Source organism: Corynebacterium hylobatis, assembly GCF_003955685.1.
Classification (GTDB): Bacteria; Actinomycetota; Actinomycetes; order Mycobacteriales; family Mycobacteriaceae; genus Corynebacterium; species Corynebacterium hylobatis.
This window is the reverse complement of sequence record NZ_RXHJ01000001.1, coordinates 115,343-227,605: the sequence shown is the minus strand read 5'-3', so window position 1 is coordinate 227,605 and position 112,263 is coordinate 115,343. Positions and strand designations below refer to the sequence as shown.

Genomic DNA, 112,263 nt, shown 5'->3' with positions numbered 1-112,263 from the left:
ATGGACCGTTCCGAGCGCATCCGCACCTACAACTGGCCGGAGAACCGCATCAGCGACCACCGCATCGGTTTCAAGGCCAACAACCTCGACAATGTCCTCGACGGCAACCTCGACGATCTGTTCACCGCCCTACGGGCGGCCGAGCGCGCCGAGCGTCTCGAGGCCGACCAGGGATGAGTCCCCACCGTACGCTCCGCGACGCGCTTGCCGACGCCGCGGAGCGTTTCGCGTCCGCAGGCGTGCCCTCCCCGGCGGTCGACGCCCGCCTCATCGCCGCGCACCTGCTGCAGGTCGGCCCCATGGAGGTCGCCCTGCGCTCGCGTGACGGAGTGCCGGACGGTTTCGAGGGAATGGTCGCCCGCCGGGAGGCGCGTGAGCCGCTCCAGCACATCCTCGGCCTGGCCCCATTCGGGGCGCTGGACCTGCACGTCGGGCCCGGGGTGTTCATCCCGCGGCCCGAGACCGAGGTCCTGGCCGACTGGGGCGTGCGCCAGCTCGCCGGCAGCCTCTCACCCCGCGTGGTGGACCTGTGCACCGGCTCCGGTGCCCTGGCGCTCTACGTCGGACGTGAGGTGCCAGGGGTGGAGGTGGTGGGCGTCGAGAAGCACGAGGAGGCCCTGGCCTGGGCCCGCCGCAACGCGGAGGGCACCGGCGTGGAGATGATCCGGGGTGATGCCACGGACCTGCAGCTGCTCAGTCGCTGGCACGGGACGGTCGATCTCGTACTGACCAACCCGCCCTATGTCCCGCTGACACCTGACCTGGACGTGGAGGTGCACGCCGATCCGCCGCAGGCCGTCTTCGCCGGCGAATCCGGCATGGACGTCATTGAGGCGATGGCACCGACCATCCACGCGCTGCTGCGGCCCGGGGGAGTGGTGGGCATCGAACACGACGACACCACCTCACAGGAGGTGCAGGATGTTCTGGCAGCTCACGGCGGTTTCCGGGACATCGCGGTGCTGCACGACCTGACCGGTCGGGCCCGCTTCGTCACCGCGAGTAAGGTGTAGCCCCATGAGCCGCATCTACAACTGTGCCGACGAGACCGAACGCGCCGAAGGTATCCGCGCCGCCGTCGACGCCGCCCGCGGCGGCCGCCTGGTCGTCATGCCCACCGACACCCTCTACGGGCTGGGCTGCGACGCCTTCGACAACCAGGCGGTGGCAAATCTCCTGGCCACCAAACACCGCGGCCCTGACATGCCGGTGCCGGTGCTCGTCGGCTCCTGGGACACCATCCGCGGCCTTGTCCGCGAGTTCACCCCCCAGGCGCAGGCCCTCGTGGAGGCCTTCTGGCCGGGTGGGCTCTCGCTGGTCGTCCCCCAGGCACCCTCGCTGCCGTGGAACCTCGGCGACACCCGCGGCACCGTGATGCTGCGCATGCCGCTGCACCCGGTGGCCATCGAACTGCTCCGCGAGGTCGGCCCCATGGCCGTGTCCAGCGCGAACATCTCCGGCCAGGAGCCGCCCACCACCGCCATCGCCGCGAAACAGCAGCTGGGCACCGCCGTGACCGTCTACCTCGACGGTGGCGAAACCCCGGTGGGGCAGCCCTCCACCATCATCGACCTCTCCGGTCCCGCCCCGCGCATCCTGCGGGAGGGCGCGATCTCGGCGGAGAGGATCGGCGAGGTCATCGGCGTGGAGCCGGAACTGCTGCGGAGCAGGGCCTAGAAGGGGAGGGGTCCACCATGGGCGCTGGTGTCCCACTGCGTGAACTCGGTCTGGTGATTCTCGTGGCGGCCGCGGTCACCTACCTCGCCACGGGTGTCATCCGTTCCCTCATGGTGCGTTCGGGCCGGATCGCCGAGATCCGGCAACGCGATGTCCACACCCAGCCCACCCCGCGGCTGGGTGGGGTCGCGATGTGCTCCGGTTTCCTCGCCGCCGTATTCCTGGCCAACCAACTGCCCGCGTTGAACAGGGGATTCATGCCGATCACCCCGGAGATGAACGCCGTGGTGTGGGCGGCCTTCGCCATCGTGCTCGTCGGCGTGCTCGATGATCTCTTCGAGCTCGACGCCATCACCAAACTCATCGGCCAGGTGCTCTCCGCGGTCATCCTCAGCGTCCTCGGCCTGTCCTGGACACTGCTCTACCTGCCCTTCGGCGACGGCACAACCGTGGTGCTCGACCAGCTGCAGGCGACGATCGTCACCACCATCTTCACCGTCGCGCTGATCAACGCCATCAACTTCGTCGACGGCCTCGACGGGCTGGCCGCCGGCCTGGGCATGATCGCCGGCGCGGCGATCCTGATCTTCTCCCTGACGGTCCTCCACGACCAGGGTGGGGCGGTCTCCGCCTACCCGCCGGCCATCATCGCGGCCGGACTGGTGGGCATCTGCCTGGGCTTCCTGCCCCACAACTTCGAGCCCTCCCGCATCTTCATGGGGGACTCCGGTTCCATGCTCATCGGCCTGCTCCTGGCCGCCGCATCCACCTCGGCCTCCGGCAAGATCAACATGTCCCTCTACGGCACCGCGGACATGGTGGCGCTGATGAGTCCCATCATCGTGGTGGCCGCGGCGATCTTCGTTCCGGTACTGGACCTGGTTCTGGCGGTGGTGCGCCGACTGGCCAAGGGCACCTCGCCGTTCGCCGCCGACAAACTCCACCTGCACCACCGGTTGCTCTCCCTGGGGCACACCCACCGGCGTACCGTGCTCGTGCTCTACCTGTGGGTCAGCGTGGTGGCCTTCGGAGCGGTGAGCTTCTCCGTGGTGCCGGTGCGGGTGGCGGTCGCCCTGACGCTGATGGCGCTGGTCGTGGCGTTCCTGGTCACCCTCATCCCGCTGCGCGCCGGCAAACTGGGTCGGCGGACCCCGCCGACCCAGGTGGTCGTCCACACCGATCCCACAGGTTGAGGCCCGGGGCCGCCGGGTAGGATCCGGAGTCGTGACTACTCCTGATAATGCACCGGAGAGCGCCCCGCGCTCGGAATTCGACGACCCCCGCCGCCCGCTCCTGCGGGCGGTGCGCTTCGGCACCATCGCGCTCGTTGTCATCACGATCATCTCGCTGGCGATCTGGGGCGGCGTGCGCGAGCTCCCCGGCATCTGGGGTGTGCTGATCGGAGCGGCCATCGGCGGTGGTTTCGTCCTGCTGACCGCTGCGAGCGTCCTGTTCACCTCCTCGACCAACCCGGCCACCACCGGTGCGGTGGTCCTGGGCAGCTGGCTGCTCAAGGTTGTGGTGCTCCTCGTCGTCCTCTTCCTGATCCGTGACCTGACCTTCTACGACCGCACCGCGCTGCTGGTGACCACGGTCGTCGCGCTCATCATCGTCCTGGCCACCGAGGTGTGGGGCGTGATCACCGCGCGGGTCACCTACGTGAACTAGCTCCGGTTCACCTGCGGAAGGGCTGGCGAAGAGCTGCGACGGGGGCGTCGGTAAGCAGCGGGACTGCCGCATCGGGGGCGGAAAACGGGGGTGATCACCCCCGCGAGGCGGGAGGATCGCCCGCATGTGACGGACCTTACAGCCGCGCCCAAAGCTGCCGATACAGGCCATATTGGGGGCGTGGCGCGGGGTGTATCGCGCCACGTCAGCAAACATTTCTGAGTCCCGTGGGAGAATTCAGAACCACCCTGATAAGCTGTCCTGCGGGTTACCCCGGCATGTGGAAGCGGCACCTGTGGAAACACGGTGCCGCCGTACAGGGCTGCGGTACATCCCCAGTCACCGCCTTCGCTGATGTGCGACGGAGTCCGAGGTGGTGGCGGAAAGAGATTTTCAGACGTCCATCGCACCGTATGGGAAATGACACTCCACATACGGCCCGAACACGGGAGAGAACGCTGAGCGTTACAACACTGGCCATGAGGGGCGAGTTTCACGCACCCGAACTGGATCCTGAATTTTTCCCGGGGCAATACTACGGCCACATCCTGTTTGAGGATTTCGCAAACGGATGGTTCGCACTGGACCGACTGATGCTCGTCCGCATTCTGATGACGATCATTCTGGCGGTCCTTTTCCTTGTCGCCTTCCGGAACACCAAGCTGATTCCGTCAGGCCTGCAGAACTTCGCAGAACTCGCACTGGATTTCGTCCGGGTGCACATCGCCGAGGACATCCTGGGCAAGAAGGAGGGGCGTCGGTTCCTGCCGGTCATCGCCACCATCTTCTTCGCCGTCCTGGCGTTCAACCTCCCGACGATCATTCCGGGGCTGAACATCTCGCCCAACGCGCGTATCGGCATGCCGATCGCGCTGGCGATCCTGGGCTACATCACGATGATCTACGCCGGAGCCAAGCGTTACGGCTTCGGTAAGTTCATCAAGTCCTCGGTGGTCATCCCGAATCTTCCGCCGGCACTGCACATCCTTGTCGTGCCGATCGAGTTCTTCTCGACGTTCATCATGCGGCCGGTCACTCTCGCGCTTCGTCTCATGGCGAACTTCCTCGCGGGACACCTCATCCTGGTCCTCCTGTACTCCGCCACGAACTTCTTCTTCTGGCAGCTGAACGGTTGGACCGCACTGTCTGGTGTGACCATCATCGCCGCTATCGCGTTCACGCTCTACGAGGTCATCATCATCTTCCTGCAGGCGTACATCTTCGCCCTGCTGGTTGCTGTGTACATCGAGCTGTCGTTGCACGCGGACTCCCACTGACAAGTCGCGAACCTCGCGGCCAACTGAATAACCCCACTTCAATCACCACCTGAAGTCCCGGTCTAACCCCCTGACCGGGCACCAAGAAAGGGAACGACTTTCATGAACGAGATCATCCTGGCTCAGGCAACCGAGTCCACCGTGACCGGCCTCGGCACCATCGGCTACGGCCTCGCCACCATCGGCCCGGGCCTGGGCATCGGCATCCTCGTCGGCAAGGCACTCGAGGGCATGGCACGTCAGCCCGAGATGGCCGGCCAGCTCCGTACCACCATGTTCCTGGGTATCGCCTTCGTTGAGGCCCTCGCCCTCATCGGCCTGGTCGCCGGCTTCCTGTTCTAATTTCGAGCGGAAACACACCCCTTTAAGACTGGAGACTCATGACGAACGTCATTTACTACCTTGCACAGGAGGCTGAGACCCTTCCCCTCGAGGGCGGCAACTCGATCCTCCTGCCCAAGGCATACGACATCGTCTGGTCCATCATTCCGCTCGTCGTTATCCTGCTGATCTTCTGGAAGTTCGTTCTTCCGAAGTTCCAGGAGGTCCTGACTGAGCGTGAGGACCGGATCAAGGGTGGCATTCAGCGTGCCGAGGCCGCACAGGCCGAGGCAAAGGCCGCACTTGAGAAGTACAACGCGCAGCTCGCCGAGGCCCGTGCCGAAGCAGCCGAGATCCGTGAGCAGGCCCGCGAGAAGGGCAAGCTCATCGAGGCTGAGATGAAGGCACAGGCCGCCGAGGAGAGCAACCGCATCATCGCATCCGGTGAGAAGCAGCTGTCGGCCCAGCGTGAGCAGGTCGTCGCAGAGCTTCGCCAGGAGATGGGACAGAACTCGATCAACCTGGCCGAGCGTCTGCTCGGTGGCGAGCTTTCCGACGCCACCAAGCGTTCCGGCACGATTGACTCGTTCCTGTCCGAGCTCGACACCGTCGCACCGGCAGGAAAGTGAGCGCCATGCACGCAGCGAGCCGCGAAGCACTAGCAACGGTTGAGTCCCACCTGGACGGTCTCGTCCGGGGTTCGGGCAAGGCCGTCGCCGTCGCCGCCCAGACGGGCACCGAGCTTTTCGACGTCGTCGAGGTTCTCGACGGCGACCGCGCCCTGCGTGTCGCGGTCGCCGAGGCCTCCGCCACGCCGGAGCAGCGCACGGGCCTGATCCGGACCGTGTTCGGCGGCAAGGTCTCCGACAGCACCCTCTCGGTGCTCAACGAGGCCGCCGCCAACACCTGGTCCACCCCCCGCGAGTTCCGCGCAGGTCTGGTGGCCCTCGGCCGCCGCGCTTTCCTGCGTGGCGCCGAGGAGCAGGGTCAGCTGGGACAGGTCGAGGACGAGCTGTTCCGACTCTCCCGTGTCCTGGACCGTGAGGGTGAGCTGACCCAGCTCCTCTCCGACAAGACGACGGACCCGGCACGCAAGCGTGGCCTGCTGGCCAGCGTTCTCTACGGCAAGGTCAACATGTTCACCGAGGCGCTCGCGCTGCAGGTGATCGGCCGTCCGGAGAAGAACCCGATCGACGACATGACGAACCTGGTCGACGCAGCCGCACAGCTGCAGGGCCGGTCCGTCGCACACGTCGTCACTGCCGAGCAGTTGAACGCAGGCCAGCAGGCGGCGCTCGCCGACAAGCTGGGACGAATTTACGGTCGTGCGATGTCCATCCACTCTGAGGTTGACCCCAGCCTCCTCGGTGGCGTGACCATCCGCGTCAAGGACGAGATCATCGACGGCAGCCTGGCGGGCAAGCTCGCCAAGCTGCGGACGAACCTCGCCTGAGACACGACTACAGACGAACTATAAATATGCTGGAAGATACAACCGAGAGCAGGAAGAACATGGCGGAGCTGACGATCTCCTCCGATGAGATCCGTAGCGCGATAGCGAACTACACCTCGAGCTACTCCGCGGAGGCCTCCCGTGAGGAGGTCGGCGTGGTCATTTCGGCAGCTGACGGTATTGCCCAGGTTTCGGGCCTCCCGTCGGTCATGGCGAATGAGCTGCTTGAGTTCCCCGGCGGCGTCATCGGCGTCGCACAGAACCTTGACACCGACACCGTGGGTGTCGTCGTGCTGGGTAACTTCGAGTCCCTGGCGGAGGGCGACGAGGTCAAGCGGACCGGCGAGGTCCTCTCGATCCCGGTCGGCGAGAAGTTCCTCGGCCGAGTAATCAACCCCCTCGCAGAGCCGATTGACGGCCTGGGAGTCATCGAGTCCGACAAAACCCGCGTGCTGGAGCTGCAGGCTCCGGGCGTGCTGGACCGTCAGCCCGTCGAGGAGCCCCTGGCCACCGGCATCAAGGCCATCGACGCGATGACCCCGATCGGCCGCGGACAGCGACAGCTGATCATTGGTGACCGTAAGACCGGCAAGACCGCGGTCTGCATCGACACCATCCTCAACCAGAAGGCCAACTGGGACTCCGGCGACAAGACCAGGCAGGTCCGCTGTGTCTACGTCGCCATCGGTCAGAAGGGCTCCACCATCGCGGCGGTCCGCAAGACCCTGGAGGAGCACGGCGCCCTGGAGTACACCACCATCGTGGCTGCTCCGGCATCCGACTCCGCCGGCTTCAAGTGGCTCGCCCCGTTCACCGGTGCAGCTCTGGCCCAGCAGTGGATGTACGAGGGCAACCACGTCCTCGTCATCTACGACGACCTGACCAAGCAGGCCGAGGCCTACCGTGCGATCTCCCTGCTGCTGCGCCGCCCGCCGGGCCGTGAGGCCTACCCGGGTGACGTGTTCTACCTGCACTCCCGTCTGCTGGAGCGCGCCGCGAAGCTCAACGATGAGCTCGGTGCCGGTTCGATCACCGCACTGCCCATCATCGAGACCAAGGCGAACGACGTGTCGGCCTTCATTCCGACCAACGTCATCTCCATCACCGACGGCCAGGTCTTCCTTGAGTCCGACCTGTTCAACCAGGGTGTCCGCCCGGCCATCAACGTCGGTGTCTCCGTCTCCCGTGTCGGTGGCGCCGCCCAGACCAAGGGCATGAAGAAGGTCGCAGGTTCCCTGCGTCTGGACCTCGCCGCCTACCGTGACCTCGAGGCTTTCGCCACCTTCGCCTCTGACCTGGATGCCGCATCCAAGGCTCAGCTGGAGCGTGGCCAGCGCCTCGTCGAGCTGCTCAAGCAGGCCGAGAACTCCCCGCAGGCCGTTGAATACCAGATCATCTCGATCTGGCTCGCCGGTGAGGGCGCCTTCGATGTCGTTCCCGTCGAGGACGTCCGTCGCTACGAGTCCGAGCTGCACGAGTACCTCCGTGCCAACGTCGCGGACGCCTACGCTCAGATCGACGGCGGCAAGGCCCTGTCGGATGAGTCCCAGGCTGCCCTGCTGGCCGCCAACGACGAGTTCGCCAAGACCTTCCAGACCACTGACGGTCGCCCGGTCATCAACGAGCCCGAGGTTGATGCGCTGTCCAGCGACCAGCACAAGAAGACCCAGCTCACCGTCCCCCGCAAGACGGCCAAGAAGTAAGGGCCTCCATGCCCAACTTTGAATCCGTCAACAACAACGAAGGGAGGATTGTGAACCATGGCTAATCTTCGCGAATTGCGTGACCGTATCCGGTCTGTCAACTCGACCAAGAAGATCACCAAGGCTCAGGAGCTGATCGCCACCTCGCGCATCACCAAGGCCCAGGCCAAGGTCGAGGCTTCCCTGCCTTATGCACAGGAGCTGTCCAACGTGATGGAGCGCCTCTCTGAGGCGAGCTCCCTCGACCACCCGATGCTGCACGAGCGCGAGGACGGCAACGTTGCCGCCATCCTGATCGTGTCCTCGGACCGTGGTATGGCCGGTGGCTACAACCACAACGTCTTCAAGAAGGCTGCAGAGCTGGAGAAGATGCTGGAGGAGGCCGGCTACGAGGTCGTCCGTTACGTCACGGGCGGTAAGGCCGTCGGCTTCTACAAGTTCCGCGACGCAGAGATCGCCGGACAGTGGACCGGATTCTCCCAGGACCCGTCCTGGGAATCCACCCACCATGTCCGTCACCACCTCATCGATGGCTTCAACGCAAGCTCGAAGGGTGAGGCCAAGTACCGCGACGGCCTCAACTCCGAGGGCGCTGCGATCCGTGGTTTCGATCAGGTGCACGTCGTGTACACCGAGTTCGTCTCGATGCTGTCCCAGGTTCCGGTGGCACACCAGCTGCTGCCGATCGAGCCTGTCATCCGTGAGGATGAGCTGGACACCGGCGAGTCGATGCTGGAATCCGGCAACGAGCTCACCCCGGACGTCGATTTCGAGCCGGACGCGGACACCCTGATGGATGCGCTGCTCCCGAAGTACGTGTCCCGTCGCCTGTACGCGATGTTCCTCGAGGCGTCCGCCGCCGAGTCGGCATCCCGCCGTAACGCGATGAAGTCTGCGACTGACAACGCAACCGAGCTGGTCAAGGACCTCTCGCGCGTGGCCAACCAGGCCCGTCAGGCACAGATCACCCAGGAAATCACAGAGATCGTCGGTGGCGCGGGTGCGCTCGCCGATAGCGGAGAAAGTGACTAGAAAATGACTACAGCTCTCGCAGAGCAGAACGCACAGCAGGCGTCCAGCGCCGGCCGTGTCGTGCGTGTCATTGGTCCGGTCGTCGACGTGGAGTTCCCGCGCGGCGCGATGCCGGCCCTGTACAACGCACTGACTGTCGAGGTCACCCTCGAAGCAGTCGCCAAGACCATCACCCTCGAGGTTGCCCAGCACCTCGGTGACAACCTCGTCCGTGCAGTCTCCATGGCCCCGACTGACGGCCTCGTCCGCGGCGCCCAGGTCGTGGACTCGGGTAAGCCGATCTCCGTTCCGGTCGGTGACGTCGTCAAGGGCCACGTCTTCAACGCCCTCGGTGACTGCCTCGACGAGCCGGGCCTCGGCCGCGACGGTGAGCAGTGGGGCATCCACCGCGACCCGCCGCCCTTCTCCGAGCTCGAAGGTAAGACCGAGATCCTGGAGACCGGCATCAAGGTCATCGACCTGCTGACCCCGTACGTCAAGGGCGGTAAGATCGGTCTGTTCGGTGGTGCCGGTGTCGGCAAGACCGTTCTGATCCAGGAGATGATCACCCGTATTGCGCGTGAATTCTCCGGTACCTCCGTGTTCGCCGGTGTCGGCGAGCGCACCCGTGAGGGCACCGACCTCTTCCTCGAGATGGAGGAGATGGGTGTTCTCCAGGACACCGCCCTCGTGTTCGGCCAGATGGATGAGCCGCCGGGAGTCCGTATGCGTGTCGCACTGTCCGGCCTGACCATGGCCGAGTACTTCCGCGACGTGCAGAACCAGGACGTTCTGCTGTTCATCGACAACATCTTCCGTTTCACCCAGGCCGGCTCCGAGGTCTCGACCCTGCTGGGTCGTATGCCCTCCGCCGTGGGCTACCAGCCCACCCTGGCTGACGAGATGGGTGTCCTCCAGGAGCGAATCACCTCGACCAAGGGTAAGTCGATTACCTCTCTGCAGGCCGTCTACGTGCCCGCCGATGACTACACCGACCCCGCCCCGGCCACCGTGTTCGCCCACCTGGATGCCACCACCGAGCTTGACCGCTCGATCGCGTCCAAGGGTATCTACCCGGCCGTGAACCCGCTGTCCTCGACTTCTCGTATCCTCGAGCCGTCGATCGTCGGCGAGCGTCACTACGCCGTGGCACAGCGTGTCATCGGTATCCTGCAGAAGAACAAGGAACTGCAGGACATCATCGCCATCCTCGGCATGGACGAGCTCGGCGAAGAGGACAAGATCACCGTCCTGCGTGCACGTCGTCTCGAGCGCTTCCTGGGCCAGAACTTCTTCGTCGCTGAGAAGTTCACCGGTCTGCCGGGATCCTATGTCCCGCTGGAGCACACCATCGAGGCATTCGAGCGCATCTGCGACGGCGAGTTTGACCACTACCCGGAGCAGGCCTTCAACGGCCTCGGTGGCCTGGACGATGTCGAGGCCGCCTACAAGAAGCTCACCGGCAAGTAAGAGGAGACGCACATGGCTGACATCACCGTTGAACTGGTCTCCGTGGAGCGCATGCTCTGGTCGGGTTCGGCCAGCATCGTCACCGCGCAGACCACTGAGGGTGAGATCGGCGTGCTGTCCGGTCACGAGCCGATGCTCGGGCAGCTGCGCGAGAACGGCGTCGTGACCATCCGTCCGGTCGAGGGCGACAGGCTCGTTGCTGCCGTCCATGGTGGCTTCCTCTCCGTTACCCCGGAGAAGGTCACCATCCTCGCGGACTACGCGATCTGGGCCGATGAGGTCGACACCTCGCTGGCCGAGTCTCAGCTGCAGGATGCGGACGAGTTCACCCGTCTCCGCGCGGAGGCGGAACTGAGCGCCGTGCGCCGTAAGGCCGAGGCTTAACACACTGGAGGCACCGCCTCTTCCTCTCTCAGACTGACACCCGCTGCCCACCAGGGCAGCGGGTGTCAGTCGTTTGCGGGGCAGGGACAAACGGTTGCTCCTGCGGGCATGCGCTGTCGTTGGGCAATTGCAGGCGTGGGCTATAGAATGAGCCGACAACCGTCCGGAAGGGGAACGTGCCATGGAGATCGTGACCTGGGTACTGATCGTGTTTGCCGTGCTTGCGGTTCTGCTCGCCGTCTGGCGCTTCCTCACCCTGCGTTCGCGCGGCACGACGATCCTCCTGCGTCGCCTCCCGGCCTCCGGCGTCCACGGCTGGCGTCACGGTACGATCCGCTACAACGGCGACGACCTCGAGTACTTCAAGCTGCGGTCCATCTCGCCGATGGCGGACCAGGTGTTCAACCGGCAGCGCCTGGACTTCCACGAGCCCCGTCAGCTGACCCCGGGGGAGGCCACCTTCATGGCCGAGGGCCTGTCGGTGGCGACCCTGTGCGACGGCGGCACCCACTACGAGATGGCGCTTGACCCGCCCAGCCTCACGGCGCTGACCTCCTGGATCGAGTCCGCCCCGCACGAGCGGCAGGAACGCATCGACCATCACCGTCTGCGCAGCAGGATCACCCGGGGTCAGAACGGAAAGTGACCACGGGCTAGTCTGGAACGCATGCGTTTAGTCATCGCCCGTTGTTCCGTGGACTATGTCGGCCGCCTGGAGGCGCATCTGCCCATGGCCGACCGTCTGCTCATGATCAAGGCCGACGGTTCGGTGTCAGTGCACGCCGACGACCGTGCCTACAAACCCCTCAACTGGATGACCCCGCCGTGCTCGCTCACTGAGACAGCCATCACCGACATCGACGGTGAGGACACCGGCGAGCAGCTGTGGATCGTGGAGAACTCGAAGGGGGAGCAGCTCCGCATCACCATCGAGCAGGTCCACCACGAGACCACCCATGAGCTCGGTCAGGATCCCGGCCTGGTCAAGGACGGGGTGGAGGCCCACCTTCAGGAGTTGCTGGCGGAGCATATCGACACCCTCGGTGAGGGCTACAGCCTCGTACGCCGCGAGTACCCCACCGCCATCGGCCCGGTGGACCTCCTGGCCCGTGACGAGGACGGTGGGACCGTGGCCGTGGAGATCAAGCGTCGCGGCGGTATCGACGGCGTCGAGCAGCTGAGCCGTTACCTCGATCTGCTCAACCGCGATGAACTGCTGCGGCCGGTCCGTGGCGTCTTCGCCGCCCAGGAGATCAGGCCCCAGGCCCGCACCCTGGCCGAGGACCGCGGCATCCGCTGCCTGACCCTGGACTACCAGGAGCTGCGCGGCATCGAGACCGACGAACTGCGGTTGTTCTAGCAGTGCCACGCAGGAACAGACCGCAGCGCCCGCGCAGAGGCGGGCGTCGGGAAGCGGTGGTACCCAGGGAGCTGCCCCGCGACGGCACCGCCTTCTACGGCACCCAGACTGTCGAGGGGCCTTCGTGGACCCAGGGGGAGTTGTACCAGTTCCGGCACATGGGTTCGCATTCGGCGAAGAAATTCTACGTGTGCCCGGGCTGCAACCAGAACATCCCGCCGGGGGTCGCCCACATCGTCGCCTGGCCCCGCGACACCGGACGTGGCGCCGATGACCGGCGTCACTGGCACCGCCACTGCTGGGACCGCAGGTAACGTGGAGGCCATGATCATCGCCTTCTCCGTGGCACCGACCGTCACCGGTACCCCCGACGCCGAAATGTCCGCCGCCGTAGCCGAGGCCGTGAGGATCGTCCGCGATTCCGGCCTGCCGAATGAAACCAACGCCATGTTCACCCTCGTCGAGGGGGAATGGGATGAGGTCATGGACGTGGTCAGACGGGCCACCGAAGCGGTCTGTGCCGTCTCGCCGCGCGTGTCCCTGGTGCTCAAGGCTGATATCCGGCCCGGCTACCCGGACCAGCTGCACCAGAAGGTCGAATCCCTCGAGAAGCACTTCTAAGGAGAACACCACTTGAACACCCCACACCGCTACGTCTCCGGAGCCATCGACCTCGGCGAGGTGAAGGCCCGCGCGGAGGCCCGCGATCAGGCTGCCCAGCAGGCTGCCGCCGGCACCGGACCGGCCCCGTACCTGACCGTCACCCCGCAGAACTTCGAGAACGACGTCGTCCGCCGTTCCCTCGAGGTGCCGGTCGTGGTGCTCGTCGGCACCCCGCGCAGCCCCGAATCCGAGCAGCTGCGCGCTGATCTGCAGCAGTTGGCCGAGGGGGCCGGCCTGAGCTATATCGTCGGTTATGTCGACGCCGACGCCACCCCCGAGGTTGCGCAGGCCTTCGGCGTGCAGGTCCTGCCCACGGTCATCGCCCTCGGCGGCGGTCGCCCCGTCACCCAGTTCGAGGGCGGCCAGCCCGCCGACGCCCTGCGGACCTGGCTCGACGCCCTGGTCACCCAGGTCGGCCCGCAGCTCTCGGGCCTCCAGGCGGCCGCACCCGCAGCAGAGGAGACCCCGGAGGATCCGCGCCTGGGCCAGGCGCTGGCGGCCCTGAACACCGGTGATTTCGACGCCGCGATCGCCGTCTACGACGAGATCCTCGCCGAGGCCCCCGGTAACCAGGACATCGTCCAGGCCCGCGACACCGCGAAGCTGCTGCAGCGCCTCGATCCGGCCTCCCGGACCGAGGACCCGGTCGCCGCCGCGGACGCCGACCCGACGGATGTGGAGAAGCAGTTCACCGCGGCCGACGCGGAGGTGGTCGCCGGGGCACCCGAGCGTGCCTTCGACCGGCTGCTGGCACTCATGGCCGCCGTACCGGGGGAGAAGCTGCGCGTGCGTGACCGCCTGGTCGAGCTCTTCGCTCTCTTCGACGCCGCGGACCCCCGCGTCACCGCGGCCCGCACGAGGATGGCCTCCGCACTCTTCTAGCCGCACTGACCCTAAAACACCGACGGCGCCCGACCTCTGAGTTCAGGGGTCGGGCGCCGTCGGCGTCGAGAAGCAGGGTATCAGCCGCGGTGGCGGTACCACTGCACGGAGTTGGCCGGGATCTGCAGCTCCAGGGAGTTCTCCTGGCCGTCCCAGCCGGTGTCCGTGGTGCTCACGACCTCGGGGAGCTCGTTGCCGGCTCCCTGGTACTTCGCATCATCGGTGTTGAGCACCAGCTCCCAGTCACCGGCCCGGGGGATACCCAGCGGGTAGGTCTGCTGGGAGGTGCCGGAGAGGTTGACCACCGCGAGCAGCACAGAATCGTCGCTGCCCCAACGGAGGTAGGCGAGGATGTTGTTGGCGGCATCATCGCTCTTGAGCCACTGGAAGCCCCGGTAGTCGTGGTCCTGGGAGTACAGCGCGGGGGAGTCCCGGTAGATCCGGTGCATGTCACGCACCAGATCCTGGATGCCCCCGTGGTACTCGTGGCCCCAGCCCTCCAGGTTGGACCAGTCGACGGAGTGGGCCTCGTCCCATTCGCCGGTCTGGCCGAACTCCTGGCCCATGAACAGCAGCTTCTTGCCGGGGTGGGAGAACATGTAGCCGTAGAGGGCACGCAGGCCGGCAGCCTTGTTCCAGTCATCACCCGGCATGCGTCCCCACAGGGAACCCTTGCCGTGGACGACCTCGTCATGGGAGAAGGGCAGGACGTACTTCTCGGAGTAGGCGTAGATCATCGAGAAGGTGATCTCGTTGTGGTGGTACCCGCGGTGGACCGGGTCGAGCTTGAAGTACTCGAGGGTGTCGTTCATCCAGCCCATGTTCCACTTCAGGGAGAAGCCCAGCCCGCCCTGCTCAGTGGGGGCGGTGACCCCTGTCCAGGAGGTGGATTCCTCGGCGATGGTGAGCACACCCGGGTGCGTGCGGTGGACGGTGGCGTTCATCTCCTGGAGGAACTGCACCGCCTCGAGGTTCTCGCGGCCACCGAACTGGTTGGGCTCCCACTGACCTTCCTCGCGGGAGTAGTCGAGGTAGAGCATGGAGGCCACGGCGTCGACGCGCAGGCCGTCGATGTGGAACTCCTCGATCCAGTACAGGGCGTTGGCGACGAGGAAGTTGCGGACCTCGTTGCGGCCGAAGTCGAAGATGTAGGTGCCCCAGTCCATCTGCTCGCCGCGGCGCCAGTCGGCGTGCTCGTAGAGGGCGGGGCCGTCGAAACGCGCCAGCGCCCAGTCGTCCTTCGGGAAGTGGGCCGGGACCCAGTCCATGAGGACGCCGATGCCGCGGTTGTGGAAGGCCTCGATCAGGCCGCGCAGCTCATCCGGGCTGCCCCAGCGGGCGGTCGGGGCGTAGTAGCCGGAGACCTGGTAACCCCAGGAACCACCGAAGGGGTGCTCGGAGACGGGCATGAGCTCCACGTGGGTGAAACCCTGTTCGGCGACGTAGTCGACCAGCTCGGTGGTCAGCTCTTTATAACCCTTGCCGATCTTCCAGGAACCGAGGTGCACCTCGTAGATCGACATCGGCTGGTTGAGCAGGTCGGCGGAGGCGCGGTTACGCATCCACTCACCGTCGTTCCACTCGTAGCGGGAGTCCACGACGATGGAGGCGGTCTCCGGCGGACACTGGGCGGCCTTGGCCAGCGGATCGGCCTTGTCGCGGCGGTGGCCCTCCTTGGTCTGGATGGCGAATTTGTACACCTCACCCTCGCCGATGTCCGGGATGAACAGCTCCCACACGCCGCTGGAACCCAGCGAACGCATGGGGAAGTGGCCGGCGTTCCAACCGCAGAAGTCACCGACGACGGCCACGCCGATGGCGTTGGGTGCCCACACCGCGAAGGAGGTTCCCTTGACGGTGCCCAGGGCGGTTTCGTAGGAACGGACGTTGGCGCCGAGGACATCCCAGAGGCGCTCGTGGCGGCCCTCGGAGATCAGGTGGATGTCCAGGTTGCCCAGCGTGGGCAGGAAGGCGTATGGATCGGCGATGACGGCCTCGCCGGTGTCCGGCCAGGTGATGCGCAGGCGGTAGTCCGGGGTGTAGATGTCCGGCAGTCCCAGCACCCACACGTCGTTGCCGATGGGGGTGGCCTCACGCGACTCGTTGTGGATGAGGACATCGACGCGGAGGGCACCCGGCTGGCGGGTGCGGATGACGGAGCCGCCCTGCACGGCGTGCCAGCCGTAGAAGTCATGGGGTGCGTGATGGCTGCAGTTGTACAGCCGCTCCATGTCCGTGTCGGGGATGAGCAGGTTCTGGTCGATGCCGTCGTGGGCGTCGTGCATGGCTGGACCTCACAGGGGGAAGGTGAATGCGGTTGATGCGTTTTTGTCTGGGGGAGTTGCTCCGCCCGGTCACGTTCCTGACGCTACAGGAACGGGCCGGGCGTAGGCGGCCGGATCAGGCCCGGTAGTCGGTGACCCGGCGCCAGGAGAGCGGTTCACGCCGGTCGGCCGGGACGTTCGGCAGGATGAGCACGTGGGCGACGTCGAGCTCGGGCACCAGCTGCACGAAATTGCTCTGGTGCCAGGTCCAGGTGGCGCCGGTGACGGCGTCGTGGACGGGGAAGCTGGCACCCGGGTGCTGGCCGAGGGCCCTCAGATCCAGATGCACGGTGCCGGCCTGCGTGCTGTGCGGGTCGAGGTTGACCACCACGAGGACGATGTTGCCGGTGACCGGGTCGAGCTTGGAGTAGGCCAGGATCTGGTCGTTGTCCACCTCGTGGAAGTGCAGGTTGCGCAGCTGCTGGAGCGCCGGGTTCTCCCGGCGGATGTGGTTGAGCAGGGCGAGGTAGGGCTCGAGGGAGTCCCCGGCTGCGCGGGCCGCCTCGAAGTCGCGGGGCCGCAGCTCGTACTTCTCGGAGTCGAGGTACTCCTCAGAACCCTTCTTGACGGGGACGTGCTCGTAAAGCTCATAACCGGAGTAGACACCCCACAGCGGAGACATCGTCGCGGCGAGGGTGGCCCGGATGGCGAACACGGCGGGCCCACCGACCTGCAGGGACTCGTGGAGGATGTCGGGGGTGTTGACGAAGAGGTTCGGACGGGAGTAGTCCGCGGCGTCGCGGATCTCGGAGGCGAACTCGGTCAGCTCATGCTTGCTCGTCTTCCAGGTGAAGTAGGTGTAGGACTGCGAGAAGCCCAGCTTGGCGAGCCCGTAGAGACGCGGGGCGCGGGTGAAGGCCTCGGCGAGGAAGATGACGTCCGGGTCGGTCTCGTGGATCCGGGCGATGAGCCACTGCCAGAAGTTGGCGGGTTTGGTGTGCGGGTTGTCCACCCGGAAGGTGCGTACACCCAGATCGACCCAGTACTTGACCACGCGGTGGACCTCGTCGTAGACCGCGGTCGGGTTGTTGTCGAAGTTGACGGGGTAGATGTCCTGGTACTTCTTCGGCGGGTTCTCGGCGTAGGCGATGGTGCCGTCGGCGAGCTCGGTGAAGAAGTCACGGTGGTCGGTGGCCCAGGGGTGGTCCGGGGCGGCCTGCAGCGCCAGGTCGAGCGCGATCTCCAGGCCGAGTTCCTCCGCGCGGGTCAGCAGCGCCTGGAAATCCTCGACGGTGCCCAGCTCCGGGTGGACCGCGTCGTGGCCGCCGTCCTTCGAACCGATGGCCCAGGGGGAGCCGACATCCCCCGGCTCGGGGGTGAGGGTGTTGTTGCGGCCCTTGCGGTTGACCTCACCGATGGGGTGGATCGGGGGGAGGTAGACGGTGTCGAAACCCATGGCGGCAACCCGCTCGAGGGCCTTCGCGGTGGTGGCGAAGGTGCCGTGCACCGGGCGGCCCTCCTGGTCCCGTCCGCCGGTGGAACGCGGGAAGAGTTCGTACCAGGAGTTGAACAGGGCGTCGCGGCGCTCGACCTTGACCTCGCAGATCGGGCCGTGGGTGAGCAGGTCGCGCAGCGGGTGATCGTGCAGCACGGCGGTGACGACCTCGGACATCGCGATGCGGACGCGGTCGGTGACGTCGCCGTCGGTGCGGCGCAGGGCGGTCGCGGCGTCGACAAGCACCCCCGAGACGGAGTCCGGGGCCTGGGCCGCGGCGCGGTCGAAGAGCTCCGCGCCGTGGGCGAGATCATTGGCCAGCTCGGCGGCGGACTGCCCGGCATCCATCTTCTTGGTCACCGCGTTGCGCCAGGTGGCGAACGCATCCGACCAGGCGTCCACCCGGAAGGTCCACACGCCGGGAGTGTCCGGCACGAAGACACCGTGGACACGATCCTGGTTGTGCGGGTCCGTGGTCATGTGGAGGCCCACCGTCTCCCCACCGGGCGGGGTGACATTCAGGGTCGCGGCGATGGCGTCATGTCCTTCGCGCCAGGCCAGGGCGGTGACCGGCAGGACCTCGCCCACCACGGCCTTGGCGGGGAACAGTCGCCCGGAGATCTGCGGGCGGACGTCATCAATACCGAGTCGACCTGTCATGTGTTTCACCTTCGACATAGGGGTTGGAATTACCTTGACGAGCCTAGTGCAGCTGTGTCAGTTCCACAGGGGACACGGGTAATCGGCCACAATGGGGGATGTGACTGACTTCAATGACGAGACCAACGAGGACCTCCTGCTCGATTTCCGTGACGTGACCTTCCGGCGTGGGGGACGGGACCTCGTGGGCCCCGTCACCTGGCAGGTCGAACTCGATGAGCGGTGGGTGATCATCGGCCCCAACGGCGCCGGCAAGACCACCCTCATCCGCATGGCAGCCGCCGAGGAGTTCCCCAGCACCGGCCGGGCCTTCGTCATGGGGGAGCAGCTGGGACGCACCGACATGCGGGACCTGCGCTCCATGATCGGTGTCTCCTCTGCCGCGCTGGGCAACCGCATCCCCGACAACGAGACCGTGGGGGATCTCGTCGTCTCCGCCGGTTATGCCGTGCTCGGCCGCTGGCGCGAGGAGTACGAGGCGATCGACTTCGAGCAGGCCCACGAGATCCTCGACCTGGTCGGCGCGTACCACCTCATCGACCGCACCTGGGGCACCCTCTCCGAGGGTGAACGCAAGCGTGTCCTCGTCGCGCGTGCCCTGATGACCAACCCGGAGCTGCTCATCCTGGATGAGCCGGGTGCCGGCATGGACCTCGGAGGCCGGGAGGACCTCGTCGGTTACCTCGGGGATCTGGCCCTGGATCCGGATGCCCCCGCCATCGTCATGATCACCCACCACGTGGAGGAGATCCCCTTCGGCTTCACCCACGCCATGCTTCTCGACGAGGGCAAGGTGGTCGCCCAGGGACTCATCGACAACGTCCTGACCAGCGAGAACCTCTCCACAACCTTCCACCAGCCCATCGAGGTCTCCCGCATCGGCGAACGCTACTTCGCCCGCCGGACGCGCCGCCCCGGCACCCACCGCCGCTGAGTGGGGCCTAGACTATCGGTGTAAGAGGTCCGACCAGAGTGAACTGTGGAGGTGAATCGGCCGTGACCCAACGTCAGGCGCCCACCGGCTATGGTCAGGCCCGCCTGTCCACCACGGTCATCCTGGTCCGGGATTCCGGGGAGGGACTGCAGGTGTGGGCCCAGGAACGGGTCTCCACGATGCGCAACTATCCCGGCATGACCGTCTTCCCGGGTGGGGGAGTGGACCAGCGGGACCTGCCCGTCGGGGACACGTCCGCGCTGTGGACCGGCGAACCCGTCGAGGATTTCGCCGTCCGGCTGGGCCTGAGCCCCGAGCAGACCCACGCCGTCGTCTTCGCCGCAGTCCGCGAACTCTTCGAGGAGACCGGCACCCTGCTGGCCTACCACGCGGACGGTTCGACGATCGCCGATGTCACGCCCTACCACCGGGACCGCGTCGACCTCATCTCCCACCGCATCTCCCTGACGGAGATGCTCACCGGACGTGACCTGCGGGTCTGCACCCACGGTCTGCGTCCCTGGGCCCGCTGGGTGGGCGGGTGGAAGGACCTCCACTGGTTCGACACCATCTCCTTCGTCGCAGTCGCCCCGGAAGGGCAGTCACCAGACGGCGACACCTCCGAGGCCGACGACGCGGGCTGGTTCTCCCCGCAGCTGCTTCTCGACGGCTGGCGGCACGGCCTCGTCCGCCTCGCCATCCCCACCTGGGCCCAGTTGTCCTTCCTCGCCCAGTTCCCCACCACGGCGCAGGCCCTGGCCGCCGCCGACGCCGCGGACCTCAGCCCTGTCGTCGGCGACCCGGTCGATGACCCGCGCTACGCCGAATACTTCAACGCCGCCTGGGTCGACCGGATCCGTCCGACACGCTGATGGCCTACACACGCGACGAGGTCGCCTTCCTGGCGGCCCACACGCAGGAGATCGCAGAGGCCACCACAGACCTCGCACTCACCCGGAAGAGCCTGCTCGCCGACACCGCCGCCCTGCGCCAACGCTTCGGCGAACACGGCCGCGCCGTGACAGAACTCGCGCAGGCCCGCCGCTCGGCGGTGACGAACGGGAAATTCCCCGCCGACTGGCTCACCGACCTCGACGCCGCCCAGCAGGCCACCCCGCAGGTCGTGGCCGCGGAACGCGCCGCCCGCCTGCGCCGCACCCTCGGACCGGACACCCTGGTCCACGACGTGACCTGCTCCGTGGGCACGGAGGGGGCGTCAGTGGTCGCGGAAGGCCTGGGATACCTGGGCAGCGACCTCGACCACACCCGCCTGCTCATGGCGCGCCACAACCTCGGCCCCGCCGCCTGGCTGGTACGCGCCGACGCCACCGCCCCGGTGAGCAACGGGGCCGACGTCGTCGTCGCCGACCCCGCGCGCCGGGCCGGGGGACGGCGCATCACCCGGCCCGACCAGCTGCTGCCGCCGCTGCCGGACCTGCTGGCCGCCTGGCCGGGGAAGGAACTGGCGGTCAAATGCGCCCCGGGCCTGGATTTCTCGGACTGGGAGGGGCTGGTCAGCCTGGTCAGCGTCGACGGCGGTGTGAAGGAGGCCTGCCTCTACACCCCGGGACTGGCGGAGGGGGTCAGCCGGGAGGCGGTCGTCATCTCCGGCGGGAAGACCGATCGGATCACTGATTCTGAACCGGACGGTATCTATGCGGGCGAACCGGGCCGTTTCCTCATCGACCCGGACGGCGCGGTCGTGCGCGCCGGGCTGGTGCGCCACTACGCCCATCGGGAGGGACTGTGGATGCTCGATGAGCGCATCGCCTATCTGACCGGGGACGTGATCCCGGCGGGTCGCACCGGCTTCGAGATCCGCGAGATCGTGCCGCTGAAGAAGCTCAGGGCCGCCCTGAGCGGCCATGATGCCGGTTCCCTGGAGATCCTCGTGCGTGGGGTGGATGTTGATCCGGACGTCCTGCGCAGGAAGCTGAAGCTGAAGGGGAAGGCATCGATGGCGGTGGTGTGCACCCGGATCGGCACCCAGGGTGTGGCCCTGATCTGCGGTCCCCGGCAGGCCATGGAGCCCGGAGACTAAGTGTTGCCTGACCGGGCTGACAGCGCCTTAGAGTAGACTTTCTGCAGAATTCCCCCCAACCCCGTCGAAAGGTGACTGCCGATGCCCGCCATCGTGGTACTCGTCAAGCATGTTCCGGACACCTGGTCCCAGAAGGCCCTCGAGGCCGACAACACACTGGACCGGGTCAACGTCGATTCCGTCATCGACGAAATCAACGAGTTCGCCATGGAACAGGCACTCCAGCTGCGGGACGACAACCTGGACGCCGGTTACCGCGTCATCGCCCTGACCGTCGGCCCTGCTGGTGCCGACGAGACCCTGCGCAAGGCCCTGGCCATGGGCGCGGACGACGCCGTCCACATCCTCGACGACGCCATCGCCGGTTCCGACCTGCTGGGCACCACCTGGGTGCTCACCAACGCCATCAACACCATCGAGGACGTGGTGCTCATCGTCGCCGGCAACGCCTCCTCCGACGGTGCGATGGGTGCCCTGCCGGGCATCCTCGCCGAGTACCGCCAGGTCCCGGCCCTGACCAACGTGCGTTCCGTGGCGCTCGACGGCCAGACCATCTCTGCTGTCCGCGAGACCGCCGAGGGCCGTTTCGAGCTCTCCGCGCAGCTGCCGGCGATCGTCTCCGTCACCGACAAGGCACCGAAGCCGCGCTTCCCCAACTTCAAGGGGCTGATGGCCGCAAAGAAGCACGACGTGACCGTCCTGGACCTGGCCGCCATCGGTGTGGCCCCCGAACAGGTCGGCCTGGCACACGCCGCCACCGCCGTGACCGCAGCGAACACCCGCCCCGCCCGCGGGTCCGGCGACGTGATCAACGGCTCCGACGGGACCGCCGCCGCGGGCACCGTCGCGGAGTTCCTCGTCGCCGAGAAGTTCCTCTGATCCACTCGACCCCCTGTTAGGAAAGCACCACATGTCCACTGTCTATGTCCTGGTCGAGCACAACGGTTCCGAGCTCGCCGCCACCACCGCCGAACTGATCACCGCCGCCCGCCCGCTGGGCGAGGTCGCCGCCGTCGTCGTCGGCGCCCCGGGTGTCACCCAGGCGCTCGCGCCCGCCCTGGCGGAGCTCGGCGCCGCCACTGTCGTGGCCGCCGAGGCCGCCGACGCCGACCAGCGCCTCGTCCTGCCCAAGGTCGACGCCCTGGCCACGCTGGCCGCCACCAACCCGGGCCCCATCGTCATCTCCGCCGGGGTCTCCGGTAACGAGGTGGCCGGCCGGCTGGCCGCCCGCCTGGCCTCCGGCGTGCTCTGCGATGTGGTCGGCATCAACGCCGACCGCACTGCCGCCCAGTCCGTCTTCGGTGACCAGATCCAGGTTTCCGCGGCCGTCGGCGGTGCCAGCCCGATCTACACCCTGCGCCCCGGTGTCGTCGAGTCCGCCCCGGTGGCCGCCGCGGGCACAGTCACCTCCGTGGCCCTGCCGGCCGCCACCGTCAAGGACGTCACCGTCACCGGATTCACCCCGGCCCAGCGCGGTTCCCGCCCGGACCTGCCTGCGGCCAAGGTCATCGTGGCGGTCGGGCGCGGCATCGGTTCGGCCGAGGGGATGGCCCTGGCCGAGCAGCTCGCCGACGCCCTCGGCGGTGCGGTGGGTGTCACCCGCGACATCGTCGACCTGGGCTACTACGACGGGGCCTACCAGGTGGGGCAGACCGGTGTGACCGTCTCCCCGGACCTCTACATCGGCCTGGGTGTCTCAGGTGCCATCCAGCACACCTCCGGTATGCAGACCGCGAAGAAGATCGTCGTGGTCAACAACGACGAGGATGCCCCGATCTTCCAGATCGCCGATCTCGGTGTGGTCGGTGACCTCTTCGACGTCGTCCCGGCGCTCATCGACGAGATCAACCAGCGCAAGTAGATGCAGCACGCCCGCCGGTACCTTGACCATGCCGCGACCACCCCGATGCGTCAGGTCGCCATCGACGCCTGGGTCGAGCACGCCGGCGCGCTCAACCCCGGCGGGCAGTACCGCTCCGGCCGCACCGCCCGCCGGGTGCTTGATGACGCCCGCGAGCTCATCGCCCGCCTCCTCGGTGCCGACCCGGTGGAGGTCATCTTCACCGCCTCCGGGACCGAGGCCGACAACCTCGCGGTGACGGGTCTGTACCGGTCCTCCGAGCTGGAGCGCATCGTCTCCACCCCGATCGAACACCCGGCGGTACTCGAGGCGGTCAAGGCCCTGGAGGTAATCGCGGAGCTGCTGCCGGTGGGTCCGGACGGGCGCGTCTCGGATCTGTCCGCCCTGGACACCCCCGCCGCGGTGGCCTGCTGCATGTGGGCCAACAACGAGACCGGCGCGATCCAGCCTATCGAGGAGGTCATCGCCCGCGCCTCCGCCGCCGGCACGCCGGTGCATGTCGACGCCGTGCAGGTCGTCGGCCATCTGCCGGTGGATTTCCGTGCCCTCGGTGCCACCACCCTGGCGGCCAGCGCCCATAAATTCGGTGGCCCGCGCAGCTCCGGCCTGCTGCTGGCCCGGCGTTCCCCGGCGCCGGCCCCGGTACTGCACGGCGGGGGTCAGGAGCGGGGTATCCGCCCGGGCACCCTCGACGTCGCCACGGCCGCCGCCACCGCCGCCGCACTAGAGGAGGCGGTGGGGGAGGTCGCCGCGGAGACCGTCCGCCTGTCAGCCCTGCGTGACGCCCTGCGCGAGGGCATTCTCGCCCGCGTGGATGATGTGCTCGTCCATACGGCGGAACCTGCCTTGCCCGGGCACCTCCACCTGTCTTTCCCCGGTGCAGAAGGCGACAGCCTGATCATGCTTCTCGACGCCGCCGGCATCGAGGCATCCACCGGCTCCGCCTGCGCCAGCGGTGTCAACCGCGCCAGCCACGTGCTGCTGGCCCAGGGAGTCAGCGAGCGCGATACCCGGGGGGCGGTGCGGTTCACCCTCGGCCACACCAGTACGGGGGAGGACGTCGAAGCCGTCCTGGCGGTGATCGCCGAGGTCGTGGCGAGGGCACGCACCGCCGGCATGGTGTGACAGGAGTTTCTCACGTGAATCGTGAGACTTGTGTGACTGGATGGATTAGCGTTCTCAATCATGAAGGTTCTTCCCCGGCTGACTGCTGTCCTGACCTGTGCCACACTCGCACTCACTCTCTCCGCCGTCCCCGCCACCGCCTTCTCGCCGCTGGCACCCTCCGGCGTGGACGTCTCGGGCCACCAGCGCGGCAACGGCACCCCCATCCACTGGCGGGAGGTCGCCGCCGACGGACAGCGCTTCGCCTTCGTCAAGGCCACCGAGGGGGAGGGCTGGCTCAACCCGCACTACCTGGAGGATGTCCACGCCGCGCACCAGGCCGGACTGCTCGTTGGCACCTACCATTACGCCCGTCCCGCCAAGGACGCCCGTACCCAGGCCGCCCACTACGCCGCGGCGCTGGCCACCGCCCCGGCCACCTCCCTGCCCCCGGTGCTCGACATCGAGGTCGACGAGGGCCTGTCTCCGGCGCAGCTGCAGTCCTGGACCCGGGACTTCCTCACTGAGACCGAACGTCTCACCGGCCGGACCCCGATGGTCTACACCTACCGCTATTTCTGGCGTGAGCACATGGCCGACACCGATGCCTTCACCCGTTACCCGCTGTGGTTGGCGGCCTACCAGAACACCGTGCCCGAGAGCGTCGGCGGCTGGGACAACCTCACCTTCTGGCAGCGTTCCGATGCCGGCCGCGTCGCCGGCATCAACGGACCCGTCGACCTCAACCTCTTCAACGGCACCGATGCGCAGCTGGGTGATTTCGTCGCCGGCCGCCACGTCGACCTCGGCGGACTGCTCGACACCGTCCCCGGCCCCGATATCCTCGACGCCCTCGGCGGCGACAACGCCGCCCTGGCGGGCCTGATCCTCGCCGCGGAATCCGGCATCCTGCCCGAGGGCGCGCTGACAGGCGCCGCCGAGCGGGCCGGCATTGACCCGGCACTGGCCGGGGACATCGCCGAGCGTGTGGGCCAGCTCCTGGAATCCGGCATCCTGCCCGTCGATGACCTGCTGGTGATGGTGGAGAACCCCGACTACTCGATCGGTGACCTGCTCATCCTGCTCAACAACGCAGGCTGAGCCGCCTTACCCCCAGTGTCGGCGACGGTGGGCGAGTACCCGGCGCAGATCCCGCGCGCGGCGGGCATCGAATCCGGTGGCGGTGATGATCTCCTCGGCGGCATCACCGGTCAGGCGGAGGGCCTCGTCGGCCACCTGCTCCGCGGCTGCCCGGGGCAGGCCGGTGACATCGGTGAAGCTGAGGAAGCGGCGTCTGCTCAGCCCGCCGGTTGAGCCTCCCACTGCCAGGGCAAGCGTGGAGTCGCCGTAGGGGACCGTGCTGGGGATATCATAGACAGGACTAACTGAGAAGCCCCGGCCGTCGTGGAGCACGGAGATGTTTTTGGCGTGCAGGTCGCCGTTGCCGCTCAACCAGGCCATCGCCAGTTGGAAAGCCAGATTGCGCAGAGCCAGCACCGGTGAGGCGCAGACCGCGGTCACTGCTGCGGAGACCTCCTCCATCGTGACCGCATATTTCTGCGCGGGCCAGATGCCCAGCAGCTGGGCGGCGTCCTCCATTGCCAGCCGTCGGTCGTCCTGCCTGTCGAAGCGGCGCACCAGCAGACCCGTCCGGCCATGGATATCGGTGATCAGCTCCGTCCCGGCATAGGGGATGCGTAGGCGGTTACGCCTGCCGATCCCGAAGCAGGCTGACTCGTTCTCCACCAGGGCGGGGAACTCCGGCGGGGAGATCTTGAGGATGGCATCCGCCCCCTGCGAATGGACGGGAAGGGCGATCGTCCGGGCGGAGGCCTTGTCCTGCACCCCTGCGATTGCCACAGGGTCGGTCACCCCCGAGTCGGTGAGCACGTCCCCCAGGTCGAGCTGCTCTGTCGGGGACACCGTCACCCGAGCCTGGGGCCTGGATGGTCGCTGTCCTTCCGGGACTACGGACACCGCTCCTGCTGGATCAACTCCGACTGCAAGGAGGAGGGAGAACTCATCGTCTGCGGAGGTCTTCACCGCATTTTTGAGGGCGCTCAACCTGCGGCCCTCCGGCAGCAGTCCGGCGAAATAGGGCGGAACTGCCCCACCGGTGGTGCGCACCGGTTCATCGGACAATGGGAGAGTGGTGGCGACGGCGGAGCCTCCGCTGGACAGGTGGTCCTCGTCGTAACGGAACTCGATGGTGCTGCCCTCCCGTGTGAGGCGGGCGGCCAGTTTGCCGTCCATGAGGACATCTGCCCGGTGAACCTGGCGCGGATCAGTGGGGGATGTCATCTTCAGGCTCCGGGACGGAGGGCATCGAATTCGGTCAGTGCGATGCGGAAGCCGAGGACATCGAGAACCTGCAGCAGCGTGTCCAGCCGGAGACTGGGTTTCCCCTTTTCGATCTCCCGGATCAGACGTTCGGACACTCCTGCCAGGGCCGCCAGGTCCTGCTGGCGCAGGCCGAGTTCAATACGGCGGGCACGAGCCGCTTCGCCCAGTTCTGCCGGTGTCACCCTGCCTCCTTTAATCGGCACGATCGTGCCGTCTGGGGATAGTTTAACGCCGCACACTGGGTCCATGCGCATTTATCGGCACGATCGTGCCGATCGGGCCTATTCTGTCTCCGCCAGCAGCGAGATGGCACCCTCATCGGCATGATCGTGCCGGTCGTCCAGCCGCCGCGGTGCGGTGCCGGAGAAGAGGTCCCGGGTCCAGCGCTCGTCCTTGTAGTGGGCCGGCACGGCACCACCCAGCAGCACCCGGGCCAGCCCGGCAGCCGCCTGGGAGCCCTCCTCAGGCAGCTCATGGTCACTGCCGATGAGGATCATGTTCCCGGAACGCCGCCCCTTGAGCATCGGGGGATCAGCGATGACCGCGACATGGGCGAAGACCTCGGCCATGCCGGCCAGCTCCGTCTTCGTGGCGATCAGGCTGTGGAAGTCGCCGCAGTTGGACACATAGAGCCCGCCCGGGGCCAGGGCGTTTTGCACATCGCGGAAGAAATCGGGCGTCGTCAAGCTGAGGGGGACCCGGGCGCCGGCGAAGGCGTCGCGGATGATCACGTCGCGGCTGGCCGGATGGAAACCCGCGGTGACCTCACCGGCCTCGCCGACGCGGATCTTCACGGTGGGGGAGCGCGGGATGTCGAACCACTGGCGCACATACTGCGCCAGCTCACCGTCCAACTCCACCACGGTGTGCCGGGACTTCGGCCACAGGTCCGCGAAATAGCGCGCCATGGTGCAGGCCGCACCCCCAAGGTGGGTCACGCGCAGGGTCGCAGGATCATGGTGGGTGTCCACCTGCTGCTCCACGATCGCCGCAATCCAGCGCATGTACTCGAACTCGAGGACATCGGGGCGGCCGATCTGCACGTGGGAGGAAGGCACCCCGTTGATCATCAGCGTCCAGGCATCCGGCAGGAAGGTGTCGGGGACGAGTTCGGCGATGCCGGAGTCGATCTCATAGCTGCCGGCGACGGCGCCGGTGGTCGGGGTATCGGGGGAGGGTCGTTGACGACGGGACATGTTCTACCGGGTGTTTCTGGGGTCTCAAGAGGACGGGTGGACGGTGGCGGAGGCCTCCCTCACCATACGGTCATGATCGGAGGCAGAGGAATCCCGGAGCCGCACAGCTTAGATCCTTTAGAACTCGCTCGGCGGTTTCGGATCAGGGCCTTTCGGGATTACGCTGCAGGATTGATTGTTGAAAGATGAAGATGAGGGAAAGAGGGAGGAAGCACATGCGCGTACTAGCGGCGATGAGTGGCGGGGTCGACTCCGCCGTGGCGGCGGCGAGGATGGTAGAGGCCGGACACGAGGTCGTCGGCGTCCACCTGGCACTCTCGCGCGATCCGCAGGCCGTGCGCGAATCCTCCCGCGGCTGCTGCTCGCTGGAGGACTCCGCCGATGCGCGCCGGGTCTGCGACAAGCTGGGCATCCCCTTCTACGTGTGGGACTTCTCCGACCGCTTCCAGGCCGATGTCATCGATGATTTCGTCGACTCCTACGCCCGCGGCGAGACCCCCAACCCCTGCCTGCGCTGCAACGAGAAGATCAAGTTCGCCGCGCTCCTCGACCGCGCGGTGGCGCTCGGCTTCGATGCGGTGGCCACCGGCCACTACGCCCTGATCGACGCGGACGGCCACATGCGCCGTTCCACCGACCCGGACAAGGACCAGTCCTATGTCCTCGGCGTGCTCACCCGCGACGAGCTCGACCGCTGCCTCTTCCCCGTGGGTGACACCCCCAAGCCGCAGATCCGCGAGGAGGCCGCCCGCCACGGCTTCTCCGTGGCGTCCAAGCCGGACTCCTACGACATCTGCTTCATCCCCGACGGCAACACCCAGGCCTTCCTCGGCTCCCGCATCGGCCTGCGCCCCGGCATGGTCGTCGACCAGGACGGTGCGGAACTACGCGACCACGACGGCGCCTGGAACTTCACCATCGGCCAGCGCAAGGGGCTGGACCTGCGCAATCCCGCCGCTGACGGCCGCCCGCGCTACGTCACCGACATCGACGCCTCCACCGGCACCGTCACCGTCGGCCCGCGCTCCGCACTGTCGGTGACCACCATCCACGCCGACCGGCTTAAGGTGCTCCACCCGGCGATGACCGGTTCCTTCGACGCCCATGTCCAGGTCCGCGCCCACGGCGGCATCAGCTCCTGCCGTGCCGAGATCACCGGCGATGAGATGACGCTGCTTCTGCGCGAACCCCTCCAGGGCGTGGCCCGTGGCCAGGCCGCCGTGCTCTACCTGCCTGACCCCGACGGGGAGGGGGACGTGGTTCTGGGCTCCGGCACCATCTGCGGGACGGAGGCCGTGTGAGCGCCTACGGACTCGGCCCCCTGCCGGGCACCTCAGTCGCGGAGGCCGCCGATGTCATTCTCTCGGAGACCGGTGACCTGCCGCACCTGCCCGACCTGCGCGCCCGCGGTCTCGGCTCCGACCCCATCGGCCGCACTGCCTGCCTCCTGGAGGCCGTCACCGTCGACCGCGGACCCCGGTCCTGGATCATGACGGACCGCCCACAGCTGCTCACCCGCCGGACCTGGGACCGCCTCCACCGCGACCTCGACGAGCTCGAGGAGGCCTGGGGCACCACCGTCCCTGAGCTGAAGATCCAGGTCACCGGCCCCTGGACCCTGGCGGCCGGCATCGAACTGGGCAACGGTCACCGCGTGATCACCGACCGCGGTGCCCTGCGCGACCTCACCGACGCCCTCATCGAGGGCGTCAACCAGCACGTCCGCCACCTGGCCACTCGCTTCCGCTCGAAGATCACGGTGCAGCTCGACGAACCGGCCCTGCCTGAGATCACCCGTGGGCTGGCCGGGGCCACCGACTTCAACCCCGTCCGTCCCGTCAACCCGAAGGACCTGGCCGAGCGCCTGGCGCATGTGGTCGACGGTCTCGGGGCCGAGGACGTCCTGCTCAACCAGACGGGATACCCACCCCTGTGGGAGGTGGCGCGGGACTGTGGCGTCGGCACCGTGTTGGTCGGCCTCGACCAGGTGCAGGGCACGGAGCAGTACGACGGCCTCGGCCACACCGTCAGCGCCGGCACCCGCATCGGGCTGGGCGTCACCGGGCCGGGCGACACCGTCGACGCACTGCTGGAGCACCCCCGCGAGCGGGCCGTGGCCGTCGCCCGTTTCTGGGAGCGCCTCGGCCTGGATCCGCAGTGGCTGACCGAGCGCGTCGACGTCCACCCGCGCGCCGGCATCACCGAGGGCACCCTCGTGGAGGCCGCCGGGGCCTACCGGATGGCCGTGGCCGTGGAGCAGATGCTGCGCACCGACGCCGGAGACCTGTAGCCGCCGGATTCAGCGGGTCTGTCGCGGCATGGTCACCGCGGCCAGGGCCAGAAAGACCAGCGCGAAGGCCAGACATCGGATGGTGTCAGCGACAACCTCGCCGGTGACACCGGAGCGGGCCGCCACCGTGACGGCGTCGACGGCATGCGAGAGCGGCAGCACCGCAGAGAACCAGCGCAGCAGATCCGGCAGCTCCTCGCGGGGCACCAACAGCCCGCACAGCAGGATCTGCGGGATGATGAGCACCGGCATGAGCTGCACGGCCTGGAATTCGGAACGCGCGAAGGCGGAGCCGAGCAGACCGAGGGACAGGCCCGCCAGCCCCGTCACCCCGGCGATGAGCGCCAGTACCCACCAGCCGGCCTGCATTTCGACGTCCATGAACAGGTCCATCACCAGCGCCAGGATGAGCGACTGCGCGACGGCGAGAATCCCGAAGGCCAGGGCGTAGCCGCCGATGAGGTCCACCCGGTGCAGGCGCGTGGTCCACAGCCGCTCGAGGGTGCCGTTGGCCCGTTCGCGCTGCATGGTCACCGAGGAGACGATGAACATCAGCGACAATGGCAGGATGGCTGTCATCACCACGGCCACGAAGCTGAACAGCTCCGGCGAATCCCGGTAGATCCAGTAGAAGAGCGTGAGCAGCAGCGCCGGGACGATGAGCAGCAGCGCCATCGAGCGGGGGTCGGCGCGCAGCTGCCGCAGCACGCGGCCGGCGGTGGTGAGCAGCAGGGCGGGATTCACCGGTTTCCCCTCTCGATGGTGGCGAGGAAGGCGTCCTCGTAGCTGTCGGTCCCCGTGTCTGCCAGCAGCTCGGCCGGGGTGCCCTGCCAGATGAGCGCGCCCTCTCGCATGAGCAGCAGTCGGTCGCAGCGGCCGGCCTCCTCCATGACGTGGCTGGACACGAGCAGGGTGCGGCCCTCCTGCGCCAGTTCGCGGAAGCTGTCCCACAGCCGGGCCCGGATCACCGGATCCAGCCCCACGGTGGGTTCGTCCATGACCAGCAGCTCCGGTTCGCCGACCAGTGCCGCCCCCAGGGAGGCCCGGCCGCGCTGGCCACCCGAGAGCGCACTGACCCGCTGCCCCCGCACCTCCGTCAGACCGAGCTTCTCGACGACCCCCTCAATCTCTCCGCCCGCCAGCCGCGCGAAGTAGGCGAGGTTCTCGTCCACGCTCAGCTCCGGGTAGAGGCTGGCGGACTGGGTGACGTAGCCGATCCGTCCCCGTAGCGAGGCATGGCCCGCCGGGTGGCCCAGCACCTGCAGTCCGCCACGGTAGTGCTGCAGCCCGGTGATGGTACGCATCAGGGTGGTCTTGCCGCAGCCGGAGGGACCGAACAGGCCCGTGATGGAACCGGCCGGGATGCGGAAGTCGAGATCAACCAGGACCGGGGTGCGTCCGCGGCGTACATTCAAGCCTTCAGCCTGGACCGCAGGGGACATTGTCATGCCTCAAGCGTCCCCCACACCAGGCCGGCGGTCAATGCTTCACCTACCGTGGCTGCAAGTAAATACCCTCCGGATTAATTTGTCCGGGAATACAGCACCTAAAGTCGAGGACCATGGCCCGTTCCCCGCTTCCACCCCTCGGCCCCGCCTGGGCGGGCAGCGTCATGGGCACCTCACTGGCGGCCACCATGACCCACGTCCACGGGGCCACCCGACTCAGCCCGCTGCTCCTCGGCGCGGCCAGCCTCATCTTCCTGGCCATCAGCATCGGCTGGCTGCAGCACGCCAACCCGCATTTCACCCAGCCCTACATGGGGCCGTGGGGCATGTATGTCATGGGCGTACTGGCCCTGGGCGGGGCCTGGACCACCGTCACGGGCAGTTGGGGCTGGCAGACGGTCACCTGGCTGCTGGCCACCCCACTGGCGTGGATCATCAGTCTCTGGCAGCTGAAGAAATTCCACGGGGCCCCGACCTTCTTCTGGGGACTGTCACTGGTGCCTCCGATGGTCTCTGCGAACTCCGGTTCCCAGCTGGTGGCATCCGGCCAGCTCGACCCGGGCTGGGCCATGGTGGTGTGGCTGGTCTCCCTGGGGGGATTCCTGCTGAGCATGGCCACAGCGTTGCCGGTCTTCGCCCGCGTCTACCTCGATGTCATCCGCCGCCGGCTCTACCTGCCCCCGGGGATGACGGGTACGGCGTGGATCCCGCTGGGCATCGTGGGGCAGTCCACGGCGGTGGCCATCCTGCTGAGCAACTCACCGCCCGGGATCGGGGAGGCCGCCACCTGGCGGTTGATCGGCATCGTCATCGGCTATGTCATGTTCACCCTCGGCGTGCCCATGGCGCTGTATGCCGCATGGAAGTTCTGGCGGGACATCGTCACCTGGCCCGGCTACTACCCGGGCTGGTGGGGTTCGGTATTCCCGGCCGGGACCTGCACCCTCGGCAGCTACCAGCTGGCGGAGGTCACCGGCTCCGGCTGGTGGAACTGGGTGAGCCTGGTCTGGCTGACCGTCCTGCTCTTCCACGGAACGGTATGCGCCCTGCGGGCCCTGTTCCATGTGTACGAGGTCAACCGGAGCGCGGAGGGGACCGCGCCGGTGCTTGTGCCCGCCGCGGCGAGAAGGTAGTTTCTCAGGGAGAACCATCCCCCAGTCAAGGAAGTGCGACGTGAAGAACCTCCGCGTTCCCGCAGCAGCCAAGCAGCGCTGACCCGTGTAGAGGCCATCTCCTGGCCCCGGTGTCAGCGTTCCCCGCGAGACACCGGAGTCACCTTGACACACCTTCACGACCCTTCCGTCATCCTGTCCGACCTCAGTTTCACCTGGCCGGACGGCACGCCCGCTCTGCGCGGCATCACCGCCGCCTTCGGCTCCGGCCGCACAGGCCTGACCGGTGCGAACGGCACCGGAAAATCCACCCTCCTCAGGCTCATCGCCGGGCAGCTGCACCCCACCGCCGGGACCGTGTCGGTCACCGGGACGGTGGGATACCTGCCGCAGCGGCTGAACACCGCCCCCGACGCGCAGGTCGCCGATCTCCTGGGCATCCGCCGCCCACTTGACGCACTGCGGGCCATCGAGGCCGGCGACGCCGACCCCCGCCACTTCGAGGCGGTGGGTGCGGACTGGGACGTCGAGACGCGCGCCCGTGCCGCCCTCGACGCCCTCGGCCTGCCCGGCATCGGCCTCGACCGCCCGGCACGCGAGGTCTCCGGCGGCGAGGCCGTCCTCATCGCCCTGACCGGGCTCCGGCTGACCGGCGATGATGTCGTGCTTCTCGACGAACCCACCAACAACCTCGACCTACCCACCCGCCGGCGGCTCTACGACATGGTCCTGGACTGGCGGGGTGCGCTCATCGTGGTCAGCCACGACACCGCTCTGCTGGAGCTGATGGACGCCACCGCCGAGCTGCACCACAACAGCCTGCACATCTACGGCGGGCCCTACAGCCACTACCGGGAACAACTTGCGGTGCAGCAGGCCGCGGCCGAACAGGCCCTGCGCAGCGCCGAACAGAGCCTGAAACAGGAGAAGCGCCAGCGCGTCGAGGCGGAGACGAAACTGGCCCGGCGCGCCCGCTACGCCCGCACGGACTACGCCAACAAACGCAAACCCAAGATAGTCATGAACCAGCGGAAGACCGAGGCCCAGGTCTCGGCCGGCAAGCTGCGGGGTGACCTGGATTCCCGACTGGAGGACGCCCGGCAGACCGTGGCCGAGAAAGAGGGGCAGGTACGCCGCGACGGGCAGATCCGCATCGAGCTGCCGGACCCGGATGTGCCCGCCGGCCGGCGCATCGCCACGCTGGGGGAGTACACCGTCCAGGGCCCGGAGAAGCTCGCCCTGACCGGGCCCAACGGGGTGGGCAAGACCCGGCTGCTGGAGGACCTCATCCACGGGCGCGCCGGGGCGTTGTTCACCGACCGGGTGGGGTATCTGCCCCAGCGGCTGGACCATCTCGATGACGCCGCCACCGTCCTCGAGTCGGTGCCGGCTGCCTCAGCGCAGGCGGCGCGGGCCGGACTGGCCCGGTTCCTGTTCACGGGTGTGGCGGTGGACAGGACCGTCGGGGAGCTCTCCGGCGGGGAACGCTTCCGGGTGGCACTCGCCGCCCTGCTGCTCGCTGACCCGACAAATCAAGTTCTTGTCCTTGACGAACCGACCAATAATCTGGATCTGGACAGTGTGACCGAGCTGGTCAGCGCTCTGTCCTCCTATCGTGGGGCCCTCATCGTGGTCAGCCATGACCTTGATTTCCTGCAGCGCCTGGGGATCACCACCTGGCTGGAGCTCAGCCCTGCATCGGCCAGCTCGTGTTCACCGTCGATGCATCTTTGCCCCGGCCCGCCAGATAGCGGGCGAAATCACTCTGCCGGTCGTGGTAGCCCACGGCCTGGAACTCCATGAGCTCACCGACGTCCTTGCGGCTGAGCTCCGGCCACTGGCGCACCTGCTTCCAGGCGATGCGGGCCGCCGCCAGCGCATCGGCGGTGGCTTCGTGGGCGTTGCCCAGTTCCACCCCGTAATGCTCCGACATGGCCGTCAGGGTACGGCTGCCCTTGCGGTAGGGGTCCTGGATCTTGTCCACGGCGAAGGGGTCGAAGACGGGTCCGGTGACGGTGAAATCACCGGTGAGCTGGCGCAGCACCGTCAGGTCGTAGCTGGCGTTGAAGACGATGAGCGTCAGTCCGTCTGCCCAGGCCTGCTTGATCTGCGCCACGGTCTCGGCCAGCACCTCATCGTGGGGGCGCCCCTCCGTGCGGGCCTTCTCCGTGGTGATGCCGTGGATCTTCGTGGCCCCCTCCGGGATCTCGACCCCGGGGTCGGCGAGGTGCTCGACGGCGTCGACGGAGCGGCCGTCGATACGCACCAGCGCAGAAGTGACGATGCGGGCCTCCAGCGGGTTGGCGGAGGTTGTCTCGAGGTCGAAGGAGAGCATGCGGGTGGCGTCGAAGGTCATGGCCACAACCCTAGAGCAGGGCGCGGCTCAGGTCTCCGACGCGGGTGCCGGTGTCCCCGGCGGTGAATACCGCGCGCCCGGAAGCCGGGTCGAGCACCAGGATGCTGGAGAAGCCGTAGGTGCCGCCGGTGTGCTCGATCATCCCGTCCTCCTGCTCCATCCACGCGTGGCCGGGCAGGCCGTGGTCCAGCAGGTGGGTGGCGTAACGGGCCATGTCCGCGGCGGTGGACCGCAGGCCGCCGGCCGGGAGGTAACCCTCCATCTCCCAGGGCTCGGCCTCCTTCTCTCCGGAGTACAGTCCGCGCGGTGCATCCGCAGGCACGGAACCCGGGGTCATGAGGTAGGTCTCCGTCATGCCCAGTGGCTCCAGGATCTGCCCGCTGAGCAGCTGTTCGTAGGTGGTGCCGGCCTCGATGGCCAGCAGCTGCCCCAGCAGCGCCGGCCCGAGGTTGGAGTACTCCCATTCCCCGCGCCCGCTCAGCTCGGCGGCCAGGGCGGCGTCGATGACGTCCTGGCGGCTGATCCCGGCGTAGGGGTTCGCGCCCGTGAAACCGGAGAGCACGCCGCCGAGCCAGTTCGTCCCGCCGAGGCGGGGCAGGCCGGAGGTGTGATCGGCGAGTTCCGCCAGCGTGACGTCCCCGACGGGAGCGTCCCCGGCGTCGATGATCTCGCCCACGGTGGTCCCCGCGCTCACCCGGCCGGCCTCGATCTGGTTGGCCAGGATCTCCGCGGTGAAGGTCTTGGTCAGGGAACCGATCTCGACCTCCGAGTGCTCGTCCATGCCGAGCCCTGCGTAGGTGACCCGGCCATCCTCGATGAGGAAGGTGCTCAGCCGGTGATGGCCGGGTTCGGCGAGTTCGGTGAGGCGGGTGGCCAGTCCGGGGTCGCCGGTGCGTTCGGTGGCGACCGCCACCTGGCGCGGCCCGGCCACCAGCGCCAGGGCGGCGATGACGAGGGCGAGGACGGCGATGGCAGCGACCACGATGAGTACCTGGCGGCGGGGGAGTCGGCGGGGGCCGACTTCGGGCTGCATGGGCTGCATGGTGCTCCTAGTGTTCCTCGGTGGCGGCGATGATGCTGAGCAGCGGGATCACCCGGGCGGTGCGCAGGGAGTGCCTGCCCCCTGGTTCGCGGGTGATCCAGCCGCCGGAGTGCAGGGCGCCGAGGTGGTGGTAAGCGGCGCCGGTGGAGCCGACGATGTCCTCCTCGACGAGTTCGGCGGCGGTGGCGGGGGACTGGAACAGCCGCCGCAGGATGGCCCCGCGCAGGGGGTGGGCGAGGGCGGCGAGACGTTCGAGGTTCTCGTCCCAGGGCATACCGGTGAGGGCCCCGGCGGGGCGGTGCCAGTGGTACCGCGCGCGTCGGCCCCCGCCGTAGGTGACGTCGCCGACGAAGAGCACGGAGTCCTCGACGCCGGGTTCCGGGATGTGCGCGGCGGCGGGGGACTCGAGGTCGCTGAGACGCGCCTCGATGGAGCGGAGGCGGCGCTCGAGCGCTGTGGTCTGATCCATAATTCCAAAATTACGGAATAACAGAATCATCCGCAACGTCTAGAATCGACCCCGTGACTGAGCCTGTGACCGATATCGACCCTGATCTGCACCGACAGTGGAATGAGCTGGCCGAGGAGGTGCGTCGCCACCGGGACCTCTACTACAACGCGCGGCCCGAGATCCCCGACGCCGACTTCGATGAGCTCTTCCGTCGATTGCAGCAGCTGGAGGAGGAACACCCCGAACTCGCCGTCCCGGAGAGCCCGACGATGGAGGTCGGCGCCCCCGCGGCCGCCACCTCCACCTTCGACAACGTCGAGCACCTCGAGCGGATGATGAGTCTGGACAACGCCTTCGACGAGGATGAACTCCTCGACTGGCTCAACCGCACACCGAGCGGGAGCTACCTCACGGAGCTGAAGGTCGACGGCCTGTCCCTCGCCCTGGTCTATCGCGACGGCCGCCTGGAGCGCGCCGCCACGCGTGGCGACGGCCGCGTCGGCGAGGACGTCACCGCCAACGCGCGCGTCATCGACGACATCCCCCAAGAGCTCAGCGGCACCGGTGAATTCCCCGTGCCCGACCTGCTGGAGGTCCGCGGCGAGGTTTTCATCGCCCTGCAGGACTTCGACGAGGTCAACGAGCTCCGTCAGGCGGAGGGCGGCAAGCCCTTCGCCAACCCCCGCAACGCCGCCGCCGGTTCCCTGCGGCAGAAGAACCCCGAGGACGTGCGCAAGCGCCGCCTGCGGATGATCTCCCACGGCATCGGCGCCCGCGCGGGTTTCAGCCCGGACTCCCAGCACGAGGCCTACCGGGCCCTGGCCGCCTGGGGGCTGCCCGTCAGCCCCCACACTGAGCTGGTCCACTCAGCCGATGAGGTCATCGACCGGGTCCGCTACTGGGCGGAGCACCGCCACGACGCCGACCACGAGATGGACGGCGTGGTGGTCAAGGTCGACTCCTACGCCGAGCAGCGCGCCCTCGGAGCGACCTCACGCGCCCCGCGCTGGGCGGTGGCCTTCAAATACCCGCCGGAGGAGGTGACCACGAAGCTGATGGACATCCAGGTCGGCGTCGGCCGCACCGGCCGCGTCACCCCCTTCGCGGTGATGACGCCCGTCTTCGTCGCCGGCTCCACCGTCTCCCTGGCCACCCTGCACAACCAGACCGAGGTGACCCGTAAGGGCGTGCTCATCGGCGACACGGTGGTCATCCGCAAGGCCGGCGAGATCATCCCCGAGGTCCTCGGCCCCGTGGTGGAACGCCGCGACGGCACCGAACGCGAGTTCATCTTCCCCACGCTGTGCCCCTCCTGCGGCACCCGCCTGGCCCCGCAGAAGGAAGGCGACGTCGACTGGCGCTGCCCCAACACCCGCTCCTGCCCGGCGCAGCTGTCCTCGCGCCTGACCTATCTGGCCGGACGCGGCGGATTCGACATTGAGGCGCTGGGGGAGAAGGGCGCGAAGGACCTCATCCGCACCGGCATCCTCACCGACGAATCCGAGCTCTTCGACCTGACCGCCGAGAAGCTGCTCGCCTCGAAGGTCTACACCACCAAGACCGGCAAGGTGAACGCCTCCGGTGAGAAGCTGCTGGCCAACCTGGCGGAGGCGCGGAACACCGACCTGTGGCGGGTGATCGTCGCCCTGTCCATCCGCCACGTCGGCCCCACCGCCGCCCGCGCCCTGGCCACCCGCTACCGCTCCCTGCCCGCGCTCATCGAGGCGCCTGCCGAGGACATCGCCGAGACCGACGGCGTCGGCATGATCATCGCCGAGTCCTTCCGCGCCTGGTTCGAGGTGGACTGGCACCGCCAGCTCGTCGACCGCTGGGCCGCGGCCGGGGTGACCATGGAGGAGGCCGGTGGCGAGCTGGCCACCCAGACCCTGTCGGGGCTGACCATCGTGGTCACCGGCTCCCTGGAGGACTTCAGCCGCGACGGGGCCAAGGAGGCCATCCTCTCCCGCGGCGGCAAGGCCTCGGGTTCGGTGTCGAAGAAGACCGACTACGTCGTCGTCGGCGAGAATGCCGGATCCAAGGAGACGAAGGCCCGCGAACTGGGCCTGCCCATCCTCGACGAGGCCGGCTTCGTCAGGCTCCTGGAGACCGGTTCACCGGAGTAGTGCTGAGGAAGGCCGCCACAACGAAGACCACGGCCGAGGCGAGCGGCAGGTAGAGGGCGTAGAGGTGGACGACGGGGCCGTCGTCAAGCAGCTGGATGGCCAGCCAGCCACCCCAGCCGCTGAGCGCGATCAGCCCGGCCATGTTGGCCACGATCACCCGGGGGAGGTGGTCCTCCCGCAGGAGCAGGGTCAGGCCGACCGCGATGGTGACGATGATGCCGATGACCGCCGCCACCAGGTGGTTGATGGTCCAGGTGAAGGAGATGAACCCGAACCAGGTGGCGTGGAACAGTGCGGCCAGCAGAAGCAGGTTGCGCATGCCCCACCTCCTGTCAGCTGAGGATCGCACCGACGATGCGGCCGATGTGGCCGAGGTGTTCGACCTCGGTGGCCAGGAAATCGGGGCCGCCGGTGCGCCCGAGGACCAGCACCATGCCGGTCCGGCCCAGCGGGGTGGCGGCCAGGGAGGAGTCGAGCAGGCCCCAGGACTCGGGGATCCACTCCTCGGATTCGGGGTTGAGGATGCGGGCGGTCGCCACGTCGATGTCGACGGGGGAGGAGCCGTCGTCCTCGGGGGCGGCCTGGGAGGCAGCGACGCGGGTGATGAGGGATTCGGACTGTGTGTTGTCGAGGACGACGGCCCAGGACACGGTCATCGACTGGGGGATGACGGCGACGAGTTCGTCCATGGCGCGCGGGATGTTGCGGGCGTGGGCGGCGACCTCGGCGAGCATCTTGATCTGGCCGCGACGGTCGACCCGCCCGGAGAAGGGGCGGATGGAGTCGACCTCCACGCCCTCGACGGTGCCGGCTGCCGTGATCAGGGTGTCGGCCATGACACCCTTGGGCAGGGAGACGACGATGTCGTCGACGACGGTGCCGTCGGGGAAGACCTCGACGACGTCGACGGAATGGATGTTGCCGTCAACCAGCCCGATCGCCTCCGCAAGCTGTCCGAGGCTCCCGGGGATGTCGGCGAGCAGGACGCGGATGAGAAAAGACATGGTGACGGGGACTTCCTTCCGGAGGAAAATGAATCTGGGTCACTCCATCATAGATAAAGGTGCATGTTGGCTGTGCAGGGACCTCAGATAAGTTTCCCCCGGGGGACTGCAGTAGCATGGGGCAGGTTCATTTAACGATGCGTAGAAGGATGTAGTCCCCGTGTCCGAAATTTCGCGTGATGAGGTCGCCCACCTCGCCATGTTGTCCCGTCTCGCATTGAGCGAGGAGGAGCTCCAGCTCTTCGCGGAGCAGATCGACGATATCGTCGACGCTGTCTCCGCCGTGCAGAAGGTCGATACCGAGGGGGTTGAGCCGATGAGCCATCCGCACTCGATCTCGACCGCCATGCGTGACGACATCGTGGTGCCCACCCTGACCGCCGAGCAGGCCCTTGACCAGGCCCCGGCAGTGGAGGACGGCCGTTTCATGGTTCCGCAGATCCTGGGTGAGGAGTAGACACCGACATGACCACATACACCCTGCCCGATTCCGGGCTGACCTCTCTGACCGCTGCTGAGCTGGCGGAGAAGATCCACTCCCGTGAGGTCTCCTCGCGGGAGGTGACCCAGGCCCACCTCGACCGCATCACGGAGACCGACGGCGAGCTCAATGCCTTCCTGCACGTCGGCGCGGAGGCTGCGCTGGCGGCGGCGGAGGACGTCGATAAGCGTCTCGACGCCGGCGAGGCCCCCGCCTCCCCGCTGGCCGGCGTGCCGCTGGCACTCAAGGACGTCATCGTCACCACCGACGCCCCCACCACCGGCGCCTCGAAGATCCTCGAGGGCTGGATCAGTCCCTATGACGCGACCGTGACCCGCAAGATCCGTGAAGCCGGCATCCCGATCCTGGGCAAGACCAACCTCGATGAGCTGGCCATGGGTTCCTCCACGGAGAACTCCGCCTACGGCCCGACCCGCAACCCCTATGACCTGGAGCGCACCCCGGGTGGCTCCGGTGGCGGTTCCGCCGCGGCGATCGCCGCCGGTCAGGCCCCCCTGGCGATCGGCACGGACACCGGTGGTTCCATCCGCCAGCCGGCCGCGCTGACCAACACCGTCGGTGTGAAGCCGACCTACGGCACCGTCTCCCGCTACGGCTTCGTCGCCGCCGCCTCCTCCCTGGAGCAGGCCGGCCCCGGCGCACGCACGGTTCTCGACGCCGCGCTGCTCCACGAGGTCATCGCCGGCCACGACCCCTTCGACGCCACCACCGTCAACCGCCCGCTGGTCAGCGTCGTCGACGCCGCCCGCGAGGGTGCCTCCGGCGACCTCAAGGGGCTCAAGGTCGGTGTGGTCAAGCAGTTCAACCGCGAGGGCTTCCAGCCCGGCGTCCTCGAGTCCTACCGCGCCTCCCTGGATCAGCTCACCGCCCAGGGCGCGGAGATCATCGAGGTCGACTGCCCGCGTTTCGACGACGCGCTGGCCGCCTACTACCTGATCATGCCCTGCGAGGTCTCCTCCAACCTGGCGCGCCTCGACGGCATGCGCTACGGCATGCGCGTCGGTGACGACGGCACCCGCTCCGCGGACGAGGTCATGGCCCTGACCCGCGCCGCCGGCTTCGGCCCGGAGGTCAAGCGCCGCATCATCCTGGGCACCTACGCACTGTCCGTGGGCTACTTCGACGCCTACTACGTGCAGGCCCAGCGCGTGCGCACCCTCATCGCGCAGGACTTCGCCCGCGCCTTCGAGCAGGTCGACGTCCTGGTCACCCCGACGACGCCGACCACCGCCTTCAAGCTGGGCGAGAAGGTCGCCGACCCCGTTGAGATGTACAACTTCGACCTGTGCACCCTGCCGCTGAACCTGGCCGGCCTCTGCGGTATGTCCGTGCCCGCCGGTTTCGCCGCGGACACCGGTCTGCCGGTGGGTCTGCAGATCATGGCCCCCGCCTTCGCCGACGACCGTCTCTACCGCGTGGGCGCCGCCTACGAGGCAGGCCGGAAGTAGGGTAGAACCTGCGTTGATACAGTGTCAGGGATATGTACTTTCCTTTCCCTGATTTCTGTACCGGCGTGATGGACCGGTGATCCTCCATCAGCTGCGCCGGGCGTTGATCTTCACGCTCGGTCTCTTCCTCATGTCCCTGGGCGTGGCGGTGACGGTGCGGGCGGCACTCGGCACCGCACCGATCAGTTCCCTCCCGACGGTTCTCTCACTGGCCACCGGGCTCACTGTCGGCACCTGGGTGGTGCTGTTCTGCCTGGTGGTCCTTGCGATTGAGATCCTCCTCCTGCGCCGCCGTTTCCCGCCCGTCCAGCTGCTGCAGCTGCCGGTGACCTTCCTCTTCGGCTGGTTCGTCGACCTGAGCATGGCCGTCACCTGGTGGCTCGAGCCCGCCAACTACGCGATGCAGTGGGTGTGGACGGTGGTCGGTGCCGTCGTCGTCGCCCTCGGTGTCTACCTGGAGGTATGGCCCCGGCTGACCTACACCCCGCCGGAGGGGCTGGTCACGGCGATCACGATCATCACCCGGGCGCCCTTCAGCAAGGTGAAGATGATCTTCGACTGGAGCCTCGTCGCGATCTCCGCGCTGCTCTCCCTGGTGCTCATGGGAGGCCTCCACGGTGTGCGGGAGGGCACGGTCTTCGCCGCCTTCGCCGTCGGTCTAGTGATGACGGTGATCGGCAACCTGCATGAGCGCTGGCGGGTGCACCGCCGGAAGAACTGAAGGGCGGCGCGGTCTCTTTGCCGTAACCTTCCCGTCACGGCCCTAGCTTTCCCGCATGCTGGCGTCATACGATATGTGTACACCAGAAAATATGGCCTGATCAGGGAAAATATGGGACAGATCCTGGGTGGGCCGTCGCAGAGAGGGATCAGGACAATGAGCACCGACTTCACCCAGTACCACGAGCACACCGAACCGCACGACGGGATCGGCGCCGACGACACGGTCACCCACCTGCGGACCGGCGAGGCCATGGACACCTTCACGGTCCGGCTCCCGGTCAGCACACTGAACATCCTGCGCGGACTCGCCCGGGAGCGGAAGGAGACCACGGGTGCGGTGATCCGCCGGATCATCGGCAACGCCGTGGCTGACCATGTCAGCGATGACGCGACCGTCTCGGTCAGTGATCTGCGGGCACTGATCGCCCGGGCGGAGGAGCCGCATTCGCCCACCACCCCGGATGTGCGACGTGCCGGTTGAGGCAAATCCTGGTAGCTTAGGTAATCCTAAGTAGAAACAGGAGACCGCCCATGACAACCCCCACCCGCAAAAAGCGCGAGAAGCGGACCGCCACCGTCACCAATGTTCGACGACTCACCGACGAACTGGTCCGTATCAGCTTCGACTCCCCCGGACTGGTCGGTGTGGACCTTCCCCACACCGACCACTACATCAAGCTGATCTTCGGAGGTGAGGACGAGCCGCGGCCGGTCACCCGCACATACACCTTCCGCCGCATCAACACGGAGACGGGGCGTTTCGACGTCGACTTCGTCACCCACGGCTCCGAGGGACTGGCCGGCCCGTGGGCGCAGCGGGCCGAGGTGGGGGAAACTGTCGCCTTCCTGGGGCCGGGCGGTGCCTGGGGCCCGGGTGAGGGGTACGAGCACTTCCTCTTCGCCGGTGACGAGTCGGCGGCACCGGCGATTGCGGCGGGCGTCGAGAAGCTGCCTGCCGGTGCCACAGCGGAGGTCTACATCGAGATCGAGGACGCCGCCTCCACCTTTGAGATGCCGGAACCGGCAGGCGTCCGCCTGCACTGGGTGCCCCGCAACGGCGCGACCCACGGCACGAAACTGTCCGCCGCGGTGCGTTCCGCCGGGATCCCGGCGAAGCGCACCAGCTGGTTCGTCCACGGCGTGGCGGAGATGATCAAGGAACTGCGCCGCTTCCTCTTCGTCGATAACGGGGTGGCGCGCGAGGATGTCTCCATCTCCGGTTACTGGCGCATCGGAATGACCGAGGACCAGTGGCAGGCCTCGAAGCAGGAGTTCAACGCCGAACTCGAGGCCGCCGAGGCGCGTTAGCCTACTTCGCGTCAGACAGCGCGTAGGCCGCACCCGCGGTCACCGCGGTGACCACGGCGACGGCCGGCCAGGCGCCGATCTTCTTCGCCAGGGGGTGCGAGGCGCCGAAGCCACCGACATAGAGCCCGGTCAGGGCAGCCGTGGTCGCGGGGTTGGTCTTGGCCAGCCAGGAACGGGCAGCCCAGCCACCGGCCGCGGCCAGCACCACACCGCCGAGGGGGCGGGCACCGGTCTCGCGGGCGGAGAGCCACCCGCCGAGCAGACCGAGCGACACGACGGCCGCGGTGGAGACGTTTTCAGGGGACTTGATGTCGATCATTGCCATGCCGGACAGCCTACGTGAGACGGACAGATATGCTTTCCCCGTGAACCCGAATCCGGCAATGGTGTGGATCTACCTGGCATCGGCGGCGACGTCGATGCTGGGCAACGCGGTGGCCACCATCGTGTGGCCCTGGCTGGTGCTCGAACGCACCGGCGACCCGGCCGCGGCGGGCCTCGTCGCCGCCGCGATCGCCCTGCCCAGTCTGGCCTTCGCCTTCCTGGGCGGGCACCTCATCGACACACTGGGGCGCAAACCCATGTCGATCATCTCGGACATCATCTCCGGCCTCTCCATCGTGGGGGTGATCCTCGTCGACCAGCTGGTGGGACTGAACCTGGCGTGGTTCATTGCACTGGGCATCATCGGTGCGGTCGGCGACATTCCCGGCATGGCCGCCCGCTCCGCACTTGTCGGTGACGTGGCACGCACCTCCGGCCGCTCCCTCGACTTCATCGCCGGGATCAACCAGTCCATCGGCGGCACCGCCTGGTTGCTCGGCCCCGCCCTGGCTGGTTTCCTCATGTCGGCGCTGCCCATCGGGCACGTCCTGTGGATCACCGCCGGCTGTTCCCTGCTCGCCGCCGCGCTGACCACCCTCCTGCGCCTGATTCCGGCACCGCAGGAGGAGATCACCGTGGACACCCCGGACCTCGGCGCCCTGCGCTCCTGGGCGGAGGTGATCCGCCCTGCGCCCGTCCGCCTGCTCGCCGCGGTCACGCTCATCTCCGCGGCCCTGGTCAGCCCCTATCTGGCGGTGCTCATGCCCGCCCACTTCCAGTCCATCGACGCCCCGCTGATGCTGGGGCTGTCGATGTCCGCCTACGCCGTGGGCATGATGATCTCCGGGGCGCTGGTGGCCACGCTCGGCACCGGCCGGCGCCGCACCATCTGGGTGACGGCGATGCTGCTCTACGTGGTGGGCTTCGTGCTCATGGGCGCGCTGCAGTACTCCTGGCTGGTGCTGGCCGGCATGGCCGTCGCCGGTCTCGGCGGCGGGCTCATCGGCCCGCTGCAGATGGTGCTCATCACCGAGGAGACCCCGGAGCGTCTGCGCGGCCGGGCGTTCTCGGTGTTCATGGCCATCGGTCAGTTCTCCGCACCCATCGGACTGGTGGTGGCGGCCGGCCTGCTCACACGGGTGTCCATCTACACCACGGCGGCTGCCCTGGCGGGGACGTGGGTGCTCATCTCCGTGTGGGCGATCCTGCGTGGTCTGGTGGTTCTGCGCCCGGCCCGGATAGAGTCCTCGCCGTGAGCACCGTTCTACCCGCACCCCAGGCCTGGCGGGCCCTGGCCGCCCTGTGCCTGGGTTTCTTCATGATCCTGCTGGACCAGACCATCGTCGCCGTTGCCACCCCCGGCATCATGGCGGCCTTCGACGCCCGTCTCGACCAGGTCGTGTGGGTCACCTCGATCTACCTGCTCTGCCTGGTGGTGCCCCTGCTGTTCACCGGCCGGTTGGGTGACCGTTACGGCCAGCGCAACCTCTTCCGCATCGGCGTGGTCGTATTCACGCTCGCCGCCCTCGGCTCAATGCTCGCGCCCACCCTCGAACTGCTCATCCTGGCCCGGGCCGCCCAGGGCGTGGGGGCGGCGATCCTCACCCCGCAGACAATGAGCGTGATCAACCGGGTCTTTCCCCGGGAGAAACGCGGTTCGGCGCTCGGCGCCTGGGGTGCGGTCGGTTCGGTGGCCAGCCTCGTCGGCCCGGTGCTCGGCGGTTTCCTCGTCGGCGCGGTGGGCTGGCGGGGTGTCTTCCTCGTCCACCTGCCCGTCGGCATCCTCGCCTTCATCCTCGCGGGCCTGTGGGTGCCGCGGCTGCCCACCTATGCCCGGCGCATCGACCCGGTCTCTGTCATCGTTTCCCTGTTTGGCATGGTCGCCGTCGTGGTGGCGGTGCAGCAGGGGCCCGGCCTGGGTTGGCCGGCCTGGTCGATTGGTCTGCTGGTGGCCGGCGTCCTGCTGATGGTGCTGTTCGTCCGCCTGCAGGCCACGGCGACGGCGCGGGGGAGTGAACCGCTCGTGCCGTTGGAGATCTTCCGCAACCGCAACTACTCGATCGGGGCCTTCTCCATCGCGACGATGGGTTTCGCGGTCTCCTCGATCATGCTGCCGATCATGCTGTGGCTGCAGGACGGCCGGGAGCTCAGCTCCCAGCAGGCGGGTCTCATGATCATCCCCATGGCGGTGGTCGCGGGCGTGGCCTCACCGTTGATCGGTCCGGCGGCCGACCGCATCCACCCGCGCGTGCTGTCCGTGGGTGGTTTCGCCACCATGATCATCGCGCTGGTCTTCACCGCCTGGATCATGCTTACCGACGCCCCCGTCAACCTCTTCCTCTTCTCCGCCGTCCTGATGGGCATCGGCAACTCGCTGGTGTGGGCGCCGAACTCCGCCACCGCGATGCGTTCGGTGGAGATCGCCCACATGGGTGCGGCCTCCGGGGTGTACAACACCGCCCGGCAGACCGGCGCCGTGCTGGGTGCCGCGGGGGTGGGTGCCGCGATGCAGGTCGGCGCCGTGTCGTTGGGCTTCGTACCCGGCCTGGCGATCGCCCTGCTGCTGCCGGCGGCGGTGCTGGGACTGGGCCTGGTGGCGGTCGCGTTCTTCCGTGCCGATCACCCGGTGCCGGGCTAGAGTGGGGCGCATGCGACTTGCCACCCTCACCTCCGGCGGCGACTGCCCCGGCCTCAACGCCGTCATCCGCGGTATCGTCCGTACCGCCAGCGCCGAGTTCGGCTCCACCGTCGTGGGGTACGAGGACGGCTGGGTGGGCCTGCTCGAGGACCGCCGCGTCGACCTCTACGACGATGAGCACATTGACCGCATCCTCCTCCGGGGTGGCACGATCCTGGGCACCGGCCGGCTGCACCCGGACAAGTTCAAGGCGGGCATCGACCAGATCAAGGCGAACCTGGCGGATGCGCAGATCGACGCGCTGATCCCCATCGGCGGCGAGGGCACCCTCAAGGGCGCGAAATGGCTGGCCGACAACGGCATCCCGGTGGTGGGTGTGCCCAAGACCATCGACAACGACGTCAACGGCACCGACTACACCTTCGGCTTCGACACCGCCGTGGCCGTGGCCACCGACGCCGTCGACCGCCTGCACACCACCGCAGAATCCCACAACCGCATCCTCATCGTCGAGGTCATGGGTCGCCACGTCGGCTGGATCGCCCTGCATTCCGGCATGGCCGGCGGCGCGCACTACACCGTGATCCCGGAGGTGCCCTTCGACATCGCGGAGATCTGCAAGAAGATGGAGCGCCGCTTCCAGATGGGGGAGAAGTACGGCATCATCGTCGTCGCCGAGGGTGCCTCCCCGAAGGAGGGCACCATGGAGATGCGTTCCGGAGGGGTCGACCAGTTCGGCCACGAGACGTTCACCGGCATCGGCCAGCAGATCGCAGACGAGATCCACGAGCGTCTCGGCCATGACGTCCGCACCACCGTGCTGGGCCACATCCAGCGCGGCGGCACCCCGACCGCCTTCGACCGTGTCCTGGCCACCCGCTACGGTGTGCGCGCCACCCGCTCGGCCCACCGCGGCGAGTTCGGCACCACTGTGGCGCTGCAGGGGGACCGCATCGTCAACATCCCGCTCCAGGAGGCCGTGGGCGAACTCAAGACCGTACCGATGGACCGCTGGGTCACCGCCCAGGCGATGTTCGGCTAGGTGCACGACCGCAACCTCGCCGGCTGCCGGCTGCTCATCGTCGGCATCAACCCCGGGCTGCTCTCCGAGCAGGTCGACGCCCCCTTCGCCCGCCCCGGCAACCGTTTCTGGCCGGCGCTGCACGCCGCCGGCATCACCGAGTGGCTTGTCGACGCCCGCCACGGCCTCGCCACCGAGGACGAGGCCATGCTCAACCGCCGCGGCCTCGGCTTCACCAACATCGTCCCCCGCGCCACCGCCGGGGCCGCTGAGCTCAGCCGGGAGGAGTACCGGGCCGGGGGAGCAGAGCTGGCGGAGAAGGCCGCCCGCTTCCGCCCCGAGGTCATCATGATCGCCGGTATCGGCGCCTACCGCACCGCCTTCTCCCACCCGAAGGCGAAGGTCGGTCTGCAGGAGGAACCGATCGGCGGGGTGGAGACCTGGGTCGTGCCCAATCCCAGTGGCCTCAACGCCCACGAGACGGTCGATTCCCTGGCCCGGTCCTATGCCGAGGTCTGGGCGCGACTGGAGGAGAAACAGTGAAGAGTATCCACGTCAGCCGCATCATCCACGCCGATCCGGAGAACCTGCACCTGTAGGCCGCCGGCCTTGCGGAGGCGGAGAGAGGGGAGGTCCGGGTGCGGCTCACCGTGCGCCAGCTCGGGATGGACGATGAACAGTTCGCCGCCGATGCCGCCGCGGTGGGCCGGGACCTTGACGTACTGAAGCGGCTGCTCGAGCTCAGGGCAGATGGACCCGCCCCGTCATGATGACCCGGGCAGTGCGGGCGAGCGCCACCCACTCGAGCTGATCACCGTCCACCAGCGCGGAGACCGTCGCCGTACCCCTGGGGTGCTCCAGCACGACTTCCGGCTGTGCGGGCAGGTCGATGACCGTGCCACCCAGCGCGACCGCCGCACCCAGGGCCAGGATGCCGGTGGCCGGCAGCGCATGGTGGAACCTGCCCATCGAGGTCATCCGGACGCGTAACCGCCCGTCGGCAGGTTCCACCAGCGCGACCCGCGGGATGGCGGGGGAGGGGGCCAACCCCATGGCCTCCCCGGCGGCGACCCGGAGTCGTTCGAGCCGTTCCAGGGAAGGCTCTGTCACGTCCGCCGCCCGCACGATGACGACCGGGTTGGTCACGTCGATGAGCGTGGCCTCCAGCCCATCCACGTGACACACCCGGCCGCGGGGAAAGATCTCGCCGGTCTGTTCACCGCCGGGCCGGCGGAAGCGGACGTCGATACGCTCCCGGGGGTCGGTGCCGGAAAGCTCGAAGAGGGCGCCGGTGTTGAGGTTGCGGACCCGCACCGGCAGCCGCTCCACCAGGCCGGCTGAGAGGGCATAAGCCGCGATGCCGGCGGAGATGTTGCCGCAGTTGCCCGACCAGTCGATGACCGCCGTATCCGGGGACACCTGGGCGAAGAGGCTGTCCAGGTCCACCTCCGGGGAATCGGAGGGACCGACGAACATCACCTTGGAGTTGGAGGAGACGCCGCCGCCGAGGCCGTCAACAGCCACGGGGTCGGGGGAACCGATGAGCTGCAGGCACAGTTCATCCCGCCCGGTGTCCGGGAGATCGGACATGTTCACGAAGACCGCGCGGGAGGTGCCGCCGCGGACGATGCTTACGTCAAGACCCATGGGACGAGCCTAGACGCGGGTCGCGCTAGACTGTCTGCCATGACTGCCGCGATTCATGAGTTGATGGACTTTGACGAGGTCCTGGAGAAGTTCGACCCCGTCATGGGCCTTGAGGTCCACGTCGAACTGGCCACGGAGACCAAGATGTTCTCCACCAGCTCCGCCCACTTCGGTGCCGAGCCCAACTCCAACGTCGACCCCGTCTCCCTCGGCCTGCCCGGCGCCCTGCCGGTGGTCAACGCCAAGGGCGTCGAATGGGCCATCAAGATCGGCCTGGCGCTGAACTGCTCCATCGCCGAGTCCTCCCGCTTCGCCCGCAAGAACTACTTCTACCCGGACCAGCCCAAGGGCTACCAGATCTCCCAGTACGACGAGCCGATCGCCTACGACGGCTACCTCGACATCGTCCTTGACGACGGCACCCCGTGGCGCATCGACATCGAGCGCGCCCACATGGAGGAGGACACCGGCAAACTCACTCACGTCGGTGGCCAGTCCGGCCGCATCCACGGCGCCACCGCCTCCCTGGTGGACTGCAACCGCGCCGGTGTGCCGCTCATTGAGATTGTGACCAAGCCGATCATCGGGGCCGGTGAGCGCGCTCCCGAGATCGCCCGCGCGTATGTCACCGCGCTGCGTGAGCTCGTCGCCGCCCTCGGTGTCTCTGATGCCCGCATGGACCAGGGGTCCATGCGCGTGGACTCCAACCTCTCCCTCCGTCCGATCGGCCAGGAGGAGTTCGGTACCCGCACCGAGACCAAGAACATCAACTCCCTGAAATCGGTCGAGCAGGCCGTGCGCTACGAGATGATGCGCCAGGCTGCCGCCATCGTCAACGGCGAGGAGATCGTCCAGGAGACCCGCCACTACCAGGAGCTCGACGGCTCCACCCGCAAGGGACGCCCGAAGGAGTCCGCCGAGGACTACCGCTACTTCAACGACCCGGACCTGCCCCCGGTGCTCGCCCCGAAGGAGTGGGTCGAGGAAATCCGCGCCACCCTGCCGGAGCTGCCGTGGATCCGCCGCGCCCGCATCCAGGAGGAGTGGGGGATCGCCGACGCCGAGATGCGCGACCTGGTCAACGCCGGTGCGCTCGACCTGATCCTCGCCACCGTCGAGGAGGGCACCACCCCCGATGAGGCACGTGCCTGGTGGGTCAACTACCTCTCCGCGGCCGCCCGCGAGCAGGAAACCGAGCTGGCTGACCTGCCGATCACCCCGGCTCAGGTCGCCCGCGTCGTCGCCCTGGTCAAGGAGGGCAAGCTGACCACCAAGCTGGCCCGCCAGGCCGTCGACGGTGTCCTGGCCGGTGAGGGCGACGTCGACGCGGTTGTCGCGGCCCGTGGTCTGGAGGTCGTGCGCGATGACGGCGCCATCGAGGCCGCCGTCGACGAGGCCCTGGCCGCCAACCCGGACATCGTGGAGAAGTACCGTGCCGGAAACACCAAGGTCACCGGTGCCATCGTCGGTGCCGTGATGAAGGCGACCCGCGGCAAGGCCGACCCCGCCCAGGTGAACAAGCTCATCGCCGAGAAGCTGAAGTAGGTCTCCTGTTGACTGTCTATGTTCCCGCCCCCGACCGTTACACCACCATGCCCTACCGCCGGGTGGGCCGTTCCGGCCTGAAGCTGCCGGCCATCTCGCTGGGCCTGTGGCACAATTTCGGTGACGACAAGCCCCTGGAGACCCAGCGCGCCATCGTGCGCCGGGCCTTCGACCGCGGTGTCACCCACTTCGACCTGGCCAACAACTACGGCCCGCCCTACGGTTCCGCCGAGAGCAACTTCGGCCGTCTGCTGAAGCAGGATCTCGCCGCCCACCGCGATGAGCTGGTGATCTCCTCCAAGGCCGGCTGGGACATGTGGGAGGGCCCCTACGGTTTCGGTGGTTCCCGCAAATACCTCATGGCCTCCCTCGACCAGTCGCTGGAGCGCATGGGCCTGGACTACGTGGACATCTTCTACCACCACCGTCCGGATCCGGACACCCCGCTGGAGGAGACCCTCTACGCGCTGCGTGACATCGTCGCATCCGGAAAGGCCCTCTACGTGGGTGTCTCCTCCTACGGTCCCGAACTGACCAGTGAGGCCGCGGAGTTCATGGCGGAGGAGGGGTGCCCGCTGATCATCAACCAGCCGAGCTACTCCATCGTCAACCGCTGGGTGGAGGAGCCGGGCGAGGACGGCGATTCGCTGCTGGCCGCCGCCGCCGACGCTGGGGTGGGCACCATCGCTTTCTCCCCGCTGGCGCAGGGCCTGCTGACCAACCGCTACCTGGGTGGTGTGCCCGCCGATTCCCGGGCGGCGGCGGACAAGTCGCTGTCCGGTGACATGCTCAGTGCCGAGAACCTGGAGATGATCTCCCGGCTCAACGACATCGCCCAGGAGCGCGAGCAGACCCTGGCGCAGATGGCGATTGCGTGGGTGCTGCGTCAGCAGGGGGAGTTCGGGGAACAGACACTCACTTCCGCGATCATCGGCGCCTCGAGCGTCGCCCAGCTCGACGAGAACCTCGACGCCCTGGACAACCTGGAGTTCTCGGCAGCGGAGCTCAAGGCCATCGACGATGTCGCGCGCGACGCGGGCATCAACATCTGGGCCAACGCCACCGCTTCACGACGCCACGCCGACTAGAGGTTTTGATCGCGGCTCGGAGACAAGGTTATTTGTGATACTGTTCACATTGACGTCCAAGGGGGCAATCAATGTCGATACATGTGAATGCGGATAACTTTGTTCGGGCCGAAACCGATCGAATGATACACGACCTGAGTCGCGATGCCGGTGGAGTGAATCTTTTCCTGCACAACCGTGAACCTGCCGCGATCGATCGACAGACGGTGGTCCGGCTCAATCGCGACACCCTGTACAGTTTCGCGGTCGTGGACATCAGTGCCGGGGCCACGTTGACCCTTCCTGAGTCCGGCGAGCGTTATCTCTCCGCCATGGTGGTGAATCAGGACCATTTCATCAACGCCATATATCACGATGCCGGCGACTATGAGTTGACCACGGAGCTGTTCGACTCACCGTATGTCGTGATCGCCGTCCGCATCCTGGCTGATCCCGCCGATCCAACGGATATCGCGGAGGTCACCGCCCTCCAGGATCAGATCAGCCTGAACGCACGGTCGGCCACACCATTCACGTATCCGGATTACGACGCGAAGAGTTTCGACGCAACGCGCGATGCTCTGCTGGCCCTCGCTGCTGAGATGAGCGGTTTCGAGGGTATGTTCGGACGGAAGGACATGGTTGACCCGGTGCGTCACCTGATCGGTACTGCAGCCGGTTGGGGCGGACTTCCCAGTAACGAAGCTTCCTACGTGGGGGTGAATCCGGCCGTGGCGGGAGGCAGATACGAACTGACCTTCGTGGATGTGCCCGTCGACGGATTCTGGTCTGTTTCCGTATACAACCAGGCAGGCTATTTCGAACCGAACACTGCCGATTCCTACACCGTCAACAACATCACGGCCACCCCGAATGCTGACGGATCGGTCACGGTGCGCTTCGGCGACTTCCCCGAGGGCACACCCAATACAATTCTGACCCCTGAAGGGTGGAATTTCCTCATTCGTCTCTACCGGCCACGTCAGGAAATCCTTGACGGCGCCTGGAAGATACCCGTACTGACTCCGGCAGGTTAATTGCCGACTAACCCGTGGCCAGCCGCCAGGTCAGCCCGGCGAGCACCACGGCGATGATGATGTTGAGCACCCGCCAGACCCGCGGGCTGGACAGGGGGCCGGAGAGCAGTCCGGCCCCGTAGCCGATGAGCGGGAACCAGATGAGACTGGCCAGCAGCGCGCCGCCGGTGAACAGCCAGCGGCCGGTGTCGCCGTACTGGTTGGCCAGCCCGCCGATCATGACCAGCGAGTCGAGGTAGGCGGAGGGGTTCAGCCACGTGACGACGACCGCGGTCGCCACCGGGGCATGGGCGCGCACCCGCGTGGCCAGCGCGACACCGCCGCCGGTTGTCGGCGGCTCCTCCTCGACGATGACGGTGGGGCGTGGGGGACGGAGGGCGTCGATGAGCGCGACCAGCGCGAACCATGCGAGGTAGGCCACGCCGGCCCATTTGAGGGCGGTGAGCAGCAGGGGAGCGCGGTCGATGAGCACGCCCACGCCCAGGGTGCCCAGGCCGAAGAGCAGCACGTCGGAGAGCAGGCACACCGCGATGATGGCGGTGACGTGTTCGCGGCGTGCGCCCTGGCGGATGAGCAGCAGGTTCTGCGGCCCGATGGCCACGATGAGGGAGAATCCGAGCAGCAGCCCGGCGAGCACGATCGACATGTCTGACAGTTTCTCCCGGCGCAGTGATGAAGACCAGTTACATTTCCTCAGGTTGGTTTAGAATTGCTTCATGAACCCGGTGCACCTGGAGACCCTGCTCGCCATCGTCGATGAAGGCAGCTTCGAGATCGCCGCCGCCGTGCTCGGCGTCTCACCCTCCGCCGTCAGCCAGCGCATCAAGGCGCTGGAGAAGGAGACCGGGCGCGTGCTCGTGCGCCGCACCAGTCCGGCGAGCGCGACGGAGGCCGGCCAGGTCCTCGTGCAGGCCGCCCGCCGCATGGCGCTGCTCCAGGCGGAGACCCGGTCCCGGCTGCAGGGCCGCCTGGAGCGGGTACCGCTGTCCGTGGCGGTCAACGCCGATTCCCTGGCGACGTGGTTCCGCCCCGTGCTCGCCGACGTCGCCGGTTTCGAGGCCGCCACCCTGCGGCTGCACGTCGAGGATGAGGCCCACACCCTCTCCCTGCTGCGCCGCGGTGATGTGCTGGGTGCCATCACACGGGAGGCCACGCCGGTCTCCGGATGCGATTCCACGCCCCTGGGGATCATGCGCTACCGCGCGGTGGCCACCCCCGCCCTGCGCGACGCCCACACCCGCGGCGGCGTGCTGGACTGGGCGACCATGCCGGCGCTGCGTTTCGGCCCCAATGACGCGCTGCAGGACTCGGACCTGGAGGGCCGGCTCGACGATTCCGTGCGCCGCCACCGGGCGGTGTCCCAGATCCCCTCCTCGGAGGGTTTCCTCGAGGCCACGCGCGTGGGGCTGGGCTGGTCGCTGATCCCGGAGCTGCAGGCCGGGCCGCTCCTGGAATCCGGTGAACTCGCGCTTCTCGACGCCACCGTCCTCCAGGTCCCCCTTCACTGGCAACGCTGGCGCCTGGAATCCGAGCTGCTGGAACGCCTCACCGCCAGTGTCGCGGCTGCGGCGTCCCGGCTGGGTTAGGCCTGGAAGGGCTCCGGGTTCTTCAGTTCTTCACCGGCCGGCATGGCGCCGGGCAGGGTCGTGCCCTCGGCGAAGGGCTGCCCGCCGAGCGCCTCGCGGCCGTGCGGGGTGGCGAAGCCGGACAGGTCCGGGCCCTTCGGCACAATCCGGGTGGGGTTGATCTCGGTGTGGACGATGTAATAGTGCTGCTTGATCTCGGTGAAGTCGGTGGTGTCGCCGAATCCGGGCAGCTGGAAGAGTTCGCGCAGGTAGCCCCACAGGTTGGGCATCTCGGTGATCTTGTTGCGCGCGGTCTTGAAGTGGCCGTGGTAAACGGGGTCGTGGCGCACCAGGGTGGTGAACAGGCGGATGTCCGTCTCCGTGATGTGGTCGCCGACGAGGTAGCGGCGGGTGGACAGGCGCTCCTCGAGCTTGTCGAGTGCCGCCCACAACCGGTCATAGGCCGCGTCGTAGGCATCCTGGGAGCCGGCGAAGCCGCAGCGGTAGACACCGTTGTTGACCTCGGTGAACAGCCATTCGTTGAGTTCCTCCATCTCCTCGACGTGCTCGGCCGGCCACAGGTCGGGGGCGCCCGCGCGGTGGTGCTCACGCCACTGGGTGATCATGTCGCGCACGAGGGAGGGGTAGTCGTTGGTGACGACCTTCCGCGAGGACTCCTCGACGATCGCCGGCACCGTGATGCCGCGCGGATAGTCGGGGAAGCGGTTGAGGTAGGCCCCCTGCAGTCGGGGGATCTCCAGGACCGGGTCAACCTCACCCGGGTCGAGATCGAAGGTCCAGGAGCGGTTGTCGTGGGTGGGGCCGGTCAGGCCCAGGGAGATGACGTCCTCGAGACCCATGAGGCGGCGAACGATGACGGCGCGGTGTGCCCAGGGGCAGGCGCGGGCGGCGACGAGACGGTAGCGGCCGGCCTCGACCGGCCAGTGGAAGGTGCCGTCGGGCTGCTCGGTCGGCTCCCCGGCAGGGGCCTCGGCGGTGATGCGGTCGTTGATGTAGTTGGTGTCGCGCACGAACTCCCCGTCGGGGGAGGCGTTCTGTGCGTCGCCGGCCCAGTCGTCCTTGATGTCATTCCCTGTTGTCATGTCAACAACCTTAGCGGGGGGAATGCTCTACGTCAACGCCGGGGTTGCTAGAGTGACGCCGTCATGAAAAAGGTTTTCAGTGTGCTCGGCACGCTCCTCCTGGGCATCCTCACCCTGGTCCTCATCGACCTCGAGCTTATCGACACCCCCTCCACCCCCGCCAGCGAACAGCTCGCCACCCTGGAGGTCAAGGGCCGTGCACCCATGACCGGTTACGACCGCGACCTCTTCGGTTCCGCCTGGACCGACAACGTGCGCGTTGCCGGCGGCAACAACGGCTGCGACACCCGCAACGACATCCTGCAGCGCGACCTTGCCGACGTGGCCATCCGCCCCGGCACCCGCGACTGCCTCGTCGAGTCCGGCATCTTCGAGGACCCTTTCTCCGGGGAGACGATCAACTTCGTCCGGGGCAGGGGAGCGCTCGTAGACATCGACCATGTCGTCCCGCTCGCTGACGCCTGGGCCAAGGGTGCCCAGTCCTGGGACGAACAGACCCGCCGGGACTTCGCCAACGACCCGCTCAACCTCCTGGCCGTCGACGCCGGCCTCAACCGGCAGAAGGGCGCCGCCGACGCCGCCACCTGGCTCCCACCCAACCAGGACTACCGCTGCGACTACATCGCCCGCCAGATTGAGGTCAAGGTCACCTACGGACTCTGGGTCACCCGCGCCGAGCACGACGCCATGACGAAGGTGCTGACACGCTGCCCGTGACCGATCTGTAGGTTTTTCGCAACACGGCACGCCCGTTCAAGCCCGACCCCGGTGGCCGGATTGTCCTAACCTGGCGGTATGAGCGACAAAAACCAGACCCCCGACCGCGCGGGCTCATACGACGACGTGCCCACCTACCGCAAGGACGCCACCTCCGCTGCGCAGGGTGATGGTGAAGACACCGCCACGGCCCAGTTTCCGCAGACCTCCGGTGGCCTCTTCAACCGTTCCGGCCGCGCCGCCCCGCAGGAGATCCCGGCCTACACCGATCAGGACTTCGCCGCGCCCGCCAACACCGGCAATGAGACCTTCGCCTACGACCGCCCCAAGGAGCAGCCCACCACGATCACTCCGATGGCGGTGACCTCGACCCCGGCCGCCGCTCCGGTGTCCACCGTCACCGAATACGACCAGGGCTCCACGGCAGTGGCGACGGATGCCCCGGACCACCGCCGCGGCACCATCGACTTCGGCCTGCTGATCGTCCGCGTCATGCTCGGCCTGTGGCTCATCCTCGAGGCCGTGGGCACCTTCTTCCGCCTCGGCGGTAACCCGGGTCTGTCCGGCCTGGAGGCGGACTACGCCGGTTACCTCGCCCCGGGCGGCCTGGCGATCATCGTCCCCGCCCTGCAGCTGGCCGCCGGTGTCTTCCTTCTCCTGGGCCTGATCACGCCCGTCTTCGCGATGGTCGCCACCGTCGCGACGTCGTTCACCGCCCTGCATGAACTGACTACCTCCGGTGCCGGTCTCAACGTCTTCGCCTGGCCGGAATCCGTGTGGCTCTCCCTGGTCCTGCTCGGCAGCTCCCTCGCCCTCCAGTTCACCGGCCCGGGCTTCATCTCCCTGGACTATGGGCGCAGTTGGGCCCGTCGCCCGCTGGTCAGCTCCTGGATCTTCCTGGTATTGGCCATCGCCGGCGGTATCGCTCTCTGGTGGTTCGGCGCAGGTGTCAACCCTCTCGTCTGACCTTCTGCTCTGACGTCGGGATCTGGGTGCCCCTGGACCGGCCGTGGATGTAGGTGCCACGGCCGGTTCTTCTTTTTCTGAATTCTGCTTATCGACGTCCCCGCCTGCCCCGGGTTCCTGCCATGTGCAGGCAGGCCCGGGGTGAGCCGTTTCAGGAGGGTGGTTGGTCGGGGCCTCCGGGTGGGGCCCGACCGGGGTCGGTATCGGCCTCGGCGATGGCCTCCTCGAATTCCTCCTGCGCCCGGGCACGCGCTTCCGCCCCGTACTGGTACGCCTCGAATTCCTGGGCCGCCGCCCTCGCTGCGGCCCGCTCACCCCGACGCTGCCGGCGTTGCGTGTAGGTCTGCACCCAGCGTTTCTCCACCGGCGCCAACGGCCCCTCCGCATGATCCACCGCCCAGGTACCGTCGGCAAACAACCAGAACACATCCCCCGTGATGGGATCGAGCAGATAGGTGGCCTGGAGGTCAGTTTTGCGGTTGTAGTGGTGCCGGCACAGCATCACCATGTTCGCCGGCGTGGTGGGCCCACCCTCATGGTGGTTGACCCGGTGGTCATTGTCCCCACCGAGTGCGGGTGTCCCGCAGCCCGGCCACCGGCAGCACCAGTCCCGACCCACCAGAAACGCCCGGATCACTTCGGTCGGGGTGTAGGCCGGGGTGTGGGCGGTGGCAGCGGCATCCATGTCGGTGGCGCGCTCAGAGATGCCCAGCAGACGGGCGGCGGCCTGCTCGGTGAGCACCCCTGCCAGGGGGTGGAACACCGGGGCGTCGGGGACATCACGGGCGGTGTAGAGGTGGGTGGTCACCGAGGTGGTGGCCTGGCCGAGGATGAGCATGACCATGGCGCGGGCCTGGCTGATGCCAGCGGCCTTGGCGACCTGCCACACCGCATCCCGGATCAGGGTGCCGGTGGCCTGGTCGACGGAGAGTTCGAAGCGGAGGGTGGCGTTGTCCTCGGTGTCGATCCACAACCCCGGCGCCGGGACATCGCCCAGGGGTGGCAGGGAGCGCATAAGCTCTGCCGGGTCAAGACACGGCTGCGGGCTGGCCGCGGTGTCCTCCCCGTCGTCCTCGCTGTTCCCCTCGGCGTCGTGCTCCCCGGTACCGGGATCCCCCTCAGAGCCCTGTGCCCCTGTGTTCCCCTCGGAGTTGTCCTCCCGGCTGTCCGGATCCTCCTCAGGATCCCCCTCCGGCTCTGGTGGTGGGTCGGGTTCCGGGACCGGGGGCCAGGCCGGGTGGTCGTCGTGGGTCTGCAGGGTGGTGATGGTGGTGTCCACGACCCGGGCGATGGTCCGGGGTACGGGTAGTAGCTGGTGTGCCCGGGACGGGGTGAGCCTGTCCACCAGTGCCTGATCCAGGGCTTCCCAGTAGTAGGGGTCGTCCTGCAGGCGTTGCGGGGCTCTGGTGGCGGCACGGTCGATGACACCCAGGTAGCGCATGTCGAGCACCCAGGTGGTCTCGACCAGCTCTTTGAGTTTCGGGAGCCGGTCGAGGGTCTCGAGTGCGAAGAGGTTGGCGGTGATGTGGTCCTGGGGTAGAGCGGTGGAGCGGGTGATCCGGGTGGCCAGGGTGGTCCAGTCCTCGGTGTCCTTGGCGGTGTCGTCGGGTTCGACCGCCCGCCAGAAGTGGTACTCCCCGGCGGTTTTGTGCAGGCGTGCCACCGCATGCGGGTCGGCCGCGTTGTGGATACTCCATGACGGCTGCATCGTGCGTGTTCACCCCCTTCGAACATTGTCGCTTTCCTGTTCGATTCCGACGCTAGACCACGGCCCCGACATGAGGGTGACGGATGGGGGTGAACTTTCGATGAAAGGGCAGCTCAGGAGGGTGTAGGGGCGCGGGGAGCCTGGCGCAGAGCGAAGGCCCAGGAGATGAGCACGGCAAGGCCCAGCCACACGAAATCGGAGACGAGGAATTTGTCCACGGCGTTGAAGTAGTGGATCTCCACGGAGTCGCCGAACCACCACTTCGGGGGCTGGGTGAGCACGAGGACGGACCACAGGAGAACAAGGGCGGACAGTGTCACGGGGGCGCGGAGCACCGTCAGGCAACGCCAGGCGAGGACCGGCAGCAGCAGGGTCAGCCAGACCCAGTGGTGGGACCAGGAGACGGGGGAGATGAGGAGCATGATGACGGCGTTGACGAGGGCGGCGTCGATAAGCATGTCGCGGCGGAAGAGCGCGATCATCAGCCACCCGCCGAGTACGATCGTCAACAGGGCGAATACCAGCCAGATGATGTTGGTCAGGGTGGAGTTCGCGTCGAGGGCGGCGTCGCTGGTCCACCAGCGCATGAGCATGCCCTTGAGGGAGCTGTTGGACTGGTAGACGGCGCTGACGCCGAACTCGCTGTCGGTGCCCATGCCCAGCAGGACGGTGGAGAAGTAGTCGACGGTCGCGTCCCAGCGGACTAGTGCGGCCAGCCCCGTGACCACGAGGGCGGAGACACCGGCGGTGATGATGGCTCGGAAATCGCGACGCAGGAGGAAATACAGCAGCATCGCCAGAGGGGTGATCTTGATGGCCGCCGCGATGCCGATGAGGCTGCCCTGCGGCAGGAAACGTCGCCTGGGCACGAGATCGAGTACGACCAGCGCCATGATCACCACGTTGACCTGCGCGAAGCCCGCGTTCAACCAGACAGGTTCGATGAGCAGTACCACCGGCCAGGTCGCAGCGGTGAGGGCGGCCAGGCCGCGCTTATCGACACTCCCGCGCGTCACCGCCCTCAGCACGAACCACAGGCAGACCAGGATCAACGCCGAGGAGGCCATGATGATGATGTCGCCGGCAAGGTCGTGGTGGATGGCGTCGAAGACCGTGAGGGGCACGAGAACGAGGGCGCCGAACGGGGGATAGATGAACGGCAGCGCCAGGTCACCCGCGTACATGGGGACGGAGTACATCTCACTGCCCTCAAGGAAGGCTCGCACGCCCTCGCGGTAGATGATCATGTCGACGGGGAAGTCGGTGATCATCAGCTGGCGCCCCGTGACGCCGAAGCCCGCGACCAGTCCCAGGGCGGTCACCATCTTGAGGATGGTGTCCAGGGAAAGCTTCGCGGGCTTCAGGGATGTATCGGGGGAACTCACCCGGCCGATGTTAGTCGACCTGGCGGACAGCACCCTTATCGGCCGATGTGGCCATCGCGGCGTACGCGCGCAGCGCCTTGGTGACGACACGCTCGCGGTCGGGGGTCCAGGGCTTCTCGCTGGCCTCCATCTCCGCGCGGCGGGTCTCGATCTCCTCCTCCGGCAGATCCAGCGACAGACGGCGGGTCTGGACATCGATGGTGATCGGGTCACCGTTGCGCACCAGGCCGATGAGACCACCGTGGGCGGCCTCGGGGGAGATGTGGCCGATGGACAGCCCGGAGGTGCCGCCGGAGAAGCGGCCGTCGGTGATCAACGCGCAGGCCTCGCCCAGGCCGGCACCCTTGAGGAAGGAGGTCGGGTGGAGCATCTCCTGCATGCCGGGACCGCCGGCGGGACCCTCGTAGCGGATGACCACGACCTCACCGGGCTGGACCTCGCGCTTGAGGATGGTGGAGACGGCCGCCTCCTGGGAGTCGACGACGCGGGCCGGGCCGGTGAAGCTCCAGAGCTCCTCCTTGACGCCGGCGGTCTTGAGGACGGATCCGTCCGGGGCCAGGTTGCCGCGCAGGACCACCAGACCGCCATCGGCGGAGTGGGCGTGCTCAACGTTGTGGATGCAGCCGCTCTTCGCGTCGGTGTCCAGGGAGCTCCAGCGGTTGTCGGTGGAGAAGGGCTCGGTGGTGCGCACGCCACCCGGGGCGGCGTGGAAGAGATCGAGGGCCTCGTCGGTGGCCTTGCCACCACGGATGTCCCAGTCATCGAGCCACTCGCCGAGTGAGTTGTAGCTGATGGTGTGGACGTCGTCGCTGAGCAGGTCGGCACGGCGCAACTCACCCAGGATGGCGGGGATGCCGCCGGCACGGTGGACATCCTCCACGTGGTAGTCGCCGTTGGGGGCGACCTTGGACAGGCAGGGGACCTGGTGGGAGATCTCCTCGATGTCGCTGAGGTCGAAGTCGATCTCACCCTCCTGCGCGGCGGCCAGGGTGTGCAGGATCGTGTTGGTGGAGCCACCCATGGCCATGTCCAGCGCCATGGCGTTGCGGAAGGCTTCCTTGGTGGCGACATTACGCGGCAGGACGGACTCGTCCTCCTCGCCGTAGTAGCGGCGGCACAGGTCGACGATGGTCTCGCCGGCCTGCTCGAAGAGGCGGCGGCGGGCGGAGTGGGTGGCCAGCGTGGTGCCGTTGCCCGGCAGGGACAGGCCGAGGGCCTCGGTGAGGCAGTTCATCGAGTTGGCGGTGAACATGCCGGAGCAGGAACCGCAGGTCGGGCAGGCGGACTCCTCAATGGTCGCCAGATCAGCATCCGAGATGGCCTCGTTCGCGGAGGCGGCGATCGCCGTGATCAGGTCCGTGGGGGCCTGGGCGACGCCGTCGACGACGACGGCCTTGCCGGCCTCCATCGGGCCGCCGGAGACGAAGACGGCAGGGATGTTCAGGCGCAGCGCGGCGTTGAGCATGCCCGGGGTGATCTTGTCGCAGTTGGAGATGCAGACCATGGCGTCGGCGGTGTGCGCGTTGACCATGTACTCGACGGAGTCGGCGATGATCTCACGGGAGGGCAGTGAGTAGAGCATGCCGCCGTGGCCCATGGCGATGCCGTCGTCGACGGCGATGGTGTGGAACTCCTTCGGAACGCCACCCGCGGCACGGACGGCGTCGGCGACGATGTCGCCGACGTTCTTGAGGTGGACGTGACCCGGCACGAACTGGGTGTAGGAGTTGACGATCGCGACGATCGGCTTGCCGAACTCGTGCTCCTGGGTGCCGGTGGCACGCCACAGGGCACGGGCTCCGGCGGCGTTACGGCCGACGGTGGTGACTCGGGATCGAAGCGGGATCACTTAGTTGCTCCTTGAATTGTTGATGGTGTCGGGGTTGTCGGGTTTCTTCCCGGAGGATTCCTGCCGGGCAGCGTACTCCTCCTTCGAGATGAGGATCTGCTCCCCATCCCGTCGGATGATGGTCACCTTGTCCTCGGCGGCCTCCTCGGCGGAACCCACTACGTCCGGGATCCGGCCGCGGGAGGCCTCCGCCAGCTTCGGCAGGGAGTTGAAGGTCACGGCGGGCAGGGGGTGGGATTTACCGTCCTTGGTGGTCAGCAGCGCACGCGAACCCTTGAAGGCGATGCCGGCCATGTTCTCCCACTTGATGAAGCGGGAGCCACGGAAGGCATACCGGATGTCCACTCCTTTTTCCCCCACCGTCGTGCGGGCCCGCAGGACCCAGACGATGAAGAGGACGGGGACGATGAGCACCCAGAAAAGGTACTGCGGGGCGGAACCGATGACCAGCAACGCGATGGCGCTCATCAGTACAGCAGCGAGGATGTGGGTGCGTTCCGGCCTGAACTGCACGGACTCTGCGTGCACAGCGTCTGAACTCATGGAGTCAATGCTAGTTCAGGGTGGTCGGGGCGCCTGTCTCCGGGGTGACCTGTGGCTGGGTGGCGGTCGGCTGGGGGGTAGGGGCCTGCTGGGGGGCCTGCTGTGGCTGGGTCGGGGTCGACTCGGGCTCCTGCACCTCCCCGCCGAAGGGGGTCGGTTCCGGGGTGCCGGTGGGGGTGGTGGGCGTGAAGGTCCCGGTGGGCAGGGTCGGCTCAGGAACGAAGGTCGATTCCGGCTCCGGGGTGGGGGTGGGCTCGGAGGTTGCGGGGGCGGTGTTCACCGGGCGCGGGGCGAGGATGCCGGAGGGACCGCCTTCGCCGGCCTCGACGGTGAGGCTCTTGAGGATGAGCAGGGTGAACAGCACCCCGAAGAGGTAGGTGGTGGAGGGGCGGACCCGTCCGCCGACAGAGGCGAACCGTTTCCACCCTGAGACGGGCTCATCGTTGCGGAACACGCCCCCGGCGGGGGTCTCCTCCTCGACGGTGTCCTCCGGTTCGTCGCCCTGGATACCGCGGTCGACGACGGCCGGGTCCCGGCCCTCCTCGTCGGCGAAACCCTCCGGGACGGTGGCCTCCTCATCGTTGGCGGAGTCCCGGGTGCCGGGTAGCGGGGCGTCGATGAGCGGGGAGTGGGTCATGGCCGCGGTGGTGACCGTGTCCACGCGGTCCTTGACCTCACCGGTGACGGTGGTGGCGGAGCCGTACTCGTTCCAGAACTCGTCGAGGATCTCGGTGCGGATGGCACGTTCGACGAGCCACTGGGAGCCGGCCTGGACCTGGATCATGAAACGCATGTCCACGGTCCAGGGCATGCCGACGGTCGCGGGCGGGTTGACGTCAACAGCCGGGTGGACGTCGAGCTCGCCGATGAGCTCGGCGGCGACATCGGGGCGTCTTAAAGCGCGGCGGGTGGCCGCCTCGGAGCGGTTGATGGCGTCCTCCGCGTCATCGGAACCCAGCAGTGGTACCGGCATGACCACGACGGCCCGGGACCAGTAGTTGGAGGAGTTGATGGCCACCCTGGCGGTGGAATTGGGGATGATCACCGTCTCCTGCTTGAGGGTGCGGATGCGGGTGGCGCGCATGGTGACCTGGATGACAGTGCCCTCAACGACGATGCCGTTGCCTTCGAAACGAACCCAGTCGCCGACACCGAACTGCTTCTCCGTGAGTATGAACAGCCCGGCGAGGAAGTCGGCGATGATCGACTGGGCACCGAAACCGATGGCCGCCGATACGACGGTCGCGGGGATGGCGGCGCCGGCCAGTGAGAAACCGACGGCCTGCAACAGGAAGATGAGCAGCAGGAAGAAGGCGATGATCTGGGCGATGTAGATGGCGACGCCGGTGAGGGCCAGACGGGTCTTGGATTCGTCGGCGTCGGTGGATTCCTCGATGCCGCGGGACAACCAGCGTTGCGCGAAGCGGCCGATCCGGGGGACGAGGAGTGCTATGACGAGCAGGATCGCCAGGGTCAGACCCACATCGGCGATCCAGTGCCAGGCACGGTTAAGTAGATAGGTGACGAACTCAAGCATGGCGCCCACGATACGACTATCCGCAAATCGGTGTGTATGATCGTCGTCATGATCAGTATTCGACTTCGGGTAGTAGCTGCGCGGCGCCTGCCGTAACGACTTCCCGCCCGGTCGTATCGACAAGCGCCCTCGACAGCACCCACCATCAGTGTCTGTTCGGGGGCTTTGTCATTAGTGTTCATCAATGGTCACAGACAACTTTTGTCGCCGCCTGCGATCCGGTGCACCCACTCCACACCACAGGGGTGGTTGCCGGGTAGCGTATCCAACTGCATTGTCCTTGTGAATTAGGAGCTAGATAACGTGGCAGCTTCGCAATCGCCCACCCCGGCCACGGTCGCCAAGAAGGCGCCCGGTGCCGCTGACGCCCCGGAGCGGATGACCGGCGCCCAGGCGATCGTCCGTTCCCTGGAGGAGCTCGGCACCGACATCGTCTTCGGCCTGCCCGGTGGAGCCATCCTCCCGCTGTATGACCCCCTGTTCTCGTCCACCAAGCTGCGCCACGTGCTGGTGCGTCATGAGCAGGGCTCCGGCCACGCAGCCACCGGCTACGCACAGGTCACCGGCAAGGTCGGCGTGTGCATCGCCACCTCCGGCCCGGGTGCCACCAACCTGGTCACCCCGCTTGCCGACGCCAACCTCGATTCGGTCCCGATGGTCGCCATCACCGGCCAGGTCGGCCGTAGCCTGCTGGGCACCGACGCCTTCCAGGAGGCGGACATCCGTGGGGTCACCATGCCGATCACGAAGCACAACTTCATGGTCACCGACCCCAACGACATCGCCCGCACCCTGGCCGAGGCATTCCACCTCGCGCTGACGGGCCGTCCGGGACCGGTCCTGGTGGACATCCCGAAGGACATCCAGAACGCGGAGTTCGACTTCGTCTGGCCGCCCAAGATCGACCTGCCGGGCTACAAGCCGGTGACCACGCCGCACTCGCGCCAGATCACCCAGGCCGTCCAGCTCATCGCAGAGTCCGAGCGACCCTGCCTCTACATCGGCGGCGGCGTCATCAAGGCCGACGCGCACAAGGAGCTGCTGGACTTCGCCGAGTACACCGGCATCCCGGTCGTGACCACCCTCATGGCCCTCGGTGCGTTCCCGGAGTCCCACCCGCTGCACATGGGCATGCCCGGTATGCACGGCGCCGTCCCGGCCGTCGGCGCCATGCAGCGCGCTGACCTGCTCATCGCCATCGGCGCGCGTTTCGATGACCGCGTCACCGGCAACCTCGACGAGTTCGCCCCCGACGCCCAGGTCATCCACGCCGATATCGACCCGGCCGAGATCGGCAAGATCCGCGAGGTCACCGTCCCGATCGTCGGCGACGCCCGCGAGGTCCTCTCCGCCCTGACACGCACCTACAAGTCCGCGAAGAACATCAACCCGCCGGTCATCGGCCCGTGGGTCGAGTACCTCAATGGGCTCAAGGAGCGTTTCCCGCGGGGCTACGAGAAGCAGTCCGACGGGATGCTCTCCCCGCAGTTCGTCATCGAGACCCTGTCGAAGGAGGTCGGACCGGAGGCCATCTACGTCGCCGGTGTCGGCCAGCACCAGATGTGGGCCGCGCAGTTCATCGACTTCGAGAACCCGCGCACCTGGCTCAACTCCGGTGGTCTGGGCACCATGGGTTATTCCGTGCCCGCCGCCATGGGCGCGAAGGCCGGCCAGCCCGAGAAGGAGGTCTGGGCGATCGACGGTGACGGTTGCTTCCAGATGACCAACCAGGAGCTGACCACCGCTGCCGTCGAGGGGTTCCCGATCAAGGTCGCCCTGATCAACAACGGCAACCTGGGCATGGTCCGCCAGTGGCAGACCCTGTTCTACGACGGCCGTTACTCCAACACAAAGCTGGGCTTCGGTGACACCTACATCCCGGACTTCGTCCAGCTCTCCGAGGCGCTCGGCTGCGCCGCGATCCGGGTGACGAAGGAGGAGGAGGTCATCCCTGCCATCCAGAAGGCGCGCGAGATCAATGACCGCCCCGTCGTCGTCGAGTTCATCGTCGGTGAGGACGCCCAGGTCTGGCCGATGGTCTCGGCCGGTTCCTCCAACTCCGACATCGAGTACGCGCGCGGTCTGCGCCCGTTCTTCGAAGGTGACGAGTCCGCCGCTGAGACCCCCGCCGCCATCGATGAGGTCATCGACGAGTCTGCCGAGCAGAAGGAGAACTAGGAACATGGCTCCCACTGATATCGTCCGCAACACCCTCAGCGTCCTGGTCCAGGACGTCGACGGCATCATCTCTCGGGTGGCCGGCATGTTCACCCGCCGCGGCTACAACCTCGTGTCGCTGGTCTCCGCGAACACGGAGACCGAAGGCATCAACCGCATCACCATCGTGGTCGACGCCAACGAGCTGGTCATCGAGCAGGTGACCAAGCAGCTGAACAAGATCATCCCTGTGCTCAAGGTCGTCCGCCTCGAGGAGGAGTCCACCATCGCCCGCGGCATCATGCTGGTGAAGGTCAACGCGGACAACACCAACCGTCCGCAGGTTGTCGACGCCGCGAACATTTTCCGTGCCCGCGTCGTCGACGTCGCCCAGGAGTCCGTGGTCATCGAGGCCACCGGCACCCCGGGCAAGCTGCGTGCCCTGCTGGAGGTCCTCGAGCCTTTCGGTGTGCGCGAGCTCGTCCAGTCCGGTCAGATCGCGCTCAACCGCGGTCCAAAGACGATGGCACCCTCGAAATAACATCCCAAAATCCCATCTGGTGAGACGGTCTGCATATTAGGTCCACCAGAATGGGTAACTCTGTCTCATGATGTGGTACAAACGACATCAGCATCTGCATAAGACGAAAGGCGAGAAACTCTCCCATGGCTATTGAACTGTTCTACGACGCCGACGCCGACCTCTCCCTGATCCAGGGCCGCAAGGTCGCCGTGGTCGGCTACGGCTCCCAGGGCCACGCCCATGCCCAGAACCTGCGTGACTCCGGTGTCGATGTCGTCATCGGCCTGCGCGAGGGCTCCAAGTCCGCGGAGAAGGCCAAGGAGGCCGGCTTCGAGGTCAAGAGCAACGCCGACGCCGCCGCCTGGGCCGACGTCATCATGCTGCTCGTCCCGGACACCTCCCAGAAGTCCGTCTACGAGAACGACATCGAGCCGCACCTCAACGACGGTGACGCCCTGCTGTTCGGCCACGGCCTGAACATCCACTTCGACCTGATCAAGCCGGCCGACAACATCGTCGTCGGTATGGTCGCCCCGAAGGGCCCGGGCCACCTCGTCCGCCGCCAGTTCGTCGACGGCAAGGGCGTTCCCTGCCTCATCGCCATCGACCAGGACCCGAAGGGCAACGGCCAGGCCCTCGCCCTGTCCTACGCCTCCGCAATCGGCGGCGGCCGTGCGGGCGTCATCCCGACCACCTTCGAGGCCGAGACCGTCACCGACCTCTTCGGTGAGCAGGCTGTCCTCTGCGGTGGCACCGAGGAGCTCGTCAAGGTCGGCTTCGAGGTTCTGACCGAGGCCGGCTACGAGCCGGAGATGGCCTACTTCGAGGTCCTGCACGAGCTCAAGCTCATCGTTGACCTGATGTTCGAGGGCGGCATCGCCAACATGAACTACTCGGTCTCCGACACCGCCGAGTTCGGTGGCTACGTCTCCGGCCCGCGCGTCATCGACGCCGACACCAAGTCCCGCATGAAGGACATCCTGACCGACATCCAGGACGGCACCTTCACCAAGCGCCTGATCGCCAACGTCGAGAACGGCAACAAGGAGCTCGAGGGCCTGCGCGCCGAGTATGCCGCACACCCGATCGAGGAGACCGGCGCCAAGCTGCGTGACCTCATGAGCTGGGTCAAGAACCCGCTGACCGCCACCGCCTAAGTCCCGCGGAAGGCCAAAACCGCCCGGTCCCTCCATGACGGAGGGGCCGGGCGGTTTTCGCGTCAGAAGGGGAAGAGGAAACGCAGGAGGATGCTGCCGACTGACATGGCGATGGTCGCCGGCATCGCCCACTCCTGGGGCACCCCGAGGTTGACAAGCCCCTCGGCACGCTGGCTGCTGTTGTCTTCGATGAAGGCGATGGGGTCCATGATGGGTCCTTCCGGATTTCATTGAGAGGTCAGGTACTACTGGGAAAAGTGTCTTGTGACACAGTTCACTAAGAAGCGACGGTAGCAGCATGGAAGGGATGGTGAGGGAGAAACGCCGACCTTCACACCCACATGAGGTTAGGAGTGCAGCAGTCCCAGCAGCTCACGGCGTAGCGCGGGATCAGGGTCAACGTTGCTCCGGGGGCGGGGGAGATCGACGGCGATGTCGGCGATGACCGTGGCGTCGGGGGACGGGGACATCACTAGGATGCGGTCGGAGAGCAGGATCGCCTCGTCAACGTCGTGGGTGACCATGACGACGGTGCGGCGGTCCGCCTCCCACAGTTGGAGCAGCTGCAGCTGCAGCTCCCGACGGGTGAGGGCGTCGAGGGCGCCGAACGGCTCGTCGAGAAGCAGGATCTCAGGCTCGACGGCGAAGGCCCGGGCGATGCCGACGCGCTGCTGCATGCCTCCGGAGAGGCGGGCGGGGCGGCGGTCGGCGGCGTGGCCCAGTCCCACCAGATCGAGGTGGCGGTCGGCGATGGTGCGACGCTCCAGCGGGCTCAGGGAGGGGTGGACGGAGCGCAGGCCGAACTCGATGTTGCCGCGGGCACTGAGCCAGGGCAGCAGGGCGTGGTCCTGGAAGACGACGGCGCTGCGGCCGTTGACTGTGACCTCGCCGGTGGAGGGGTGGTCGAGGCCCGCGATCATCGACAGGATCGTGGACTTGCCGCAACCGGAGGGGCCGAGCAGGGAGACGAACTGGCCGGAGGCGATGTCGATGGAGGTCGGGGCGATGATGCGGGTGGGGCCGTAGGAACGGGTGATCCCCCCGAGGGCGATGGTGCTAGTCATAACGGACCGTCTTCTGCAGTGCTGCGACGAGGTGGTCAAGGATGAGGCCGGTCAGGCCGATGAGGACGATGGCGACGACGATGGCATCGATGTCGAGGCGGTTCCACATGTTCCACACGAAGAAGCCGATGCCCTGGCCGCCGACGAGCATCTCCGCGGCGATGATGACCAGCCAGGAGGTCGACAGCGACAGGCGGAGGCCGGTGATGATCCCGGGCAGCGTCGCGGGCAGCCACACGCGGGTGACGGCCAGCCACAACGGGGTGCCCAGGGTCTGCGTGAGCTTGAGGTAGGTCGGGTGGATGTGCATGACCGCGTCGATGGTGTTGATCAGGATCGGCCACAGGGCGGAGAGCACTATGACGAAGACGGCGGTGCGCTCGGCGTCGTGGAGCAGGGCCAGGCCGATGGGCAGCCAGGCCAGCGGGGAGACCGGGCGCAGGATCTGCACCAGGGGGTCCACGGCCCAGCGCAGCGTCTGCACCCGCCCCAGCAGGAAGCCCAGCGGAATGGCGATCAGTGCGGCCAGCAGGAAGCCGATGAGCACCCGTTGGAGGCTGGTCATCAGGTGCCAGAAGATGCCGACGCTGCCCGGGCCGTCGCGGTAGAAGGGGTCGGCGAGGATCTCCACGCCGCGCTGCCAGACCCCTGCCGGGGTGGGGGCGAGGCTGGACAGGACCCCGGCGTTGACGACCAGCTGCCAGGCGCCGACGCTGAGAACGAACAGGACCAGGCCGAGTGCGCCCGCGCGCACGCGGGGGCTCACACGAGCTCCCAACGGGTCAGCTGCTCACGCATCCAGTCGGTGGCGGCAGGGTCGGTCGCATCGCCGAAGTGGATGCGCTCGGGGTCGATGATGTCCTCGCCGGCCCAGTTGCGGTAGGCGCCTTCGAGGACCGGCTCGATGAGTGACGCCGGCTGGTTGAGGTAGCGCTCATGGGAGAGGATGTTGGCTGCCTCGGCGTGGTTACCGGGGGCATTGAGGAATGCGGAGGCCTCGGCCAGGGCATCAGTGACGGCGGTGGCCTGCGCCGGATGCGCGTCCTGCCAGTCCTCGCCGATGGCCAGGGCACAGCAGGGGTGGCGGTCCCAGAACTCCTTGGTCATGTGCAGGACGCGGCCGGAACCGGTGGCCAGTGCGCGCTGGTTGAAGGGCTCGGGGCCGATGAAGCCGTCGATGCCGCCGACCTCGAGCTGGGCGACCATGTCTGCCGGGCGCAGCAGGCGCAGCTCCAGGTCGGCAACGGGGTCGACGCCGTGGGCGACGAGGGCGTCGCGGAGCAGGAGCGAGTGGATGGAGTACTCGAAGGGGATGCCGATGACGCGGCCGCGCAGGTCCTGCAGGCCGGAGATCTCGCTGTGGAGACGGGAGGCGACGGTGATCGCCTGACCGTTGGTGTTCATCGTGTAGGCCAGGTTGGTCGGCCGGGAGGTGGGGGTGACGGCCATGGGGGATAGCATGTGGGTGACGTGTAGCTGGCCGGTCAGGTAGGCGGACCACAGGTCGGCCCAACCGGCGAAACGGCGGAGCGTGACGTTGAGGCCGCGGCGCCGGAAGGCATCCATCGCGTCCGCGGCAAGCAGCGGAGAAGAGCACGCGATCGGCACGTAGCCGATGGTGATGGCGTCGGACGGCTCGGGGTCCTTGCCGGCGGAGGCCGCTCGACCGCCGAGGACCCCCAGTGTGCTCAGGGTCGCGGCGCCCAGGAATATGCGCCGTGTCAACATCGCCACGTATAACCTCCGGTTCGGTGCAGATAGACAGTATGGTCTTGTTGCGGATCACGCTACCGTACCGCTCGGTATGTGGGCATGTCGAGTCACCCACCAGCGGTGCCTCACACCCGGGGATAGACTCGACGCCATGGGTTTCACCACGCCGAGCTACGACCTGCCTGACCTGTTCTCCCGCATCGACCGCGGCGAGCTCCAGCTGCCTGATTTCCAGCGCGCCTACGCGTGGGATGTCGACCGGATCCGTTCGCTCATCGTAACCGTCCTGCGCGGTTACCCGGTCGGTTCGCTGCTCTCGTTGGACACCCGCAACGCGCCCATGCGCTTCCGCCCGCGGCCGATCTCCGGCGCCCCCGCTGCCACCTCCGCGCCCGGCCTGCTGCTTCTCGACGGCCAGCAGCGCCTGACCACCCTCTACCACTGCCTGCGCGGGGACGGTTCGGTGGACACCGTCGACTTCCGTTCCAAACGCATCTGCCGCACCTTCTACGTGGAGGTCTCCCGGGCGGTCGAGGCTCAGGTGATGCCCGATGACGCGGTCTTCTCTGTGGATGAGGATGGCCAGGTCAGATCGCATTTCGGCCCCGACATCCCGGGTGGCATCACCAGCCGCGAGGCGGCTGTCGCACACGGCTGCATCCCCGTGTCCTCGCTGCTGTGGGAGGCGGGCACGGACCTGCTCTTCGACGTCGCTGCCCGGGACGCCGGTTCCCGGGAGGGCGTCAAGCGTTTCTACGACCGCATCGTCAAGCCCCTGGCCGCCTACGACATCCCCATGATCCGGCTGGCCCGGGAGACCGCCCAGACCGGCATCGGCTCCATCTTCGCGCAGGCCAATTCCGCCGGCCTGCAGATGGACGTCTTCGAGCTGCTCACGGCGGTCTTCGCCACGCAGGACCCGGAGTTCTCCATGGCGGAGGACTGGGAGGAGACCCGCCGTGTCCTGCGCCGGTACCCGGCACTGGACCGGATCGGGCGCACAGACTTCCTCACGGCAGTCTCCCTGCTGGTCACCTCCCGGCAGGGGCATGCGGCGGGCCACCGTGAGGACATCCTCGACCTCACCCTCGAGGACTACCTGGCCGCCCGGGCGGAACTGCGCATCACGCTCCGGGAGACCGCCGAGTTCCTCGCCCAGCGCTGCATGCTCACCATTGAGCAGGTGCCCTACACCGCCCAGCTCATCCCGCTGGCGGTCATCTTCGCCCGGTTGGCGGAGACACCGAGGGCACTGGCATCAGCCCGGGCGTGGGACCGGCTCAACCAGTGGTTCTGGTGCGGCATTCTCGGCGAGCTCTACGGCTCGGCGGCGGTGATCAACCGCTCGGCCCGCGACGTCGAGCAGGTCACCGCCTGGATCTGCGATGCCGGGGCAGAGGTACCCAAGACCATCAGTGATGCCTCCTTCTCGGAATCCCGATTCTTCTCCGTGCAGGAGAACTCCGGTGTCTACCAGGGTATCTACGCCCTGCTCATGGGTAGGGGAGCCCGCGACTGGCGTTCCGCCCAGCCCTTCGACCGCTGGACCTTCCCTGATCTGCACCCCGGTTTCCACCGCGTATTCCCGGCCGAGTGGTGCCGGGACAACGGCATCGAGGACGTGGTGGCGGACAGCGTGCTCAACCGCACGCCCATGGGCAAACGCACCGAGGTGGTCATCGACGGTTACTCACCGACGCAGTACCTCAGCCGGGTGCAGACGAAGTCGCTTCTCGACGATGCCGACTTCGACACGGTGCTGGCCACCCATGAGCTCAACCCGGACCTGCTGCACCAGTCCGACTTCCACGGCTTCCTGCGTGACCGCCGCGCCCGTTTCCTGGGGATGGTGGAGTACGCCATGGGTAAACCTGTGGTCAGGGACGTCGATGACCTGGATTACAGCGGCGGGGACGAGGGCCCCAACGCCTTCAGTGGGTGGGCGGGGGTACGTTCCTGAAGTGGCCTGTCTCATATATGGGCAGGTCGTGGCCCAAGGTCAAAGTCCACCGACTAAAGTGTTCTACGTTCCACACCCTCATTAACGAAGCAGGAGTAAACACCCGTGAGCAAGCCCGTCGTCCTTATCGCCGACAAACTGGCACCGTCCACCGTAGACGCGCTCGGAGACGCCGTGGAGGTGCGCTGGGTCGACGGCCCGAACACCCCGGAGCTGCTCGCAGCCGTCCCGGAGGCCGACGCCCTGCTGGTGCGTTCCGCCACCACCGTCACCCGCGAGGTTCTCGAGGCCGCCCCGAACCTGAAGATCGTGGGCCGCGCCGGCGTCGGCCTGGACAACGTCGACATCGATGCCGCCACCGAGCGTGGTGTCATGGTGGTCAACGCTCCGACCTCGAACATCCACTCCGCCTGCGAGCATGCCATCGCTCTGCTCATGGCCACCGTCCGCCAGATCCCGGCCGCCGACGCCACCCTGCGTGAAGGCGAGTGGAAGCGCTCCCAGTTCAAGGGTGTGGAGATCTTCGGCAAGACCATCGGTGTCGTCGGTTTCGGACACATCGGCCAGCTCTTCGCCCAGCGTCTCTCGGCCTTCGAGACCGAGATCATCGCCTACGACCCCTACGCGAATCCGACGCGCGCAGCCCAGCTGGGTGTGGAGCTCGTCGAGCTGGATGAGCTGGTCGCCCGCGCCGACATCATCACCATCCACCTGCCCAAGACCAAGGAGACGGCCGGCATGTTCAATGCCGAGCTGCTGGCCAAGTCCAAGAAGGGCCAGATCATCATCAACGCGGCCCGCGGCGGCCTGGTCGATGAGCAGGCACTGGCTGATGCCATCAGGTCCGGCCACATCTGGGGCGCCGGCTTCGACGTCTTCTCCACCGAGCCGTGCACCGACTCCCCGCTCTTCGAGCTGCCGCAGGTCGTCGTCACCCCGCACCTGGGTGCCTCCACCGCCGAGGCCCAGGACCGCGCCGGCACCGATGTCGCCGCCTCCGTGCTCAAGGCCCTGGCCGGCGAGTTCGTCCCGGATGCCGTCAACGTCTCCGGCGGCCGCGTCGGCGAGGAGGTCGCTCTGTGGCTGGACCTGACCCGCAAGCTGGGTCTGCTGGCCGGCCAGCTCCTCGACTCCGCACCGGTTGACGTGGAGGTCACCGCCCGCGGTGAGCTGTCCACCGAGGACGATGTCTCCGTGCTGGGTCTGTCGGCTGTCCGTGGCCTGTTCTCCGCCACCACCGACGAGCCGGTCACCTTCGTCAACGCCCCGACCATCGCTAAGGCCCGCGACCTGGACTACAAGGTCGAGACCGCCTCCGAGTCCACCACCCACCGCTCCGCGGTCGACGTCAAGGTGATCGGCGCCGACGGCTCCTCCCGTACCGTGGTCGGCGCCCTCACCGGCCTGGACCGCGTGGAGAAGATCGTCCGCATCGACAACCGTGGCCTGGACATGCGTGCCGAGGGCCGTAACCTCTTCCTCGAGTACACCGACGCCCCGGGTGCCCTGGGCAAGGTCGGCTCCCAGCTGGGTGAGTCCGGCATCAACATCGAGGCCGCCGCGCTGACCCAGGCCGCCAAGGGTGACGGCGCGATCCTCGTGCTGCGTGTCGACGCCGAGGTTCCCGCCGCCCTGGAGAAGAAGATCTCCGAGTCCCTGGGCGCCTCCGCGGCTGTCCAGCTCGACCTGGACAGCTAGAACGACTGTTCTGCCGACCCCTGCCGCAATCCGCGGTGGGGGTCCTTTTTTATTCATTAATTTATTCATGATCGGAGCAGCTCATCGGGGAAGGTGGGTCATCCGGACCTCCAAGTAGACCACACGGTATGGTGAATCCGAACCGTGTGGATTAATATTCCCAACGGTCCCAGAAGCTATTTCTCAAAGGAGACAGCCATGTCCAGCCTCACCCCGAACCACCAGCAGGGTCAGCCGCTCGAGCCGATCGACGCCGAGAAGCTCGCCGAGCTCGCGCAGAAGAACATCGACAACCCCGAGGGTGGACACAAGAAGATCCGCACCCACACGGAGGCTGACGGCAAGTTCCGCAACTACACCCAGGTCCGCAACCTGGAGCCGGTGCTGGTGTCCGAGCCGCCGGCACTGCTGGGCGACGACACCGCCCCGAACCCGACCGAGATGGCCCAGGCCGGCCTCGCCGCCTGCATCTCCGTCGGCATCCAGGCCATCGCCACCCACCGTGGTGTCACCCTGACCAAGATCGACATCGACATCGAGTCCGACATCGATGTCTCCCCGACCTGGGGGGTGGGTGACCTGGCCGAGGACAAGCGTCCGGGCGTCTCCGATGTCCGCGTCAAGGTCGAGATCGAGGGTGACGCCGACCGCGAGACCCTGCAGAAGATCCACGACGACGCCATCAAGTGGTCCCCGGTGGTCAACACCTACACCCGTCCGGCCAACCTCACCTCCGAGCTGGTCTGATCTGCATGGGTTCAGCAATCCTGGAGAAGATCGCGGAGAATGCCAAGGCCGTCGACAAGAACGAGCTCCCGGCCCGTTACGGCCTGGAGCTGCTGGGCGGGCAGAAACTGTTCATCCGCGACGGTCTGCGCGACACCGCCCGGCAGCTGCGCCGGATAGCTGCCGAGGACCTCTCGGTGGCCTTCAGCATCTGGGCGCACACCATGGTGATCACCTACCTGCGCACCGCCGACACCGGTTACGCCCATGAGCTCCTCCCGGTCCTCGAGGCCGGTCAGCGTCCGGGAGTGACCGGCATGGCCCCCGCCTTCAAGGAGGCCGCCGGCGCCGGCACCATCGATCTGGCCGCCACCCCGGTCGAGGGCGGTTACCGTCTCAACGGTCGTCTGGCCTGGGCCTCCAACCTGGCTGATGACGCCCTGATCGTCACCGCCGCCCGCACCCCGGAAGGCGAGCGTCTGCTGCTCGCCTTTGACGGTGATGCGGAGGGCGTGACCCTGGGTTCGCCGTTCGCCCTGCTGGGCCTGAACGCGACCGCCTCGGCGTGGATCTCGCTGGAGGATGTCTTCGTGCCGGAGGCGCAGATCCTCTCGCGCGGTTTCGAGGAGTTCATCGGCGCGGTGCGCCCGACCTTCATGATCCTCCAGACCTCCGAGTGCCTCGGTCTGGCCGACGCCGCGATCAGCGCCGCCGCCACCCGCCTGACCGGCATCAACGAGGTGCTCACCGGGGACGTGGCGCAGGTCCGCGACCGGATCAGCGAACTGATCGCCGAGCAGGAGGCCATCGCCTCCGCGCTCGACAACGGTGAGGCGGTGGATCGCGTGAAGCTGCTCGAGCTGCGCCTCGCCGCAGCGGAAGCCGCCGTCGACGCCACCGCCCTGGAGGTCCGTGTCGCCGGCGGTGCCGGTTACGCGCAGTCCTCCCCGGCCTCGCGCCGGTTCCGTGAGGCCGCCTTCATCCCGGTCCAGTCCCCGTCCGAGACCCAGCTCAAGTGGGAGCTGGGCCGCGCCCGGGCCCAGGAGGAGAACTAGAAGATGACGTTGGCAGATCTCACCGTGTCAGGAGACCAGTTGCGCGCCGCCGTGGGTACTTTCCCTTCCGGGGTCACCATCGTGACCACCCGCTCCGGGGGTGAGGACGTCGGCCTGACTGTCAGCGCCTTCTCCTCGCTGTCCCTGGAGCCCGCGATGGTCGTCCTCAGCGTCGACAACGGCTCAACGTCGCTGCCGTACCTCACGGTCGGGGCGCCGGTGGGTATCTCGGTGCTCGCGGAGGGGCAGGGCGGTCTCGCCCGGCAGTTCTCCACCCGGGGCATCGACCGCTTCGCCGGGGTGGACATCGTCCGCCGCAACCGGGAGGTGGCGCTCATCGAGGGTGCCGCGGCCTGGTTCGCCGGTGAGATCGTCAACGCCTTCCCCGGTGGGGACCACACCATCCTCACCATCTCGGTGGCCGACTGCGGCACCGAGGACGATGCGCGCCCGCTGCTGTACCAGCGGGGCCGCATCCATGACTGGGTCGCCGACGAATCGTAGGTTCTGCCTGGTAGGATTCCCCTGTAGTTCTAGCAGGTGAGAAAGGAATCCCACAGAATGAAACTTGCAGTCATCGGCGGCGACGGCATCGGCCCGGAGGTCACCGACGAGGCCCTCAAGGTCCTCCGCACCCTCCGCGACGACATCGAGACCACCGACTACGACCTGGGCGCCCGCCGTTACCTGCGTAACGGCGAGCTGCTCACCGATGAGGACCTGGCCTCGCTGCGCGGGCACGACGCCATCCTCCTGGGTGCCATCGGCGCCCCCGGTGAGGTCCCGCCCGGGATCCTCGAGCGTGGCCTGCTGTTGAAGATGCGTTTCGCACTCGACCACCACGTCAACCTGCGCCCCTCCAAGCTCTACGAGGGCGTGGAATCCCCGTTGCGCAACCCGGGCAACATCGACTTCGTCGTCGTCCGCGAGGGCACCGAGGGCGCCTACACCGGCAACGGTGGCGCCATCCGCGTGGGCACTCCCCACGAGGTGGCCAACGAGACCTCCGTGAACACCCGCTACGGCGCGGAGCGGGTCATCCGCTACGCCTTCGAGCTGGCCCAGTCGCGCCGCAAACACCTCACCCTGGTCCACAAGACCAACGTGCTCGTGCACGGCGGTGGGCTGTGGCAGCGCACCGTCGACGAGATCGCCACCGAGTACCCGGAGGTCACCGTCGACTACAACCACATCGACGCCGCCACCATCTACCTGGTGACCGACCCCTCGCGTTTCGACGTCATCGTCACCGACAACCTCTTCGGCGACATCATCACCGACGAGGCAGGCGCCGTCTCCGGAGGCATCGGCCTGGCCGCCTCCGGCAACATCGACGCCACCGGCACCAACCCCTCCATGTTCGAGCCGGTCCACGGCTCCGCACCGGACATCGCCGGCCAGGGCATTGCGGATCCGACCGCCGCGATCCTGTCCACCGCCATGCTGCTGCGCCACCTCGGGGACGAGGAGAACGCCGCACGGATTGAGGCGGCGGTGGCCGAGGACGTCGCAAAGCGCGAGGGTCCGGTCCGCACCACGGACGTCGGCGACCGCATCGCCGCTGCCCTGCAGTAGGGTGGACGCGACCATCTGAGACCACGACCACCTTGAGGGGCAGAAGAATGAGGCGACTGGCGGCTGCGCTGGCCATGACCACCACACTGGCGATGGCAGCGGGGTGCAGCACCGCAACGGAGGACAACTCCACAGCCGACGGGTCACCCCGGCTTCCGCTGGACTCCTCGGAGGTGGTCGCGGACGCGGACACCGCGGACCGCATCTTCGACACCGCCGACGTCGTCGTCCTCGCGGGCCCCGCACCCGCGGAGCAGCGTCGCGCGGTGGAGATCGCCGTCGCCACGGGGGTGCCGCTGCTTGCCGACGCCGCCGGCCTTGACCGCCTCGAACCCTCCCGCGTCATCGCGGTGGGGGAGACCGGCCCGATTCCGGAGGGCCCCGAGATCATCGCCGCGCCTGCCGGGGAGAACGCCGAACCGGTCACCGTGGCAGAGATCGCCGCTCTCAATCCGGCGGAGCTGCAGGGGGTCGAGGGCGTCGCGGCAGTTGAGCCGGAATACGTCATGCCCCCGGTCCTGGTCAGCCCGGAGACCTCGGTGGCCGCCGCGGCCACCGCACGGGCCGCCGGGGCGGAGCTGACCGTCCTCGACCACCCCGACCCCCGTCTGACCAGTGAGTCCATGGCCCTGGTCACCGAACAGGACGTCCTGGCCCTGGGAGAGCAGTTCGGCAGCCAGGAACGCTTCGACCGCGCCGTCGACCTCGCCGCCAACGGTGAACTGCCCGGCGGCGGTGGACTCGTCTTCCCGGGCCGGCGCATGGTCGCCTTCTACGGCCACCCCTGGGGCGGCGACCTCGGCGTGATGGGCGAGCAGCCCCCGGCCGAGGCCGTGGCGCGGGTGCAGGACCACATCCAGAGCTACCAGGCGCTCGAGGAACAGCCGGTCGTCCCGGCCTTCGAGATCATCGTCACCGTCGCCTCCGCCTCCCCGGGCGCGGACGGCAAGTACACCAACGTCGGCGACCCGGCCGAATTCACCGGCTACATCGACGCCATCACCGAGGCCGGCGGTTACGCCTTCCTCGACCTCCAGCCCGGCCAGGCCAGCTTCCTCGAGCAGGCCGAGGTCTACGAGGAACTGCTCAAACGGCCCAACGTCGGCCTGGCGCTCGACCCGGAGTGGAATCTCCAGCCGGGCGAGCAGCCCCTCCAGCGTGTCGGCCACGCCGAGGCCGCTGAAATCAACGAGGTCGCCGACTGGCTGGCCCAGCTGGTGCGCGAGAACAACCTGCCCCAGAAGGGCCTGATCGTCCACCAGTTCCAGATGCAGATGCTGCGCGACCGCGAGCAGATCAACACCGACCACCCGGAGCTGGCCTTCATCCTCCACGCCGACGGCCACGGGGTGCCGGACGAGAAGTTCGCCACCTGGGACGCCGTCCGCCAGGGCCTGGATGACAACTGGTTCATGGCGTGGAAGAACTTCATCGACGAGGACAACCCCACCTTCACCCCGGAGCAGACCTACGGCATCGAGCCGCGCCCCTGGTTCATCTCCTACCAGTAGTTTCCGCCCGCGGAGGTGACCGGAGCCCTAGGCTTGTGCACATGACGGTCGAACTAGAGGAGGTCCGCGACTTCATCGCGGACATCGAGCCCTTCACACGCCTGCCCGCCGCTGAACTGGATCAGCTCCCCGCGCGCATGACCATGGAGTACGTGCGCCGCGGCCAGCACATCATCCGCTACGGCGCGCCCAATGACAACCTCCACATCATCCGCTCCGGGGCGGTCGACGTGCTCGACGACGAGGGGATCCTCCTCGACCGCCGTGACGCCGGGCGCAGCTTCGGCTACTCCACACTGGTGGGCAACGAGGCTTCCCGCTACACGATGGTCGCGGTGGAGGACAGCCTCATCCTGCTGCTGCCCAAGGCGGAGTTCCAGGCCCTGGCGGAGCGCAATCCCGACATCCTGCGCTTCTACTCCTCCCAGTCCCGCCGGATCCGTGCCGCCGCGGCGGAGCTGCGCGGCGACCAGTCCTCCGATGTGCTGCGTACCCGGCTGGGGGAATTCAAGATCGCCGACCCGGTGTCCATGGTGCCCGCCGCCACCATCCAGCGCGCGGCCCAGCTGATGGAGCGCCACCGGGTCTCCTCCGTGCTGATCACGGACAACGGTTCCCTGGTGGGCATCCTCACTGACCGGGACCTGCGGGGCAGGGTGGTGGCCCAGGGGCTGGACATCATGCGCCCGGTCTCGGAGATCATGACCCCGAACCCGCGGACCGTCAGTTCCGAGACCCTCGCCTTCGAGGCGATGATCATCATGGCGGAGATGCGCATCCACCACATCCCGATCGTGGACGAGGGGAAGCTCACCGGCATCGTCACCACCGCCGACGTCATGCGCCTGCTGCGCCACGACCCGATCTACCTCACCGCCGACCTCTCCCGCCGGAACTCGCCCGAGGAACTGCGCAACGCCTACTCCCAGGCCTCGGAGGTGGCGGTCCGCTTCATCGAACGCGGCGCCTCCGCGGAGGAGACCTCCGGCATCATGACGATCGCCGCGGATGCCCTGGCCCGCCGGCTGCTCAAGCTGGGGGAGGAACAGCTCGGCCCGCCACCGGTGCCCTACACGTTCGTGGTCCTCGGCTCCCAGGGACGCCGGGAGATGGGCCTGGCCTCCGACCAGGACAACGCGATGGTGCTCTCCGACGACTACGACGAGGCCGTACACGGCGAGTACTTCGCGCAGCTCAGCGAATACGTCTGCCGGGGCCTGGACACCGCGGGCCAGGTGCTGTGCCCGGGGGACATGATGGCCTCGAACCCGCAGTGGCGGATGACGGTCTCCCAGTGGTCGGACACCTTCCACCTGTGGGTCACCGCCCCGGAACCGGACGCCCTCCTGCACGCCCAGACCTTCTTCGACTTCCGCGGCATCTGGGGGGAGATCGGACTGGGGGATGAGGTCCACAACGGTGCCGTCAGCCGGGCCCGGGGTGCACGGCGCATGCACGCCCACCTGGCGGCCCTGGCGGCCCGCCGTGAACCACCCCTGGGCTTCTTCCGTGGTCTGGTCGTTGACCGTTCCGGCGAATACGCCAACACCCTCAACGTGAAGAAGGGCGGCACGGCCGGCATCGTCCAGATGGCGCGGCTGTTCGCCCTGTCCAGCGGCGTGACCGCCCTGGGTACGCGCCGTCGGCTCCTCGACTCGGCGGCTGCCGGCGGGGTCTCCGAGCGCGGGGCACAGGATCTTGTCGACGCCTTCGACTACCTCACCTCCATCACCCTGCGGCACCAGGCCATCCAGCTGCGGGAGAAGACCACCCCGGACTACAACATCGATCCCAATAAACTGGGCAGGATGGACCGGGAGCACCTGCGCGACAGCTTCCAGATCATCAAGGACATGCAGAACGCACTGGCCTCGAAATACCTGGTGAGGAACATCTGATGTGGCCCTTCCGCTCCCCGCGGCCGCAGAAGTCCACCGGCCCGCTCAAGGAATTCTACGCCGTCCCCCCACCCACGGAGGAGACCCCGCTCACCGAACTGCCCCTCCTGGCGGTCGACGTGGAGGCCACCGGCATGGACGCACGGAAACACCAGCTGGTCTCCATCGGCTGGGTGCCGGTCAACGGCACACAGATCGACCTCTCGGGGGCCGGTTACGTCATCCTGCGGGGCTCCGAGGGATTCACCGTCGGTCCCTCAGCGACGATCCACCAGCTCACCGACGATGAGATCGCGGCGGGCATCGATCACTCCGAGGCTCTCGGGCAGCTGCTGGCGGCGCTCCAGGGGCGGGCGATGCTGGGCCATTTCGTACCTATGGAGGAGGGTTTCCTCTCAGCGGCCTGCCAACGACTGTTCCATGCGCCGCTGCAGGTGCCGATGGTGGACACCTTCGCCATCGAACGCCGCCACATGGAGAGGATGGGCACCTACCCCCGCGGGGAGGACCTCCGGCTGGCCCGGGTCCGGGCGCGCTACGGGCTCCCGGCCTACCGCAACCACAACGCTCTCACCGATGCGCTGGCATGCGCGGAACAGTACCTGGCACACCAGGCACAGCTACCTGTATCAACTCTGAAGGACGTGATGGTCTGAGCGTGGGCCCGGGCACGGTAGAGTAGCCGCCATGCGCTTTGGAAGAATTGCCCACCCTGAGGGTTTCAGTTTTGTTGTCGTCGATGGTGAAGGCGAGGAGAATCTCGTCGCCAAGGAGATCAAGGACACTCCCTACACCGAGCCGGAGTACACTGGCCGGGAGTGGCCGCTGGCGGATGTGAGGCTGCTCGCCCCGACCCTGCCGAGCAAGGTCGTCGCCATCGGCCGCAACTACGCCGATCACGTCGCCGAGGTCTTCAAGGAGTCCGCCGAGCACCTGCCGCCGACCCTGTTCCTCAAGCCCCCGACCTCCGTCGTCGGGCCGGAAGCCCCCATCCGGATCCCGGAGTTCGCCACCAAGGTGGAGTTCGAGGGTGAGCTCGCAGTGGTTGTCGGCCAGGTGGCCAAGAATGTCAAGGCTGCAGACTGGAAGTCTGTTGTCCGGGGCTTCACCATCGTCAACGACGTCTCCTCCCGTGACCTGCAGTTCGCGGACGGCCAGTGGGCCCGTGCCAAGGGTATCGACACCTTCTGCCCGCTGGGCCCCTGGATCGAGACCGACATCGACTCCTTCGACCTGGACAACCTGTCGATCCGCGCCCACCTGACCCAGGACGGCGTCACCGAGACCAAGCAGGACTCCAACTCCAACCAGATGATCATGAAGATGGGCGAGATCATCGAATTCATCACCGCCTCCATGACCCTGCTGCCGGGCGACGTCATCTGCACCGGCTCCCCGGCCGGCACCGAGGCCATGAACCCGGGCGATACCATCGAGGTGGAGATCGAGGGTCTGGGATCCCTCCGCAACCCGGTGGAGCGCGCCTAAGAATGCACCACCACGACGGCCACCACGCGGGTGGCCGTCAGTGGTCCGGCAACCCGGGCGGGGTAGCGGGGCGTCGACAAGCAGATTGAATTGGTCTCTGCTGCTGCGCGCTGTGGGTTAGAGCCCGAGCGAACGCAGGATGGTGCGCAGCTTCGCGGTGGTCTCCTCGAGCTCCTCCCCGGGGTCGGAATCCGCGACGATGCCCCCGCCGGCCCAGGCGCGGGCGGTGGTGCCGTCACCGGAGACCTCGGCGCAGCGGATGGCCACCATGTACTCGCCGTCGCCGGAGGCGTCGCACCAGCCGACGGCCCCGGAGTAGAAACGGCGGTCGGTCTCGGCCGTCTCGATGAGGGCCTCGGCGGCGTCGGTGGGGGTGCCGCAGATCGCCGGGGTGGGGTGCGTGTGCACGGCCAGCTCCAGGGCGTTGACAGCCGGGTCGCGCAGGGTGCCCACGATCGGGGTCGCCAGGTGCCACATCTCGTTGGTCCGGGCCAGTTCCGGGCGGGCAGGGATGTCCAGCCGGGAGCAGAAGGGGCCGAGCTTCTCCCGCAGGTGCTCGACGACGTACTGGTGCTCCTCGAGGTCCTTGGCGGACTGTGCCAACCGCTTGCCGACGGCCGCGTCAGCCGCCGCATCAGCCTGGCGCGGCGCCGAGCCCGCCAGGGGATAGGCCGTCACAGTCGAGCCCTGACGCTGGACCAGCACCTCGGGGGAGGACCCGACGATCATGTCGCCCGGACGCCCCGCGGGGCTGAGGTCAGCGATGAAGCCGTCGCGGTTGTAGGAGTTGTCGATGAGCCGGGCTGCGACCAACAGCGGGTCCACCGGCGGATCGAAGGCGATGTCGACGGCGCGCGCCAGCACCACCTTCTTCAGCTTGGAGGCGCGGATGGTGCTCACGGCGGCCTCCACCCGGCGCAGGTGCTCCTCGGGCTCGGGGTCCACCCCGCAGATCCGGGCGTGGAGTACCGCCCCCTCGCCCTGGCGGTAGTAGGCGTGGGGCTCCAGCGGCCCGTCCTCCCGGATCACGTGTTCCGGGACAGTGAGGGCGGCGGGGGCGGAGCGGTCGAAGGGCAGTGCGCCGACGACGATGGGCACCCGCCCGGAACGCAGCGCCTCAATCGCAGCCCAGGGATCGGTGAACGTCTCCACCGCCCCCTGGGTGCGTACCGAGCCGTGCGCCCTGGACAGGAGGAAGTCCGGCGCGGTGACAGGTCGGTGGGCACACATGTCGAGCCAGTCTAGTGCGTGGCCGGGGCACCGTCATCCACCACCCTGGCTTGACTCCCGGTTGGATAAAAGCCCCGGATGCTTGGGGTGAATGTTGTTATTGTTGGTTTCTGTGATCCAGACCAAGACACTCCGCCGTGCCCTCGGGACGATGCTCGCCCTCATCCTCTCCCTGGGAACCCTCGCCCCCGCCCCGGCGGCGGCGCAGTCCTCCCTGCCTGGGGGGTTCGCGCTGCCGGGTGGCTCCTCCGGCGGGGACGCGACCTTCCCCCTGGCGGTGGGCGGCCGGGACGTGCTCGTCTCGCTCCCACCCAACTACAACCCCGCCATCGCCCACCCGGTCCTGCTCGTCTTCGGCGGTCTGGGGGCCAGCGCGGAGGAGGTCTCCCGGACCCTCGGGCTGCGTGCCAACTCGGGCGCGATCATCGCCTACGCCCGCGGCGTGGGCAACGCCTGGGCAGGTGCCCCCTACTCGCAGACAACCATGGACGCCGACGTCTCCTACGCCCGCGGCATCGTCGACGCCATCGCCGCTCAGCACCCGGTCGACCGGGGCCGGATCTACGCCATCGGCCACTCCAACGGTGGGGCCTTCGCCCTCAACCTGGCGTGCCGTGCCCCGGAGCTGCTCGCCGGCGTGGTGAGTGTGTCGGGCATGTTCTACACGGCTGCCGACCAGGGCTGCTGGGGCGGCAACGTCCCTGTCATGCTCATCCACTCCACCAATGATGACGTCGCGGTCTACGGCGGGGGAGTGCGCCACGGCGCCCCCTTCCTCTCCGTTGACGAGATGTTTCAGCGGTGGGGCACCCGCAACGGCTGTCAGCTGCAGCCCGTGCACCTGGCGGCCGGCGGCGGCCGCACCCACCGCGCCTGGACCGGTTGCCGCGCGCAGACCGAGCTGGTGATCTCCCCGTCCGCCGGCCATCCCTGGCCCGGGCACGCCCCGGCCGTGGCGAGGGACTTCCTCGCGCGCCAAAATCGCTGAGCAGTAACATGACGGGCATGACTGATGTTCGTGTTCGATTCTGCCCCTCGCCCACCGGTACCCCGCACGTGGGCCTGGTGCGCACCGCACTGTTCAACTGGGCCTATGCCCGCCGCCACCAGGGCACCATGGTGTTCCGTATCGAGGACACCGATGCCGCCCGCGATTCCGAGGACTCCTACTCGGCGCTCCTCGAGGCCATGAACTGGCTCGGCCTGGACTGGGACGAGGGTGTGGAGAAGGGCGGTCCGCATGAGCCGTACCGACAGTCGCAGCGCATGGACATCTACGCCGACATCCTGAAGCAGCTCATCGACGCCGGCGAGGTCTACCCCGCCTACTCCACCGCGGAGGAGGTCGAGGAGCGCCACAAGGCCGCCGGCCGCGACCCCAAGCTGGGCTACGACAACTACGACCGCACCCTGACCGAGGAGGAGGTCGCGGCCTTCCAGGCCGAGGGACGTCAGCCGGTCTGGCGCCTGCGCATGCCGGAGCAGGACTGGAAGTGGAACGACCTGGTCCGCGGTGAGGTCGAGTTCAAGGCCGCCACCCAGCCCGACTTCGTGGTCGCCCGCTCCAACGGTGCCCCGCTGTACACCCTGGTCAACCCGGTCGATGACGCGCTCATGCGCATCACCCACGTCCTGCGCGGTGAGGACCTGCTGTCCTCCACCCCGCGCCAGCTGGCCCTCTACGAGGCGCTCAAGCGCATCGGTGTCACCGACTTCACCCCGCAGTTCGGTCACCTGCCCTTTGTCATGGGCGAGGGCAACAAGAAGCTGTCCAAGCGTGACCCGCAGTCCAACCTCTTCCACCACCGGGAGAACGGCATCATCCCGGAGGGCATGCTCAACTACCTGGCTCTGCTGGGCTGGTCCCTGTCCGGTGACCGCGACATCTTCTCCATTGAGGAGATGGTGGCCAACTTCGACATCGCCGACGTGCTGGGTAACCCGGCCCGCTTCGACCAGAAGAAACTCGAGGCCATCAACGCCGACCACATCCGCCTGCTGGAGCCCGCGGACTTCGAGGCCCGCCTGCGTGCCCACCTGAGCGAGTTCACCGACTTCCCGCAGGACTACCCGGCGGACAAGTTTCAGGTCGTGGCAGATCTCACCCAGACCCGCATCAAGACGCTCTCCGAGGCCTACGGTCTGCTGAAGTTCCTCGTCACCGCAGATGAGGACCTGGAGCTCAACGAGCGGGCGGCGAAGAAGAACCTCAAGGAGGCCGCTATCGCGCCGCTGGACGCCGGTATTGCCGCCCTGGAGGCCGTGGACGAGTGGACTACTCCGGACATCGAAGCTGTACTGACCAAGGCGCTCATCGAGGATCTGGAGCTCAAGCCGCGCACCGCCTACGGCGCGCTGCGCGTGGCCATCTCCGGCGAGCAGGTCTCCCCGCCGCTGTTCGAGTCCATGGAGCTGCTGGGCCGCGAATCGACACTTGCGCGTCTGCGCGCGGCCCGCGCAGTCACCCCCTTCGAGGCCGCCCCGACGGCCTAGTCAGGGGATTCGGGGGAGTAGCGCAGCAGGTCGCCGGGCTGGCAGTCGAGCGCCTCGCACAACGCTGCGAGGGTGGTGAAGCGGACAGCCCGGGCGCGTCCGTTCTTGAGTACCGAGAGGTTGGCGGGGGTGATACCGATCTTCTCGGCGAGCTCACCCACCCCCATCTTCCGGCGGGCGAGCATGACGTCGATGTCGACGATGATGGACATCAGATGACCGCCTCGAGCTCAGCGGAGAAACCTGTAGCCTGCACCAGCAGCATCCGCTGAACGTAGACGACCAGCCCGACGCCCGCGAGCAGCAGGGCGAAGACGCCTGTCACGAGGATGAGTCCGGGGGCGTCATCGACCTCGGCCACGACGTATCCGGCGAGCAGGACGAAGACTGATGCCGTGATAATGGCGGCGATGACGGTGTCGACCCAGCGGAAGGAGGCAGGGGAGAATACCGTGTTCTGCCTGACCAGTGAGACGAGCCGCCAGACGGCGACTATGGCGACCTGGACGCAGACCAGGCCGAGTACCACGAAGATGCTCAGGCCGATTTTGGCGGGCACGGGAGCGGTGGCATCACCCAGGAAGAGACCGGTGGGGATGAGGATCTGTACCGCGAGACAGGCCAGCAGCCCGAGGATGAGGATCCCGCGTAGCAGAACGGTGATTTTCGTGGACATATGGAGGAGCCTTTCTATCGAATTTCGATAGAAGTCTATCGTGATTCGATAGAAGGGTCAGGGCGGGTGGGGGGTCGTGGTCGATATGTCCGGCATGGGAGGGATTGGGGCTTCTGGCGTATGCGAACGGCCATAAACCATGTTTGAGCTGGCGATTTGTCACTGCTGTACGCTTCTGGTTATAGTTATCCACGTTGCACAGAGCGGCACGGGGTGGAAAGCTTCCCCATGCCTGCGGTGCAACAGGAGATCACTCCGAATTGGCCTATGGTGTAATTGGCAACACAACGGTTTCTGGTACCGTCATTCTAGGTTCGAGTCCTGGTAGGCCAGCTGCAGCTCACACTGCAAGCGAGAAGAATATGTCGCTAAGCCCCGTTCGTCTAGCGGCCTAGGACGCCGCCCTCTCACGGCGGTAACACGGGTTCAAATCCCGTACGGGGTACAACAAGACTCCCGGACTCATTCGAGTCCGGGAGTCTTTTTTGTTTTTGCATTTCACCCCCGCACTTACCGATGGTGCGTGGGTCACACCTCGGCAAATAATGTGTTGGGGGTAACTTTTTATAACGAAAAAGTGAATAAGCTTTTAACTCATGAACCCCCTGACATATGCTGCAGTTAAGCGGAGAGGATCACACCTCAGACCCCCGGTACCAGGCAGAAGGTAACGAGAATCTCCGGATGGAACTACCGGAAGGAGAGCATATGGCAGTAAGTGGAACTAACCATATCTCCGGACGCGGCGCAGGCGTCCTCCCATAAGCGGCATGGCCGTAATCCAGAACTTCCAGAGCGCAAGAAATGCGCGAAGTACAGGAGCTAAAGGGAGCGATATGAAGCGTCAGCCGTCACCCGAGCCCCACGGCAAGGACAGGCCAACCCCCGACAACTAGTTCCTCAGAACTGCAGCGGACGCGATCATGACGGGATCATCACCCCGGATCGACGAAACCTCCGCACCGACGTCGGAAGTGGTGGAAGTACCACCGTCCACGGTTCGGCAGAAGTAGAAACCCACCACCGAGTGTGGTGGGTTTCCGCATGGTTGGCATCATGTTAAAAATCGTTTTTACCTGCTGATTTGTGCACCGACACCCGCAACGTTTACAGTAATGGAGTCCGCAAGGGACGCCGCGCTGAAAAGCGAACATGCCCCGTTCGTCTAGCGGCCTAGGACGCCGCCCTCTCACGGCGGTAACACGGGTTCAAATCCCGTACGGGGTACAAGTTCAGAAGAGGCCAGGTCATTGACCTGGCCTCTTCTGTTTTTGCGGTCCCCATAATCGTATCGATAGTCTGTTCGCTTAACTGGTGGAGGCAGATAGGTCATGTCCGGGGCGGACGTTATTCTTTAGTTCATGAGTGCGGAGCGGACAATTGCCAATGCCCTGACCTTCAGCGACCTTGCAGCTAAAGAGCCGGCCTGGGCACTCTTGCGCGCCACGAATGCTCCAGCCATCCTCACTGTCTTATCCGCGGTGTTCCGGGGCGACAACCGCCAGGTCCCGGGCTCCGAACTCATCGCCGCAACGGCTCGGATCCTGCCGGAGGTCCGGGAACAGACCGGTCTCGAACTCAAGCTCAGCACCGAGGCATATATCGAGGAATGGGTCCGCAGTGGTTTCCTCACCCGCCGGGCCCCGCAGAACGCGCCGGAGGAGCTGTATGAGCTGTCGCCTGGAGCCCACCTGGCGCAGGACTTCGTGGAACAACTCCATACCCCTAAACGTGCTGTCACGCGCTCGCGGTTGAGCAACGTGTTCAACAGTCTGAGCGCACTGGAGGCGGACACGGACCCTGATGAGGACCGTGCCATCGAGCGCCTGGAGCGGCAACGCGATGAGCTGCAACAGCGCATCGACACCATCAGAGTCGACGGCGTGCGCACGGTGGACACCGGTGAGGCCGTCGAACAGGCCCGGGAGGTCATCTCCCTGATCCGGGATCTGCCCACGGACTTCGCCCGGGTGCAGTCGGAGATCGAGCGTGAGGACCTGAAGCTCCGCGAGCAGATCCTCACCGATGACCGCCGGGGTGCCGAAGTCCTCGAGGAGATCTTCACCGGCCTCGACCTCATCGACCAGTCCGAGTCCGGTCAGGCCTTCAACGGCTTCTATCGTCTCCTGCTCAACCACCAGGAGTCCGCGAGGTTCGAGGCGACACACTCCGAGGTGCTGAAGCGTGATTTCATCCCCATCCTGGACGGGGAGGAGCAGGCCCTGCTGCGGGGCTTGATGGCCTCACTGCGTTCCTCTGCCGGTGCGGTGCAGGAGGCCAAGACCAGGCTGTCCCGCTCCCTGCGTCGCTTCGTGCAGTCGCGGGAGAACGAGGCACACAAAGGCCTGCTCAACTCCATCAAGGACGCGGAACTGGCCGCGCTGCAGTTCACCAGGAACGGCGGTAAACCACGCCAGAGCCTGGACATGGAACTCAGGTTGACCCGCGGGAAGTTCAGCACCGTGGCGTCATGGGCACTACACGATCCCGCTGACTTCCGCATCGACACCGACGTGCCGGTCCACCAGCCGGGTGACCTTGATCCCCAGGAGCTGCGGGCCCGCCTGCGCGACACGGAAGTCGACTGGGGCGAGCTGCACCTGGCCATCAACGACCTCATCGCGGAAGGGAGTCAACCCACCGTCGCGGAGGTGCTCGAGGCCCGGCCGGCCACCCAGGGACTGGCCAGCGTCGTGGGCCTGATCCAGCTCGCCCGGCAACGCGGCACCCGCACAGAGGGCACCGAATTCCTGCGGTGGACCTCACCGGAAGGGAAACTGCTGCAGGCCCGCTACACCGCCTACGAGTTTCGCGAACAGGTTCCGACCACGGCCCAGCTGTGGGACCACCAGCCAACCATGAAAGACAACGCCCATGCCTGATTTCTTCGGCTCCCTCGACGACCACGAGCTCACGTCCGACACTGATGTCGTGGACAACGCCGGGGAACATGACCGACACCCCTCCGACGGGATGGACGCCATTCCCGGGGACCTCGGGGACTTCACCCTCGAACAACGGCTGGCGGCACGGGGACTCCTGCGTGGTCCCTTCATCTCTGGTGCGCAGGACAAGGACATCTACCACGAAATAGTGCGCTCAGCGGGTACCCTCAGTGCGTTTCTGGACAACCTGCTGGTCAAGCTCGTCATCGACGAGGTGGGGGAGATCGCCTACCTCCGCGACTGGGATCCACTGCCGGAGGGCGCACCGTCACTGTTCCGGCGTCGGCCCCTCACACACATGCAGACCGCGGTGGTGCTGAACCTCCGCAAGAAACTGGCGCACGCCGTCAGCGGGGAGCGCACGATCGTTGACGCCAACCACATCTTCGAGGAGACCCTGCCGTATCAGCCGGACGCGGGCACCGACCGGGCGAAACAGCGCACCACTTTTGACAATGCCTGGAATGTGTTGGCTGACCACGGCGTGTTGAAGAGGACCCCCACACCCGGGCGCTGGGAGGTGTCCCCGGTGCTGTCCAGCATCTTCTCGGCGGAGGAGATAGCGGCGGTCCACCACAGTTACACCGAGTGGTCGGAACGGAAAGACGCCGTGGGCACCACCACGGTGGAGGAATCGATGGAGAATAATGATGAGTAGAACAATCCCCGGACAGTTCCGGCTGGCGACCCTGCAGGTGTGCAACTGGGGCACGTTCGACGGCGTCACCCGTTTCGACCTCGCGGAGGACGGTTTCCTGATCTACGGCCCCTCGGGCTCCGGCAAATCCACGCTCATCGACGCGGTGTCTGCGGTGCTGGTGGAGCCCCGGAAGCGCAGGTTCAACGCGGCAGCCGACAAGGACAACGCCGGCGGCCGGAACCTGGTCTCCTACTGCCGTGGTGCCTGGGCCAATGAGGAGAGCGCAGAGTTCAACGAGATCACCCAGTCCTTCCTCCGTACGGGTGCCACCTGGTCGGGTATCTCCCTGACCTACCGTGACGGGCTCGGCCAGACCGTCACCGCGGTCTACCTGATGTTCCTTCGCGCCTCCACGCACGCTGACGCGGACATCAAAAAACTGTTCATCACCCTGCCCGGAGAAGTCGACATCGAGGATTTCGAGGCACTCGCCAAAAACGGTCTCGACGTCGGCGCAGCCAAAAGGTCGTTCCCGCAGGCCTACTGCGTGGAGCACCGCCAGAAGCAGTTCCTCATCGACTTCAGCAACCGGATCGGGGTCGCTGACCTGGGTGCCTGGGAGCTGCTGCACCAGGCCCAGTCCACCAAGAACCTGGGCGACCTGAACTCGATGATCCGGGAGTTCATGCTGAGCGAGCCCGACACCTTCCGTGCCGCCAAGACTGCGGTGGACAACTTCACCGAGCTGGAGACCGCCTACCAGGCTGTCCTCAACGCGCGTCGCCAGATTGAATGCCTCAGCCCGATCCGTGAGGCGGACAGCCGGCGCCGCGAGGTCCGCAGGGCCGTCGACGAGCTCCAGGAGGAGATCGATGCGCTGCCCCGGTTCATGTCGGATGCGAAGGAGGAGTATCTCGAGGAGGAGATCGAGACCCTGGAACAAGCGTTGCGCACGCAGGACCAGAAGAAGAGGGTGCAGCAGGATACCGTCGCCAGGGTCCGCTCCACCGTCACCGGCCTGGAAAGGGCACTGGACGGCAACGAGAACGACGCCATCCGGGCGGCGAAAACTGAAGTTGCGAACCTGAGGGACCGACTCTGCACGGTGGCGGACAATGCCCGGCACTTCACGGACCGCGTCGTCGTGCTCGGCAGGCAGCTGCCGGCCACAGAACCGGAGTTTCTCGCACTGCGCTCCACACTCGCTGAGGAGCTCAAGGGATTCACGGCGTCCCATGAGCTGGCGAATGAACGGTGGGTCCAGATCTCCACCGAGCTGAAGGGCACCCGCCCGAAACTGCAGCAGGTGACCGCGGAACTGCAGTCGGTGAAGAAGAACCGCTCTAGCATGGACCACGACAAGCTGCTCGCCAAGGCGAAGATCTGCGAGGCAACCGGCATCCCTGCCCACGAGCTCCCCTTCGTCGCCGACCTGATCGCCGTCCGGGAGGAGGAGAAGGAGCGTTGGCAGCCGGCCGCGGAACGCACCATGTTCAGCTTCGCCCGGGACATGCTGGTGCCCGAGGAACACTACGAGCAGGTGTCCCGGTTCGTGAACAACGAGCACCTCGGGGCCCGCCTGCAGTACATCCGGATCGGCAAGGACGAGGAATTCAGCGCCAAGGTGCCAGGCACACCCAATTCCCTGGCCGGCAAGATCGAGGTGAAGGAGTCACGCTTCCGGGCGTGGCTCGAGTACCGCCTGGCCTCCCGCTTCGACCACCTGTGTGCCGACACGATGGACCAGTTCCGTGGGGCGCGCCGGGCGGTGACGGAGGAAGGGCAGATCAAGGACGGTGCCACGCACGTCAAGGACGACCGCTTCAACATCAGGGACAGCAGCAGATGGGTGCTGTCCGGGAACGTCGGGTTCAAGATCGAGCTCCTGACCAGGCAGGCCGGTGAACTCCGCGAGGAGCTGACGGCCCTTGAGGCCCACGAAACCGAGTTGAAGAAACAGATCGCTGAATACGGGAACTGGAGCACCCTCGCGGAACGCCTCCTGGAGACCAGTGCTTTCGCCGACATCGACGTCCCCACCTTCAACCTGGAGCTCCACCGCGCCCAGGACCATCTGGACCAGCTGGAGAGCAAGGACACGCAGCGCGAACAGCTCAGGACGCAGCTGCGGAACGAGCAGAAGAAGCTGGAGGGGGAGGAATCGGTCCTCGAGAAACTGAGCAAGGAGATTCACGTCGCTGAGGCCAAGGTCGACGACCTCAACGAGCAGCTAGAGGTCGTGGTTCTGGAGGTGGGGGAGCAACCTGACGTCGATGAAGTGGTGCGAGCCAAGCTGCGTAAGCGGTGTGAGCCTTTCGCGGATGCGATCACCGCGTCTAACGTCGAGACCGTTCACCGTCAGGTCAGCACCTGCCTCATGGAGGAACTCAGCGGGCTGCACGGAACGGAGTCCTCCCTCAACAACGCCATCACCAATGCGATGGGAAGGTACATCGATGACTGGCCGCACCGCCGCAGTGATCTGAGGGTGGACGCGGAATGGGCCCGCGACTTCCTGGATGAGCTGGACAACCTGGAGGCCGAGAACCTCCCCAAATATGAGGACAGGTTCCACCAGAAGCTCCACGACGACACCATCCAGCCGCTCTCCCAGCTCTACAGCGACATCCGCAGCGCGACGTCCGCCACGCGGAACTCGATTGCCAGCATCAACGAGACCCTCAATGAGGTGGAGTTCTATCCCGGTGCGCACCTGCAGATTGAGGTGAAGGAAGACCGGCCGAAGGCTGCCTCAGATTTCATCGACAAGCTCAGGAGCACTATCGAGGGTTCGCTGATCCCCGGTGACCTGGCGATGAGCGAGGACCGCTTCCGGCAGATGCGGGAGGTGATCCAGGAGCTGACGATCTCGGACACCAACCCCCAGCGACTGCGTGACCTGCGCATTGACACCCGCCGGCACGTGCGTTTCCAGGGCGTGGAGATCAAGCATGACGGGACCCGGGGACATGTGTACGAGTCCTCCCGCGGACTTTCCGGTGGCCAGGCGCAGAAGCTGTCGTCGTTCTGCCTGGCGGCTGCGTTGAAGTACCGGCTGTGCGGCATGGGCCTGTCGGAGATCCTGTCGCGCAACTCGGTGATCCGGCACGAGGGCTCCACCTACCCGAAGTTCGGCACCATCATCCTCGACGAGGCCTTCGACCGGGCCGACGCCACCTTCACCCGGGCCGCCCTGGACGCCTTCACCGAATTCGGCTTCCACATGATCATGGCTACGCCGGAGAAGCTCCTGCAGACCGTCCAGAGTTATATCGGTGGTGTGCTGCTGGTGGAATGCCCTGACCGGAAATACTCCCTGTGTAGCCAACTGACCATTGAAGAGGCCCGGGAGCACGAGGAACTGTGAAGCACCAGGAGGATGTGCGGGCCCAGGCGGAGACCTTCTACCGGCGCAACCACCGGGCGTGGTTGCTGGGTGAGTTCACCCCGCGGGGCATCAGTCTGCAGCCGCCGACCGCCCAGGACGTCGCCGCCGACGGTGGCCGGGCAGTGGGCGAGTGGTTGAAACACTGGGCCGGCTACCCGGGGAAGGTGGAGACCGTCCGTAAGCGCCTCGGTTATCTGGGCACCTACGACGTCCCGGCCAGGGTGGTGCTCGATACCCCGGCTGCTGCTGCGACGGCCGCAGGATGCGCTGATGAATGGGTGCGCATGGTTGAGGTGCTGGACCTGTTCGTCGACAAGCTGGGGGAGAAGGTGCGGGCCCCGCTCGCCGCGGAGGCGCAGTCCTGGGCGCAGTGGAATGACCTGGAGGTCAGCCAGTACGTCGACGTGATCCGGTGGCTGCAGGAGAATGATACGGCGGACTATTACCTGCGTGAACTGCCCATTCGCGGGGTGGACACGAAATGGATCGGAGACCACGACAAGGTGGTCGCTGCCGTCCATTCCATGCAGGGTTTCCGGCAGAAACCTCTCATGGTGGAGATGCGCACCCTGGACCCGACCCTGCTCGTGGGAGACTTCCTCCATGTGCTCTGCCCGGTGACGGAGCTGGCCGCCCGTCAGGTGGCGGCAGAGAACATCATCATCGTGGAGAACCACCAGTCCTTCCTGGCCCTGCCACAGCTTGAGGGGACCTGGGCCATGTTCGGCGGCGGTTACCGTTCTGACACGCTGGCGGCCGGACTGGGGTGGCTGGCGGAGAAGAACGTCCACTACTGGAGCGACCTGGACTCCCACGGATTCAACATGGTCAGCCGTACCCGTGCAGTGCTGCCGGCCATGCGGACAGTCCTGATGGATCTGGACACGATCATCCACCATGAGGATCTGGCCGTTGAGGAATCCACCGCGCTGCCGTATGACGTCACGAATCTTGCTCCCGGGGAGAAACAGGCGCTGGACTATCTACGTGAGCGTGCCCAGGGGCGCTGCCTGCGGATTGAGCAGGAGCGCCTGGACTTCCCGTGGGTGTGCGCACAACTGGAGGCGCAGGTGAGGCACTCCCAGCTGCACATCCGGCCAGAGACCACCGGGGACGTTGAGGTGGTGCGCGATGTCGTCACGCAGGCCTTCGCCGGCGTCGAGCATTCCGACGGTTCGGAGCCGGCCATCGTGGATGCCCTGCGGGAGGCCGGGGCACTCACCGTTTCCCTGGTTGCGGAACAGGACGGGGAAGTGACCGGACATGTCGCCGCCTCCCCGGTGAGCATCGGCGACGGAACCGCTGGCTGGTACGGCATCGGGCCGGTGGCCGTGCGCCCCGACCGGCAGGGCAGGGGAATCGGCAGTCGGCTCATGGAACATGTCCTGGACACCCTGCGCGGGGCCGGGGCAGCCGGGGCGGTCCTGCTCGGGGAACCGGCGTTCTACACCCGCTTCGGTTTCCGCCCGGTCGCGGGGTTGAGTTACCGGGCCGCGCCAGCAGAGTACTTCCTCGCCCTGTCCTTCACCGATGTCCCGCCGCCCGCGGGGGAGGTCAGCTACCACCCGGCCTTCAGCCAATAAGGTGGAGTCATGAACCCGGAATTCCTGACACGAGCAATCGAGCTGTCCCGGGAGGGCATGCGGGCCAACGAGGGTGGACCTTTTGGGGCGGTGGTGGTGCGCGACGGTGAGATCATCGCCGAAGGCAACAACCGTGTGCTGCTCACCAACGACCCGACCAACCACGCCGAGATGGTGGCCATCCGCCGGGCCACGGAGACACTCGGCCGTTTCGACCTGTCCGACTGTGAGCTCTACGCCAGCTGCGAACCCTGCCCGATGTGCCTCGGTGCGATCTACTGGGCGCGGCTGGGCAGGGTCTGGTTCGCCAACACCCGTGAGGACGCCGCCGACATCGATTTCGACGATTCCCTCATCTACCGGGAGCTGGATAAACCCATCGGGGAACGTCTCATTCCTTTCGAGCATGTCCCGGACGAACGTGCGCGTGAGATCTTCGCCGAGTGGATGGACAAGGCGGACAGGACCCCGTACTGATGCTCAGCCACCGGGAAATCAAGGAAATACCTGGCGTATTCTGTGGCAATGGACCATAACCGGATTCAGGAGCAGCACATCGCCGTTTTCGGTGAGAGTGGAAGCGGCAAGACCGTCCTGGTGTCAACCTTCTATGGGTTGTCCCAGGAACCCGAGGACGACCAGCTGTTCTGGATTATCGCTGACAATCAGAAACACGGAATGCGCCTGCATCAGAACTACCTGGGGATGCGGGATTCGCGGCAGACACCGGAGGTAAACAGGTTTGCCTCTCACTCCTATGCTTTTTCGGTACGCATGAAGGCCGAGCCGGAGGCGAAGGAGAAGAAGAAGTTACCTTTTGACGCTCTCCGCCTGGTCTGGCACGACTATCCGGGGGAGTGGTTCGAGCAGGATGTCAGCGGGGAGGAAGCTAAGCGAAGGGTCACGACCTTCCGGAACCTGTTGACCTCTGATGCGGCGCTCTTCTTGGTTGACGGACAGAAACTGCTCGACAACAAGGGCCAGGAGGAGCGGTACCTGAAGGCTCTGTTCACCAACTTTCGGAACGGTCTCCTGTCGCTCAAGGACGATCTGCTGGAGGACGGGAAACCACTCGAGGAATTTCCCCGTATCTGGGTGTTGGCCCTGTCCAAGGCTGACCTGTGGCCGGAAATGGATGTCATCCGTTTCCGGGATCTTGTCACCAACAAGGCTGGCGGGGAAATCCTGGATCTGAGGGATGTGCTCGCGGAGTTCGTTGCAGGGGAGCAGGCGCTGTCTGTGGGGGAGGACTTCATGCTGCTCTCGGCGGCGGAGTTCGGGGAGGACAAGATCGAGATGAAGAAGAACATCGGGCTTGACCTGATCCTCCCCCTTGCAGCCATCCTGCCTTTCCAGCGGCAGGTGAGATGGAATCGTGCAAAACTCCTCCCTGCGAAAATCGCGGAAAATGTGTTGCGCGGCGGGGGATACGGAATCGCTCTCGTGGTTACCGCCTTCCAGTTGAAGGGCGTAGGAATAGGCAAGCTGGCCATCATGAAGAGTCTCCTCGATCGAATCCTGTCGAAGGAAACCATTGATGACTGGACCGCCCTGGCGGTTGACAAGTTGAATGCGATCCATGAGGAGGCGATCGCACAGAAGAACTATCTGACGGCTTCGTTGACCAATTTTTCACTGGCGCTCGACAAGGCGGAGGAAAACCGGATCTTGCTGAGGACCAGGCGATGAAGCTGATCTGGGCCACGCGCGGTCGGGACTGGGGTTTTCGTTTCCTCCTGAAAGGGGGTTACGAGGATCCGCTGCCAGTCTATGAATCCGTTTTCGGGACGCTGCCCGGCAGGGAGGGCTACAGGAAGGTGGGCGATAAAATTGCTCTCCGTTTTCCTGATCCGGAACTGCGGGAAGATGCCTCGGGCCGGGTCATTCCCCATGAGTTCGTTGTTCTTGGTGAACGGGCGGCTGGACTGGGCTCTTTCGAGGAGGCGTTCAGTGTGATCTGGCCTCTCGTGGCAGGACGGTATGAGCAGATCTGGAATGTGCCTCAGCCACCGCGAAATCTTGAGCAGTGATCACGCACCTATGATCGGCCCCATGATGCTCAGCCACCGCCTCATGCACGCCATGAACACCGCGGCCGTCAATCACTGCGACCAGGTGCGGAAGGGTTCAGGGATCCCGTACATCGCGCACCTGTATGCGGTCATGCACCTGGTCTCCCAGGTGACTGATGACGAGGACATCCTCATCGCCGCGCTCTTCCACGACACCCTGGAGGACGTGCCGGAGAACTACCCGGAGGCGCGCATGCGGGCGGAGTTCGGCGACCGGGTCACCGACATCGTGCTCGGGCTGACCAAGGACGATTCCCTGCCGGACTGGCAGGCCCGGGCTGACGCCTACCTGGAGCAGCTGGCGAGACGGGCCCCGGACGAGTCCGTGCTCATCGCGTGCGCGGACAAGCTGCACAACCTGCTGTCCATCCTCGATGACCACGCCATCCTGGGGGAGGACCTGTGGGCGCGCTTCAACTCCGGGAAACAGCAGCAGCAGTGGTGGTACGCGCAGGTCAACCGGGTAGTGGAGGAACGGTTGCCGGGTCTGGCGCTCAACCGGGAACTGGCCCGTCACGTGGAGTTCTTCCACGGCCTGTGAGAACGATTTCGCGTAATATTTCCCGCATGGATGTCTCCTCCGGCGTCACTCTCGCCAATACCATCGGTAACACCCCGCTGGTGCGACTCGACCGGTTCACCGCCGGCCATGACGTCACCATCTGGGCGAAGCTCGAGAGCTTCAACCCCGGCGGCAGCGCCAAAGACCGCACCGCCCACGCCATGGTCGCCGCCAGCACCCTGCGCCCCGGGGACGTGGTGGTCGAATCCAGTTCTGGAAATCTGGGCGTGGCGCTCGCCCAGGAGGCCGTCCTCGGCGGCTGGACCTTCCACTGTGTGGTGGATCCCCGGACCAACCGCTCCACGATCGCCCATATGCAGGCCCTGGGCGCGGTCGTCCACGAGGTCACCGAGCCGGACGCGGCAACCGGCGACTGGCTCACCGCCCGGCGCGCCCGGGTGACTCAGCTGCTCGGGGAGATCGAAGGTGCGCAGTGCCTGGACCAGTACTCCAACCCGGAGGCCTTCCGCGCGCACGATGAGGGGACCATGACGGAGATTCTCCAGCAGCTGGGGCATGCCCCGGACCATCTCGTGGTGGCGGTGAGCACCACCGGCACGGTGGGCGGTTGTCTGCGGCACATCAACGCACAGGGCCTGCACACGGAGGTCACGGCGGTGGATGCGGAGGGTTCGGTGCTCTTCGAGGGTGCTCCCGGCCCGCGGCATCTGCCCGGTTTCGGGGCGGGCATGGTCCCGGAGCTGTCGAACTCAGTGAAACCACACCGGGTGCTGCGCATCAGTGACCGCGATTCGGTGGCCGGTGCCCGCCGGTTGGCGAAGCTGGAGGCCATCCTGCCGGGGGCCTCGGGCGGGGCGGTGATCGCGGGCGTCGAGAAGCTCCTGCCGGAGCTGGAGCCGGGCAGCGAGGTGGTGCTCATCCTGCATGACAACGGGACGAGGTACCTGGACACGATCTACAACGACGACTGGGTGGAGGAGAACCTGTGATCACGGTGGACATCATCGGCGGGGGGCCCCGTGGCCTGTGGGCGGCCGAGGAACTGTTCGGGCTCGCCCGGGAACGGGGCGCGGCGGTGGATCTGCACGTCTTCGATGACGGCCGGTCGCTGGCCTATGACCCCCAGCAGCCGGAGGAATGGTTGATCAACGTGCGGTCCTCGGTGGTCCGCACCCAACTGGGCAGCTTCGATGACTGGCGGGGCGCGCACGACGACCCGTTCCCGCCGCGGCGCCTGGTGGGGGAGTTCCTCCGCGATTCCTGGGCGGCGCTCGAGGAGCACCTGCCCCCGCGCTGCCGTTTCACCCGGCATGACAGGCACGTGGAGCGGATCGAGCCCCGGGAGGATCGCTGGGCCGTGGAGGACATGGTGGCCGACGAGGTGCTGCTGGCCACCGGGCATGCCACCGGGTGGCCGGGTGCCCTGCGCCCCGAGCAGCTGCCCGAGGGCGTGCGCCTGATCTCCTCGCCCTACCCGGCCGGCAACCTCGCCGGGATCGGGTCACAGGACCGGGTGCTCGTCCGCGGGGCCGCGCTGACCTTCATCGACATCATCCGGGCCTGCTGCCCGGAGGTGTTCATCCCCGTCACCCGCACGGGCAGGCTCATGGTGGTCAAACCGGAGGTCGATGCCGCGCAGGTGCACGACATCATCGACGCCGGCCAGGACCGCATCCGCCGGGTGGCGGACATGCCGGGCCTGCTGACGGTACTGACAGATACTGCCGCGCAGCTCATGGCACGCACCGGCAGCACCGACGATGACTGGGCCGCGGGCATCGCCTGGCGTGACCTCTATCCGGCCATCGTCGAGCGCGCCTCCTACGCCGGGCGCGACAGCCTGGAGGGTTTCGGTGAGCTGGCCCGCCGACTCGAGCGTGTCGCCTTCGGCCCGCCCCCGGAGACCGCCGGGCACCTGCAGGAGCTCATCGACGCCGGCCGCGTCGACATCTCCCATCTGCACCGCGGGGAGGAACCCCTCGGCGAACTCGCCCGCGAACTGGGGGCGACGGTGGTCATCGACGCCGTCATCCCGCCGCCCGGGGTGGTACCCGGCACGCTGTGCGCCCGACTGGTGGAGCAGGGCCTCGCCCGCATCCGCCCCGGGACCCGCGGCCTCGACGTGGAACCGGACGGCACCGTCGTGGGCCAGCACACCCTCGCCGCGGTGGGGCGCATGACCGAGGACGTGGTGCTGGGCAACGACACCCTCTCGCGCACCCTCCACGACGTCATCCCCCGGTGGGCACGCCGGGTCATCCCCGGACCGCAGCAGGCGCACGGCATCCCGCCGCTGACCGCCCGCCTGGAGCCGTGGGCGCAGGAACTGACTGCGGATCTGCCGGCCTGTCGGGACCTGCTCGCTGAATTCGGCAGTCCCGCCAATATCCTGGATCCGGGGCCCATGCCCGGCAACATTCAGGAGCTGGTGGCCGCCGGCGCGGACTGCGGGGTGGACACCCGCATCTTCTTCGCCCGCAAGGCCAACAAGGCGCTCGCCTTCGTCGACGCGGTCCGCGATGCCGGGCACGGCGTGGACGTCGCCAGCGAAAACGAACTCGCCCAGGTCCTGGCCCGCGGGGTGCCGGGGGAGCGCATCATCCTCTCGGCGGCGATCAAACCGGACCGCCTGCTGGAGCTGGCGATCGCCAACCAGGTGACCATCTCCGCTGATTCCCGCGCCGAACTCGAGCGCATCTCCGCGCTCACCGCTGGCCGCCGGGCGCACGTCGCCCCGCGTGTCGCCCCCGATCCCGGGCTACTGCCGCCGACGCGTTTCGGTGAGCGCTCCCGCGACTGGGCCGCGCACCTCGCCGACCCGGTCGAGGGGGTGGACATCGTCGGTCTCCACGTCCACCTCCACGGCTACTCGGCAGTCGACCGCGCCACCGCGCTGCGCGAGTGTTTCTCGCTTATCGACACCCTCCGCACCGCCGGGCATGACCCCTCCTTCATCGACCTGGGCGGCGGGGTGCCCATGAGCTACCTGGATGACGGGCAGCAGTGGGAGGACTACCAGCAGGCGCGCCGGGCGGTGCTCGACCGCTACGCCACCCCCTTCACCTGGAAGTCCGATCCGCTGGCCAACGTCTACCCCTTCCACCAGGCACCGGTACGCGGGGCATGGCTGCGGGAGGTGCTCGCCGACGGGATCGCGGAGGGGCTGGTTGACCGGGGTCTGCGCCTGCACCTCGAGCCGGGGCGCAGCCTGCTCGACGGTTGCGGCCTGATCCTGGCGGAGGTGGCCTTCGTGAAGACCCGCAGCGACGGCGTGCCGCTGGTCGGACTGGCGATGAACCGCACCCAGTGCCGCACCACCTCCGACGACTACCTCGTCGACCCCATCCACCTCACGGAACACACCGACGGGGAGGAGCTTGAGGCCTTCCTGGTCGGTGCCTACTGCATCGAGGACGAGCTCATCCTGCGCCGGCGCATCCGCTTTCCGCAGGGTGTGCGGGCCGGGGACATCATCGCCCTCCCCAACACGGCCGGTTACTTCATGCACATCCTCGAGAGCGCCTCGCACCAGATCCCGCTGGCGAAGAACGTGGTGTGGCCGGCGGGCACACTGGATGACATCGACACCTAGAGCGCACTCGAGAGGTGGTGGGCCGCGGCCGCGAGCTCCGCGCCCCATTTCTCGCCGGGGTGGGGGCGCAGACGCTCGGCCGGCCCGGAGACCGAGAGTACGGCGATGAACTGGCCGGCGGGCGTGAACACCGGGGCGGAGAGGGAGGCCAGGCCGACCTCGCGTTCGGAGACGGATTCGCTCCAGCCGCGGACCCGGACCTCGTCGAGGTCGGTGGGGGAGAATCGGGCGTCGGCAAGCAGGGAGTCCCGCAGTTCCTTGGAACCGAAGGTGAGGAAGACTTTGGCGGCCGAGCCGGAGGTCAGGGGCAGCTGGGCGCCGACGGGGACGGTATTCTGCAGGCCGACGGGTGGTTCCTTGGCGGCGACGCAGGTGCGTGAGGTGCCGGTGAGCTGGTAGAGCTGCACGGATTCGCCGGTGGTGTCCACGAGGCGGGTCATCACCGGGGTGGCGGCGGCGATGAGCTGGTCCTTGCCGCCGGTGCCCAGGGTGGTCAGGACAGGGCCGGTCTTCCAGCGGCCGTCCTCCCCGCGGGCGAGGATGCCGTGGATCTCCAGTGCAGTGGCCAGGCGGTGTGCGGTGGCGCGCGGTAGGCCGGTGGTCTCGCAGAGCTCAGTGAGCGAGAGCGGATGCGGGGCCACGGCCGTCATGATCGCAACGGAGCGGTCGAGAACCTTGATCCCGGAAACTGCGCTATACTGTCCCATACCGCGATACTAACATCTCATGTTGTGAGATTTCTCTGAGGGAAAGGTGGACATCCATGGCCGAGAAGCTGACGCTGGCCGAGAAGGTGTGGAACGACCACATCGTCGCCAAGGGCGAGAACGGGGAGCCCGATCTTATCTACATCGACCTGCAGCTCCTCCACGAGGTGACCTCCCCGCAGGCCTTCGACGGACTGCGTATGGCCGGCCGGAAGCTCCGCCGCCCCGACCTGCACCTGGCCACCGAGGACCACAACGTGCCCACCGAGGGCATCGTCTCCGGTTCCCTGCTGGAGATCAAGGAGGCGACCTCGCGTATCCAGGTGGAGACCCTGCGCAAGAACTGCGCGGAATTCGGCATCCGCCTGCACCCGATGGGTGACATCAACCAGGGCATCGTCCACACCGTCGGCCCCCAGCTGGGTGCCACCCAGCCGGGTATGACCATCGTCTGCGGTGATTCCCACACCTCCACCCACGGCGCCTTCGGCTCCATCGCCATGGGCATCGGCACCTCCGAGGTCGAGCACGTCATGGCCACCCAGACGCTCTCCCTCAAGCCCTTCAAGACCATGGCCATCGAGGTCACAGGAACGCTGCAGGAGGGGGTGACCGCCAAGGACCTCATCCTGGCGATCATCGCCAAGATCGGCACCGGCGGCGGCCAGGGCCACATCATCGAGTACCGTGGCGAGGCCATCCGCAACCTCTCGATGGAGGCGCGGATGACCATCTGCAACATGTCCATCGAGGCCGGCGCGCGTGCCGGCATGGTCGCCCCCGACGAGAAGACCTTCGAGTACGTCCAGGGCCGCGAGTTCGCGCCGAAGGGTGCCGACTGGGACGCCGCGGTCGAGTACTGGAAGACCCTGCCCACCGACGAGGGTGCCGAATTCGACACCGTCGTCGAGATCGACGGCTCCGCCCTGACCCCGTTCGTCACCTGGGGCACCAACCCCGGCCAGGGCCTGCCCCTGGGCGCGGACGTGCCGGACCCGGAGGACTTCACCAACGAGGCCGACAAGGCCGCCGCGGAGAAGGCCCTGACCTACATGGACCTGACCCCGGGCACCCCCCTGCGTGACATCGCCATCGACACCGTCTTCCTCGGTTCCTGCACCAACGCCCGGATCGAGGACCTGCGCGAGGCCGCCGAGGTGCTCAAGGGCCGCACCATCGCCGCGAACACCCGCATGCTCGTCGTGCCGTCCTCGACGATGGTCAAGCAGCAGGCCGAGCAGGAGGGCCTGGACAAGGTCTTCACCGACTTCGGCGCCGAGTGGCGCACCGCCGGCTGCTCCATGTGCCTGGGCATGAACCCCGACCAGCTCAAGCCGGGCGAGCGTTCCGCCTCGACCTCCAACCGCAACTTCGAGGGCCGCCAGGGCCCGGGTGGCCGCACCCACCTGGTGTCCCCGCCGGTGGCCGCCGCCACCGCCATCCTCGGCCACCTGGCCAGCCCCGCCGACCTCTAAGGAGAAACCCCATGGAGAAGTTCACCACCCACACCGGCGTCGGCGTGCCGCTGACCCGCTCCAACGTCGACACCGACCAGATCATCCCCGCCGTCTACCTCAAGCGCGTCACCCGCACCGGCTTCGAGGACGGCCTGTTCGCCGGCTGGCGCAAGGACGAGGACTTCATCCTCAACCAGGAGCCCTACGACAAGGGTTCCGTGCTCGTCGCCGGCCCCGACTTCGGCACCGGCTCCTCCCGTGAGCACGCCGTCTGGGCGCTCATGGACTACGGCTTCCGCGTTGTGCTCTCCCCGCGCTTCGCCGATATCTTCCGCGGCAACTCCGGCAAGGCCGGCCTGCTCGCCGCGCAGATGGAGGAGGCCGACATCGAGCTGCTGTGGAAGCAGCTGGAGGCTGAGCCGGGTCTGGAGATCACCGTCGATCTGGAGTCCCGCACCGTCACCGCCGGTGAGAACACCTACCAGTTCTCCGTCGACGACTACACCCGCTGGCGTCTCCTGGAGGGCCTGGACGACATCGGCCTGACCCTGCGCAAGGAGGCCGACATCACCGCCTACGAGGCGCAGCGCCCGGCCTTCAAGCCGACGATCACCGCCGAGGTCTGACCTCGGCGGTGGCCGCCACCCCGTGGTTGAGGCTGCGCTTGATGGCGCACAACCGCTCGATGACCCGCTCAGCGCGGGCGATGAGCTTCTCCTGCTCCGCCGGGTCCAGCGCCGACATGTCCGGGGAGATGGTGGCCCGCAGCCCGGCGACCCGGCCCGCCCCCTCATCGTCGACACCCTCGACGGTGGCGGTGGCCTCATAATCCGCACCCAGGTTATGCGCGAGCTGGGTCTCCGCGGAGAGCACCGAGCAGGCTGCCAGCGCGGCCTGCAGCAGCTCACCGGGGGAGAAGGCCCCCTCCTCACCGGGGGCCCCGATGCGCAGTTCCGCGCCGGAGGCGTTGCTCACGGTCCAGGTGCCCGAGGTGTCGCGGCGGGCGGTCAGATCAGTCATGGACCCAGCCTATTTGGCCGGCAGGGGGCTGGCCAGATAATCCGCCCCTGTCAGCTGACCCTCGTTGAAGGACAGCACCCACACTGAACCCTTCTTCGCCTCGATCTCATCCAGCGGCAGGCGCCCGTTCGCGCTCAGCCAGGCGATCATGTGCGGGACGGACTCGCCCTGGGAGACCACGACGGAAGTGCCGCCGGCCTCGATCAGCTCGGTGAAACGCTGCTGGCAGGCCACCTGGTTGGCGATCCACGCCTCGTCCCCGAACAACGGGTCGACGGTGATCTCGACGTTGAGTTCATCGGCCAGGGGAGCGGCCGTCGCCTGGCAGCGGTCCGGCTCGGCGGAATAGACGGCGGTGGGTTTATAGGGCAGGAGCATGGGCACGAGCATCTCCGCCTGGCGTCGGCCCTTCTTGTCCAGGGGGCGCAGGTTGTCGTCGCCCTCCCAGTTACGTCGGCTGTGGGCCCGCGCGTGGCGCACGTAGAGCACCCGCGAGGTGGCGGGCAGGCGGAACCGCTTCTCCGCCTTGTCCAGCACGTGCCGGTCCACCTCGTAGCTGAGCAGCTCCCGGGCCTGCGCCAGCGGCAGCCAGCGCAGCTCATCGACCTCTGCGTTGGGGGTGAACTCCCCGCCGAGGACCTCACCCGTCCAGTAGTAGACGACCTTCATGCGGTCGAGCACGGGGTAGGTCACCTTACCCAGGAGCTTGCCCAGGCGGATCTCGAAGCCGGTCTCCTCCACGATCTCCCGGGCGGCGGTGGTGGGCAGCGATTCGCCCGGGTCGACCTTCCCCTTCGCCAGGGACCAGTCGTCGTAGGCGGGGCGGTGGATGACGGCCACCTCCACGGTGTCCAGGTCCGTGATGTCCCCGCGCCAGAGCACGGCTCCGGCGGCGAGCATCGCGCGTTTGAACTCCTTCGCCGGATCCGCAGGAATCACCTGGTGCCGACCATTGACCAGCAGTTCCGGCCCCTGGTCCTTGTCCACCTCGTGGGGCAGCGGATTCTTCGCCATGACTCTCCTCGGTCGGTCTCGGATACGGTTCCCACCATTTTCACCCACCTCCGCCCGATTCGCAGGACCAACGCATCCTTTAAGCTGGTTTCCAACGGACGTCTAGAGAATGTAGGGAGCAGCGAGTGGTCAAGGTCGCGATCATGGGGGCAGGTTCGTGGGGCACCACCCTGGGCAAGGTCTTCGCCGACGGCGGCAGCACCGTCTCCCTCTGGGCCCGCCGCACGGAACTGGCGGAACAGATCCAGCGTACCCGCGCCAACCCGGACTACCTGCCGGACATCCGGCTGCCCGAGGCGGTGACCGCGACCGATGACGCTGTCCTGGCTCTCGCGGACGCGGACATCGTCATCTTCGCCGTCCCCAGCCAGACGATGCGCGACAACCTCAAGGTCTGGACCCCGCTGCTGCCGGCGGATTCCACGCTGGTGAGCATCTCCAAGGGCATCGAGACCGGCACCCACCTGCGGATGAGCCAGGTCATCGCCGAGATCACCGGGGCGGACACCGACCGCATCGCGGTGCTCTCCGGCCCGAACCTCGCCCGCGAGATCGCCCTGGAACAGCCCGCCGCCACCGTCATCGCCTGCACGGATGAGGAGCGGGCCAAGCTGGTGCAGACGGCAGTGGCCACCCCCTACCTGCGCCCCTACACCAACACCGATGTCGTCGGCGTGGAACTGGGTGGCGCCTGCAAGAACGTCATCGCCCTGGCATGCGGTGTGGCCGCCGGCCTGGGTTTCGGCGAGAACACCCTGGCCACCATCGTCACCCGCGGCCTCGCCGAGATCTCCCGTCTGGGCGAGGAACTCGGCGCCGATCAGCGCACCTTCGCCGGGCTGGCCGGCCTGGGTGACCTGGTGGCCACCTGCACCTCCCCTCTCTCGCGCAACCGTTCCTTCGGTGTCCGCCTCGGTGAGGGCGGCACGCTGGAGGAGGCGATGAAGGCCACCCACGGGCAGGTCGCCGAGGGCGTGATCTCCTCGAATTCGATCCACCAGCTGGCCGGGGCCAACAAGGTGGAGATGCCCATCACCCAGGCCGTCTACGCCGTGTGCCACCGCGGCCTGGACGTCCGCGACATGATCGCGGCACTGATGGGTCGCTCCAAGAAGGCGGAGTACAACCCGGTAGGCTGATCCGTCATGGAACAACCACAGCGCATCACGGTCGGCGTCATCTACGGCGGCCGCAGCAGCGAGCATTCAGTGTCGTGCGTGTCCGCAGGGGCGGTGATGTCGCACCTCGACCCGTCCAGATACGAGGTCGTGCCGATCGGCATCACCCGTGAGGGGATGTGGACGGTGGGTGAGGCCGATCCCACGGCGCTGATGATCAGGGAGGGGCAGCTGCCCTCCGTGGTGCCCGGTGCGGAGCTCTCGCTCTCCTTCAACCCGGCCGAGCGCGGCCTGGTGCGCAACCTCACCGCCGGTACGGAGCACGCCCGGCTCGACGTCGTATTCCCGGTCCTGCACGGCCCCTTCGGTGAGGACGGCACCATCCAGGGCATGCTCGAGATGGCGTGTGTGCCGTATGTGGGCACGGGCGTGCTGTCCTCGGCCTGCGGCATGGACAAGGAGTTCACGAAGAAGCTCGCCGCGGCAGAGGGCCTGCCCATCACCGCTGAGGTGATCCTGCGGGAGGGGCAGGATGACCTGGACGAGAAGCAGCGCCACATGCTGGGCCTGCCCGTCTTCGTCAAACCCGCCCGCGGCGGTTCCTCAATCGGGGTGTCGAAGGTGAGCGACTGGTCGCAGCTGCCGGCTGCCGTGGCGCTGGCGCGGGAATCCGATGCCAAGGTCATCATCGAGGCAGAGCTGGTCGGCGCGGAGGTCGAGGTCGGTGTCCTCGAGTACCCGGACGGCACGCTGGTGGCCTCCGTGCCGGCGAAGCTGAACAACACCAACGACTCGGATGAGGGTTTCTACGGCTTCGAGACGAAATACCTCGACGACGTGGTCACCCCGACCATCCCCGCACCCTTCGGCGAGGAGACCAACAACCGGCTCCGGGAGATGGCGATCGAGACCTTCCGGGCACTGAACTGCCAGGGTCTGGCACGCGTCGACTTCTTCCTCACGGAGGAGGGCCCGGTGCTCAACGAGATCAACACCATGCCGGGTTTCACGCAGATCTCGATGTACCCGCAGATGTTCGCCGCCTCAGGCGTGCCCTACGAGGAGCTTCTCGACGTCCTCGTTACTACTGCTCTGCAGTCTCCGCGGCGATGATCTCGCCCAGCTCCACGACGGCGGCGTTGCCCGTCGCCTGAGGGACGCTGACGGCAATGTCGATGTCGCGGCCGAGCGCGAACCAGGTCGAGGACGTGGTGCCGTTGGCCAGGGTGGTGTCCTCGAACCAGACGATGTCGTTGACCTGGTTGAGCTGCAGACCCGGGCGGTAGTTCTCCGGCGGGGCGACACCGCAGCGCAGGACGACGGGCTCGAGACCCGGGGCTGTCCACGCGGCGGTGCGGGGCTCGGCGACGTCGATACGCTCGTAATCCTCCGCGATGGTCTCCGGCAGGGCGGCCATGAGATCCGCACAGCGGTCGCCGGTGTCCCCGGCGGGGGCCAGCCGGGAGAGCGGGGCGGGGTAGGGCTCGTGTTCGGCGGCCGGCAGGGCGGAGACGTTCTCGGCGAGGTCGGCGACCGGGTTGCCGGCACGCCCCAGGGACTCCTCGTCAGCGGTGACGGCGACAACCTGTTCCCGGTCGACGGTGTACCAGGAGGACAGGGTGGAACCCGGGGTGGCGTCGGTGATCCGCAGCCACTCGACCCCCTCGATGGTCTCGGTGGGGGCGTAGTCGGTGTACTGGAAGGGCAGGTCGACGCCGCATCGCAGGGTCACCCGCTCCACGGAGCTGGAGGTCCAGGCCGCGGCGCCGGCGGGCACGGGTTCGACGATCTCGGCCCGGTTATGCCCGATCAGTTCATCCGGCAGACCGGCGATGAAATCGGCGCACTCCCGGGAATCCGCCAGCGGGGCGGGCAGTTCACTCATGACCACGGGCTGCTTGGCGGCCCGGTCGAATACGACCTTGGCACCGAGGACAACGCCGATGACCAGCGCCACCGCCAGGACCAGGGACAGGTAGACGGCGGTCTTGCCGGAGCGACTAGGTTGGGGGGAAGCAGCGGAGCTCATGAACCGCAAGTCTATCGAAAGGGTTGGCGTGACCATCTTCCCCGCCCACTATTCCGGCCCGACGCTCGGGGAGGTCGGCGAACACCGCACGATCGAGGCGATCATGGAGGCGGCGCCATCCTCACGCAACGGTGACGACGCCGCGGTGCTCAACCACGCCTCCCCGAATTCACGCACCGTGGCCACCACGGACATGCTGGTGGAGGGCCGCCACTTCAAGGTCGGCTGGTCCACGCCGGAGGAGATCGGCCAGAAGGCGATCGTGCAGAACTTCGCCGACATCGAGGCGATGGGTGCCCGCCCCATCGCCGCCCTCCTGGCTGTCTCCGCCCCGCGCCACACCCCGGTGGACTGGGTGCGCGGGGTGGCCACCGGCATCCACCAGCGGGTGGGGGAGTACTCCGCCGAACTCGTCGGCGGGGACCTCACCGAGGGTGACCAACTGGTGCTCTCCGTCACCGCGATCGGTTCCCTGGGCGGTTCGCGCCCGGAGCTGACCCTCGACCGGGCCCGGCCCGGCCAGCGGGTGGTCACGCATGGCCGGATCGGCTGGTCCGCGGCCGGCCTGGCCCTGCTGGAGCGCTACGGGCGGGAGCAGGTGCCGGAGAAATTCACCCCGCTCGTCGATGCCCACTGCGCCCCCCGTCTCAACCCCGGCCGCGGCGTCGTCGCGCGTGCCACCGGGGCGACCGCCATGACCGACAACTCGGACGGACTGATCGTGGACCTGAACACCATCGCCTCCCGCTCGGGGGTGGGCATCGACCTGCACTCCGCGGACATCTGCCCGGCACCCCTGATCATGGAGGCCGCCGACCTGCTCGACGCCGACCCGTGGAAGTGGGTGCTCTCCGGCGGGGAGGACCACACTCTGCTGGCCACCACCGCAGGCGACCCGCCCTCCGGTTTCCGCTCCATCGGCCGGGTGGTGCGCGGTGAACGCGTCACCATCGACGGCGAGGAACCCCGCTACGGCCACGGTTGGGTGAGCTTCTGATGCTGCCCGTCCACCAGTCCTGGCTACCCGCACTGGAACCGGTCGAGGAGCGCATCCATGCCCTCGGCGACTTCCTGCGCAGCGAACCCGCCTACCTGCCGCCCGGGGACGACATCCTCCGCGCCTTCCAGGACCCCTTCGACCAGGTCAAGGTGCTCATCGTCGGCCAGGATCCCTACCCCACGCCGGGGCATGCCATGGGGCTGAGCTTCTCCACCCGTCCCGGGGTACGTCCCCTGCCGCGCAGCCTGGCCAACATCTTCCGGGAACTCTCCGCGGACCTCGGCGTGCCCGCACCCGATGACGGCGACCTGAGCCCCTGGTCACGGCAGGGGGTGCTGCTGCTCAACCGGGTGCTCACCGTGCGCCCCGGCCAGGCCGGTTCCCACCGGGGCCGGGGCTGGGAGGAGGTCACCGAGGCCGCCATCCGTGCCCTCGCGCAGCGGGAGCAGCCACTGGTGGCCATCCTCTGGGGCCGCGACGCCCAGACCACCGGCCGCTTCCTCGGCGACACCCCGCGCATCGAGTCCCCGCACCCTTCCCCGCTGTCCGCCTCCCGTGGTTTCTTCGGCTCCCGCCCCTTTTCGCGGGCGAATGAGCTCCTGGAGTCTGTCGGAGCCGAAACCGTGGACTGGCAGCTGTAAACTACGGCGTTATGTCCTATCCGCGAGAGCTAGACGGCAGCCGACTCCACGACTGGGCGGCCCGGGCCGTCGCCGAGCTGTCCGCCCGCCGCGCGGAGATCAACGCCCTCAACGTCTTTCCCGTCCCGGACGCGGACACCGGCTCCAACATGGCCCACACCATGGAGGCGGCCCTGGCCGAGGCGGAACGGCTGGCCGGGGAACCCGGCGTCGGAGAGGTGGCCCGCGCCCTGGCCATCGGCAGCGTCCGCGGTGCGCGCGGCAACTCCGGCCTCGTGCTCAGCCAGGTGCTGCGCGCCATCGCGGATTCCGCCGACCACGGACGTGTCGACGGCGCCTGCATCGCCCGCGCCCTCACCCTCGCGGTGCAGCTGGTCGACCGCGCCATCGCCGAACCTGTCGAGGGCACCGTCATCACCGTGCTGCGTGCAGCAGCCGTCGCCGCGGAGGCCGCCGGTGAACAGCTGCAGGAGGTCGTCCCCGCAGCCGTCGATGCCGCCCGCACCGCCCTGGCCAACACCCCCTCCCAGCTCGACATACTCCGCGAGGCCGGGGTCGTCGACGCCGGGGGAGCGGGCTTCCTCGTGCTGTTGGAGGCACTCCTCGCCGAGATCCGCGGCACCGCCGCCAGCACCGCCATCCCCACCGGAACCACCACCGGCCCCACCGCCGAACTTGAGGTCATGTTCTTCTTCCTCGGCGACCTCGGCACCCTCGAGGACGCCCTGGCCGCCCTGGGCAACAGCCTGGTGCTCGCGCGTATCGACGAAACCAGTGCCCGCGTCCACATCCACTCCCGCGAACCCGGCCGCGTCATCGAGACGGCCTACGCCACCGGTGAAGTCTCCGACCTGCGGATCGAGGTGCTTCCCGACGCCCCTCAGGTGGCCACCCCGCGCCGGGTCATCGTCGCGGTCACCCCGCCGGGATCCGTCGCGGACCTCTACCGGCAGGCCGGGGCGGTGGTGGTGGCACCGGGGGAGGACGTCGTCTCCGGGATCCTCTCCGAGGTGCGCAACTCCAGTGCGGAGGAGCTGATCCTCCTGCCCAACGGGCTGCTGGACCGCCGCCAGCTGGTCTCGGTGGAACGCGCCACCCATGCCCTCGACCAGTCCTTCACCATCGTGCCCACGGGAAGACTGGTCTCCGGTATCGCGGCGCTGAGCGTGCACGACCCGCAGGCACCGGCCGGGGTGGCGGCCTACACCATGTCCGAGGCGGCAGCCTCGATGCGCACCGCGATCCTCACGCCGGCGGACGTCCGCACCACCGTGGAGGCAGCCGCAGAGGCCGCCTGCCGGGAGCTGCTGGCCGAGGGCGGCGAGCACGTGATCCTGCTGACGGGGACGGAGGTGGACGTCGATAAGATCGATGCCGCCCTGCA

Annotated in this window: 109 protein-coding genes and 3 tRNA genes (2 of these 112 only partly in view); 80 read left to right on the top strand and 32 right to left on the bottom strand. The window is 67.3% G+C overall.

Features of this window, described 5'->3' with window-relative positions; translation table 11 throughout:
* From prfA to EAH68_RS00960, 18 genes are all read left to right on the top strand, one after another.
* Positions 1-177, top strand: partial view of a peptide chain release factor 1 gene (gene prfA, locus EAH68_RS01045; RefSeq protein WP_126119458.1) — the final stretch only. The gene continues 903 nt to the left of window position 1, outside the view; 177 of the gene's 1,080 nt are visible here — the last part of the coding sequence; the start codon falls outside the window, past its left edge; the stop codon is at positions 175-177.
* Positions 174-1,013 carry a peptide chain release factor N(5)-glutamine methyltransferase gene (gene prmC, locus EAH68_RS01040; RefSeq protein ID WP_126119457.1) on the top strand — a complete coding sequence of 280 codons (840 nt, stop codon included), beginning with the start codon at positions 174-176 and terminating at the stop codon, positions 1,011-1,013. The genes prfA and prmC overlap by 4 nt, the downstream gene beginning before the upstream one ends.
* Positions 1,014-1,017: 4 nt before the next feature.
* Positions 1,018-1,677 carry an L-threonylcarbamoyladenylate synthase gene (locus EAH68_RS01035; RefSeq protein WP_126119456.1) on the top strand — a complete coding sequence of 220 codons (660 nt, stop codon included), beginning with the start codon at positions 1,018-1,020 and terminating at the stop codon, positions 1,675-1,677.
* Between the two features lie 17 nt (positions 1,678-1,694).
* The gene (locus EAH68_RS01030) at positions 1,695-2,870 is read left to right on the top strand and encodes an MraY family glycosyltransferase (protein WP_126119455.1); all 1,176 of its coding nucleotides are present in this window, start codon (positions 1,695-1,697) and stop codon (positions 2,868-2,870) included.
* A gap of 31 nt (positions 2,871-2,901) precedes the next feature.
* A complete protein-coding gene (locus EAH68_RS01025; protein WP_126119454.1) occupies positions 2,902-3,345 on the top strand; it encodes a Cg1360 family ATP-synthase-associated protein in 444 nt (147 codons plus the stop codon).
* A 479-nt stretch (positions 3,346-3,824) separates the two neighbouring features.
* Positions 3,825-4,622, top strand: coding sequence for a F0F1 ATP synthase subunit A (gene atpB, locus EAH68_RS01020; RefSeq protein WP_126119453.1), 798 nt, complete (start codon positions 3,825-3,827; stop codon positions 4,620-4,622).
* Between the two features lie 102 nt (positions 4,623-4,724).
* Positions 4,725-4,964: an ATP synthase F0 subunit C gene (locus tag EAH68_RS01015; protein WP_126119452.1), complete on the top strand. Its 240-nt coding sequence runs from the start codon at positions 4,725-4,727 to the stop codon at positions 4,962-4,964.
* 38 nt (positions 4,965-5,002) lie between these two features.
* Entirely contained in the window at positions 5,003-5,572 is a 570-nt protein-coding gene (locus EAH68_RS01010; RefSeq protein WP_126119451.1) for a F0F1 ATP synthase subunit B, read from the top strand.
* A gap of 5 nt (positions 5,573-5,577) precedes the next feature.
* Entirely contained in the window at positions 5,578-6,396 is an 819-nt protein-coding gene (locus tag EAH68_RS01005) for a F0F1 ATP synthase subunit delta (protein ID WP_126119450.1), read from the top strand.
* A 59-nt stretch (positions 6,397-6,455) separates the two neighbouring features.
* Positions 6,456-8,099: a F0F1 ATP synthase subunit alpha gene (gene atpA, locus EAH68_RS01000; protein WP_126119449.1), complete on the top strand. Its 1,644-nt coding sequence runs from the start codon at positions 6,456-6,458 to the stop codon at positions 8,097-8,099.
* Positions 8,100-8,156: 57 nt separating this feature from the next.
* Positions 8,157-9,131: a F0F1 ATP synthase subunit gamma gene (locus EAH68_RS00995; protein ID WP_126119448.1), complete on the top strand. Its 975-nt coding sequence runs from the start codon at positions 8,157-8,159 to the stop codon at positions 9,129-9,131.
* Positions 9,132-9,134: 3 nt separating this feature from the next.
* Positions 9,135-10,580, top strand: coding sequence for a F0F1 ATP synthase subunit beta (atpD, locus tag EAH68_RS00990; RefSeq protein ID WP_126119447.1), 1,446 nt, complete (start codon positions 9,135-9,137; stop codon positions 10,578-10,580).
* A gap of 12 nt (positions 10,581-10,592) precedes the next feature.
* Positions 10,593-10,964 carry a F0F1 ATP synthase subunit epsilon gene (locus tag EAH68_RS00985; protein WP_126119446.1) on the top strand — a complete coding sequence of 124 codons (372 nt, stop codon included), beginning with the start codon at positions 10,593-10,595 and terminating at the stop codon, positions 10,962-10,964.
* A gap of 181 nt (positions 10,965-11,145) precedes the next feature.
* Complete coding sequence (locus tag EAH68_RS00980; RefSeq protein ID WP_126119445.1) at positions 11,146-11,610, top strand: DUF2550 domain-containing protein; 465 nt, start codon at positions 11,146-11,148, stop codon at positions 11,608-11,610.
* 21 nt (positions 11,611-11,631) lie between these two features.
* Entirely contained in the window at positions 11,632-12,324 is a 693-nt protein-coding gene (gene nucS / locus EAH68_RS00975) for an endonuclease NucS (RefSeq protein WP_126119444.1), read from the top strand.
* A gap of 56 nt (positions 12,325-12,380) precedes the next feature.
* Positions 12,381-12,638, top strand: coding sequence for an Rv1322 family protein (locus tag EAH68_RS00970; protein WP_126119443.1), 258 nt, complete (start codon positions 12,381-12,383; stop codon positions 12,636-12,638).
* Positions 12,639-12,648: 10 nt separating this feature from the next.
* Positions 12,649-12,945, top strand: a complete 297-nt coding sequence (locus EAH68_RS00965) for a thiamine-binding protein (protein ID WP_126119442.1) — start codon at positions 12,649-12,651, stop codon at positions 12,943-12,945.
* Between the two features lie 12 nt (positions 12,946-12,957).
* Positions 12,958-13,869, top strand: coding sequence for a tetratricopeptide repeat protein (locus EAH68_RS00960; protein WP_126119441.1), 912 nt, complete (start codon positions 12,958-12,960; stop codon positions 13,867-13,869).
* Between the two features lie 80 nt (positions 13,870-13,949).
* Here EAH68_RS00960 and glgB read toward each other — a convergent pair whose 3' ends face one another.
* On the bottom strand, positions 13,950-16,154 hold the full coding sequence (glgB, locus tag EAH68_RS00955; RefSeq protein ID WP_126119440.1) for a 1,4-alpha-glucan branching protein GlgB: 2,205 nt from the start codon (positions 16,152-16,154) through the stop codon (positions 13,950-13,952).
* Positions 16,155-16,269: 115 nt separating this feature from the next.
* Positions 16,270-18,288 carry a maltotransferase domain-containing protein gene (locus EAH68_RS00950; RefSeq protein WP_126119439.1) on the bottom strand — a complete coding sequence of 673 codons (2,019 nt, stop codon included), beginning with the start codon at positions 18,286-18,288 and terminating at the stop codon, positions 16,270-16,272.
* A 91-nt stretch (positions 18,289-18,379) separates the two neighbouring features.
* On the opposite strand from EAH68_RS00950, the gene EAH68_RS00945 reads away from it, so the two are divergent.
* The 7 genes from EAH68_RS00945 to EAH68_RS00915 all read left to right on the top strand — a co-directional run bounded on the left by EAH68_RS00945 (position 18,380) and on the right by EAH68_RS00915 (position 25,329).
* Entirely contained in the window at positions 18,380-19,222 is an 843-nt protein-coding gene (locus EAH68_RS00945) for an ABC transporter ATP-binding protein (RefSeq protein WP_126119438.1), read from the top strand.
* A 62-nt stretch (positions 19,223-19,284) separates the two neighbouring features.
* Positions 19,285-20,094: an NUDIX hydrolase gene (locus EAH68_RS00940; protein WP_241228226.1), complete on the top strand. Its 810-nt coding sequence runs from the start codon at positions 19,285-19,287 to the stop codon at positions 20,092-20,094.
* The gene (locus EAH68_RS00935) at positions 20,094-21,263 is read left to right on the top strand and encodes a THUMP-like domain-containing protein (RefSeq protein WP_126119436.1); all 1,170 of its coding nucleotides are present in this window, start codon (positions 20,094-20,096) and stop codon (positions 21,261-21,263) included. Before EAH68_RS00940 ends, EAH68_RS00935 begins: the two co-directional genes overlap by 1 nt.
* Before the next feature lie 81 nt (positions 21,264-21,344).
* A complete protein-coding gene (locus EAH68_RS00930; RefSeq protein ID WP_126119435.1) occupies positions 21,345-22,142 on the top strand; it encodes an electron transfer flavoprotein subunit beta/FixA family protein in 798 nt (265 codons plus the stop codon).
* Positions 22,143-22,173: 31 nt separating this feature from the next.
* On the top strand, positions 22,174-23,124 hold the full coding sequence (locus tag EAH68_RS00925) for an electron transfer flavoprotein subunit alpha/FixB family protein (protein WP_126119434.1): 951 nt from the start codon (positions 22,174-22,176) through the stop codon (positions 23,122-23,124).
* Positions 23,125-24,249, top strand: a complete 1,125-nt coding sequence (locus tag EAH68_RS00920) for a cysteine desulfurase family protein (protein WP_126119433.1) — start codon at positions 23,125-23,127, stop codon at positions 24,247-24,249.
* A gap of 60 nt (positions 24,250-24,309) precedes the next feature.
* Positions 24,310-25,329 carry a glycoside hydrolase family 25 protein gene (locus EAH68_RS00915; RefSeq protein ID WP_126119432.1) on the top strand — a complete coding sequence of 340 codons (1,020 nt, stop codon included), beginning with the start codon at positions 24,310-24,312 and terminating at the stop codon, positions 25,327-25,329.
* A gap of 6 nt (positions 25,330-25,335) precedes the next feature.
* On the opposite strand, the gene EAH68_RS00910 is transcribed toward EAH68_RS00915, so the two are convergent.
* The 3 genes from EAH68_RS00910 to EAH68_RS00900 all read right to left on the bottom strand — a co-directional run bounded on the left by EAH68_RS00910 (position 25,336) and on the right by EAH68_RS00900 (position 27,767).
* Positions 25,336-26,529, bottom strand: coding sequence for a type II toxin-antitoxin system HipA family toxin (locus EAH68_RS00910; RefSeq protein WP_126119431.1), 1,194 nt, complete (start codon positions 26,527-26,529; stop codon positions 25,336-25,338).
* 2 nt (positions 26,530-26,531) lie between these two features.
* Positions 26,532-26,753 (bottom strand): helix-turn-helix transcriptional regulator, encoded by a 222-nt coding sequence (locus tag EAH68_RS00905; RefSeq protein WP_241228225.1) that lies wholly within the window; start codon positions 26,751-26,753, stop codon positions 26,532-26,534.
* 99 nt (positions 26,754-26,852) lie between these two features.
* Positions 26,853-27,767: a spermidine synthase gene (locus tag EAH68_RS00900; protein ID WP_206436325.1), complete on the bottom strand. Its 915-nt coding sequence runs from the start codon at positions 27,765-27,767 to the stop codon at positions 26,853-26,855.
* A gap of 215 nt (positions 27,768-27,982) precedes the next feature.
* On the opposite strand from EAH68_RS00900, the gene mnmA reads away from it, so the two are divergent.
* Positions 27,983-29,068 carry a tRNA 2-thiouridine(34) synthase MnmA gene (mnmA, locus tag EAH68_RS00895; protein ID WP_126119430.1) on the top strand — a complete coding sequence of 362 codons (1,086 nt, stop codon included), beginning with the start codon at positions 27,983-27,985 and terminating at the stop codon, positions 29,066-29,068.
* A complete protein-coding gene (locus tag EAH68_RS00890; RefSeq protein WP_126119429.1) occupies positions 29,065-30,057 on the top strand; it encodes a uroporphyrinogen decarboxylase/cobalamine-independent methonine synthase family protein in 993 nt (330 codons plus the stop codon). The genes mnmA and EAH68_RS00890 overlap by 4 nt, the downstream gene beginning before the upstream one ends.
* 9 nt (positions 30,058-30,066) lie before the next feature.
* On the opposite strand, the gene EAH68_RS00885 is transcribed toward EAH68_RS00890, so the two are convergent.
* Positions 30,067-30,801, bottom strand: a complete 735-nt coding sequence (locus tag EAH68_RS00885) for an ABC transporter permease (RefSeq protein ID WP_126119428.1) — start codon at positions 30,799-30,801, stop codon at positions 30,067-30,069.
* Positions 30,798-31,505, bottom strand: coding sequence for an ABC transporter ATP-binding protein (locus EAH68_RS00880; protein WP_126119427.1), 708 nt, complete (start codon positions 31,503-31,505; stop codon positions 30,798-30,800). Before EAH68_RS00880 ends, EAH68_RS00885 begins: the two co-directional genes overlap by 4 nt.
* Before the next feature lie 113 nt (positions 31,506-31,618).
* Here EAH68_RS00880 and EAH68_RS00875 point away from each other — a divergent pair, with 113 nt between their 5' ends.
* Both EAH68_RS00875 and EAH68_RS00870 read left to right on the top strand, forming a co-directional pair.
* A complete protein-coding gene (locus EAH68_RS00875; RefSeq protein WP_126119426.1) occupies positions 31,619-32,638 on the top strand; it encodes an SLAC1 family transporter in 1,020 nt (339 codons plus the stop codon).
* Between the two features lie 144 nt (positions 32,639-32,782).
* The gene (locus EAH68_RS00870) at positions 32,783-34,420 is read left to right on the top strand and encodes an ABC-F family ATP-binding cassette domain-containing protein (RefSeq protein ID WP_126119425.1); all 1,638 of its coding nucleotides are present in this window, start codon (positions 32,783-32,785) and stop codon (positions 34,418-34,420) included.
* Here EAH68_RS00870 and EAH68_RS00865 read toward each other — a convergent pair.
* Genes EAH68_RS00865 through EAH68_RS00855 form a run of 3 tightly spaced genes read right to left on the bottom strand, consistent with a single transcriptional unit; the run spans position 34,305 to position 36,484 of the window.
* Positions 34,305-34,973 (bottom strand): 3'-5' exonuclease, encoded by a 669-nt coding sequence (locus tag EAH68_RS00865; protein WP_126119424.1) that lies wholly within the window; start codon positions 34,971-34,973, stop codon positions 34,305-34,307. The two genes, EAH68_RS00870 and EAH68_RS00865, sit on opposite strands and share 116 nt — an antisense overlap.
* A 10-nt stretch (positions 34,974-34,983) precedes the next feature.
* Positions 34,984-36,006: a serine hydrolase domain-containing protein gene (locus tag EAH68_RS00860; RefSeq protein WP_126119423.1), complete on the bottom strand. Its 1,023-nt coding sequence runs from the start codon at positions 36,004-36,006 to the stop codon at positions 34,984-34,986.
* Positions 36,007-36,022: 16 nt separating this feature from the next.
* Positions 36,023-36,484, bottom strand: coding sequence for an ArsR/SmtB family transcription factor (locus tag EAH68_RS00855; RefSeq protein ID WP_126119422.1), 462 nt, complete (start codon positions 36,482-36,484; stop codon positions 36,023-36,025).
* Positions 36,485-36,549: 65 nt separating this feature from the next.
* On the opposite strand from EAH68_RS00855, the gene ligA reads away from it, so the two are divergent.
* Complete coding sequence (gene ligA, locus EAH68_RS00850; protein WP_126119511.1) at positions 36,550-38,589, top strand: NAD-dependent DNA ligase LigA; 2,040 nt, start codon at positions 36,550-36,552, stop codon at positions 38,587-38,589.
* Here the strand turns inward: ligA and EAH68_RS00845 are convergent.
* A complete protein-coding gene (locus EAH68_RS00845) occupies positions 38,558-38,908 on the bottom strand; it encodes a hypothetical protein (RefSeq protein ID WP_126119421.1) in 351 nt (116 codons plus the stop codon). The two genes, ligA and EAH68_RS00845, sit on opposite strands and share 32 nt — an antisense overlap.
* 13 nt (positions 38,909-38,921) lie before the next feature.
* Entirely contained in the window at positions 38,922-39,593 is a 672-nt protein-coding gene (locus EAH68_RS00840; protein WP_126119420.1) for an ACT domain-containing protein, read from the bottom strand.
* 160 nt (positions 39,594-39,753) lie between these two features.
* Here EAH68_RS00840 and gatC point away from each other — a divergent pair, with 160 nt between their 5' ends.
* The 5 genes from gatC (at position 39,754) to EAH68_RS00815 (ending at position 43,574) form a co-directional block, all read left to right on the top strand.
* Positions 39,754-40,050 (top strand): Asp-tRNA(Asn)/Glu-tRNA(Gln) amidotransferase subunit GatC, encoded by a 297-nt coding sequence (gene gatC / locus EAH68_RS00835; protein ID WP_126119419.1) that lies wholly within the window; start codon positions 39,754-39,756, stop codon positions 40,048-40,050.
* Between the two features lie 8 nt (positions 40,051-40,058).
* Positions 40,059-41,543 carry an Asp-tRNA(Asn)/Glu-tRNA(Gln) amidotransferase subunit GatA gene (gatA, locus tag EAH68_RS00830; RefSeq protein WP_126119418.1) on the top strand — a complete coding sequence of 495 codons (1,485 nt, stop codon included), beginning with the start codon at positions 40,059-40,061 and terminating at the stop codon, positions 41,541-41,543.
* Positions 41,544-41,619: 76 nt separating this feature from the next.
* Positions 41,620-42,264: a YczE/YyaS/YitT family protein gene (locus EAH68_RS00825; protein WP_241228224.1), complete on the top strand. Its 645-nt coding sequence runs from the start codon at positions 41,620-41,622 to the stop codon at positions 42,262-42,264.
* 156 nt (positions 42,265-42,420) lie between these two features.
* Positions 42,421-42,747, top strand: a complete 327-nt coding sequence (locus EAH68_RS00820) for a hypothetical protein (RefSeq protein ID WP_126119416.1) — start codon at positions 42,421-42,423, stop codon at positions 42,745-42,747.
* Between the two features lie 50 nt (positions 42,748-42,797).
* Entirely contained in the window at positions 42,798-43,574 is a 777-nt protein-coding gene (locus tag EAH68_RS00815; protein ID WP_126119415.1) for a siderophore-interacting protein, read from the top strand.
* Position 43,575: 1 nt separating this feature from the next.
* On the opposite strand, the gene EAH68_RS00810 is transcribed toward EAH68_RS00815, so the two are convergent.
* The gene (locus EAH68_RS00810) at positions 43,576-43,899 is read right to left on the bottom strand and encodes a hypothetical protein (RefSeq protein WP_126119414.1); all 324 of its coding nucleotides are present in this window, start codon (positions 43,897-43,899) and stop codon (positions 43,576-43,578) included.
* 40 nt (positions 43,900-43,939) lie between these two features.
* On the opposite strand from EAH68_RS00810, the gene EAH68_RS00805 reads away from it, so the two are divergent.
* From EAH68_RS00805 to EAH68_RS00790, 4 genes are read left to right on the top strand one after another with little or no spacing between them, the layout of a single operon-like run.
* A complete protein-coding gene (locus EAH68_RS00805; RefSeq protein ID WP_241228223.1) occupies positions 43,940-45,154 on the top strand; it encodes an MFS transporter in 1,215 nt (404 codons plus the stop codon).
* Positions 45,151-46,536 (top strand): DHA2 family efflux MFS transporter permease subunit, encoded by a 1,386-nt coding sequence (locus EAH68_RS00800; RefSeq protein WP_241228222.1) that lies wholly within the window; start codon positions 45,151-45,153, stop codon positions 46,534-46,536. Before EAH68_RS00805 ends, EAH68_RS00800 begins: the two co-directional genes overlap by 4 nt.
* A 10-nt stretch (positions 46,537-46,546) precedes the next feature.
* The gene (locus EAH68_RS00795) at positions 46,547-47,578 is read left to right on the top strand and encodes a 6-phosphofructokinase (RefSeq protein ID WP_126119413.1); all 1,032 of its coding nucleotides are present in this window, start codon (positions 46,547-46,549) and stop codon (positions 47,576-47,578) included.
* On the top strand, positions 47,579-48,100 hold the full coding sequence (locus EAH68_RS00790; RefSeq protein ID WP_126119412.1) for a mismatch-specific DNA-glycosylase: 522 nt from the start codon (positions 47,579-47,581) through the stop codon (positions 48,098-48,100).
* Positions 48,101-48,298: 198 nt separating this feature from the next.
* Here the strand turns inward: EAH68_RS00790 and EAH68_RS00785 are convergent, their stop codons facing one another.
* Positions 48,299-49,204, bottom strand: coding sequence for a PrpF domain-containing protein (locus tag EAH68_RS00785; protein ID WP_126119411.1), 906 nt, complete (start codon positions 49,202-49,204; stop codon positions 48,299-48,301).
* A 39-nt stretch (positions 49,205-49,243) separates the two neighbouring features.
* Here EAH68_RS00785 and gatB point away from each other — a divergent pair, with 39 nt between their 5' ends.
* The 3 genes from gatB to EAH68_RS00770 all read left to right on the top strand — a co-directional run bounded on the left by gatB (position 49,244) and on the right by EAH68_RS00770 (position 52,853).
* Complete coding sequence (gene gatB, locus EAH68_RS00780) at positions 49,244-50,749, top strand: Asp-tRNA(Asn)/Glu-tRNA(Gln) amidotransferase subunit GatB (RefSeq protein ID WP_126119410.1); 1,506 nt, start codon at positions 49,244-49,246, stop codon at positions 50,747-50,749.
* 8 nt (positions 50,750-50,757) lie between these two features.
* Positions 50,758-51,837 carry an L-glyceraldehyde 3-phosphate reductase gene (gene mgrA, locus EAH68_RS00775; RefSeq protein WP_126119409.1) on the top strand — a complete coding sequence of 360 codons (1,080 nt, stop codon included), beginning with the start codon at positions 50,758-50,760 and terminating at the stop codon, positions 51,835-51,837.
* Between the two features lie 71 nt (positions 51,838-51,908).
* Positions 51,909-52,853 (top strand): DUF1214 domain-containing protein, encoded by a 945-nt coding sequence (locus EAH68_RS00770; protein ID WP_126119408.1) that lies wholly within the window; start codon positions 51,909-51,911, stop codon positions 52,851-52,853.
* A gap of 7 nt (positions 52,854-52,860) precedes the next feature.
* Here the strand turns inward: EAH68_RS00770 and EAH68_RS00765 are convergent, their stop codons facing one another.
* Positions 52,861-53,499, bottom strand: coding sequence for a LysE/ArgO family amino acid transporter (locus EAH68_RS00765; RefSeq protein ID WP_126119407.1), 639 nt, complete (start codon positions 53,497-53,499; stop codon positions 52,861-52,863).
* A 70-nt stretch (positions 53,500-53,569) separates the two neighbouring features.
* Here EAH68_RS00765 and EAH68_RS00760 point away from each other — a divergent pair, with 70 nt between their 5' ends.
* Positions 53,570-54,439: a LysR family transcriptional regulator ArgP gene (locus EAH68_RS00760; RefSeq protein ID WP_126119406.1), complete on the top strand. Its 870-nt coding sequence runs from the start codon at positions 53,570-53,572 to the stop codon at positions 54,437-54,439.
* Here EAH68_RS00760 and EAH68_RS00755 read toward each other — a convergent pair.
* Positions 54,436-55,521, bottom strand: coding sequence for a glutathione S-transferase family protein (locus EAH68_RS00755; RefSeq protein WP_126119405.1), 1,086 nt, complete (start codon positions 55,519-55,521; stop codon positions 54,436-54,438). The two genes, EAH68_RS00760 and EAH68_RS00755, sit on opposite strands and share 4 nt — an antisense overlap.
* Before the next feature lie 63 nt (positions 55,522-55,584).
* Between EAH68_RS00755 and EAH68_RS00750 the strand changes: the two genes are divergently transcribed.
* Positions 55,585-56,238: an HNH endonuclease family protein gene (locus tag EAH68_RS00750; RefSeq protein ID WP_126119404.1), complete on the top strand. Its 654-nt coding sequence runs from the start codon at positions 55,585-55,587 to the stop codon at positions 56,236-56,238.
* A 78-nt stretch (positions 56,239-56,316) separates the two neighbouring features.
* Positions 56,317-57,204, top strand: a complete 888-nt coding sequence (locus tag EAH68_RS00745; RefSeq protein WP_126119403.1) for a DoxX family protein — start codon at positions 56,317-56,319, stop codon at positions 57,202-57,204.
* A 151-nt stretch (positions 57,205-57,355) separates the two neighbouring features.
* Here the strand turns inward: EAH68_RS00745 and EAH68_RS00740 are convergent, their stop codons facing one another.
* The 5 genes from EAH68_RS00740 to EAH68_RS00720 form a co-directional block, all read right to left on the bottom strand.
* On the bottom strand, positions 57,356-58,912 hold the full coding sequence (locus EAH68_RS00740) for an HNH endonuclease signature motif containing protein (RefSeq protein ID WP_126119402.1): 1,557 nt from the start codon (positions 58,910-58,912) through the stop codon (positions 57,356-57,358).
* Between the two features lie 113 nt (positions 58,913-59,025).
* Positions 59,026-60,297, bottom strand: a complete 1,272-nt coding sequence (locus EAH68_RS00735; protein WP_241228221.1) for a glycosyltransferase family 87 protein — start codon at positions 60,295-60,297, stop codon at positions 59,026-59,028.
* Positions 60,298-60,307: 10 nt separating this feature from the next.
* Positions 60,308-62,146, bottom strand: coding sequence for a dihydroxy-acid dehydratase (gene ilvD / locus EAH68_RS00730; RefSeq protein ID WP_126119401.1), 1,839 nt, complete (start codon positions 62,144-62,146; stop codon positions 60,308-60,310).
* Positions 62,147-62,689: a PH domain-containing protein gene (locus EAH68_RS00725; RefSeq protein ID WP_126119400.1), complete on the bottom strand. Its 543-nt coding sequence runs from the start codon at positions 62,687-62,689 to the stop codon at positions 62,147-62,149.
* Positions 62,690-62,699: 10 nt separating this feature from the next.
* Entirely contained in the window at positions 62,700-64,226 is a 1,527-nt protein-coding gene (locus EAH68_RS00720) for a mechanosensitive ion channel family protein (RefSeq protein ID WP_126119399.1), read from the bottom strand.
* Between the two features lie 303 nt (positions 64,227-64,529).
* Between EAH68_RS00720 and EAH68_RS00715 the strand changes: the two genes are divergently transcribed.
* The 3 genes from EAH68_RS00715 to ilvC all read left to right on the top strand — a co-directional run bounded on the left by EAH68_RS00715 (position 64,530) and on the right by ilvC (position 68,063).
* Positions 64,530-66,404, top strand: a complete 1,875-nt coding sequence (locus EAH68_RS00715) for an acetolactate synthase large subunit (RefSeq protein ID WP_126119398.1) — start codon at positions 64,530-64,532, stop codon at positions 66,402-66,404.
* Positions 66,405-66,408: 4 nt separating this feature from the next.
* Positions 66,409-66,924: an acetolactate synthase small subunit gene (ilvN, locus tag EAH68_RS00710; protein WP_126119397.1), complete on the top strand. Its 516-nt coding sequence runs from the start codon at positions 66,409-66,411 to the stop codon at positions 66,922-66,924.
* A gap of 125 nt (positions 66,925-67,049) precedes the next feature.
* The gene (gene ilvC, locus EAH68_RS00705) at positions 67,050-68,063 is read left to right on the top strand and encodes a ketol-acid reductoisomerase (protein ID WP_126119396.1); all 1,014 of its coding nucleotides are present in this window, start codon (positions 67,050-67,052) and stop codon (positions 68,061-68,063) included.
* Between the two features lie 62 nt (positions 68,064-68,125).
* On the opposite strand, the gene EAH68_RS14660 is transcribed toward ilvC, so the two are convergent.
* The 4 genes from EAH68_RS14660 to EAH68_RS00690 form a co-directional block, all read right to left on the bottom strand.
* The gene (locus EAH68_RS14660) at positions 68,126-68,272 is read right to left on the bottom strand and encodes a hypothetical protein (protein ID WP_164546361.1); all 147 of its coding nucleotides are present in this window, start codon (positions 68,270-68,272) and stop codon (positions 68,126-68,128) included.
* A gap of 138 nt (positions 68,273-68,410) precedes the next feature.
* The gene (locus EAH68_RS00700; RefSeq protein WP_126119395.1) at positions 68,411-69,127 is read right to left on the bottom strand and encodes an ABC transporter ATP-binding protein; all 717 of its coding nucleotides are present in this window, start codon (positions 69,125-69,127) and stop codon (positions 68,411-68,413) included.
* Positions 69,120-69,893 carry an ABC transporter permease gene (locus EAH68_RS00695; protein ID WP_126119394.1) on the bottom strand — a complete coding sequence of 258 codons (774 nt, stop codon included), beginning with the start codon at positions 69,891-69,893 and terminating at the stop codon, positions 69,120-69,122. The genes EAH68_RS00700 and EAH68_RS00695 overlap by 8 nt, the downstream gene beginning before the upstream one ends.
* Complete coding sequence (locus EAH68_RS00690; protein ID WP_126119393.1) at positions 69,890-70,855, bottom strand: ABC transporter substrate-binding protein; 966 nt, start codon at positions 70,853-70,855, stop codon at positions 69,890-69,892. The genes EAH68_RS00695 and EAH68_RS00690 overlap by 4 nt, the downstream gene beginning before the upstream one ends.
* Before the next feature lie 136 nt (positions 70,856-70,991).
* Between EAH68_RS00690 and EAH68_RS00685 the strand changes: the two genes are divergently transcribed.
* The 10 genes from EAH68_RS00685 (at position 70,992) to EAH68_RS00640 (ending at position 82,751) form a co-directional block, all read left to right on the top strand.
* Positions 70,992-72,800, top strand: a complete 1,809-nt coding sequence (locus EAH68_RS00685) for a GmrSD restriction endonuclease domain-containing protein (RefSeq protein WP_126119392.1) — start codon at positions 70,992-70,994, stop codon at positions 72,798-72,800.
* Between the two features lie 105 nt (positions 72,801-72,905).
* Positions 72,906-74,498, top strand: a complete 1,593-nt coding sequence (gene serA / locus EAH68_RS00680; RefSeq protein WP_126119391.1) for a phosphoglycerate dehydrogenase — start codon at positions 72,906-72,908, stop codon at positions 74,496-74,498.
* Positions 74,499-74,696: 198 nt separating this feature from the next.
* The gene (locus EAH68_RS00675; protein ID WP_126119390.1) at positions 74,697-75,245 is read left to right on the top strand and encodes an OsmC family protein; all 549 of its coding nucleotides are present in this window, start codon (positions 74,697-74,699) and stop codon (positions 75,243-75,245) included.
* 5 nt (positions 75,246-75,250) lie between these two features.
* Positions 75,251-76,279 carry an acyl-CoA dehydrogenase family protein gene (locus EAH68_RS00670; protein ID WP_126119389.1) on the top strand — a complete coding sequence of 343 codons (1,029 nt, stop codon included), beginning with the start codon at positions 75,251-75,253 and terminating at the stop codon, positions 76,277-76,279.
* A gap of 3 nt (positions 76,280-76,282) precedes the next feature.
* Complete coding sequence (locus EAH68_RS00665) at positions 76,283-76,783, top strand: flavin reductase family protein (protein WP_126119388.1); 501 nt, start codon at positions 76,283-76,285, stop codon at positions 76,781-76,783.
* A gap of 57 nt (positions 76,784-76,840) precedes the next feature.
* Positions 76,841-77,854: a 3-isopropylmalate dehydrogenase gene (locus tag EAH68_RS00660; protein WP_126119387.1), complete on the top strand. Its 1,014-nt coding sequence runs from the start codon at positions 76,841-76,843 to the stop codon at positions 77,852-77,854.
* A gap of 47 nt (positions 77,855-77,901) precedes the next feature.
* Complete coding sequence (locus tag EAH68_RS00655; protein ID WP_126119386.1) at positions 77,902-79,365, top strand: cell wall-binding repeat-containing protein; 1,464 nt, start codon at positions 77,902-77,904, stop codon at positions 79,363-79,365.
* A gap of 41 nt (positions 79,366-79,406) precedes the next feature.
* Positions 79,407-81,263: a DUF294 nucleotidyltransferase-like domain-containing protein gene (locus EAH68_RS00650; RefSeq protein ID WP_126119385.1), complete on the top strand. Its 1,857-nt coding sequence runs from the start codon at positions 79,407-79,409 to the stop codon at positions 81,261-81,263.
* Positions 81,263-81,919 (top strand): exonuclease domain-containing protein, encoded by a 657-nt coding sequence (locus EAH68_RS00645; protein ID WP_126119384.1) that lies wholly within the window; start codon positions 81,263-81,265, stop codon positions 81,917-81,919. Before EAH68_RS00650 ends, EAH68_RS00645 begins: the two co-directional genes overlap by 1 nt.
* A 31-nt stretch (positions 81,920-81,950) precedes the next feature.
* On the top strand, positions 81,951-82,751 hold the full coding sequence (locus EAH68_RS00640; protein WP_126119383.1) for a fumarylacetoacetate hydrolase family protein: 801 nt from the start codon (positions 81,951-81,953) through the stop codon (positions 82,749-82,751).
* Between the two features lie 117 nt (positions 82,752-82,868).
* Here EAH68_RS00640 and EAH68_RS00635 read toward each other — a convergent pair whose 3' ends face one another.
* Positions 82,869-83,981 carry an isochorismate synthase gene (locus EAH68_RS00635; protein WP_126119382.1) on the bottom strand — a complete coding sequence of 371 codons (1,113 nt, stop codon included), beginning with the start codon at positions 83,979-83,981 and terminating at the stop codon, positions 82,869-82,871.
* A 112-nt stretch (positions 83,982-84,093) separates the two neighbouring features.
* Between EAH68_RS00635 and EAH68_RS00630 the strand changes: the two genes are divergently transcribed.
* Positions 84,094-84,969: a CE1 family esterase gene (locus EAH68_RS00630; protein WP_164546360.1), complete on the top strand. Its 876-nt coding sequence runs from the start codon at positions 84,094-84,096 to the stop codon at positions 84,967-84,969.
* An 8-nt stretch (positions 84,970-84,977) separates the two neighbouring features.
* The gene (gene gltX, locus EAH68_RS00625; RefSeq protein WP_206436324.1) at positions 84,978-86,474 is read left to right on the top strand and encodes a glutamate--tRNA ligase; all 1,497 of its coding nucleotides are present in this window, start codon (positions 84,978-84,980) and stop codon (positions 86,472-86,474) included.
* Here gltX and EAH68_RS00620 read toward each other — a convergent pair.
* Both EAH68_RS00620 and EAH68_RS00615 read right to left on the bottom strand, forming a co-directional pair.
* Positions 86,471-86,686, bottom strand: a complete 216-nt coding sequence (locus tag EAH68_RS00620) for a helix-turn-helix domain-containing protein (protein WP_126119379.1) — start codon at positions 86,684-86,686, stop codon at positions 86,471-86,473. The two genes, gltX and EAH68_RS00620, sit on opposite strands and share 4 nt — an antisense overlap.
* Positions 86,686-87,150: a DUF2975 domain-containing protein gene (locus EAH68_RS00615; protein WP_126119378.1), complete on the bottom strand. Its 465-nt coding sequence runs from the start codon at positions 87,148-87,150 to the stop codon at positions 86,686-86,688. Before EAH68_RS00615 ends, EAH68_RS00620 begins: the two co-directional genes overlap by 1 nt.
* A gap of 261 nt (positions 87,151-87,411) precedes the next feature.
* On the opposite strand from EAH68_RS00615, the gene EAH68_RS00610 reads away from it, so the two are divergent.
* The 13 genes from EAH68_RS00610 (at position 87,412) to EAH68_RS00550 (ending at position 101,893) form a co-directional block, all read left to right on the top strand.
* A tRNA-Gln gene (locus EAH68_RS00610) sits at positions 87,412-87,483 on the top strand.
* Between the two features lie 39 nt (positions 87,484-87,522).
* A tRNA-Glu gene (locus EAH68_RS00605) sits at positions 87,523-87,595 on the top strand.
* Positions 87,596-88,304: 709 nt separating this feature from the next.
* Positions 88,305-88,377: transfer RNA gene (locus EAH68_RS00600), tRNA-Glu, on the top strand.
* A gap of 134 nt (positions 88,378-88,511) precedes the next feature.
* On the top strand, positions 88,512-90,032 hold the full coding sequence (locus tag EAH68_RS00595) for a DUF3375 domain-containing protein (protein WP_126119377.1): 1,521 nt from the start codon (positions 88,512-88,514) through the stop codon (positions 90,030-90,032).
* Positions 90,025-90,753: a DUF4194 domain-containing protein gene (locus EAH68_RS00590; RefSeq protein ID WP_126119376.1), complete on the top strand. Its 729-nt coding sequence runs from the start codon at positions 90,025-90,027 to the stop codon at positions 90,751-90,753. The genes EAH68_RS00595 and EAH68_RS00590 overlap by 8 nt, the downstream gene beginning before the upstream one ends.
* Entirely contained in the window at positions 90,746-94,102 is a 3,357-nt protein-coding gene (locus tag EAH68_RS00585; RefSeq protein ID WP_164546359.1) for an ATP-binding protein, read from the top strand. The genes EAH68_RS00590 and EAH68_RS00585 overlap by 8 nt, the downstream gene beginning before the upstream one ends.
* On the top strand, positions 94,099-95,706 hold the full coding sequence (locus tag EAH68_RS00580) for a GNAT family N-acetyltransferase (protein ID WP_126119374.1): 1,608 nt from the start codon (positions 94,099-94,101) through the stop codon (positions 95,704-95,706). Before EAH68_RS00585 ends, EAH68_RS00580 begins: the two co-directional genes overlap by 4 nt.
* A 9-nt stretch (positions 95,707-95,715) precedes the next feature.
* A complete protein-coding gene (locus EAH68_RS00575) occupies positions 95,716-96,183 on the top strand; it encodes a nucleoside deaminase (RefSeq protein ID WP_126119373.1) in 468 nt (155 codons plus the stop codon).
* 48 nt (positions 96,184-96,231) lie between these two features.
* The gene (locus tag EAH68_RS00570) at positions 96,232-97,395 is read left to right on the top strand and encodes a TRAFAC clade GTPase domain-containing protein (RefSeq protein WP_126119372.1); all 1,164 of its coding nucleotides are present in this window, start codon (positions 96,232-96,234) and stop codon (positions 97,393-97,395) included.
* On the top strand, positions 97,392-97,736 hold the full coding sequence (locus tag EAH68_RS00565) for a hypothetical protein (RefSeq protein WP_126119371.1): 345 nt from the start codon (positions 97,392-97,394) through the stop codon (positions 97,734-97,736). The genes EAH68_RS00570 and EAH68_RS00565 overlap by 4 nt, the downstream gene beginning before the upstream one ends.
* Before the next feature lie 22 nt (positions 97,737-97,758).
* Complete coding sequence (locus EAH68_RS00560; RefSeq protein WP_126119370.1) at positions 97,759-98,319, top strand: HD domain-containing protein; 561 nt, start codon at positions 97,759-97,761, stop codon at positions 98,317-98,319.
* A 26-nt stretch (positions 98,320-98,345) separates the two neighbouring features.
* A complete protein-coding gene (locus EAH68_RS00555; RefSeq protein ID WP_126119369.1) occupies positions 98,346-99,290 on the top strand; it encodes a pyridoxal-phosphate dependent enzyme in 945 nt (314 codons plus the stop codon).
* Positions 99,287-101,893, top strand: coding sequence for an FAD/NAD(P)-binding protein (locus EAH68_RS00550; protein WP_126119368.1), 2,607 nt, complete (start codon positions 99,287-99,289; stop codon positions 101,891-101,893). The genes EAH68_RS00555 and EAH68_RS00550 overlap by 4 nt, the downstream gene beginning before the upstream one ends.
* On the opposite strand, the gene EAH68_RS00545 is transcribed toward EAH68_RS00550, so the two are convergent.
* The gene (locus EAH68_RS00545; protein WP_126119367.1) at positions 101,890-102,600 is read right to left on the bottom strand and encodes an IclR family transcriptional regulator; all 711 of its coding nucleotides are present in this window, start codon (positions 102,598-102,600) and stop codon (positions 101,890-101,892) included. The genes EAH68_RS00550 and EAH68_RS00545 overlap by 4 nt on opposite strands.
* Before the next feature lie 56 nt (positions 102,601-102,656).
* Here EAH68_RS00545 and leuC point away from each other — a divergent pair, with 56 nt between their 5' ends.
* A complete protein-coding gene (gene leuC / locus EAH68_RS00540; RefSeq protein WP_126119366.1) occupies positions 102,657-104,075 on the top strand; it encodes a 3-isopropylmalate dehydratase large subunit in 1,419 nt (472 codons plus the stop codon).
* A gap of 11 nt (positions 104,076-104,086) precedes the next feature.
* Complete coding sequence (gene leuD, locus EAH68_RS00535; protein WP_126119365.1) at positions 104,087-104,683, top strand: 3-isopropylmalate dehydratase small subunit; 597 nt, start codon at positions 104,087-104,089, stop codon at positions 104,681-104,683.
* Here the strand turns inward: leuD and EAH68_RS00530 are convergent.
* Together EAH68_RS00530 and EAH68_RS00525 are read right to left on the bottom strand one after the other, a co-directional pair.
* Complete coding sequence (locus tag EAH68_RS00530) at positions 104,667-105,077, bottom strand: OsmC family protein (RefSeq protein WP_126119364.1); 411 nt, start codon at positions 105,075-105,077, stop codon at positions 104,667-104,669. The genes leuD and EAH68_RS00530 overlap by 17 nt on opposite strands.
* 9 nt (positions 105,078-105,086) lie before the next feature.
* Complete coding sequence (locus tag EAH68_RS00525; protein WP_126119363.1) at positions 105,087-106,091, bottom strand: NUDIX hydrolase; 1,005 nt, start codon at positions 106,089-106,091, stop codon at positions 105,087-105,089.
* Between the two features lie 125 nt (positions 106,092-106,216).
* Between EAH68_RS00525 and EAH68_RS00520 the strand changes: the two genes are divergently transcribed.
* Both EAH68_RS00520 and EAH68_RS00515 read left to right on the top strand, forming a co-directional pair.
* A complete protein-coding gene (locus EAH68_RS00520; protein ID WP_277600446.1) occupies positions 106,217-107,230 on the top strand; it encodes an NAD(P)H-dependent glycerol-3-phosphate dehydrogenase in 1,014 nt (337 codons plus the stop codon).
* A 6-nt stretch (positions 107,231-107,236) separates the two neighbouring features.
* Positions 107,237-108,322, top strand: coding sequence for a D-alanine--D-alanine ligase family protein (locus EAH68_RS00515; protein WP_126119362.1), 1,086 nt, complete (start codon positions 107,237-107,239; stop codon positions 108,320-108,322).
* Here EAH68_RS00515 and EAH68_RS00510 read toward each other — a convergent pair.
* Positions 108,294-109,238 (bottom strand): DUF3515 domain-containing protein, encoded by a 945-nt coding sequence (locus tag EAH68_RS00510; protein WP_126119361.1) that lies wholly within the window; start codon positions 109,236-109,238, stop codon positions 108,294-108,296. The genes EAH68_RS00515 and EAH68_RS00510 overlap by 29 nt on opposite strands.
* Between EAH68_RS00510 and EAH68_RS00505 the strand changes: the two genes are divergently transcribed.
* The 3 genes in view from EAH68_RS00505 to EAH68_RS00495 are tightly spaced (at most 11 nt apart) and all read left to right on the top strand, a layout consistent with a single transcriptional unit that may run on beyond the window.
* A complete protein-coding gene (locus tag EAH68_RS00505) occupies positions 109,237-110,235 on the top strand; it encodes a thiamine-phosphate kinase (RefSeq protein ID WP_126119360.1) in 999 nt (332 codons plus the stop codon). The two genes, EAH68_RS00510 and EAH68_RS00505, sit on opposite strands and share 2 nt — an antisense overlap.
* Complete coding sequence (locus EAH68_RS00500) at positions 110,235-110,879, top strand: uracil-DNA glycosylase (protein ID WP_126119359.1); 645 nt, start codon at positions 110,235-110,237, stop codon at positions 110,877-110,879. The genes EAH68_RS00505 and EAH68_RS00500 overlap by 1 nt, the downstream gene beginning before the upstream one ends.
* An 11-nt stretch (positions 110,880-110,890) precedes the next feature.
* Positions 110,891-112,263 carry the 5' portion of a DAK2 domain-containing protein gene (locus EAH68_RS00495; protein ID WP_126119358.1) on the top strand. 64 nt of this gene lie beyond the right edge of the window, so 1,373 of the gene's 1,437 nt are visible here — the first part of the coding sequence; its start codon is at positions 110,891-110,893; its stop codon lies off the right edge, out of view.

Excerpts from the sequence above, each read along its gene's own strand:
- EAH68_RS00880 (WP_126119427.1), bottom strand. The coding sequence starts at position 31,505 with ATGACAATGTCCCCTGCGGTCCAGGCTGAAGGCTTGAATGTACGCCGC.
- gatA (WP_126119418.1), top strand. The coding sequence starts at position 40,059 with ATGACCACATACACCCTGCCCGATTCCGGGCTGACCTCTCTGACCGCT.
- EAH68_RS00530 (WP_126119364.1), bottom strand. The coding sequence starts at position 105,077 with ATGACTGATCTGACCGCCCGCCGCGACACCTCGGGCACCTGGACCGTG.
- EAH68_RS00565 (WP_126119371.1), top strand. The coding sequence starts at position 97,392 with ATGAAGCTGATCTGGGCCACGCGCGGTCGGGACTGGGGTTTTCGTTTC.
- EAH68_RS00720 (WP_126119399.1), bottom strand. The coding sequence starts at position 64,226 with ATGCTTGAGTTCGTCACCTATCTACTTAACCGTGCCTGGCACTGGATC.
- EAH68_RS00860 (WP_126119423.1), bottom strand. The coding sequence starts at position 36,006 with ATGCAGCCCGAAGTCGGCCCCCGCCGACTCCCCCGCCGCCAGGTACTC.
- EAH68_RS00505 (WP_126119360.1), top strand. The coding sequence starts at position 109,237 with ATGAACCGCAAGTCTATCGAAAGGGTTGGCGTGACCATCTTCCCCGCC.
- EAH68_RS00590 (WP_126119376.1), top strand. The coding sequence starts at position 90,025 with ATGCCTGATTTCTTCGGCTCCCTCGACGACCACGAGCTCACGTCCGAC.
- nucS (WP_126119444.1), top strand. The coding sequence starts at position 11,632 with ATGCGTTTAGTCATCGCCCGTTGTTCCGTGGACTATGTCGGCCGCCTG.
- EAH68_RS00840 (WP_126119420.1), bottom strand. The coding sequence starts at position 39,593 with ATGTCTTTTCTCATCCGCGTCCTGCTCGCCGACATCCCCGGGAGCCTC.
- EAH68_RS00920 (WP_126119433.1), top strand. The coding sequence starts at position 23,125 with ATGCAGCACGCCCGCCGGTACCTTGACCATGCCGCGACCACCCCGATG.
- EAH68_RS00525 (WP_126119363.1), bottom strand. The coding sequence starts at position 106,091 with ATGGCGAAGAATCCGCTGCCCCACGAGGTGGACAAGGACCAGGGGCCG.
- EAH68_RS00675 (WP_126119390.1), top strand. The coding sequence starts at position 74,697 with ATGTCCAGCCTCACCCCGAACCACCAGCAGGGTCAGCCGCTCGAGCCG.
- EAH68_RS01015 (WP_126119452.1), top strand. The coding sequence starts at position 4,725 with ATGAACGAGATCATCCTGGCTCAGGCAACCGAGTCCACCGTGACCGGC.
- EAH68_RS00915 (WP_126119432.1), top strand. The coding sequence starts at position 24,310 with ATGAAGGTTCTTCCCCGGCTGACTGCTGTCCTGACCTGTGCCACACTC.
- leuD (WP_126119365.1), top strand. The coding sequence starts at position 104,087 with ATGGAGAAGTTCACCACCCACACCGGCGTCGGCGTGCCGCTGACCCGC.
- ilvN (WP_126119397.1), top strand. The coding sequence starts at position 66,409 with ATGGCTCCCACTGATATCGTCCGCAACACCCTCAGCGTCCTGGTCCAG.
- EAH68_RS01005 (WP_126119450.1), top strand. The coding sequence starts at position 5,578 with ATGCACGCAGCGAGCCGCGAAGCACTAGCAACGGTTGAGTCCCACCTG.
- EAH68_RS00640 (WP_126119383.1), top strand. The coding sequence starts at position 81,951 with ATGCGCTTTGGAAGAATTGCCCACCCTGAGGGTTTCAGTTTTGTTGTC.
- ilvC (WP_126119396.1), top strand. The coding sequence starts at position 67,050 with ATGGCTATTGAACTGTTCTACGACGCCGACGCCGACCTCTCCCTGATC.
- EAH68_RS00510 (WP_126119361.1), bottom strand. The coding sequence starts at position 109,238 with ATGAGCTCCGCTGCTTCCCCCCAACCTAGTCGCTCCGGCAAGACCGCC.
- EAH68_RS00855 (WP_126119422.1), bottom strand. The coding sequence starts at position 36,484 with ATGGATCAGACCACAGCGCTCGAGCGCCGCCTCCGCTCCATCGAGGCG.
- EAH68_RS00815 (WP_126119415.1), top strand. The coding sequence starts at position 42,798 with ATGACAACCCCCACCCGCAAAAAGCGCGAGAAGCGGACCGCCACCGTC.
- EAH68_RS00900 (WP_206436325.1), bottom strand. The coding sequence starts at position 27,767 with ATGTCCCGTCGTCAACGACCCTCCCCCGATACCCCGACCACCGGCGCC.
- EAH68_RS00875 (WP_126119426.1), top strand. The coding sequence starts at position 31,619 with ATGGCCCGTTCCCCGCTTCCACCCCTCGGCCCCGCCTGGGCGGGCAGC.
- atpA (WP_126119449.1), top strand. The coding sequence starts at position 6,456 with ATGGCGGAGCTGACGATCTCCTCCGATGAGATCCGTAGCGCGATAGCG.
- atpB (WP_126119453.1), top strand. The coding sequence starts at position 3,825 with ATGAGGGGCGAGTTTCACGCACCCGAACTGGATCCTGAATTTTTCCCG.
- EAH68_RS00865 (WP_126119424.1), bottom strand. The coding sequence starts at position 34,973 with ATGACCTTCGACGCCACCCGCATGCTCTCCTTCGACCTCGAGACAACC.
- EAH68_RS00910 (WP_126119431.1), bottom strand. The coding sequence starts at position 26,529 with ATGACATCCCCCACTGATCCGCGCCAGGTTCACCGGGCAGATGTCCTC.
- EAH68_RS00595 (WP_126119377.1), top strand. The coding sequence starts at position 88,512 with ATGAGTGCGGAGCGGACAATTGCCAATGCCCTGACCTTCAGCGACCTT.
- EAH68_RS00635 (WP_126119382.1), bottom strand. The coding sequence starts at position 83,981 with ATGTGTGCCCACCGACCTGTCACCGCGCCGGACTTCCTCCTGTCCAGG.
- EAH68_RS00500 (WP_126119359.1), top strand. The coding sequence starts at position 110,235 with ATGCTGCCCGTCCACCAGTCCTGGCTACCCGCACTGGAACCGGTCGAG.
- prmC (WP_126119457.1), top strand. The coding sequence starts at position 174 with ATGAGTCCCCACCGTACGCTCCGCGACGCGCTTGCCGACGCCGCGGAG.
- EAH68_RS00585 (WP_164546359.1), top strand. The coding sequence starts at position 90,746 with ATGAGTAGAACAATCCCCGGACAGTTCCGGCTGGCGACCCTGCAGGTG.
- EAH68_RS00795 (WP_126119413.1), top strand. The coding sequence starts at position 46,547 with ATGCGACTTGCCACCCTCACCTCCGGCGGCGACTGCCCCGGCCTCAAC.
- EAH68_RS00950 (WP_126119439.1), bottom strand. The coding sequence starts at position 18,288 with ATGACAGGTCGACTCGGTATTGATGACGTCCGCCCGCAGATCTCCGGG.
- EAH68_RS00670 (WP_126119389.1), top strand. The coding sequence starts at position 75,251 with ATGGGTTCAGCAATCCTGGAGAAGATCGCGGAGAATGCCAAGGCCGTC.
- EAH68_RS00570 (WP_126119372.1), top strand. The coding sequence starts at position 96,232 with ATGGACCATAACCGGATTCAGGAGCAGCACATCGCCGTTTTCGGTGAG.
- EAH68_RS00785 (WP_126119411.1), bottom strand. The coding sequence starts at position 49,204 with ATGGGTCTTGACGTAAGCATCGTCCGCGGCGGCACCTCCCGCGCGGTC.
- EAH68_RS00810 (WP_126119414.1), bottom strand. The coding sequence starts at position 43,899 with ATGGCAATGATCGACATCAAGTCCCCTGAAAACGTCTCCACCGCGGCC.
- EAH68_RS00980 (WP_126119445.1), top strand. The coding sequence starts at position 11,146 with ATGGAGATCGTGACCTGGGTACTGATCGTGTTTGCCGTGCTTGCGGTT.
- atpD (WP_126119447.1), top strand. The coding sequence starts at position 9,135 with ATGACTACAGCTCTCGCAGAGCAGAACGCACAGCAGGCGTCCAGCGCC.
- EAH68_RS00660 (WP_126119387.1), top strand. The coding sequence starts at position 76,841 with ATGAAACTTGCAGTCATCGGCGGCGACGGCATCGGCCCGGAGGTCACC.
- gltX (WP_206436324.1), top strand. The coding sequence starts at position 84,978 with ATGACGGGCATGACTGATGTTCGTGTTCGATTCTGCCCCTCGCCCACC.
- EAH68_RS00985 (WP_126119446.1), top strand. The coding sequence starts at position 10,593 with ATGGCTGACATCACCGTTGAACTGGTCTCCGTGGAGCGCATGCTCTGG.
- EAH68_RS00725 (WP_126119400.1), bottom strand. The coding sequence starts at position 62,689 with ATGAGTTCAGACGCTGTGCACGCAGAGTCCGTGCAGTTCAGGCCGGAA.
- EAH68_RS00560 (WP_126119370.1), top strand. The coding sequence starts at position 97,759 with ATGATGCTCAGCCACCGCCTCATGCACGCCATGAACACCGCGGCCGTC.
- EAH68_RS00700 (WP_126119395.1), bottom strand. The coding sequence starts at position 69,127 with ATGACTAGCACCATCGCCCTCGGGGGGATCACCCGTTCCTACGGCCCC.
- EAH68_RS00645 (WP_126119384.1), top strand. The coding sequence starts at position 81,263 with ATGTGGCCCTTCCGCTCCCCGCGGCCGCAGAAGTCCACCGGCCCGCTC.
- EAH68_RS00515 (WP_126119362.1), top strand. The coding sequence starts at position 107,237 with ATGGAACAACCACAGCGCATCACGGTCGGCGTCATCTACGGCGGCCGC.
- EAH68_RS00745 (WP_126119403.1), top strand. The coding sequence starts at position 56,317 with ATGAGCGACAAAAACCAGACCCCCGACCGCGCGGGCTCATACGACGAC.
- EAH68_RS00685 (WP_126119392.1), top strand. The coding sequence starts at position 70,992 with ATGGGTTTCACCACGCCGAGCTACGACCTGCCTGACCTGTTCTCCCGC.
- EAH68_RS00755 (WP_126119405.1), bottom strand. The coding sequence starts at position 55,521 with ATGACAACAGGGAATGACATCAAGGACGACTGGGCCGGCGACGCACAG.
- leuC (WP_126119366.1), top strand. The coding sequence starts at position 102,657 with ATGGCCGAGAAGCTGACGCTGGCCGAGAAGGTGTGGAACGACCACATC.
- EAH68_RS00650 (WP_126119385.1), top strand. The coding sequence starts at position 79,407 with ATGACGGTCGAACTAGAGGAGGTCCGCGACTTCATCGCGGACATCGAG.
- EAH68_RS00740 (WP_126119402.1), bottom strand. The coding sequence starts at position 58,912 with ATGCAGCCGTCATGGAGTATCCACAACGCGGCCGACCCGCATGCGGTG.
- mnmA (WP_126119430.1), top strand. The coding sequence starts at position 27,983 with ATGCGCGTACTAGCGGCGATGAGTGGCGGGGTCGACTCCGCCGTGGCG.
- EAH68_RS00765 (WP_126119407.1), bottom strand. The coding sequence starts at position 53,499 with ATGTCGATCGTGCTCGCCGGGCTGCTGCTCGGATTCTCCCTCATCGTG.
- EAH68_RS00665 (WP_126119388.1), top strand. The coding sequence starts at position 76,283 with ATGACGTTGGCAGATCTCACCGTGTCAGGAGACCAGTTGCGCGCCGCC.
- EAH68_RS00945 (WP_126119438.1), top strand. The coding sequence starts at position 18,380 with ATGGGGGATGTGACTGACTTCAATGACGAGACCAACGAGGACCTCCTG.
- EAH68_RS00965 (WP_126119442.1), top strand. The coding sequence starts at position 12,649 with ATGATCATCGCCTTCTCCGTGGCACCGACCGTCACCGGTACCCCCGAC.
- EAH68_RS00575 (WP_126119373.1), top strand. The coding sequence starts at position 95,716 with ATGAACCCGGAATTCCTGACACGAGCAATCGAGCTGTCCCGGGAGGGC.
- glgB (WP_126119440.1), bottom strand. The coding sequence starts at position 16,154 with ATGCACGACGCCCACGACGGCATCGACCAGAACCTGCTCATCCCCGAC.
- EAH68_RS00845 (WP_126119421.1), bottom strand. The coding sequence starts at position 38,908 with ATGCGCAACCTGCTTCTGCTGGCCGCACTGTTCCACGCCACCTGGTTC.
- EAH68_RS01035 (WP_126119456.1), top strand. The coding sequence starts at position 1,018 with ATGAGCCGCATCTACAACTGTGCCGACGAGACCGAACGCGCCGAAGGT.
- EAH68_RS00620 (WP_126119379.1), bottom strand. The coding sequence starts at position 86,686 with ATGTCCATCATCGTCGACATCGACGTCATGCTCGCCCGCCGGAAGATG.
- EAH68_RS00555 (WP_126119369.1), top strand. The coding sequence starts at position 98,346 with ATGGATGTCTCCTCCGGCGTCACTCTCGCCAATACCATCGGTAACACC.
- EAH68_RS00615 (WP_126119378.1), bottom strand. The coding sequence starts at position 87,150 with ATGTCCACGAAAATCACCGTTCTGCTACGCGGGATCCTCATCCTCGGG.
- EAH68_RS14660 (WP_164546361.1), bottom strand. The coding sequence starts at position 68,272 with ATGGACCCCATCGCCTTCATCGAAGACAACAGCAGCCAGCGTGCCGAG.
- gatB (WP_126119410.1), top strand. The coding sequence starts at position 49,244 with ATGACTGCCGCGATTCATGAGTTGATGGACTTTGACGAGGTCCTGGAG.
- EAH68_RS00760 (WP_126119406.1), top strand. The coding sequence starts at position 53,570 with ATGAACCCGGTGCACCTGGAGACCCTGCTCGCCATCGTCGATGAAGGC.
- EAH68_RS00655 (WP_126119386.1), top strand. The coding sequence starts at position 77,902 with ATGAGGCGACTGGCGGCTGCGCTGGCCATGACCACCACACTGGCGATG.
- EAH68_RS00770 (WP_126119408.1), top strand. The coding sequence starts at position 51,909 with ATGTCGATACATGTGAATGCGGATAACTTTGTTCGGGCCGAAACCGAT.
- EAH68_RS01030 (WP_126119455.1), top strand. The coding sequence starts at position 1,695 with ATGGGCGCTGGTGTCCCACTGCGTGAACTCGGTCTGGTGATTCTCGTG.
- EAH68_RS00820 (WP_126119416.1), top strand. The coding sequence starts at position 42,421 with ATGAGCACCGACTTCACCCAGTACCACGAGCACACCGAACCGCACGAC.
- EAH68_RS00545 (WP_126119367.1), bottom strand. The coding sequence starts at position 102,600 with ATGGGACAGTATAGCGCAGTTTCCGGGATCAAGGTTCTCGACCGCTCC.
- EAH68_RS00925 (WP_126119434.1), top strand. The coding sequence starts at position 22,174 with ATGTCCACTGTCTATGTCCTGGTCGAGCACAACGGTTCCGAGCTCGCC.
- EAH68_RS00995 (WP_126119448.1), top strand. The coding sequence starts at position 8,157 with ATGGCTAATCTTCGCGAATTGCGTGACCGTATCCGGTCTGTCAACTCG.
- EAH68_RS00930 (WP_126119435.1), top strand. The coding sequence starts at position 21,345 with ATGCCCGCCATCGTGGTACTCGTCAAGCATGTTCCGGACACCTGGTCC.
- EAH68_RS00750 (WP_126119404.1), top strand. The coding sequence starts at position 55,585 with ATGAAAAAGGTTTTCAGTGTGCTCGGCACGCTCCTCCTGGGCATCCTC.
- EAH68_RS00935 (WP_126119436.1), top strand. The coding sequence starts at position 20,094 with ATGGCCTACACACGCGACGAGGTCGCCTTCCTGGCGGCCCACACGCAG.
- EAH68_RS00690 (WP_126119393.1), bottom strand. The coding sequence starts at position 70,855 with ATGTTGACACGGCGCATATTCCTGGGCGCCGCGACCCTGAGCACACTG.
- EAH68_RS01010 (WP_126119451.1), top strand. The coding sequence starts at position 5,003 with ATGACGAACGTCATTTACTACCTTGCACAGGAGGCTGAGACCCTTCCC.